We start from the raw sequence: 111,778 nt of genomic DNA on the forward strand, positions 1-111,778 counted from the left end.
AGAACAGGGTTTCGCTGCTCACCATGTGCATGGCGACGCGCTGCTGGTCGCCCGCCAGCGGCAAAATAGTTGGGCGTTCCGCACCCGGCAGCAGAGAGACAATTTCGTCCAGACGCTCGCTCGGCGCGTGCAGCATGATGTACTTGGATTCGCGCGCCTGAATAACGCCCTGGATGCGGGTCATCAGCCTGTCGATAAGCTGCTGTTTTGCCTTCGGCATCTCGCCGTCGCGCTGGATGAGGCAGGCTTTAGAGCGGTAAATCACCTCGACTTCGCGCAGGCCGTTGGCTTCAAGCGTCGCGCCGGTGGAAACCAGGTCACAAATCGCGTCGGCGAGGCCCGCGCGCGGTGCAACCTCAACGGAACCGTTCAGCAGGCAGGATTTGAACTGCACGCCTTTACTGTCGAGGTAGCGCTTGAGGATGTGCGGATACGAGGTGGCGATACGTTTATTGTTCAGGGAAGCCGGGCCGTCCCACGGATCGTCAACGGAAATAGCCAGGGAAAAACGGCAGCCGCCGAAATCGAGGCGACGCAGGGTGAAGTAGCGCGGGTCTTCGCCCTGCGCGCGGCGGTTTAGCAGCTCTTCTTCCAGCACGTTTTCGCCGATAATCCCGAGGTCCACCACGCCGTCCATGACCAGGCCCGGAATGTCGTCGTCACGCACGCGCAGAATATCAATCGGCATGTTCTCCGCCAGGGCTATCAGGCGCTGGGTGTGCAGGTTGATTTTTATGCCACAGCGGGCCAGTAATTCGCGTGAATCATCGCTTAAACGGCCTGATTTCTGAATAGCTATGCGTAAACGGTTGTTGTCTAACATTTGGCGGTACCCCTTATCAATTCCTGTCTGACGTCCAAAAAAAAGCCCCCGGAAGAAATCTTCCGGGGGCTTTTTCACACGTTCATGCACCTCTGGAAGATCTTTTCGTCTCCCAGCACACATCGCCTGAAAGACTAGTCAGGATGATGGTGATGATGGTGGCTTGCAGTCTGAACGCGTGTCATAAAATTCTCGTATGAATGATTATTCATGGTGTGCAATTAACCTAAACCAGATACGACGTTAAGCGCAAGGGCTTTTTTCCGCAGCAGTTAATATTCTGTTTAGCCGCGCTAATTGTCAGTTCGTCCATCGTGGCGTAGCCTTAAGGTAGGCTAGTGAAACCAGCGCAGAACAAAATGCTGCGGCTCAGGAGAGAAGGCATGAAAAAGGTTGCGATTGTCGGGTTGGGATGGTTGGGCATGCCGCTCGCGCTGTCATTATCAGCGCGGGGCTGGCAGGTGACAGGAAGCAAAACTACGCTCGACGGCGTTGAAGCAGCCCGCATGTGCGGCATTGACGGCTATCAGCTTGAGCTGACGCCGGAACTCGTGTGTGACAGCGACGATCTCGACGAACTGCTAAACGTCGACGCGCTGATTATCACGCTTCCCGCCCGCCGAACCGGCGAAGGGGACGATTTTTACCTTCAGGCGGTGCAGGAAATTGTCGACAGCGCGCTCGCGTATCAGGTGCCGCGCATCGTCTTTACCAGCTCGACCTCCGTCTATGGCGAAGCCGAAGGCACGGTGAAAGAAAGCTCGGCGCTTGCGCCGGTCACCGCCAGCGGGCGCGTGCTGAAAGAGCTTGAACTGTGGCTGCATGATTTACCCGGCACCTCCGTTGATATCCTGCGTCTGGCGGGGCTTGTCGGGCCGGAACGCCATCCCGGGCGCTTTCTTGCCGGTAAGGCCGACGTCGCCAACGGCGGTCACGGCGTCAATCTTGTCCATCTTGAAGACGTCATTTCAGCAATTACGCTGTTGTTGCAGGCTCCGAAGGGCGGACGCATCTATAATTTATGTGCGCCCGTTCATCCATCGCGAGAAGAGTTCTATTCCCAGATGGCGCGGCAGCTTGACTTAACGCCGCCCGCTTTTCGCCCACAGGAACGTCCGGGCCACGGGAAGCTGGTGGACGGCAGCAAAATTTGCAATGAATTAGGCTTTGAATACCAGTATCCAAATCCGCTAGTGATGCCCATGCAGTAGCGCAGCGGGTGGCATTGCTCGTTACCCCTGGGGGCGAGAATGAAACCATTGCTGGACGTGCTGATTATCCTCGATACCCTCGATAAAGAAGGGAGCTTTGCTGCGGCGGCAACAAAGCTCTTTAAAACGCCTTCCGCGCTTAGCTACACCGTTCAAAAACTCGAAAGCGACCTTAACATTCAGATCCTCGACCGCAGCGGGCACCGCGCAAGATTTACGCGAACGGGCCAGCTTCTTCTGGAAAAAGGACGCGAAGTGCTGCATACCGTACGCGAACTTGAACAGCAGGCCATCAAACTTCACCAGGGGTGGGAAAACGAACTGGTGATTGGCGTTGACGATTCGTTTCCGTTTTCGCTGCTTACCCCGCTCATCGAGGCTTTTTATAAAAGCTACAGCGTGACGCGCCTGAAGTTTATTAACGGCGTGCTGGGCGGCTCCTGGGAAGCGCTGACCGAGGGGCGGGCGGATATCATCGTCGGGGCGATGAGCGACCCGCCGTCGCTGAGCGGCTTCGGCTTCACGCTGCTTGGTCAGCTTGAAATTATTTTTGTCGTCGCCCCGCATCATCCTTTAGCCGATGCCGAAGAGCCGTTAACCCGCCGCGTAATTAAGCGCAGCCGCGCCGTGGTGGTCGGCGATACGTCCCGCCTCGAACCGTCGCGCGCCATGCACCTGCTGGAGGATCAGGAAGCCATCACCGTTTTTGATTTTAAAACCAAGCTGGAGCTGCAGATCAGCGGCATCGGCTGCGGCTACATGCCGCGCTACATGGCCCAGCGCTTTATCGAAACCGGCGTGCTGGTCGAAAAGCAGGTCGTTTCACACGTGCCTTTTGTGCCGGTGTGGATCGGCTGGAACGAGCAGACCGCCGGGCTTGCAAGCGAATGGTGGCGGGAGCAAATCGTTGCCAGTCCGGAAATTGCCAACGTCTACGGCCCGCCGCGAAATAATACTTCCGGGTGAGTGGCAGACCCCTGGGCGCACAACTATTGTTAAATTGGATCGATATTTCTTCTGAATATGTCTTCGCGTTTAAATCTTCTCCTCCGCGTTGTTTTGCAGAGGTTTTTTGTGCGCAAGGAGTTCGTATGAAGCAAACCAATCAACAATGGCAGTCGCGGCGCGAGCAGGCGGTTCCGCACGGCGTCGGGAACTCGCTGCCCGTCTATATAGAGAAAGCGAAAAACGCCGAGCTGTGGGATGTCGAAGGCAAGCGCTATATTGATTTTGCCTCAGGTATTGCCGTGCTGAATACCGGACACAACCATCCCGCGGTTATCGAGGCGGTTCGCCAGCAGCTTGAGCACTTCACCCATCCCTGTTTCCAGGTCACGCCCTACGGCAATTACATCGAACTTGCGGAACGCCTGAACAAGCTGGTGCCGATCGGCGAACCCTGCCAGACGCTCTTTTTGACCACCGGAGCCGAAGCCGTTGAAAACGCGATTAAAGTCGCGCGCATTGCGACAGGGCGCTCGGCGGTGATTGCGTTTCGTGGTGCATTCCATGGCCGCACCCTGTTAGGCATGGCGCTGACCGGCAAGGTGCAGCCGTATAAAAAAGGCTACGGCCCGTTCCCGGCGGGTATCTACCACGCGCCTTATCCGGCGGCCTATCTTGGCGTTTCTGATACCCAGGCGCTCGCCTCGCTGGCCGGCATTTTTGCCGCCGACGTTTCCCCGGATGAAGTCGCCGCAATTATTATCGAGCCGGTGCAGGGGGAGGGCGGCTTCTACGCCGCGTCACCGCAGTTTATGAAGCAGCTGCGCGCGCTGTGCGATAAGCACGGTATCGTGCTGATTGCCGATGAAATTCAAAGCGGCTTCTGCCGCACCGGCAAGACTTTCGCCATCGAGCACAGCGATGTCGAACCCGATCTGATTACCATGGCGAAGAGCCTGGCGGGCGGCTTCCCGCTTTCGGCGCTGGTCGGCAAGAAATCGCTGTTCGATAAGGCGCTGCCGGGCGGTCTTGGCGGTACCTACGCCGGGTCGCCGGTCGCTATCGCGGCGGCGTTGGCGGTAACCGATATCATCGAGAAAGAACGGCTTAACCAGCGCGCCCAGGAAATCGGCTTGCAAATCACCTCCCGCCTGCAGGAATTAGCCGAGAAATTCGACTGTATTGGCGACGTGCGCGGACACGGCGCAATGATCGCCATCGAGCTGGTAGAAGGGCGCGACAGCCACCGTCCCGATAAGGAGCTAACCTCAGCGCTGGTGCAGGAGGCAGGCCGACAGGGGCTGGTTCTTTTGTCCTGTGGCGTGCGCGGGAATGTGATCAGATTTTTGGTGCCATTAACCGCCGAAAAAGAAATTATTAATCAAGGCCTCAACATCTTGTCATCCAGCCTCGAAATGGTGCAAAATACGCGCCTCTCAAAATGAGATAAAAAAACCGACGTTAAACGCGTCGGTTATTTTTTTGCATTGAGTCTTAGCAGTCAAACAGGCATACGCCAAAAAACCCAAGAGGCCGGGCTTCGTACCGGATAGATACTAGCTTTTAAAAAACGACAGTCGTGTCGCCGAGGAAAACAAGATGGGGCAGCTTTTTGCTTTTGCGCAGGCATTCGCCGTTTGGGGAATCCACCATGTCGCTTAACGTCACCGCAGGTGCAAATTCACGCCCAGGGTTGCGTAAAACTCTGACGCTGGTTCCGGTTGTCATGATGGGCCTCGCCTACATGCAGCCTATGACCTTGTTTGATACTTTCGGCATTGTTTCCGGCCTGACCGACGGTCATGTTCCGACAGCATACGCCTTCGCGCTGGTGGCCATTCTGTTCACCGCGTTGAGCTATGGAAAGCTGGTAAAACGCTTCCCATCTGCAGGCTCAGCCTATACCTACGCCCAGAAATCCTTCAACCCGTTCATTGGGTTTATGGTTGGCTGGTCATCGCTGCTCGACTACCTGTTCGCGCCGATGATCAACATTCTGCTGGCGAAAATCTATTTTGAAGCGTTGGTGCCTGAAATTCCGTCGTGGATCTTCGTTATCGTGCTGGTTGGCTTTATGACAGTCTCCAACCTGCGCAGCGTGAAGACCGTGGCGAACTTCAACAGCGTCATCGTAGTGATGCAAATCGTCCTGATTGCCGTGATTATGGGCATGGTCGTTTCCGGTATTGCCGGCGGCGAAGGCGCCGCTACGCTTAGCAGCAGCAAGCCTTTCTGGTCTGAGAACGCTCACGTGGTGCCGATGATTACCGGTGCGACCATCCTGTGCTTCTCCTTTACCGGCTTTGACGGCATCAGCAACCTGTCGGAAGAAACCAAAGACGCAGAGCGTGTGATTCCGCGTGCTATCTTCCTGACCGCGCTGATTGGCGGCCTGATCTTCATCGTGTCGACCTACTTCCTGCAGCTTTATTTCCCGGACATTTCACGCTTCAAAGATCCTGACGCGTCCCAGCCGGAAATCATGCTGTACGTGGCGGGTAAAGCCTTCCAGGTTGGCGCGCTGATCTTCTCCACCATTACCGTTCTGGCTTCCGGTATGGCGGCGCACACCGGCGTATCCCGCCTGATGTACGTGATGGGTCGTGACGGCGTGTTCCCGAACCGCTTCTTCGGCTATATCCATCCGAAATGGCGTACCCCGGCGTTTAACGTGTTGCTGGTTGGTGCAATCGCGCTGATGGCTATCGACTTTGACCTGGTAACCGCCACGGCGCTGATTAACTTCGGTGCGCTGGTCGCCTTTACCTTCGTTAACCTGTCGGTTATCTCGCAGTTCTGGATCCGTGAGAAGCGCAACAAGACGCTTAAAGAGCACATCAACTACCTGGTGCTGCCGATTTGTGGCGCGCTGACCGTAGGCGCGCTGTGGATCAACCTGGAAGAAAGCTCGATGATTCTGGGTCTGATTTGGGCGGGTATCGGTCTGGTGTACGTCGCCTGCGTAACCCGCAGCTTCCGCAACCCGGTTCCGCAGTACAACGAAGATATCGCTTAATACGAATATCCATGAAAAAGCCCTCGAAAGAGGGCTTTTTTTTGACTCGCATTTGTAGGCCGGACAAGCGAACCGCCATCCGATATTGCCTTCACCTCATCGCCGCAAACTTACCCAACCAAAAACTTCGCATATTCAAACAAAGCCTTAAGCAGCGCCGTCTTCTCTTTATCCCCTTCGTGCTGGTTATAAAGCGCCTCCAGCTCCAGCGCGTAGGCCTGCAACGCGTCCTGCGAAAGCACTTCCTGGCGGTGCGCCAGCCAGCGCTGCTGCTCGGCCTCATCCAGCGTGCCGGGGAAATTGCGCGCCCGGTAGTTAAACAGCAGCTTCTCAATGCGCTTATCGACGAAGGAAATATCCAGCGCCGGAAGGTTCTGCGGCTCGGTTTGCAGCACGATGCGCATTGCGGCGCGGTCGGCATCGCTGAAGAAACCGTTGTATAGCTGCGCGTCTACGTTGTCCGACGGCACAAACGGCTCCGCTTCGGCAAAAATCGCCACCGCTTTTTCACGCACGCCGGGATGCTCGCGCAGCAGTTTCAGATTCTCCAGGCACCGCTGGCGGTCAATCCCTAAACGCTCCGCGTCTTCCGGGCGCAGCGTGTTGGCAACGGCGAGCACCGGGCACTTATTGAGATGAACGAGTTTAATCGGCACCGCCGCCGCGTCACCGAGCGCATTCTTCGGCGTATACAGGCGTTCGCGCAGCGCATCTGCGTCCAGCTCCAGCAGCGGCGAAATGTCCCCGGCGAGATCGACCATAATGACCGCGTTGCGGTTTTCCGGATGCCAGGCGAGCGGCGCAATCCAGCTGGTGTTGCCGCGCCATGCGCCGAACATACCCGACACGTGCACCAGCGGCTTCATCTGCGGGACGTCAATCAGCGTGGTGAGCTTCTGTTTTGAACGGTGGCTGTAAAGATATTCAAACAGGCGCGGCTGGCGCGTCTTCACCAGCTGCGCCATCGCGATGGTGGCGTAGACGTCCGACATGGCGTCGTGCGCGTTCGCGTGCTCAATGCCGTTGGCCTTAGTGAGATGCTCAAGGCGGAAGCTTGGCAGGCCGTCTTCGTTTTCCGGCCAGACGATCCCCTCCGGGCGCAGCGCATAGCAGGCGCGCATCACGTCCAGCAGATCCCAGCGGGAGTTATCGTACTGCCAGCTCCAGGCGTAGGGATCGTAGAAGTTGCGATAGAAAATATTGCGCGTCACCTCGTCGTCGAAGCGCACGTTGTTGTAGCCCACCACGCAGGTTCTCGGCACGGTAAAAATAGCGTGGATACGTTTGGCAAAATCGGCTTCGTTTTCGCCGCGCGCAAGCGCCACCTGCGGCGTAATGCCGGTAATCATCACCGCTTCCGGCTGCGGCAGATAGTCGTCCGCGGGCTTGCAGTAGAACACTTCCGGCTCGCCGATAACGTTGAACTGGTCGTCGGTGCGGATGGCGGCGAACTGCGCCGGGCGGTCTAGCGACGGGCTCTTGCCGAAGGTTTCGTAATCGTGGAAGAGGAACGTGGGCTGCTGAGCGTCATTTTTCATCGTATAAAACTGTCCATTTTGCTGGCTTCGCCGTGGCGGTCATCGCGATCCGCTAGTGTAGCGGATAAAGGCAAACCTTTGAGGATTAATACCATTCTCTGACGCACGTCCGGGCAGGTCAACCCGTTCAGCCACGGCTTAAAAATGGACTTAAGTCATATCCGCTTTCAATTTAGGCGCGAAAAAAAATGTTAAATCCAGTAAAACGAGCGGCTGAAATTAATGTTGTTGAGGATATATCGTTGAAGATCCGCCAGTTTGTTGTTTTTTCGCTCATATCATTTGCTGCTCAGTCCGCGTTTGCTGACGATACTTTCGTCAACGTCCCGCCTCCGCCACCGATTCAGGCCGGTTCATGGGTATTGATGGACTACACCACCGGGCAGATACTGACCGCGCAAAATGAGCATGTGCAACGCAACCCGGCGAGCCTCACCAAACTGATGACCGGCTACGTCGTTGACCGCGCCATCGACAGCAAGCGCATCAGCGCCGACGATATCGTGACCGTGGGTACCGACGCCTGGGCGAAGGGCAACCCGGTGTTTAACGGCTCATCGCTGATGTTTTTAAAACCGGGCGACAGGCTGACCGTGCGCGATCTGAGCCGTGGCCTGATCATCGATTCCGGTAACGATGCCTGCGTGGCGCTGGCCGACCACGTAGCGGGCGGCGAGCCGCAGTTTGTCGCTATGATGAACAAATACGTGTCGCAGCTGGGCCTGCGCGACACCCACTTTGAAACCGTTCACGGCCTGGACGCGCCGGGCCAGCATAGCTCGGCCTACGATCTGGCAGTGTTGTCGCGCGCCATCATTCACGGCGAGCCGGAGTTCTACCACATGTACAGCGAGCGCAGCCTGACGTGGAACGGTATCACCCAGCAGAACCGCAACGGCCTGCTGTGGGATAAAAACCTCAACGTCGACGGCCTGAAAACCGGCCACACCTCCGGCGCAGGCTTTAACCTGATTGCCTCAAGCGTGGTCGGCAAGCGTCGCCTTATCGCCGTGGTGATGGGGGCAGAAAGCCCGAAGGGCCGTGAGGACCAGGCCCGCAAGCTGTTGCACTGGGGCCAGGATAATTTCGACACCGTGCAAATCCTGCATAAAGGCAGAAAAATAGGCGCGGAGCACGTCTGGTATGGCGACACGGACACCTTTGAGGTCGGCACCAACCAGGACGTATTTATGGCGCTGCCAAAGGCCGAAGTCCCGAATATCAAAGCCAAATACATGCTCGATCGTGAGGATATGGAAGCGCCGCTGGCGGCAAACCAGCGCGTTGGTGAAATCCAGCTCTACGATCGTGACAAGCTCATCGCCCACTGGCCGCTGGTGGCGCTCGGCGACGTGAAGAAGGGCGGCATGCTGTCGCGCTTTAGCGATTACCTGCATCAAAAACTCTGAATTCCCTGAGAAGGAATAACGGGAGAGGAGCGATCCTCTCTCGTTTTTTTTGCCTAAACTAAAAGTCGATCCTGCTCGCAAAATAATCATCCTGGACTCGCGGGAGCGGCGACACTTCTGTAATGTAGTGTATAGATATACAGTATATTAACTTCTCTGGAGGATGCATGGAATTCAACGTTCAACAGGTTCCGGGTCGTAAAGTCGCCGGTTTCCATATGGTTGGCCCTTGGGAGCAGACCGTTCAGCAGGGTTTTAAACAGCTGGCGCTGTGGGTCAAATCGCAGAATCTTGCCGGTAACGAGTGGCTGGCGGTCTATTACGACAACCCCGACGAGATTCCGCCTGAAAAGCTCAGATGTGACACGGTACTTAGCGTGCCGGAGGATTTCGTCATACCGGAAAACAGCGAAGGCGTCATGATCACGCACATCGAAGGCGGCGAATATGCCGTTGCCCGGGCAACGGTTGATAACAATGATTTTGCCAAACCCTGGAATGATTTCTTTGAAAAGCTGGTGGGCGACAGTCGTTTTCAGATGACCGGCAAAGCCTGCTTCGAGCATTACCTCAACGACGGCTCCGAAAGCGGCGTCTGGGAAATTGATATGTATGTGCCGGTTGCCAGTAAGCGTTAATACCTTCCTATAAATTGCAACGGCTAAATTGTTCGCTGTATTGATCTATACCAAATACCCGGAAATCTCGGTTTTCGGGTGTTGGCTATTAGTCTGATACAATCGCGCTTTTGGTTTCAGGAGACGGGTGTGCGCCCCGACAAATCCCTTAGTCCTTTAGAAATGCGAGTTTATCGCCACTACCGCACGGTACATGGGATCCGCATCGCGCTGGCGTTTATTCTGACGTTTCTGCTTGTCCGCATGCTTAACATCCCGGAAGGCACCTGGCCGCTGATTACCCTTGTGGTGGTGATGGGGCCGATCTCGTTTTGGGGCAACGTGGTTCCCCGCGCGTTCGAGCGCATCGGCGGCACGATCTTTGGGGCAGCGCTTGGCCTTGTGGCGCTGAAGCTTGAGCTTTATTCGTTGCCCTTAATGCTGATCTGGTGTGCCGTCGCCATGTTCCTGTGCGGCTTTCTGGCCCTCGGTAAACGTCCTTACCAGGCGTTGCTTATCGGTATCACGCTTTCCGTCGTCGTCGGCGCACCGGCGGGCGACATGGAAATTGCGCTGTGGCGCAGCGGCGACGTGATTTTCGGCTCGCTGTTGGCGATGCTGTTCACCAGCATCTATCCTCAACGGGCGTTCATCCACTGGCGCATCCAGATGGCGAACTTTGTCTCCGCGTTTAGCCGCATCTACAACGCCGGGTTCTCGCCGAACCTGCTGGAGCGCCCGCGCTTAGAAAAACCGCTGAACGCGATTTTGAACGACGTGGTAAAAATGCGCGCGCTGATCGGGCCGAGCAGCAAAGAAACCCACATTCAGAAATCGATTTTCGAAGCGATTCAGAAAGTGAGTCGCAATATGGTCTGTACCCTGGAGCTGCAAATCAACGCCTACTGGGCGTCGCGGGCCAGCCATTTCCTGATGATCAACGCGCGCACCCTGCGCGACACTCAGCAGATGACGCATAAAACCCTCGGCGCGATAGCGCGGGCCTTGCAGGAGGGCAATCCGTCCCCCATCTCTGCCAATACCGAAAAGCTCAATGAAATTGTCAGCGAACTGCGTCAGCTGATGCAGGAAGGGCAGGGCGGTACGCTTCAGGAAACGCCGATTCACGGTTATGTCTGGCTTAGCCTGGAACTGGCGCGGCAGCTTGAATTGCTGTCGCAGCTTATCTGTCGCGCGCTGCGTAAGTAATGCGCGAGAGCCCAGCTTTTGCAATGCTGGTTTCGATTCAGCAGCAATTGAGGGTAAGATAGGGCAAGTCACTGATAAATTATTGTCAACGGCAGCCGCTACCTTTATGGTACGCCTTATGGCGGTTGCCTTAACGAATCCGAGTATGAAATAAGTAGGGGTGTAAAAATGGAAAATACTAAGCCTTCATTCCAGGACGTTCTGGAGTTTGTGCGTCTGTTCCGTCGTAAGAACAAGCTGCAACGTGAAATCCAGGACGTTGAGAAAAAAATCCGCGATAACTCAAAACGTGTTCTGCTGCTCGACAACCTGAGCGACTACATCAAGCCGGGCATGAGCATCGAAGCGATTCAGGGCATCATTGCCAGCATGAAGACCGACTACGAAGACCGCGTTGATGACTACATCATCAAAAACGCCGAGCTGTCCAAAGAACGTCGCGACATCTCTAAAAAGCTCAAAGCGATGGGCGAACTGAAGCCAGAATAAACCCGGCAGCAGCTTGCCTCTCAGTACCATCAAACTGATGAATACTGCGATGTTCCTGATACCCTGTAAGCGTCATGCTGACAGGGTTTTTTTTTGTACGGGAGAGAGTATGGCCCAGGCCATTATGATTCAGGGAACCGCTTCGGACGTGGGCAAAAGCGTGCTGACGGCGGGGCTGTGCCGCATCTTCATGCAGGACGGCCTGCGCGCCGCGCCGTTTAAGTCCCAGAACATGGCGCTCAACTCGGGCATCACGCCCGACGGCAAAGAGATGGGGCGCGCGCAGATATTCCAGGCCGAGGCCGCAGGCATTGCGCCGGACGTGCGCATGAACCCCGTGCTGCTCAAGCCGACCAGCGACTGTAAGGCGCAGGTGGTGCTGATGGGCAAAGTCGCCACCAATATGGACGCGGTGACCTATCACAACTATAAACCCCAGCTGCGCGGCCAGATCAAGGCGGTTTATCGCAGCCTGGCGGCTGAATACGACGTGATGGTGCTGGAAGGCGCGGGCAGCCCTGCAGAAATCAACCTGCGCGACCGCGATATCGTCAATATGGGCATGGCCGAGCTTGCCGAATGCCCGGTGATTCTGGTGGCTGATATCGACCGTGGCGGCGTGTTCGCCGCGATTTACGGCACCATCGCGCTGCTGCTGGAGCATGAAAAATGGCGCGTGAAAGGCGTCATCATCAACAAGTTTCGCGGCGATAAGGCGCTGCTTTATTCGGGCATCGAGCAGATTGAAGCGCTGACCGGCGTGCCGGTGCTGGGCGTCATGCCGTGGCTGAAGCTGGACCTGGAAGACGAGGACAGCGTGGTGCTCGACCGTGGCAAATACGACGCGGCCACGCCAAAAGATATCGAAATTGCGGTTATTCAGCTGCCCTACATGTCCAACTTCACCGACTTTAACGCGCTGGCCGCCCAGCCGGACGTGCGCCTGCGCTACGTCAGCCAGCCGCACGAGCTGAGCGGCTGCGACCTGGTGATTCTGCCGGGCAGCAAAAATACGCTGAGCGATCTGCACTGGCTGAGGGAAAAAGGGCTGGAGAAGGCGCTGCTGGAGCATCATCAGGCGGGCGGGGCGGTGATGGGCATCTGTGGCGGCTACCAGATGCTGGGCCAGCATATTTTCGACGCGGTGGAGTCCGGGCTGGACGACATGCCGGGCATCGGCCTGCTCGACGTTGTCACCCGCTTCGCCAGTCTGAAAACCACCACCCGCGTGGTGGGCAAAACCCTGCCGACGCTGCCGGGGATCTTCAGTGGCAGCTCGGATCAACGCCTCGAAGGCTACGAAATCCACATGGGCGAAACGCAGCGCGGCCTGCGCGCCTCGCCCTTTGCCCGCCTCAGCGAATGCAACACGCGGCCTTACGATAGCGAAGACGGCGCGGTCAACGCGGACGGCAGCGTGCTGGGCACCTACCTGCACGGCGTGTTCGATAACGGCGCGTTTACCCGCTCGCTGCTGAACGGCCTGCGCGAGCGTAAAGATCTCGCGGCGTGGGACGGCGAGCCGTTTGACTACCGTCGGCACAAGCTTGAGCAGTTCGACATGCTGGCCCACGCCATGCGCGAGCATATCGACATCGAACGCATCTACCGGATTATGCAGGAACATCAGGAGCCACCATGTATTTGATCACCGGCGGCGCGCGCAGCGGCAAAAGCAGCCATGCCGAGCGGCTGGCCTCCTCCAGCGAGCGCGTGCTGTACATCGCCACTTCGAAAATATTTGACGATGAAATGGCCGAGCGGGTTCGGCATCACCGGGACTCCCGCCCCGCGCACTGGCGTACCCTCGAGCAATATCGCGATTTGAACGGCGTTATCGGTGCCGATAAAGATCCGCAGGAGGCGGTGCTGCTGGAGTGCATCACCACGCTCATCACCAACCTGATGTTTGACGCGGCAGGCAGCGCGCCGGAGGAAGAATGGGATTTTGCGTCAATCGAACAGCGGGTGAATCAGCAGATCGACCTGCTCATCGCGGCCTGTAAAGCCTGCCCGGCCCCGGTGTATCTCGTCACCAACGAGGTGGGGATGGGTATTGTGCCGGAGAACCGCCTGGCGCGGCATTTTCGGGATATTGCCGGGCGCGTGAATCAACGCCTCGCGCGCGAGGCGCAGGAGGTTTGGCTGGTGGTTTCGGGTATTGGAGTGAAAATAAAATGATCTTTCGTTTGTACTTCGCCACGCTACAGTTCATGAGCCGCCTGCCGGTGCCGGGGCGCTGGTCCCAGGGGCTGGAGCCGGACCAGTACGTGCGCGGCATTATCACCTTTCCCTTTGTCGGCCTGCTGTTGGGCGCTATCGCCGGGCTGGTGTTCGTCGTGCTGCAACCCTGGTGCGGCCTGCCGCTGGCGGCGCTGGGCTACGTGCTCGCGCTCGCGCTTCTGACCGGCGGCTTCCATCTCGACGGGCTGGCGGATACCTGCGACGGTATTTTCTCGGCGCGCATCCGTGAACGCATGCTGGAAATCATGCGCGACAGCCGCCTGGGGACGCACGGCGGGCTGGCGCTAATATTTGTGCTGGTGGCGAAGGTGCTGGCGGTCAGCGAGCTTGCCCTGCGCGACAACAATATGATTGCCGTGCTGGCCGCCGCTTCCGTTGCGGGGCGCACCGCCAGCGTGCTGCTGATGTACAAGCAGAAATACGCCCGTGAAAACGGCCTTGGCAACCTGTTTATCGGCAAGGTGAGCGGCAGGCAGGCCGCCATTACGCTTGCGGGCGGGGCGGTGCTCTCGTTCCTGCTGGTTCCGGCGAGCGGTCTTTTCGCCTTCGTGATAACCCTGGCGGCGATTATGGCCTTCGCCTGGGCGATTAAACGCACGCTCGGCGGGCACACCGGCGACACGCTGGGCGCGGCTATCGAGCTTGGCGAAGTGATTTTCCTGCTGGCGCTCCTGTAGCGTCAGCCCAACACTCAGAGAATAAAAAGATGCAAACACTGGCTTCACTGCTGGCGGCCATTGCCCCGCTCGACGGCAAGGCAATGGCGGGCGCGCAGCAGCACATCGACGGTCTGTTAAAACCGCAGGGCAGCCTCGGGCGGCTCGAATCCCTGGCCGTGCAGCTGGCGGGCATGCCGGGGATGAAAGACGGCCTGGACACCGCGCGTAAGGCCATTCTGGTGATGTGCGCCGACCACGGCGTCTATGCTGAAGGCGTGGCGGTTGCGCCGCAGGTGGTGACGGCGATTCAGACCATGAATATGACTCGCCACAATACGGGCGTGTGCGTGCTGGGCGCGCTTGCGGGCGCCGAGGTGACGGTTGTCGACGTTGGCGTGGACTGCGAGCCGCTGCCCGGCGTGCTGAACATGAAGGTGGCGCGCGGCTGCGGCAATATCGCCCACGGCCCGGCGATGGGCCGCCAGCAGGCTGAAGATCTGCTTCTGGCAACGGCAAAGCTCACCCTGGCAAAAGCGGCGGAAGGCGTGAAGCTATTCGGCGTCGGCGAGCTGGGAATGGCGAATACCACGCCTGCGGCGGCGATGGTCAGCGTGTTTACCCATAGCGATCCGCTGGAAACGGTGGGCATGGGCGCGAATCTGCCGAGCGACAAAATGGCCCACAAGGTCGCCGTGGTACGCCAGGCGTTAGAGGTAAACCAGCCGGATGACAAAGACGGTATCGACGTGCTGGCAAAAGTCGGCGGCTTCGATCTGGTCGGTATGACGGGGGTCATGCTGGGCGCGGCGGCGGCGGGTTTACCGGTGGTGCTGGACGGCTTCCTGTCATACGCCTCGGCGCTGGCCGCCTGCGCCATCGCGCCGGGCGTGCGCGATTATCTCATTCCTTCCCACCTGTCGGCCGAGAAGGGCGCACAGATTGCCCTACAGCATCTTGAGCTGGAACCTTACCTGCAAATGGGTATGCGCCTGGGCGAAGGGAGCGGCGCGGCGCTGGCGATGCATATCGTTGACGCAGCCTGCGCGATGTATAACCAGATGGGAACGCTGGCAGGCAGTAATATCGCCCTGTAGCGAAGTGCTACCCGGCGGAATGTTTGATGGCGCTTCGCTTATCAAACCTACGAATTGGCTTTTGTAGGGCGGGTAAGCGAAGCGCCACCCGCCGGAGTGTCACTCTTCTTCCCGCATCACCCGTAAAAGCGTTTCCAGCAGGCCCGGGAAGCGCGCGTCCAAATCTTCCTGCCGAAGCGAAATCAGATTCTCTCGCCCCTGCGGGCGCTGCCAGATAACGCCGCTGTCGCGCAAAACGCGCCAGTGGTGCGTCATGGTGGATTTCGCTACGTCCTTGCGCAGCGTGCCGCACGCCTGCTCGCCGCCGTCGGCCAGCGTTCGGACGATATCAAGCCGCAAAGGGTTGCCGAGCGCAAATAGCACATTTTCCAGGCGAATTTGTTCTCGTTCGGGGTGATTGGCGATCATACTCTTCCTGTATCGGCGGTGGCTGTAGCGGCCCGGTAATATAGCCAAAGTCTGGGGGCAAGTCAGCTATCGACATAAACTATAGCTAAAATAGTTCGAATATACTCGTACAGTTGTACTATGATGATCGCGAACCAAACAAACGCGGCCAATACCGGCCGCTCACAGTCAACGGACTAAGGACGCATCATGCCCCGACCCATCCCTCTCGAACGCTATCGCAACATTGGTATTTCCGCCCACATCGATGCCGGCAAGACGACCACCACCGAGCGCATCCTGTTTTATACCGGCATGAGCCACAAACTGGGTGAAGTTCACGATGGCGCAGCAACGACAGACTGGATGGCGCAGGAGCAGGAGCGCGGGATCACCATTACCTCCGCGGCGGTGAGCTGCTTCTGGCCCGGCATGGATCACGGCTTTGAGCCGCACCGGATCAATATCATCGATACGCCGGGACACGTCGACTTCACCATTGAGGTGGAACGATCCATGCGCGTGCTGGACGGCGCGGTAATGGTTTATGACTCCGTGGGCGGCGTGCAGCCGCAGTCTGAAACCGTGTGGCGACAGGCTAACAAATACCACGTGCCGCGCCTCGCGTTCGTCAACAAAATGGACCGCCCGGGGGCAGACTTCTTCCGCGTGGTGCAGATGATGACTGACCGCCTGAAGGCCAACCCGGTGCCGATCGTCATCCCCATTGGTGCGGAAGACCACTTCACCGGCGTGGTGGATCTCATCAAAATGCGCGCCATTTTATGGGACGACGCCACTCAGGGCATGACGTTTAGCTACGCCCCGGTGCCGCAAGAATTGGTTTCTACCGCGCAGAAATGGCGTGAGAAAATGGTTTCGGCGGCGGCAGAGGCCAACGAAGCGCTGATGGATAAATATCTCGAAACGGGCGAGCTTAGCGAAGATGAAATCGTCGCTGGCCTGCGCGTGCGGACCGTCGCCGGTGAGATCCAGCCGGTGCTCTGCGGCAGCGCCTTCAAGAATAAAGGCGTGCAGCGGATGCTCGACGCGGTCGTTGAGCTAATGCCGTCGCCGCTGGATATCCCGTCCATCAAAGGCATTGATGAGAAGGGGCAAACCGTTGAGCGCCATCCGGACGACGGCGAGCCGCTGTCCGCGCTGGCGTTTAAGCTGATGACCGATCCGTACGTTGGGCAGCTGACGTTTATCCGCGTCTACTCCGGCGTGCTTAAAAAAGGCGATTCGGTGTACAACCCGGTGAAGGGCAAGAAGGAACGTATCGGGCGTATCGTGCAGATGCATGCCAACGACCGCCACGAGGTGGACGAGCTGCGGGCGGGCGACATTGCCGCCTGCGTCGGGCTTAAAGACGTGACGACCGGCGATACGCTGTGCGACCCCAACGCCGTGGTTATGCTCGAGCGCATGGAGTTTCCGGAACCGGTAATTTCGCTCGCCATCGAGCCAAAAACCAAGGCGGATCAGGAGCGTATGGGCATCGCGCTGCAGCGCCTGGCTTCGGAAGATCCGTCGTTCCGGCTGCATACCGACGAAGAGTCCGGCCAGACGATTATTTCCGGCATGGGCGAGCTGCATCTGGAAATCATCGTTGACCGCATGAAGCGCGAGTTTGGCGTGGAGGCGAATATCGGGCGTCCGCAGGTTACCTACCGCGAAACGTTGCGTAAAACGGTGAAAGAGGTGGAAGGCAAATTTGTGCGCCAGTCGGGCGGTAAAGGGCAGTACGGCCACGTTGTGCTGACGCTCGAACCGCTTGAGGCGGGCAAAGGATTTGCTTTTGAAGATGCTACCAAGGGCGGGGTGGTACCGCGCGAGTTCATTCCTTCGGTTGAGAAGGGGATTCGCGAGGCGCTGGGCAACGGCGTGCTGGCGGGCTATCCGGTGGTGGACGTTAAGGTGACGCTGACCTTTGGGTCGTATCACGACGTGGACTCCTCGGAGATGGCCTTCCGTATGGCGGCGATCTTTGGCTTCAAGGAAGGGGCGAAGCGCGCCGACCCGGTGATTCTGGAACCGGTAATGCACGTTGAGGTGGAAACTCCGGAAGAGTATGCCGGTAACGTGATGGGCGACCTCTCGTCCCGACGCGGCATGGTGCAGGGCATGGATGAACGCTTTGGCAGCCACATCATCCGCGCGGACGTCCCGCTTTCGGAAATGTTCGGCTACTCGACAACGCTGCGATCCATGTCGCAGGGCCGCGCAACCTACAGCATGGAGTTCCACCACTACGCGGAAGCGCCGCGCAACGTGGCCGAGCAGATTATCGCCAGCCGCAGTAAATAGTTAGCCGCTCGTAAAAGCCCGCTTAGCGCAATCTAAGCGGGCTTTTTTATTTGCGGCGCGCGCCGCAGAAGGCAATGTCACGATGCAACGTTGAAATAAATCCTGGAAGCCGCCTCGAGCCTGGTTGAACTCGCACATGCAAACCGGGCGGCAGCGTTTTACCCTGCGATTATAGGTTTGCACCTATATAGCTTTTGACCTATATTGCAGGGAGGTTGTGTGTGGTCGATTAAAATGACTGACAGGTTCAAAGTCTGGCTGAGTTCGTTGGATCAAGCTGATAGAGCTTCGGTCTTAGCAAGCGTCTTTTGGCTGCAAGAGGCCGGGCCAATGCTCTCAAGGCCTTATGCCGATTCGCTCAAGGGATCTCGTTACGGGAATCTAAAAGAGCTGCGAATCCAAAGTAAGGGGCAGCCGCTAAGGGCCTTCTTTGCTTTTGATCCCTGGCGTACAGGAATTCTTCTCTGTGCGGGTAATAAAGTCGGAAACGAAAAACGCTTCTACCAGGTCATGATTCCCATTGCCGAAAGGGAATACACTGCACATCTGCGGGCTGAACAAACTAAGGAGTGATGAAATGACCATTACGTTGGAAGAATATCTTGCAGAAGAAGATCCACAGGTTGTCGCCGCCGCGCGGGCGATGGCAGATGAAATGCTGCTTGATATTCGCCTTGCCGAGCTGCGCGAAAGAGTGCAGAAAACGCAGTTAGAAATGGCCCAGGCGCTTGGGGTTAAACAGCCCACCGTGGCCGGTATGGAAAGGCCGGGGCGTGACATCAAGCTTTCATCGTTGAAGCGCTACGTTGAGGCCGCGGGCGGCAAGCTGCGTATCGACGTGGCGCTGCCGGACGGTTCGCATTTCGATTTTGTCGTCTAATTTGCGGTTTCCATTGTGGGTTACATAAACCAGGATAAAGACGATTAGCCTTTACCCGTCGATAGCCACTCGCTAATGGTCTAAATAGAGATAGTGCATCCAGCTGGTCATGCGCAGCAGCACCTTGCGCATCACCGACACATGGCTGAAATGGTCGGAATAGACGGCGACCTGCGCAAATATCCCGTCGGGCAGGGCGTCTACCTCGGCGTTTGGAGCAAGTTCAATGACTGCCAGCACGCCATCGCTGCCCGGAACCACGTTGAGCGACTGTAGCGTTCCCTGTGCCTGATAGGTACCGCCAGGCACGACGGGCAGAATTTGGGTTAAATGTCCCTGAAAAACCTGACCGGGGAGCGCGTTAAAGACCACTTCCGCTTCGTCACCCGCCTCCAGGCGCAGCAGCGAGTTTTGTCTGAACTGGGCGATAATCTGTCGTTTTTGTTCGGGGATAAATACCATCACGGGGCGCAGCGGCAAGGCCGCCGCGTAGCTGCCCGGCCGAATAAGCACCTGGGTGACGTAGCCGTTGCTCGGCGCGCGTATCACCGTTTGCTCCAGGTTATAGCGCGCTTCGGTAAGCTGAGCCCTGAGGCTGACGATCTGCGACTGTTCGCCGTTAATCACGCTGTCCAGCTGGCTTTTGATTTGTGACTGTTCGGCAATCGAGCCTTTCACCAGCGCATCCTGGGCGAGAAAATTCTGCCGGGCGTTATCAATATCTCTTTCCGAAAAAGGGTTGACGGTTGCGCGGCTTCCTTTCAGGTAGCGTTGATAATCTTTGTACAAGCGGTCGCGCTCGGCGGTGACGCGCGTGGTATTGGCAACCGCCTCGTCTAACTGGCCTTTAAGCACCTGATTGTTATGTACCGAGGTCATGAAATCTGCTTCGAGTCTTTTTACCCGAGCCTCGTAGCGCGTCGGGTCTAATTTAAAAAGAACGTCACCTTTTTTTATGAGCCGGTTTTGATTTTCGATAACCTCACTGACCACGCCGGTTACCTGCGGCGTAATAGGAATAGCAATGACTGCTTTTTGCGCCATTAAAGTATAAGGATGGTTGTAATTCATTAATAAGATGAGTGCGCTAATTAAAAAGACACCCCCTAACGCTGCGGTGGGCACCGTCCATTTATTGATGGGGATTTTAAATATTTTAAATATGGCCCAGGCAAAAGCAACGTAGGTCAAAATAATGAGTAAATCCATGATATTACTCCAGCGGTGGTGTTTGACGCTCGTTTAGCTGTTGCTCAAGTTTTGCGACGCGCTGTTGCAGCTCGGTAACGGTGTCCTGCTGGCCCTGCATTCCCCAGCCGCGTTCCGGGCGATATAACGTCGCCCATATCCATAAAAAAGGCCAAATCACATGGAGGGTAAATAGGCTAACCCAGCCGGCAACGTGTATCGCATCCGCGTGGGGATGGTTACGAGACTTAGCGATCAGGTAGGGAATGTCGTGAAGAATGATAATTCCATAAAATATAATAAGAAATACCAGAATAAGCACGGCGAGAGCAAAGTAGTTAAGAAACATAGATGCCTCGAATAATAACGTTCCTTTATTGATCATAGTTGCTAAAAACTGGGCCTGTAAGATATATCAGAAAATCAAACTTAATTAGGGCAAAAGTATTATTGTGTACGTCGTTTGGGTTAGAACTTTTTACTTATCCCGTAGGGAGCGGTGGCTGATTGGTAAAAGCCAAATGCAAAAAGCCCGCTTAAGTTTCCTTAAGCGGGCTTCTCTAATTTGGCTCCTCTGACTGGACTCGAACCAGTGACATACGGATTAACAGTCCGCCGTTCTACCGACTGAACTACAGAGGAATCGTAGTGATGCGTATCTTAGCGAGTGCCCCCCGTTTGTCAAAGACAAAATCGGATTTATCGAATCGTTTGCGGGTTCTTTCAACGCTTTGTTGGCTTTTTGTACCAGAAAGTTCGAAAAATCCTTTGCAGGATAAGCGTTTGTAAATCATTATTTGAAATGTGGTTTCACTTCTCTCACAGGTCACTCTTGAACTTACATCCCGCACTCCGTCGGCGCGTTGAGAAAACACGTTGGTACGCAAACAGAAAAAGCTATCGCGTCCTTTTCTGGCGCGAAATTACCCCCCTTGCCGTGCCCATCTTTCTGGAAAATACCTGTGTGTTGATGATGGGGGTGCTCAGCACCTTCCTGGTAAGCTGGCTGGGCAAAGAGGCGATGGCGGGCGTGGGCCTTGCCGACAGCTTTAACATGGTGATCATGGCGTTCTTTGCCGCCGTCGATTTGGGGACCACGGTGGTGGTGGCCTTTAGCCTCGGCAAGCTCGACCCCAAACGCGCGCGCGCCGCGGCCCGCCAGTCGCTGGTGCTGATGACGATCATTGCGGTATTCCTCGCTATCGGCATCCATCTGGCCGGTGAGCACATTGTTGATGTCATCGCCGGGGATGCGACGCCCGAGGTTAAAGCGCTGGCGCTTTCCTACCTGCAAACCACGGTCTGGAGCTACCCGGCGGCGGCCATCGCGCTTATCGGCAGCGGCGCGCTGCGCGGGGCGGGCAACACGAAGATTCCGCTGTTGATCAACGGCGGCATGAACATTCTAAACATTATGATCAGCAGCGTGCTGATTTACGGGCTGTTCGGCTGGCAGGGGATGGGCTTCGTCGGCGCCGGACTTGGGCTGACCATCTCCCGCTATATCGGCGCGATCGGTATTATCTACGTGCTGATGATTGGCTTTAACCCCGCGTTGCGCATCTCGCTGCGCAGCTACTTCACGCCGCTCAAGCTCAACATTCTTTGGGAAGTGCTGGGGATCGGCCTGCCCGCCAGCATCGAATCGGTGCTGTTTAACGGCGGCAAGCTGCTGACGCAGATGTTCGTCGCCGGGATGGGCACCAACGTCATCGCCGGTAACTTTATTGCCTTCTCGGTGGCGGCGTTGATAAACCTGCCGGGGAACGCCCTTGGTTCCGCCTCCACGATCATCGTCGGCAGGCGTCTGGGTAAAGGGCAGATTGGCCAGGCCGAACGCCAGCTGCGCCACGTATTCTGGCTTTCAACCCTAGGGCTGACGATTATCGCCTGGGGCACCGCGCCGTTCGCCGGGCTGTTCGCCTCGTTCTACACGCATGAAGATGACGTAAAAGAGGTGGTGAAGGTGCTGCTCTGGCTGAACGCCGCGTTTATGCCAATTTGGGCGGCTTCCTGGGTGCTGCCGGCGGGGCTTAAGGGCGCGCGCGACGCCCGCTTTGCGATGTGGGTTTCGATGCTCGGCATGTGGGGCTGCCGCGTGGTGGCGGGCTATACGCTGGGTATCGTGCTAGGGATGGGCGTGGTGGGCGTCTGGCTGGGGATGTTCCTCGACTGGGCGGTGCGCGGCGCCTTCTTCTACTGGCGCATGGTCAGCGGGCGCTGGCTTAAAAAATATCCTCGCATTAAAAGGGAAGAGGAATCCGTCGAGATCCCTCCAACCGTCTAGTTCCGCGTGGGAAGGGTTGCAAGCAGCGCGTCGCAGCGCTGCTTCACCATTTCATGCAGCAGCCGCACCGTGGCAGAAAGCTGTTTACGGTGCGGGCAAATCAGATTCAGCGGCACCACGTCCCCCTGATACTGCGGAAGAAGCACCTTCAGGCGGCCCGCCGCTACGTCCTCGCTGACGTCCAGCCACGACTTAAACGCGATGCCTTCACCGCTGACGGCGAGGCGGTGAATCACCTCCGCATCGTCGCTCATCATGCTGCCTTTCACCGCGATGTGGTGCAGATTGCCGTCCTGCGTCAGCGTCCATTTGTCGAACAGCCGCCCGCGCAGCACATAGGTGAGCGCATTGTGTTGCGCAAGCTCGGCCAGGGTTTTTGGCTCGCCGTGGCGCTCAATATACGCGGGCGACGCTACCAGGATACGTCGATTGTTGGGCGCAAGGGGCAGGGCGACATAGCTGGCGTCGTCGTTGACGCCGTAGCGAAAGGCGACGTCCACCGGATCTTTGAACACGTCGGTCACCTGATCGGAAAAAAGCACTCTGAGTTGCAAAGCGGGGTGCTGCGCCCTGAATTTCTGAAAAATGGACAGCAGCAGGTTGCGGCCAAGATCCGAGGGCACGGCGATTTGCAGCACGCCGCGCACCTCGTCGCTGGCGGGGCGGATCTGCTCATAGCCTGCTTCAAGCGCCTGCAGCGCCTGAATGGCGTAGGGCAGCCAGTTTTCCCCTTCGGGCGTAAGCCGCAGGCTGCGCGTTGAGCGGGCAAACAGGCGCACGTTGAGGATTTTCTCCAGCCGCTTGATGGCGGTGCTCACCTGCGCAGGCTGCAAACCCGCCTCGCGTGCGGTTTCGCTAAAGCTATTGAGCGCCGCCGCCCGGACGAACAAAGTGAGGTCTTCCAGCCTGAGCATTTTCACTCTCCGAGTATAAGTGTTGTTTTTTAAGGACTGTTTCTTGGGGGCCGCCGTACTTGTAACATAGACAAACGGCTTCTATCGGGAAGCATCTCCTGCGGCCCATGTTAACTAACTCAGGGAAAAATCATGAATATTATTGATGCGGCGTCCTCACGCTATTCCACCAAGGCTTTTGATGCGACAAAAAAAATCAGCGCCGACGATATCGAAAAGGTGAAAAACCTTCTGCGCCTCAGCCCGTCGAGCACCAACTCGCAGCCGTGGCACTTTATTCTGGCCGCCAGCGACGAAGGCAAAGCGCGCATCGCCAAAGCGACCGCGGGCTTTTACGTGTTCAACGAACGCAAGGTGCTGGACGCTTCCCACGTCGTCGTTTTCTGCGCGAAAACCGCGATGGACGAGGCGCACCTGAACACGCTGCTGGAGCAGGAAAACGCCGACGGGCGCTTTGCCAGCCAGCAGGCGATGGAAGGGCAGCACAAGGGCCGCTCTTACTTTGCCAACATCCACCGCTTCGATCTCAAAGACGCGCAGCACTGGATGGAAAAGCAGGTTTATCTTAACGTCGGCAACTTTCTGCTGGGCGTGTCCGCGCTGAACATCGACGCGGTGCCGATCGAAGGCTTCGACGCGAAGATCCTCGACGAAGAGTTTGGCCTGCGCGAGAAGGGCTTCACCAGCCTCGTGATCGTGCCGATCGGCTATCGCAGCGTCGAGGACTTCAACGCCGCGCTGCCGAAGTCCCGTCTGCCGCTGAGCCAGACGCTGACCGAAATCTAAGTCGTTTTGAGGCGGCGGGCGTCAGCGCCTGCCCGCCAACGTCTGCTCATAGCGTGACCCTTGCGCACAACCCCACAATCCGGCTTCCGCTGTAGCAGTTCGCTAATTCGACCTTCAGCCCGTAGCGCGCGGCGATGCTTTTCACGATGGCCAGGCCCAGGCCGCTGCCTGGCGTATCGCTGGTGCTAAAGCGCGAGAATCGGTCAAAGGCGCGGTGAATTTCTTCTTCCGGAATGCCGGGGCCGTTATCGCGGATCTCAACGGTAGCGCCGCTGCCCTGCGATTTTAGAATCACATCGACGATGCTGCCCGGCGGGGTATGGCGCATGGCGTTGCCGATCAGGTTATCGAACAGGCTGCGCAGCGCCGAGCGGTTGGCTTCGAGGGTGAAATCCCCCTCGCCGCTAAAGCCGACGTCAATCCTGCGGCTGTCGGCCAGCACCATCAGATGCTCGATGCTTTCTTTTAGCATGTAGCGGATATCGACGGGCTCGACGTGACCGTCTTTAGGTTCGATGCCCTGCTGGCGGGTCAGGCTCAGCAGCTGCCCGACCAGGCCGCGGGCTCTGACCACCCCGGCCTCAAGCTGCGTAAAGCGCTCGCTGGCCGCGCCCGGCGCAATGTGCTGGCGCAGGTTTTCCATTTGCAGGCTGATAGCGGTAATCGGCGTGCGCAGTTCGTGGGCCGAGTCCTGCAGGAAATGGTGCTGGCTCTCAATCGCCTTTCTCAATCGTTCCAGCACGCTGTTATAGGCTTCGACAATCGGCGATATCTCTTCCGGCACGCTTTGCACCGGCAGCGGCGAAGCGCTGTGAATATCCTGCGAGGCGATAAGCTGCGAGACGTTTTTCAGGTTGCGCGACACGCGCCAGACCACCCACCACAGCACGCCAAACGAGAGCGGGAAAAGCAGCACCAAAGGCACTATCGCAGACAGGGCGCGGCGCACGATAAGCTGGCGCATATAGTCAATGCTGTGAATCACCTGCACCGTGCCGATCTCGCTGTTCGCGCCCCCTCGCAGGCTATAGACCCGCCAAAGCCGTTCGTTCTGCGTGCCCATATGCAGTGTATAAAGGCCGGGCTTTGGCTGAAGGGGAATCGCCATTTTCGGCCAGCTGCTGGCCTTCAGCTCGCCCCTGCGGTCCCAAATCTGCACGATATAGCCCTCCTTTTTATTCGGGCTGACGTTTTCGCTAACGGCGAGGGCGGGGATCTGGTTGTTGCTGGCGTAGGCGCTCGCCAGGCTTTGCAGCTGATCGTCCTTGATGGTTTCCATTAACGTGTTGTAGCTGGCGTAGAAATACCAGACCACGCTGCCGATGGTCAGCAGGTGTATCAGGGCCAGCCCGACAAGCAGCTTGTTGCGCAGCGAGCGGGTCGCAAAATGTAGACGTCTTTTTATCATGCGACGCGCACCCGCCAGCCCAGCCCGCGAACGTTGCTGATAAATTCATTGCCCAGCTTGCGGCGCATCCCGTGAATCAAAACGTCGACGGCGTTGCTGGTGACCTCTTCGCCCCAGCCGTAAATGCGGTTTTCAAGCTGCTCGCGTGACAAAATGGCGCCCGGCCTTTCCAGCAGGGCGTAAAGCAGCGCGTATTCGCGGGCCGTGAGCTGCTCCCTGCGGTCGTCGATCGCCACTTCGCGCGTTGCCATATCCAGCTGGAGATAGGGCGTGCCGATCGTCGACTCGGCGACGCTGTGGTGGCGGCGAATTATCGCCCGGATGCGCGCCTGGGCCTCCTGAAAATCAAAAGGCTTAAGCAGATAATCATCCGCGCCGGTGTCCAGACCCTTGATGCGGTCTTCAATGCTGTCGCGGGCCGTGAGAATCAGCACCGGCGTGGTGTCACCAGTTGCTCTGACCTTGCGCAAAACCTGAATCCCGTCATCGAGCGGCAGGCCCAGATCCAGCAGTACGCAGGTGTAGTCGCCGTCGGTCCAGGCGCTGAACGCCAGCACGCCGTCCTTCACCCAGTCGACCGACCAGCCGACGCCTTCCAGCGCGCTTTTTAAGTTAGCGCCGATCATGGCGTCGTCTTCAACGAGCAGTATTCGCATGGTTTTTTCCTCATCCGTGATGTTTGTCCGCCAGTCTACGCGAGGATTCTTAGCGCAGAATTATTCCCGGTTAGTTTGCTTGCTCATTCTCAGCTAATTTTTTGCTAATTAAGCGTTAAATCTGCCGTCATACAGTGGGGGGAATGAAGGGATGCGGTCCGGGCTGCGTCATGGCGAATTAAGGGAACAGGCAGACATGAACATTAATCCACACACCGTCGGGCGCGGCACAAGAAGCCTCTTGTGGTTCGTTTCCGCACTTCTATTAGCAGGGTGCGACGCGCAGCCTGTATCCACGGCCCCCGCCGGTGGCGCAGCGCTTCCCCAGGTCGCTTTCCGTCAGATGCAGGCGGTCAGCATTCCACGAATGGAGCAGCTTTCGGGCCGCGTGGTGGCCTGGCAGACCTCCGGCGTTCGGCCGCAGGTGAACGGCATCATCATGGAACGCCTGTTTAACGAGGGCGACGTGGTTGCCAAAGGCCAGCCGCTCTACCGGCTCGACCCGCGTTTGTACAGCGCTGCGGTGAAGCAGGCCGAGGCCAATCTGCAAATGACGCGCGCCAGCGCTTCTGCGGCGAATGCGCTGGAGGCGCGCTATGCGCCGCTGGTGAAAACCCACAGCATAAGCCAGCAGGATTACACCACGGCGGTGGCTAACGCCCAGCAGGCCAGGGCGGCGATAGCGCAGGCTGCGGCCATGCTTGAGACGGCAAAAATCAATCTGGAGTTTGCAACCGTTACCGCGCCGATTGGCGGGCGGATTGGCCGCTCTTTCTATACGCCAGGCGCGCTGGTCACCGCGAATCAGGCGGAGGCGCTGGCGACCATTCAGCAGCTCGACCCGATATATGTCGATATCCAACAGACCACCGGCCAGATGCTGGCGCTGCGCCAGCAGGCAAACGCCACGGCTGCGGATCGCGTCCCGGTACGGCTCACGCTCGACGGCGGCGTTGCGTACGACAAGCAGGGTTCGCTTGAGTTTTCCGAAGCGACGGTCGATGCCGAAACCGGTTCGGTCACCCTGCGCGCCCGCTTCCCCAATCCCGATAACGTTCTGCTGCCCGGCATGTTTGCCCAGGCTTCGCTGTCGCGCTCCACCCTTGAGCAGGTTTTCCTGGTGCCGCAGGCGGCCATGCAGCGGGATGCCAAAGGCGAGCCGATGGTTTATCTGCTTGACGCGCAGAGCAGGGTTTCGCTGAAGCCCGTCGTTACGCAGGGCACCTGGCAGCAGGACTGGATCGTCACCGGCGGGCTGCGGGCCGGGGACAAAGTGCTGACGAAAGGGCTGGTGCGCGTCCGCTCCGGCGGCGCGGTGAGTGCCGAAGACGAAGCCAGCGAGCCGCAAACGGCTTCTCATCAACGTCGTTTACCGAGCGGGAGCTAGAACCATGCTGTCAAAAATCTTCGTTGACCGTCCGATATTCGCCTGGGTCATCGCCATCGTGGTGATGCTGGCGGGCGTTATCGCCATTAGCCAACTGCCGGTTGAGCAATACCCCAACGTCGCGCCGCCGCAAATCACCATCCGCACCAGCTATCCCGGCGCGTCGGCGGAAACCATTCAAAATAGCGTTACCCAGGTCATCGAGCAGTCGCTGGTCGGCATCGATAACCTGCTTTATTTCAGCGCGTCGTCCAGCTCGCGCGGCCGCGTCACGCTTAACGTGACCTTCAGCAACGGCGTGGACAGCGACATTGCGCAGGTGCAGGTGCAAAACCAGGTTCAGCAGGTGCTCTCCCGCCTGCCGCAGGAGGTGCAGCAGCAGGGCGTCGAGGTGCGCAAAGCGAACCCCGATAGCCTGCTGATCGTCGGGGTCTATGACGAAACCGACACTATGACCAACATCGACGTGGCGGACTATGTCACCTCGTCGCTACAGGACGTGCTGGGCCGCGTGCCGGGCGTGGGCGACACGGACGTTTACGGCACGCAGTATGCGATGCGCGTCTGGCTTGACCCGATAAAACTGCGCAGCTTTCAGCTCGTTCCCGCCGACGTCATCGCGGCCATCCGCAGCCAAAACGCCGAGGTGGCGGCAGGCCAGATTGGCGCACAGCCGCAGCCCGCGGGCCAGATGCTTAACGCGTTGGTCAGCGCGCAGTCCCGACTGCGAACGCCGGAGCAGTTTCGCGGCATCATCCTTAAAACGCAAAGCAGCGGCTCCGCCGTCCGGCTCGGCGACGTCGCCAGAATTGAGCTTGGCGCGGAAAACTACGACGCTCTTGCGCGCATTAACCGCCACCCCAGCGCGGGGATCTCCATTATGCTTTCCCCGTCGGCGGATGCGCTGACGACGGCGGAGTTGGTCAAGGCCGAGGCGCAGCGCGTCGCCCGCGACTTCCCGCCGGGGCTGAAGCTCGTTTTTGCCAACGACAGCACGCGTTTTATCGAACTGTCGATTAACGAAGTGGTAAAAACGCTGCTCGAGGCGATTGCGCTGGTGGTGCTGGTTATCTTCCTGTTTCTCAGGAGCTGGCGGGCAGCCTTCATCCCGGGCGTGGCGGTTCCCGTCGTGCTGTTGGGCACCTTTGCCGTGCTGTGGCTGGCGGGGTTTTCTATCAACACCATGACGCTGTTCGCGCTGGTGCTGTCCATCGGCCTGCTGGTGGACGATGCCATCGTGGTGGTCGAAAACGTCGAGCGCATCATGGCGGAAAACCCGGGCATCACGCCGCGTGAAGCCACCCTGCGCTCGATGTCAGAAATCGGCATGGCGCTGGTTGCCATCGCGCTGGTGCTGTCGGCGGTCTTCGTGCCGATGGCCTTTTTCGGCGGCTCGACCGGGGTTATCTATCGCCAGTTTTCGTTAACCATCGTCACCGCCATGGTGCTGTCCGTCTTTGTGGCGCTGATTTTAAGCCCGGCGCTGACGACGACCCTGCTCAAATCTCACCGGCCAACGCTGCCACCGGTGCAGGCCGGCAACGGTGCTTTAAGCCGGGAGCGGTCAGCGATGGGGGAGCAGGCGGCGCGCGTCTCGATGGCGGTTCTGGCCTGGTTTTTACGCACGGTACGCGCGGTGATTGCCTGGCGCTGGCTGGCGATCGGCCTGTATCTGCTGATAACGGCGGGATTCCTGTGGCTGTTTTTACGCCTGCCGTCCGGCTTCTTGCCCGCCGAAGATCAGGGGCGCGTGATGCTCCAGTACCGCCTGCCGGGAGGCGCGACGCTTGGCCGCACGGCCGAGGTGCAAAATCAGCTCGATGAGTATCTCCTGACGGCGGAAGCCAAAAACGCTGAAACCGTCTTTTCGGTCAGCGGCGGGGGCGCGACCGGCGGGCAGAATACCGGCATGGGCTTCGTCAGCCTGGCCGACTGGGCGCAGCGGCAGAACGAACGCGACGGCGCGGAAAGCATCGTGAAGCGTATTTCTGGCGAATTTGCGGGCTATCAGGACGCGCGGGTATTTGCATTACTCCCGGCCCCGATTCGCGGCCTGGGGGATACGGGCGGCTTCACCTTTGAGCTGCTCAACAGCAGCGGCCTCTCCGCGCAGGCATTTCGCGAGGCGCGCGACAGGCTGCTGGCGGCGGCGCAGGCCGATGCTATGTTAAGCGCCGTCCGGCCCGTCGACCTGCCCGATATTGCCACTCTCCAGGTGAACAGCGATCCGCTGAAGCTGTCGGTGCTCGGGCTAGGCCAGCAAAGCGTAAACGACACGCTTTCCGCCGCGTGGGGTGGGGTTTACGTCAACGACTTCGTCGATCGCGGACGCGTAAAACGCGTATACGTTCAGGGCGACGCCCAATGGCGTGACGATCCGCAGGCGCTTGCGCAGTGGTACGTCAGAGGCGAACAGGGGCAGATGACGTCGCTTGCGGCCTTTACCACGACCGCCTGGGCGCAGTCGCCAACCAGCCTGTCACGCTTCAACGGCGTCCCGGCGTATGAAATCCAGGGCCAGGCCGCGGCGGGGTTCAGCTCCGGCGAGGCGATGGACCGCATGGAGGCGCTGGCCCGCGAAATCCCAGGCGTCAGCGTCGCCTGGTCAGGACTGTCGTATCAGGAACGGCTGTCGTCCGGCCAGGCAACGCTGCTCTACGGCCTGTCGATTTTAGTGGTATTTCTGTGCCTTGCCGCGCTGTATGAAAGCTGGTCGGTGCCGCTTTCCGTGCTGATGGTCATTCCGCTGGGCCTGTTCGGCGCGGTGACGGCGGTGACCCTGCGCGGCCTGATTAACGACGTGTACCTGCAAATCGGCCTGCTGACGACGATGGGGCTGGCGGCCAAAAACGCCATTCTGGTGGTGGAGTTCGCCGAACAGGCGGAGCGCAAAGGCATGTCGGTGACGGACGCCGCGCTGGAAGCCACGCGCCTGCGGATAAGACCTATTATGATGACCAGCATCGCCTTCATCCTGGGCGTGCTGCCGATGGCCTTTTCCAGCGGCGCGGGGGCCGAAAGCCGCATCGCCATCGGCACCGCCGTTATCGGCGGTATGCTGGCCGCCACGGCGCTTATCGTGTTTTACATCCCGCTGTTCTTTATTCTGATTCGGCAGGCCGCGCGTTGGCCGGGAATGTTTCGACGGGGAGATGTTCGCGGTAAGAGAAACGATGGGTGCGAGGGGTGATATCAATCCATAAATTAGCATTACGTCATGTTTTAAATGCTGATTTAATGAACTTTAATATTTTGCTCGACGATTTATACTCTCGTTTTCGCTGTTCAAATGATTTTCAGTTAAGGAATAACCTTATGGCCCTGGAACCGGCAATAGCCAAACTTGTTGATGATTTTATCGCGGCAGGCCGCCCGTCATCCCGTCATCAGACATACGAAGAACGTCGTGCCGGATATGTTGCCAGTACGGTTTTAGCTGGAGATATTGAGCAGCGTGTGCATGTTGAAGACAAAATTATTGATGGGGTTTCGATTCGAATCGTATCCCCGTTAAAGGGGGAAAAAAAGCTGCCAGCGGTCATCTATTATCACGGCGGCTGTTTTGTGAGTGGCGGTTTTTCAACGCATGACAACCAGCTGCGCCAGCTCGCCTTTCTGAGCGGTCACCGAGTTATCGCGGTGCAATACCGATTAGCACCGGAGCATATCTATCCCGCCGCGCATGACGATGCCGAAAATGCCGCTAATATCATATGGCAATATGCGGAGGCGTTACATATCGATCGTAACCACCTGACATTAATGGGGGATAGCGCGGGCGGCCACCTTGCGCTAATAACGGCGCTTCGATTAAGAGATGCTCGGCTTTGGCTGCCGCAGCAGCTGGTACTTATTTATCCGATGCTGGATGCAACCGCATCATCGGAAAGCTATAAGCTCAACGGTAGCGACTATGTGATAACGAGCGATACGTTACTGAGCGGTTTCGAAGCCTATTTCCCTCATGTCGAGGCCGCTCATCCAGAAGTCAGCCCATTAATAAATGGTGATTTTTCCGGGCTTCCGCCAGTGCATATTGTCACAGCAGAATACGATCCCTTGCGTGATGAAGGTGAAGCGCTATTTGAGAGAATGACTCAGCAGGGGGTAAATTGCACGGCACAACGTTACCTTGGCGTAATTCACGGTTTCTTCCAGCTTGGTGGTATAAGCCAGACGGCACGTCATCTTATGCAGGATATTTGTACGCTTATTCGTACGCTGGAAAGATCGTAATATCACGAGGCTTTATTATCTACTAACCAGAAAGCACCGTTCGGGCAGTACAAGAAAGAGGGCGGGCTTTAAGGATTAAATCCACATTGGTTCAATGATTAGAGTTACGCGCTTTAGGGCGCGGTTTTTGATGATACTCGTTTTGCCATTTGGGCTGGCAATGGTTTGAAATGATTTGACTTTGAAATCATTTGTGATTACGACTCTCATCATTGAGATTAATAGTCCATGGTTCCTGATGACCACTTTTAATCCTGAGTATGTAATCATTAACGAGTAATTTGGCATGAGGTGCCATTTCATAAAATTCTTGGAGAACGCAAATGAAATTAGTTTCAAAATCTATTGTCTGTGGTATGTATTCTGGGGTGAAATGAATTTGACGCCCTGCAAGTGTTTTAATATGGAATTTTTTACCAATTACGGGGTTTGTGTCCAGAACGTTAACAGCAATTTCGAATGAACCCTCTAAAGGTAGGTGTAAGGCATACCACTGGTATTTATTATGATCTTTGATTAAATAATCTATTAAATCAGAGGGTGGTAAAACCTTTAATTCTTTAGTGATTTTGTTGAAGTATCTTATTATTAAGTAGCGCTTAAAAATAGCCATTAAAAAGACGACAATAAATAAAATGTTGAATGTATTCATCGCTACTAATGCAAACCACATGCCTGCAGATAAAGATGGAAAAGAAGATGCTATAGTGGAGCTTATAATTACAGAAAAAATAAGTGTAAGATTCTGCCATTTAGATTTAGCTTTTACAAACTTGATTGCGAAGGCAATTAATGCAATGCCTCCAATGCTGTAAAAAAATAATAAAGATCTTTCCATTTTCACGATCCGATTTTTATATGAGTTATAAGTTTTATTTTTCTGAGTAAATGTGATGTTACCACAATGGATTTAACAATGTCATTAGTTGCCGTAATTATACTGAATAAAATTCACAAACTATGCTTGTCTCATAATTCCTCTGAATTTATCATGCTTCAAACACTGCATTTTATTTATGGTTGGGGGTGGATTATGTAAGATAATTATAGCAGTGCAAGCTGGGATTTTTAGGGGGAGATGAATTTTATATCGGTGGTTAATTAGAAGGCAATGAATTAAAAAAACGCAGTTTTTAAAAAAATCGCAGTGATTTGTCTCGATTACTATACCCATTTTTATCAATTAAACGCTAAAGCAGCTACGTGATTAGAGTGGAGTTGGCAGGAGAGATGTGCAGGGGAAAGAATATAAAGTTTTATTAAAGTCTGCGTGAGACTCTCAGCGAGATTGGAACACGGCCTTCCAGCCAGCATTCAATACAAACAAAAAAGTTCGTCCGTTTCTTGTTGTAAGGAGTTTGTAGGCCGCTTAGATGCATCCTCTACTTCATAACAGGGTTCATCATGAACTTTACCTCCAAAACAAACCGTTTCTGATAGCAAACGAACCGGAGCTACTCAATCACTGCACCACCCCGAACCGGGAGCTTATTTTAAGCTCTTGCGCCATTCATTTAATGTCAGGCAGAAAAACAGACTCGGTGGCGCATCTTTTACATCATGAATCTCTTTAATAAATTGCAAACCGGTTTTTTGCAGTACTTTTTGCGAAGCCAGGTGATTTCCTCTCACGATGGCAGATATCTCGGGGAGTTTTAAATCCTCAAATTCATATCTCATCGCTTCTGTAGAGAATTTTGTCGCCAGGCCTTTGCTAAGGGGAACGGCAGTAGGAAAAAGCAAACGCAAAAAAGCCCGCTTAGTTGCCTAAGCGGGCTTTCGAATTTGGCTCCTCTGACTGGACTCGAACCAGTGACATACGGATTAACAGTCCGCCGTTCTACCGACTGAACTACAGAGGAATCGTGTGAACGGGGCGCATAGTATCGAGGTGCGCTGGGGTTGTCAAAGGTAGTTTTGGCTTATTGTGTTTGATTGCTGATTTATCCAGCAAATCGCGGAAAAGGGCCGTCTTTTCACGGCCCTTTATGCCTTAACCCGCCAAACGGGTGCGAACCGGCGCGGTCGCTTCGATTAGCCACGGGCGCGCTTCGCCGCTGACTCGCGGCGACAGCGTTTCGCGAACCCGCAGATGGTAGTCGTTAAGCCAGGCTACATCCTGCTCGCTTAACAGCTGCAAATCGACGGCGCTGAGATCGATGGGGATGAGCGTCAGCGAGGCAAACCTGCAAAAACCGGGCTTCGCGGCGACCACTTCAACCTGATTTTCGATGCGGATGCCGTGGCTGCCTTCCAGATAATAGCCCGGCTCGATGGTGATAATGTTGCCCGGCAGCAGCGGCCACGGGTTCACTTTCTTCGCCATGCGGTGCGGGTTTTCGTGGATCAGCAGGTTGTGGCCGACGCCGTGACCGGTGCCGTGATCGTAATCCAGCCCCAGCTCCCACAGCGGGCGACGGGCGAAAGCGTCAAGCTGGTGGCCCTGCGAGCCTTGCGGAAACTGGAGCGAAATCAGCGCCAGGAATCCCTTAAGTACGGCCGTGTAGTGCAGGCGACGGTCGCTATCCAGCGGGCCGAAGCTCAGCGTGCGCGTGGCGTCGGTGGTGCCGTTTGCGTACTGTCCGCCGGAGTCGTTGAGGTAGAACTCGCGGGCGACGATGGCACGGTTGGTTTCCGGCGACGAATGGTAGTGGCACATCGAGGCGTTGCTGCCCGCCGCTGAAATAGTGGCAAAGCTCTGCTGCTGGAAACTGTCGCAGCGCTGACGGAAGGCGAGCTGCTTTTCCTGCGCTTCCAGCTCGGTGATCGGGTTACCCGCCGCCTCGCGCAGCGGAACCTCGTGGCTCAGCCAGGCGAGGAAGTTCACCCACGCCGCGCCGTCGTCCACGTGGCACGCGCGATAGCCCGCCAGCTCGGCTTCATTCTTACTCGCCTTCAAGAGCGTAATCGGGTCGGCGCGCCATAAAACGCTGCCGGCGCCTGCTTCCACCGCAAAGCGTGCCGCGACCGGGGCGTAATCGCCGTCGAGCCAGATTTGCTTTCCGGCGGCGATCTGCTCGCAGCGCGTCAGGAATTCATCCGGGCTGGAAATCGTTACCGAGGCCAGGGCTTCCTCGCCCAGCTCGCGCAGCTTTTCACGGGCGACGAACCACTCGACGTCGCCGTTTTGGCCTAGCAGCGCAAACGAGAGGGGAACCGGGCTCATGGCAATGTCCGCCCCGCGCACGTTCAGCAGCCAGGCGATGTTATCCGGCTGGGTGATGGCGAGGTAATCCGCGCCCGCTGCCGCAAGCTCGCGCGCCACGCGCTGGCGCTTAGACGCTGATGATTCCCCGCTGATCTCTTCCGGCATTGCCGCCACCGCGCCGCAGGGAGCAGCCGGGCGATGCGGCCAGATTTCGTTTAGCGGATCGTCGTGCTGCGCGACCAGATCGCAGCCGCTGGCGCGCAGGCTTTCATACTGGCTGTTGACCATCAGCTGCGGCTCGAAGGCAATGCGCTTCCCGGCGGACAGGTTGTCGCGCAGCCACAGATGAACCGGCTCGTCGTGCAGGTGGTGGATTTCAAACTCGTCGAGGTTGACCTGATGACGGGCCTGCACCTGATAACGGCCGTCAACGAACAGCAGCGCGCGGTCGGCGAGTATCAGCGCAAGTCCGGCGGTGCCGGTAAAACCGCTGATAAACGCCAGCTTATTGTCGTGCGGCGCGCAGTCTTCGCTTTGGTGCGCGTCGGCGCGAGGGATAAGCATGCCGTCCAGCTCGCGTTCCTTCAGCAGGCGGCGAAGCGCGGAAAGGGGGGAAGTCGGTTGCATCGGATGTCCTTGTTAGGTTTTTCGGCGGACGGCGCAGGCGCATGTCCGCCGTACAACTTAGCGGAATGGCGGCTCGTTAAAGGTACGCAGTTTGCGCGAGTGGAGCTTTTCGCCCTCCGCGCGCAGCAGGTCAATGGCGCAGATGCCGATTTGCAGGTGTTCGGAAATCGCCCCTTCGTAGAAGCGGTTGGCCTGGCCCGGCAGCTTGATTTCACCGTGCAGCGGCTTGTCCGATACGCACAGCAGCGTGCCGTACGGGACGCGGAACCGATAGCCCTGGGCGGCAATGGTTGCGCTTTCCATATCGATGGCGACCGCGCGGCTAAGGTTAAAGCGCAGCGCGGAGGCGGAATAGCGCAGCTCCCAGTTGCGGTCGTCGGTGGTGACTACCGTGCCGGTGCGCAGGCGCTGTTTGACCTCTTCGCCCGGCATGCCGCTGACCAGCTTGGTCGCATCGTAGAGCGCGCGCTGCACCTCGGCGATGCTTGGGATCGGGATGTCCGGCGGCAGCACGGCGTCGAGCACGTGGTCGTCGCGCAGGTAGGCGTGGGCCAGCACGTAGTCGCCGATCTGCTGGCTTTCACGCAGCCCGCCGCAGTGGCCGATCATCAGCCAGGCGTCGGGGCGCAGCACCGCCAGGTGGTCGCAGATGGTTTTGGCATTCGATGGGCCGACGCCGATGTTAATCAGGGTGATGCCGCTGCCGTTTTTGTCGATCAGGTGCCATGCGGGCATCTGGTGCTTCTTCCAGGCCAGATCGGAAATCGCATTCTCCGGCGCTTCCGTGTCGGCGGTCAGCCACGCGCCGCCCGCGCAGGAAAGCGCGACGTACGGGCTTTCCGGGTCGAGGATCTGCTGGCAGCCCCAGCGCACAAACTCATCCACGTAGCGGGTGTAGTTGGTGAACAGCACGAACGACTGGAAGTGCTCGACCGGCGTGCCGGTGTAGTGGCGCAGGCGCGCCAGCGAGAAGTCCACGCGCCGGGCGTCGAAGTGGGACAGCGGGTAAAACTCGGTGGGGTGGAACAGGCCGTCCGCCGTCTCGTCGCCAATCTGCGCCAGCTCGGTGGTCGGGAAGTGGCGGGGGAGATCCGCGCTCATCGAACGGTCCAGCGACAGGCTTGAGCCGTCAATCACGTACGGATAAGGGATTTCGTGCAGCGACGGGCCGACTTCAATCTGCGCGCCGTAGTCTTCGTACAGCAGCGTAAGTTGTTCAGTAAGGTAAGGGCGGAAGAGCGAAGGGCGGGTGATGGTGGTGGTGTAGCTGCCGGAGTGGGTGAAGCGGGCGTAGGCCCTGGTCTGCTTCGCCGTTCGGGCGGTGCCGTCCCAGCTCACGCGCAGTTCCGGGTAAACGAACAGCCCGGAGGCGCGAGCCAGGGTATCGGGCAGTTTGCCCTCCTTCGTGTAGGCGGCGATGGCATCGCGCAGGGCGCTCACTGCGGCTTCATAAAGGGACTCGAGTTTATCCAGCGCTTGCTCGGGCGTAAGCCCCTGATGAGTAGCGTCTTTGTTCATTTTTTTCTCCTTAGTCCGGGCGGGCCGGCGACGACGCGGGTCGGGCTAGTATGTCATGCCATTCGCAGAACGGAAGAGGGGAGATGTAGCGTAGATGTAAAAAAATAGCCCTAAAAATCCAGCCGAAACAAAATTAATCATAAATTAATAATCGCCGGAGGTAATCGTGCCGATAAAGGAGGTGTACCCGTAATTTTCGGGAATTGTGTGTAATTTAGAAGGAAAAAGTATGGGTATTTTGAAAAATTTTACGATTCGCGCGGTAATGCTTTGGGTGCTGGGGATCTTCTGTCTGATGTGGTCGGGCGTGGGGCTGTTTACCGTCAGCGCGCTGACGCAGCTGGGCAAAGGTAACGACGTCGATCGTCAGCTTGTGGCGCAGATGAACACGCTCAGCCACGGCAACGATCAGTATTTTCGCTTTATTACCCGCCTGTCGCGCGCGCTGGAGGCAAAGGCGGCGGGCGAAAGCGCTGATTTCGGCCCCGCGCAGGAAGCGCTCGACAACATGGCGAAGCAGCTTACCGCGCTAAAATCCGTCTCGCCTGGCCCGATGGATGCGGCGATTTCCGCCGACGTTATCGACAAGTGGCAGCAGCTGCTGGATGCCGGTGTGATGGTGCAAATGAGGCTGGCGCAGCAGGGTTCGGCTGACTATCGCCACCAGGCAACCCAGGTTACGCCCGCGCTGAGCCGCGCGTTCGGTGCCAGCAGCGCGAAGTTTACCGCCGCCGCCGACCTTAAGCTTGGCAAAACCCGCGTCACCGTTGACCATCTCACGCAGCTTACCAAAGTTATCGTGGTCATCGCGGTGGTGCTGGGGCTGCTAATCCTGCTGTTCACCGACCGCTATCTGGTGCAGATGCTGGTGAAGCCTATCGAGCGCATCCGCCATCATTTCCAGATTATCGCCAAAGGCGATTTGAGCCAGCCGGTGGGGCGCTTCGGCCGTAACTGCGTGGGCAAACTGTTCCCGCTGCTTGATGATATGCAAAACAGCCTGCGCGATGCGGTCAGCGCCATTCGCAGCGGCACGGACAACATCTATCGCGGCGCCGCGGAAATTTCATCGGGCAACAACGACCTTTCTTCACGTACCGAAGAGCAGGCCGCCGCCCTGGAGCAGACCGCCGCCAGCATGGAAGAGCTGACCGCGACGGTAAAATTCAACGCCGACAACGCGCGCCAGGCAAGCGATCTTGCCGAGAAAGCGTCCATTACCGCCAGCCGGGGCGGCAAGCTGGTGAATGATGTGGTGGTGACGATGGCCGGAATTTCTGACAGCTCGAAGAAAATCAGTGAAATCACCAGTGTTATCAACAGTATCGCCTTCCAGACCAATATTCTGGCACTCAACGCGGCGGTAGAAGCGGCGCGTGCGGGTGAGCAGGGGCGTGGTTTTGCGGTGGTCGCGGGCGAGGTTCGCAACCTGGCAAGCCGCAGCGCCGGGGCGGCAAAAGAGATCGAAACGCTGATTGCCGATTCGGTTGCCCGCGTGGACAGCGGCGCGGCGCTGGTGAGCGAAGCGGGCAACACTATGAAAGAGGTGCTGAAGGCCGTTTCCGACACCACGGACATCATGAAGCAAATTGCCTCCGCGACGGACGAGCAGAGTAAAGGGATTTCGCAGGTCGGCGTTGCGGTGGGCGAAATGGACACGGTGACCCAGCAGAACGCGGCGCTGGTTGAGCAGATTTCGGCGGCGGCAGCGGCGCTTGAGGCGCAAACCGTTTCTCTGCAGGCGGCGGTGGCGAAGTTCCATCTTGCCGAGCGGCACAGCCCGGCGGTGAATCACCGCCCTAAGCCCGACGGCAGCAAAAAAACGCTGACGGCAAAACCGGCCGTCGCGGCAGCCGACGACTGGGTTTCTTTCTAACCCTCAACGGCGGGTGGCGGCCTGTGCCCCGCCCGCCGGTTCAATCCTCCCACCTTAACCCTTCGAGGATAAGTGTTGTCCTCGTCGCCCGGTTTTTCGCGTTTCCGCCACCTTGTACCATCATTTAACTGACCTGATGATCTCATTAACTTTTTCGGAGCCGATATGAAAGCCATCGCCATAACCCGTTCAGCCGAAGCGGGCAGCAACCTCGACGCGCTGCAGGATATCACCGTGCCGCAGCCTTCGGCCTACGGCCACGATCTGCTGGTGGAGGTGAAAGCCATCTCCGTAAACCCGGTAGACACCAAGGTTCGCGCCGGGTTTAGCGGCGGCGAACCACGCATTCTTGGCTGGGACGCGGTCGGCGTCGTGGTCGAAACGGGGGAAGCTGTCACGCTGTTTAAGCCGGGTGATGAAGTCTGGTACGCCGGTTCCCTGACGCGCCCCGGCAGCAACGGCGAATTTCAGCTGGTGGACGAGCGCATTGCCGCGCTGAAGCCAAAATCCGTCGATAACGCCGCGGCCGCCGCGCTGCCCCTTACCTCTATTACGGCGTGGGAAATGCTCTTCGACCGTCTGGGCCTCGAGGAAAACGGCAGCGATAACGATGTACTGCTAATCGTCGGCGCGGCGGGCGGCGTGGGTTCCATCCTGACGCAGCTTGCCAGCAGGCTCACCAACGCCACGGTTATCGGCACCGCTTCCCGCCCGGAAAGCCAAAAATGGGTTAAGGAGCTTGGCGCGCATCACGTTATCGACCACAGCAGGCCGATTACCGAAGAGCTGAAACGCATTGGTATCGAGCAGGTGACGCACGTCGCAAGCCTAACGCATACCGACCAGCACTATCAGCAGCTGATTGACGCGCTTATCCCGCAGGGCAGGCTGGCATTGATTGACGATCCGGCAAGCCTCGACGCCCGCCCGCTGAAGGTGAAAAGCATTTCCCTGCACTGGGAATTTATGTTTACCCGCTCGATGTTTGAAACGAGCGACATCATCGAACAGCATAGGCTGCTGACCCGCGTGGCGAAGCTTATCGACGATGGCGTGCTGAAAACCACGCTTGGCGAGCACTACGGCAAGATCAACGCCGCAAACATCAGGCGCGCCCACGCGCTGCTGGAAACCAACCGCGCGGTCGGCAAGATTGTGCTGGAGGGGTATTAAAGTAGGGCCTTACAGACTGAGGCAGAAAGCAAAAAGCCCGCTTAAGTTTCCTTAAGCGGGCTTCTCTAATTTGGCTCCTCTGACTGGACTCGAACCAGTGACATACGGATTAACAGTCCGCCGTTCTACCGACTGAACTACAGAGGAATCGTGTGAACGGGGCGCATATTAACGGCGTGAAATCGCCTTGTCAAAGCCTGAGATGAGCCTTTTGAATCGTTTGCCGATAAAACAGGCAAAGCCTTTAATAAATGTTGCCCAGACATAACTTTACAGCGCAATGATTGCCAATTCGGCCGCAGTCATTAAGATAAGCTCGGTGAATAGGTGAGGGGTTAATGGTCAAGCGACAGCGTCTGGGTTTGTGGTTTCTGTGTCTTGCATGTGTTGTGGTGCTGGTTTGCACCGCCCAGCGCATGGCGAGCCTGCACGCGCTGCAGATGGAAACGTCCAGCCTGGTTACTGCTCAGCCTGATGCTTCGCAAACCGATGCCGAGGCGCCCGTTACTCCCTGCGAGCTAAGCGCTAAGTCTCTGCTTGCCTCGCCGCCGGTCATGTTTGAAGGGGCGATCCTCGCGCTGTGCCTGCTGCTCGCGCTGCTTGCGCCCGTGCGGGCAACCCGTCTGCCGTTCTTCCCCCCGCGAGCCGTCTCGCCGCCCACGCTTAGGGTGCATCTACGCTTCTGCGTCTTCCGTGAATGATAACTCCGCAGTCCCCGGCTGTTAGTTAATTCATTCACGGAGAAAATTTATGTTTACTGTTTTCAGGCAGGCGCTGCTCTGCTTGTTTTTGCTATGGCTGCCCGCAACCTGGGCGGCAGAATCCGGCTGGCTCACCTCGCCGGATAACGATCACGCCAGCGTGCGGCTGCGCGCCGATACTTCCGCCCGCGGCGAAACCCGCATGCTGATGGAGGTCAAACTCGAAAAAGGCTGGAAAACCTACTGGCGCTCGCCGGGCGAGGGGGGCGTTGCGCCGTCCGTCGCCTGGCGGGGTGAAATGCCGAAGGTGAGCTGGTTCTGGCCCACGCCGCAGCGCTTCGACGTGGCGGGTATCACCACGCAGGGCTATCACAACAGCGTCGCCATTCCGATGGCCGTTTCCGGCAAAGCCCCGGCGGCCGTTGGCGGCGTGCTGACGCTTTCGACCTGTAGCAACGTCTGCCTGCTGACCGACTATCCCTTCTTGATCACGACCACTCACGGCGACGAGCGGTTTGCCCATGATTACGCCCAGGCGATGGGCCAGGTGCCGGTCTCAGGCGGCCTGACCGATTCGGTGGAGGTCGGCTATCGCGCCGGGGAGCTGGTCATCAACGCCACGCGCGCGGACGGCTGGCAGCAGCCCGCGCTGTATCTCGACCCGCCGGAAGGGGCTGATTTCGGCAAGCCGGTTATCAACATTGATGGCATTAGCGTGCAGGCCACGGTGCCGGTCAGCGACGGCTGGGGCGAGGCCGCACCTGACCTGCGTGGGAAAGCCGTTACGTTTGTGCTGGCGGATAACGGTATTGCCCAGGAAACCGCGGCAACCGTCGGCGGCGCTGCGGCTAAATCCCCCGGCACCGGCGGGCTTCCCCTCTGGCAGGTCGTGCTGATGGCGCTGCTCGGCGGGCTGATCCTCAACCTGATGCCCTGCGTGCTGCCGGTGCTGGGGATGAAGCTCGGCTCGATTTTGCTGGTGCAGGAGAAGGATCGCGGCCTGGTGCGGCGGCAATTCCTGGCGTCGGTTGCCGGAATTATCGCCTCGTTTATGGTGCTGGCGCTGCTGATGACGGTGCTGCGCCTGACCAACCAGGCGCTCGGCTGGGGCATCCAGTTCCAGAACCCGTGGTTTATCGGCTTTATGGCGCTGGTGATGCTGGCCTTTAGCGCCAGCCTGTTCGGGCTGTTTGAGTTCCGTCTGTCATCGAACGTCACCACCCGGCTCGCGACCCACGGCGGCAGCGGCATGGCCGGGCATTTCTGGCAGGGAGCGCTGGCGACGCTGCTTGCCACGCCGTGCAGCGCGCCGTTCCTCGGCACCGCCGTGGCGGTAGCGCTCGCCGCTTCTTTCCCGGTGCTTTGGGGGCTGTTCCTGGCGCTTGGGCTTGGCATGAGCCTGCCGTGGCTGCTGATTGCCGCCCGCCCGGGGCTTGCGATGCGCCTGCCGCGCCCCGGCGCGTGGATGAACTGGGTGCGCCGCCTGCTGGCGGTGATGATGCTCGGCTCCGCGCTGTGGCTGGCGAGCCTGCTGCCCGCCCACTTCGGCTACGCGTTTAGCAAACCGGCGCAGGAAAATATCGCCTGGCAGCCGCTTTCTGAAAAGGCGATTAGCGACGCGCTGGCGCAGAACAAACGGGTGTTTGTCGACGTTACCGCCGACTGGTGTATTACCTGTAAAGCCAATAAATTCAACGTGCTGATGAAGGATGATGTGCAGGCCGCGCTTGCCGAGCCGGACGTCGTGGCGCTGCGCGGCGACTGGAGTCTGCCATCCGATGAGATTACCGCCTTCCTGAAAAGCCGCGGCCAGGTCGCCGTCCCCTATAACCAAATCTACGGCCCCGGCCTGCCGCAGGGCCAGGCCCTGCCGACGCTGTTAACCCGCGATGCGGTGCTGAATACCTTAGGTGAAGCCAAAGGAGCTAAACCATGAAAACCCTCGTCATTCTTTTCTTCACGCTGTTCTCAACCCTGAGCGCGGTCGCCGAACCGGCACCCTTTACGCCCGAGCAGGAAAAGCAGATGGAGGCGCTGATCGAGCAGGCGCTGTTTAACGATCCCGCCAGCCCGCGCATCGGCTCGGCGACGGCGAAGCTCACGCTGATTAACTTCACCGACTACAACTGCCCGTACTGCAAGCAGCTCGACCCGATGCTTGAGAAAATCGTGCAGAAGTATCCGGACGTGGCGGTGGTGATCAAACCGCTGCCGTTCAAAGGCGAGACGTCGGTGCTTTCGGCCCGCACCGCGCTGACCACGTGGCGCGAACATCCGGAGCAGTTCCTCGCGCTGCATGAAAAGCTGATGCAGAAGAAGGGCTATCACGACGCGGCAAGTATCGCGATGGCCGTGGAAAAAAGCGGCGCGACGCCGGTCACGCCGGATGAGAAAAGCATGTCGACGCTCGCCACCAACATGCAGCTTGCCCGCCTGGTAGGCGTGCAGGGAACGCCCGCTACTATTATTGGCGATGAGATGATTCCCGGCGCGGTGCCGTGGGATGCGCTTGAGGAAGTGGTGAAAGAAAAGCTGGCGGCGGCCCATGGCGGGTAGGCTGCGCCGCTGGGCGCGAGAAGGGCTGATTTTACTGGTGCTGCTGGCGGGCCTGATGCTGGCAATGGATCTCTGGCGCGCTCCCCAATCGCCGCATGCGTTTGACAGTGCGCCGCTGCATACGCTGGACGGGCAGACCGTCACGCTCGGCCAGCTCAGCGCCGAACGCCCGCTGCTGGTTTACTTCTGGGCGAGCTGGTGCGGCGTTTGTCGCTTCACCACGCCGGACGTGGCGAGGCTCAAGGCCGAAGGCGGGAACGTTATCACCATCGCGCTGCGTTCCGGCAGCGAGCAGGAGGTTGCCCGCTGGCTTACCCGCAAAGGCGTTGAATTTCCGGTGGTGAACGACGCCGACGGCAGGATCTCGCGCAGCTGGCAGATTGGCGTCACCCCGACGCTGGTAGTGGTCGATAAAGGTAAGGTTGTTTCGACGACCAGCGGCTGGACCAGCTATTGGGGCATGAAGATGCGCCTTTGGTGGGCCGGGATGTAATAGGTTTTTTGCATTTGCGTGCACCGCCCTGGTGCACGCGTACCTCTTTTGGGGCATAGCTAAACCGGTGTTTCAGTGATGAAACACCCTTTCTGTATCAGTTTCTCTTATTATCCAGCCGCTTATCCCACCGCGTAGCCTATTGAGAAAAAGTGGCAAGCATCTTGCAATTCTTTCTACGACATGACTGCCGAGCCCGGCACTGGCATTCCGTAAAGGAGGCAAAATGAACTTAAGACGCCTGAAATACTTCGTAAAAATCGTTGATATCGGCAGCCTGACCCAGGCCGCTGAAGTGCTGCATATCGCGCAGCCGGCATTAAGCCAGCAGGTCGCAACCCTTGAAGGTGAGTTGGATCAGCAGCTGCTCATCCGCACCAAGCGCGGCGTGACCCCGACGGAAGCGGGAAAAATTCTCTATACCCATGCGCGGGCGATTTTACGTCAGTGTGAGCAGGCGCAGCTGGCGGTCGGCAACGTTGGCCAGACGCTGGGCGGCCAGGTTTCCATTGGCCTGGCACCCGGCACCGCCGCCTCGTCTATCACCATGCCCCTGCTGCAGGCGGTGCGTGCGGAGCTGCCGGACGTGATGGTCTATCTGCATGAAAATAGCGGTTCAACCCTGAATGACAAGCTGTTAAGCGGCCAGCTTGACATGGCGGTCCTGTACGACCGGACGCCTACGGCGGGCATCATCAGCCAGCCGTTGTTAAAAGAGGAGCTGTTTCTCGTCGGCACCCGCGACTGTCCTGGACAGACGGTCGATCTCGCTGCGGTGGCCGAAATGAACCTGTTCCTGCCGCGCGACTACAGCGCCGTGCGTAAGCGTGTGGACGAGGCGTTTTCGCTGCGCCGCCTGACCGCGAAAATCATCGGCGAGATTGAGTCGATTTCCACGATGACCGCCGCCATCGCCAGCGGAATGGGCGTCACGGTGCTGCCGGAATCAGCCGCCCGCTCGCTGATGGCATCAGCAAACGGCTGGATGGCGCGCATCGCCAGCCCGTCGCTTAATTTACCGTTGTCCGTCAATCTGTCGGCGCGTCTGCCTGTCACCCCGCAGGCGCAGGCGGTAAAAGATATTCTTATGTCTCTGGTCACCCGCCCGGCTCTGGAGAACCGCGAGCTGCTGCTGGTAGGCTAAGCGTTGCTTATTGCTAAAAAGCATAAGTTGCTGGTTTTTATTATTTGTCCCGCGGGCGCTGTGACTTTAACAATGGTGTAAAGAACAGTCATGCTCCCGGGGGCGATGTGAATTTCCAGCAACTAAAGATTATTCGTGAGGCGGCGCGGCGGGACTACAATCTCACCGAGGTCGCCAACATGCTTTTTACCTCGCAGTCGGGCGTCAGCCGCCATATCCGCGAGCTGGAAGAAGAGCTCGGCATTGAGATTTTCATCCGCCGTGGCAAACGGTTATTAGGTATGACCGAGCCGGGCAAGGCGCTATTGGTAATTGCCGAACGCATCCTCAACGAGGCGAGCAACGTGCGGCGACTGGCCGATCTGTTTACCAACGACGCCAGCGGCGTGCTGACCATCGCCACCACCCACACCCAGGCGCGCTACAGCCTGCCGACGGTTATCAAAGCCTTTCGCGCGCTGTTTCCGGAAGTTCGTCTTGAACTTATTCAGGGCACGCCCCAGGAAATCGAATCCCTTATTCACAGCGGTACGGCGGATATCGGCATCGCCAGCGAACGCCTGAGCACCGACCCGACGCTTGTCGCCTATCCTTGGTTTCGCTGGTATCACAGCCTGCTGGTGCCGAAAGGGCACCCGCTTATTCACGCCAGCCCGCTGACCCTGGACGATATCAGCCGCTGGCCGCTGATCACCTATCGGCAGGGCATTACAGGCCGTTCGCGTATTGATGAAGCGTTTTCGCGCCGTGGCCTGACGCCGGACGTCGTGCTTAGCGCGCAGGATTCGGACGTGGTGAAAACCTACGTTGAGCTGGGTCTGGGCATCGGCCTGGTGGCCGATCAGGCCAGCGGCGAAGAGGGCAGCCTGGTGCGGCTCGATACCCGCCACCTGTTCGATGCCAATACCGTGTGGCTGGGGATTAAGCGCGGCCAGCTACAGCGAAATTACGTCTGGCGGTTTATTGAATTATGCAACCCGGAGCTTTCGGTTGACGAGATTAAACGCCTTGCCCTGGAATCCGATGAGGTGGTGATTGATTTCCAGATTTAATGGCCGGCATTGTAATTGATATTGCAGTATTTTGTTAACAAGATATTAAATAACTATTGTAAGACGCCCCTGTAATATTCTTTAACGTATTTATTGCGTGAGGAAATTATCGGGGCGTTTTTTTGTTGAAGCCAGCAAATAAGGGCTTTTAATGATATTAATATCCCAAATCGCTGATCAATTTACGCAAATTAATAGATATGAACTATCAAATGGAGTTTATTGAAATAAAAAACCGATCAATTTCATAAAGTTACTCCCGCTACGTCCGATATGTTCTTACGAAGGCCGTTATTTCCGCTTTCTTTTTGTTCATCTCATCGATAACACGGCAGGCAATGACCTTCGCCGAAAAGAATATTTCATCCAGGGAGTAGACATGTCTTTACATGACGTAAAAATCCGCACCAAATTAACCCTCGCTTTCGCCTTTTTTATTGTGCTGATCGTTCTCAGTTCCAGCCTTTCGTTGCTTAGCCTTAACCGGGCAAATAACGGCATGCAGCACATTATTAACGACGATTATCCCACCACGGTGAAAGCCAACCAGCTGATCGATAATTTCCAGGATTTCGTCAATATTCAACAGCTGATGCTGCTGGACGATAAAGGGACCTTTCGCGAGGCGTCCGAGAAGCGGATGACCGAGATCAGCGCGCGCATCACCCAGGTGCTTGAGGAACTCAACAAGGCGCGGAGCGACGATCGTTCGCTACGGGCGTTGCAGGATATTGCGGCGGTGCGCAAAGAGTACCTTGATTCCCGCTTCCGCATTTTACAGGCGGTGCAGCGAAACGATCGCGCGGCGGCGCTGGACGAAATGATGACCACGACCGTCCAGGTGCAGGAAAAATACAAGGCGAAGGTGCAGGCGCTGATCGCAATCCAGAACGAGCAGATGAACGCCGCGGGGCAGCAGGTGGATGGGGATTACCACACCAACCGGGCGCTGCTTATCGTGATAACGCTGGTGAGCATCGTGCTGGCGGTGGCGATCGGCCTGTTTATCGTGCGATCCATTACGCGCCCGCTGAGCCAGGCCGTGGAGTTTGCCCAGGCCATTGCCGACGGCGATCTTACCCGCAGCATCGATACTCATCATCGCGATGAAACCGGCGTGCTGCTTGGCGCCCTGATGGCGATGAAGGTGCGGCTGCAGGATATCGTGCGTGAGGTACAGCGCGGTTCGGAGAATATCTCTACCGCGGCGGCTCAGATTGTGGCGGGCAACCAGGATCTGGCGGCGCGCACCGAAGAGCAGGCCAGCTCGGTTGAGGAAACGGCGGCCTCCATGGAGCAAATCACCTCGACGGTCAAAAACACTTACGATCACACCAACGTGGCGACGCGCCTGTCCGCCGATGCGGCAAGCGTGGTGAAGAAAAACGGCCAGATGATGTCGCAGGTGACCAGCAAAATGCGCACCATCAACGACACCTCTAACCGCATGTCGGACATTATCAATCTCATCGATTCCATTGCCTTCCAGACCAATATTCTGGCGCTTAACGCCGCCGTGGAAGCGGCGCGGGCGGGCGAGCACGGGCGCGGTTTTGCCGTGGTTGCCGGGGAAGTGCGGCAGCTCGCGCAGAAAAGCGCCTCGTCGGCGAGCGATATCCGCAGCCTGATCGAAAACTCAACCCTGCAAACCCGCGAGGGGATGGACCTGGTTGAAACCGCCAACCAGCAGATCAACGGCATGGTGAGCAACGTCGAAGAGATGGACGGCATTCTGAGCGAGATTAAACAGGCGAGCCAGGAGCAGACCGAAGGGATTTCGCAGATTAACGTCGCCATCGGCATGATTGATACAACCACCCAGCAGAACTCCTGCCTGGTTGAGCAGTCTGTTGCGGCGGCGGCCTCGCTCAACGAGCAGGCGCAGCATCTGCGCGAGATGGTGAAAGTGTTCCGCCTGGAGCAGGAGCATGGCGGGCAGTTTGCCTGAGTGATGGGGCGGGCAGGCGAGAGCTTGCCCGTTTTGTTTCTGAAGCGTAAAAGCAAAAAGCCCGCTTAGTTTCCTAAGCGGGCTTCTCTAATTTGGCTCCTCTGACTGGACTCGAACCAGTGACATACGGATTAACAGTCCGCCGTTCTACCGACTGAACTACAGAGGAATCGTGTGAACGAGGCGAATATTAGCCTCGCGGCCAAAAAGAGTCAATGGCAAAAATAACGTATTGATTCGAATGAGCAAATTAAATTCAATTTGCCGAATTAATGCACCGTTTTACCGTCCGGTTCGTGGGGGTTTTCGCGCGCGCGAAGGCGTTGCAGAGGGTCCTGGCCGTAGAACAGGCGAAACCGCTGGTAAAGGGAAGGGAACCGCGGGGCGAATAGCTCTGGCGCGCTGAAGAAATACTCCGAAAGCACCGCAAAACATTCCGCAGGCTCCGTCGCCGCGTAGGCGTCGATGCTGGCCGCGTTTTCGCCCACCAGATCGATTTCGTCCTGAATGCTGTTCATCGCGGCGTGCAGATCCTGTTCCCAGGCCGCCACGTCACGCAGGCCGATCAGCGGCACGCCGCTCGCGCGATCGCCGTTGCGCATGTCGAGCTTATGGGCGACTTCGTGAATAATGAGGTTGAAACCCGAGGCGTCGAAGGAGTCCTGCACGTCGAGCCAGTTGAGAATAATCGGCCCCTGCTGCCAGCTCTGGCCGGACTGCACCACGCGCTGATTGTGTACCAGGCCAAAATCATCCTGCCATTCGTCATCGACCACGAACGGCGCGGGGTAAATCAGCACCTCGTGGAAACCGTCTAGCCATTCGAAGCCAAGCTCCATCACGGGCAGGCAAAACAGCAGCGCGATGCGGCTGGACTTAAGATCGTCGAGTTCAAAACCCTGCAGGGGAACCAGCCTTTTTTGCTGTAGGAAACGATCGGCAAGACCAATAAGTTTCTGCTGCTCTACGGGCGTTAATGCCGCAAGGACGGGAATAGCTAGCGCTTGCTCCCAGGGCAAAGCAGAGACAGTGGATGAACCAGTTATTTTCCAGGGCCACTTAATCATGTTTCTTGCTCGCAAAGTCATTGTTTGAAAAGGACAAGGAGGGGGTTGCTCTCGCGACCATTATTCAAGCACTTAATGAATTTTACTTCAACGACGTGGGTCACAGTGAGCCGTCGCTGCAGGGACTATTTATAGCGCCAGATTTTCCATCAAAGCCACCACTATTTTATGCGTTGACGGAGGACGGGCACAAAAAAGCCCGCATGCGCGGGCTTAGGCGGTAAGTTCTAAAAGATTAGAACTGATAAACCATACCAATACCTACAACGTCATCGGTAGCGATGCCGGTTGCGGCGTAGAACTTGTCGTCTTCATCCAGCAGGTTGATTTTGTAATCAACGTAGGTGGCGAAGTTTTTGTTGAAGTAGTAGTTCGCGCCAACGGAAACGTATTTAACCAGGTCTTTGTTGTTCCAGTCGCTGTTGCCGTTAAAGTCTTCAGTCAGACCTTTACCTTTAGACTGCAGGTAAGAGATCTCTGGACGCAGGCCGAAGTCGAACTGGTACTGGGCGGTCACTTCAAAGTTTTGGGTTTTGTTGGCGACGTATGATTCGCTGTTACCGAATGGCGTCATGTTACGCGCTTCAGCGTACATGGCAGCCAGGTAGATGTCATTTGCGTCATATTTCAGACCAACGGTCCAAACATCGGCTTTTTCGCCGCGAGCGGTAGTGCCTGATTCCTGCACATTGGTGCGGTCAGAAGAAGCGAATGCTGCCCCTGCGCTCACGCCCATATCAAAATCATAGGTAGAGGAAAGACCCCAGCCGTCGCCATTGTCATTGCGGACATTGCTGCCTGAACGGTTGTTGTTACCTTCCTGCCCAAAGTTAGCGCTTGAACCTTCGTTAGAACCCTGGTATTGCAGCGCGAAGTTCCAACCTTCAACCAGACCGAAGAAGTCAGTGTTGCGGTAGGTTGCCATGCCGTTGCCACGACCCGTCATAAAGCGATCGGAATCGGAATAGGTATCACCACCGAACACCGGCAGCATATCGGTCCATGCTTCAACGTCGTACACAACGCCATAGTTACGGCCATAATCGAAAGAACCGTATTCAGCAAATTTCAGGCCGGCATAACCTAAACGAGTCCAGGATTGGTTGCTGCCTTCGGCGCTGTCTGCCTGAACGTTGTATTCCCACTGGCCGTAGCCGGAAAGATCGCTGGTGATCTGGGTTTCACCTTTAAAGCCCAGGCGCACATAGGTATCGTCGCCATCGGAGCCAGCATTGTCAGAAAATAGATGACGGGCATCAACTTTACCGTACAGATCCAGTTTGTTGCCGTCTTTATTATAAATCTCTGCTGCGTTTGCAGCGCCCATGGTCAATAAAGCAGGGATAATCAGTGCCAGTGCTGTTCTTTTCATATGTTAGTCCTTTTAATCATAATATTTATGTATAAAACGTTGTTAGTATCCTCAACAACGGCACTATCCTATATAAAGAGTTCATTGTTTTAGAATGTAAATTTGTAACACAATGATTTAAATAAACACGTTTTGTTACATTTTGAGCATTGGTAACTCTATGTTTTTATTGTGTTAACTGTAAATTATATCTAAATGCGATAAATAGGAGATATATTTCAAACTATGATTATTATTTGGAGTGATATTTTACAGAGGGGGCTGAAAATTAGAAATAAAAAAACCGGCAGTTTTACCTGCCGGGAAAAGTTAACTTAAGCATATAGAAGCGATATTGCTAGAAGGAGAGAAGCACATATAAAGGTAAAATAACGAAAGAGAGTATTATCCTATTTATTTTTTCGTGCAATACATATCGGCAAAAATAATTTAATTGAAGTGAGCGTGAATCATTATTTAAAAATTAGTTTATTAGTGGCGAGGCTGCCCGCATCCGTCATGAGGCCCTTCGCTCATTCAGGGGAAAAATGCGTTTACGCGCCTACTCTTTCATCAATGTCTGTTCTAAGCTTGATTCATCACAAAAAAATATGTAGTTGGCTGTCATGCAGCATGAAATTTGTGATAAAAATCACATCCGAAGCCGGTTCTACCGCTATACACATTATGATTTGCTGAAGAGAAGGTTATGTCGAACGTTAAGGATGCGAAGCCAACCCGTACGCCGGGTGGCAAAATAGCGCTGTGGCTATTTTATGGATTTTGCCTGTACATCGTCTGGGCAATGGTGCGTTATTTCTGGGTAGTCAGCGATGTCTCCGGCTCGTTTGGCGGCAAACTGCTCGGCGCGCTGCTGGGGCTTTTAGTGCTGGGTTCGGTCGCCGCCGTGCTTGGCTGGGTGGCGTGGTTTACGCGCGCTCGACCGGATTTTCATCGGGAATAACGTTCCCGGCGCATCGCGCTCCTCGCGGATAGCTTGCTAATTTTGTGATCCTGTACTCATATTAGTTACCGGGTTTAGCAACGAATCGAGGAGTACGTATGCCGATAGCCCAATGGCAAGCGCGTTTTGAGCACTACCTGCACCGCAACTGGCTGCAGGATGATAAAGCCCATGACGTTGCGCATTTCCATCGCGTGTGGAAAACCGCGCAGCGCATCATGGAGGGCACAGAAGCCGACCGCCTGGTCGTGCTCACCGCCTGTTACTTTCATGACATCGTCAATCTGCCCAAAAATCATCCCGAACGGCATCTCGCTTCGACCCAGGCTGCGGCAGAAACCCTGCGCATTCTTGACCAGCAGTTCCCCGATTTTCCCCATGAGCTATTTGATGCCGTCGCGCACGCCGTCCGCGCGCACAGCTTCAGCGCGGGCATAGCGCCGCAAACGCTGGAGGCTAAGATCGTACAGGACGCCGACCGGCTTGAGTCCCTCGGGGCGATTGGCCTTGCGCGCGTGTTTTACACTTCCGGCGCGCTGGGGCGGCCGCTGTTTGATAGCGAAGACCCGCTGGCAAGCCGCCGCGAGCTTGACGACGCCACCTACGCGCTCGACCACTTCCAGAAAAAACTGCTGAAGCTGCCCGAAACGATGCAAACCGAAGCGGGCAGGGAGCTTGCGCGCCTCAACGCCGACTTTCTCGTGCACTACATGGCGAAACTGTGCGCCGAGCTAAAAGGCGATTACCACGATCTCGACGACAGCGTGCTGGCCAGGTTTTCCCCGCTACGTTAGACCCGCGCCCGCACCGTGCGGGCCTTTCCATTCTCTCTGGGTCAAATCAGTGATAAAGTTGCACTTTCTTTTCCCCTCAAGGGCCCTCAATGGACGACCTCGACGCGATTGCAGAACACCTCTCCGTACAGGCTTTACGCCAGCAGCAGCAGCAGCAGGAAGAAGACCACGCTCTGGTCAGCCGCATTCTTGAAATCTACGATCAGAAAACGGTGGCGCACCATCTGCGCCAGGTCAGCGGCGACTGGACGCGCGAATCGCTCAACCGCTGGGTTAACCGCAAGTCCGCGCCGCGTGCCTTAACCTCCGTTGAAGTGAAGATGCTTAACAGCATGCTGCCAACGCCTCCTGCGCACCACGGTAAGTACGCGTTTCGCTTTATCGATCTGTTTGCCGGTATCGGCGGCATCCGCAGCGGCTTTGAGGCGATCGGCGGGCAGTGCGTGTTTACCAGCGAATGGAACAAACACGCGGTGCGCACCTATAAAGCCAACTGGTACTGTGACCCGGAGCAGCATCATTTCAACGAAGATATCCGCGACGTGACGCAAAGCGACCGCACGGATCTCAGCGATGAAGAGGCCGCCGCGCACATTCGGGCGACGCTCCCCGATCACGACGTGCTGCTCGCAGGCTTTCCGTGCCAGCCGTTTTCGTTAGCCGGCGTGTCGAAAAAGAACGCATTGGGCCGCGCCCATGGGTTTGCCTGCGAAACGCAGGGCACGCTGTTCTTCGACGTCGCCCGCATTATTGATGCCAAACGCCCGGCTATTTTCGTGCTGGAAAACGTTAAAAACCTCAAGAGCCACGATAAGGGCAACACTTTCCGCATCATTATGGAAACCCTCGACGGCCTGGGCTACGAAGTGGCGGATGCGGCGGTCATGGGGCCGGGCGATCCGAAGATAATCGACGGCAAAAACTTCCTGCCGCAGCACCGGGAACGCATCGTGCTGGTGGGCTTCCGCCGCGACTTGAACCTGCATCAGGATTTCACCCTGCGCGCGCTCGATAAGCTTTACCCGCAGCGCCGTCCGACCTTTGGCGAGCTGCTTGAGCCGACGGTGGATGCCAAATACATCCTCACGCCGACGCTGTGGAAGTACCTCTATAATTACGCGAAAAAGCACCAGGCCAAGGGCAACGGCTTCGGCTACGGTCTTGTAGACCCGACCAATCCCGCCAGCGTGGCGCGAACGCTGTCGGCGCGTTACTTTAAGGACGGCGCGGAAATCCTCGTCGATCGCGGCTGGGATAAGGCGCTGGGCGAGCAGAGTTTCGATGATGCGGACAACCAGCTGCGCCGCCCGCGTCGCCTCACGCCGCGCGAATGCGCCCGCCTGATGGGCTTTGAAGCGGTGCAGGGCAAATCCTTCAGGATCCCTGTTTCGGATACTCAGGCCTACCGTCAGTTCGGAAACTCGGTTGTCGTCCCGGCCTTTGCCGCCGTGGCAAAGCTGCTGGAAGACAAAATCAAACAGGCCGTGAAAAAGCGCCAGGGGTAAGATATGGCCGATGTTCACAGTAAGGCAGTGCGCAGCAAGAATATGCGCGCCATCGCCACGCGCGACACGGCCATTGAAAAACGCCTCGCGGGGCTGCTGGCCGAATGCGGATTCGAGTTCCGCGTGCAGGACGAGCAGCTCGCGGGCCGCCCCGACTTCGTTATCGATAGCCACCGCTGCATTATCTTCACCCACGGCTGCTTTTGGCACCATCACGACTGCTACCTGTTCAAGGTGCCCGCCACGCGCACCGAGTTCTGGCTTGAGAAAATTGGCAAGAACGTAGAGCGCGACAGGCGAGATATCCGCCGCCTGCTGGGTGAAGGCTGGCGTGTGCTGCTGGTCTGGGAGTGTGCGCTACGTGGGCGCGAAAAGCTTAGCGATGAAGCGCTGGGCGAAAGGCTTGAAGAGTGGGTTTGCAGCGGCGGGCATCATGCCCAAATTGATACGCTCGGGATTCACGAGCTCAATGACGACGGGTGGCAAACGCCACCCGTCGTCTAATTATCTTTCCATCTCACACGGCTTCACCACCGGCTTTGGGGGCAGCAGATATTTCCCCAGCGTCACCAGCACCACCGCAAAGATAATCACCCCCAGCGCCAGCCATTCCACCGGCGACAGGCTTTCCCCCGCGAAGCCGGTGCCTAACAGTACCGCTACGACGGGGTTAACGTAGGCGTAGCTGGTGGCGACGGCGGGGGCGACGTTGCGGATCAGGTACATATAGGCGCTAATGGCAATGATTGAGCCGAACAGCGCGAGATAGCCAACGGCCAGGAAGCCCGCCGTGGTCGGCATCGCCGTCAGGCGTTCGCCGGTTAACGCCGCGGCGCATAAAAGCACGATCCCGGCGGCGAGCATTTCGATGGCGCCCGCCATCAGGCCGGTTGGCAGCTCAATGCGCGAACCGTAGACCGAGCCAAACGCCCAGCTCAGCGAGCCGATAAGAATCAGAATAGCGCCCCACGGGTTGCCGCTCAGGTTGCCGCCGCTGTTAAGCAGGATAATTCCCGCCAGGCCAATGGCAATCCCCAGCCACTCGAGCTTGCGCGTAGGGATGCCGAACAGGCGGCTAAAGCACAGGGTAAACAGCGGCACGGTGGCGACCATCACCGCCGCGATGCCGGACGGAACGTGCTGATGTTCCGCCACGGTGACGAAGCCGTTGCCCACGGCGAGCAGCAGCACGCCAATCAGCGCCGCGTTGAGCATCGGTCGCAGAGGCGGGAGCCTGTGCCCGCGAAGCATCAGCACGGCCAGCAGCAGCACCCCGGCGCTCATAAAGCGCACGCCGGCCATCATAAACGGCGGCCAGCTCTTCACCCCGATGGCGATAGCAAAATAGGTTGAACCCCAGATAACGTACAGCGCAAACAGCGCTGCAATCAGCGGTAATAATTGACCCGAACGAACACGCATACTGCCTCACGACCTTTCTATGACGAGGCTAATAGTTAACGTCAAAACTATCGGCCTGGCGAGTCTTTTACCTGTTATTAGCTTGTTAATTTCCATTGACAGATGAGTTAGATTTTCCAGCGCCGCGTTTTGCTCCATACTGAAAGGCAAACTAACAAAGAAGGAATCTTATTTTGGCAGGTAGTAGCTTATTAACGCTTCTGGACGATATCGCCACGCTGCTGGACGATATCTCGATGATGGGAAAAATGGCGGCGAAGAAAACCGCCGGCGTGCTGGGTGACGATCTCTCGCTAAACGCGCAGCAGGTGTCCGGCGTGCGGGCAAACCGCGAGCTGCCGGTGGTGTGGAGCGTGGCGAAAGGCTCGTTTCTTAACAAGCTGATTTTGGTGCCGCTGGCGCTGATTATTAGCGCCTTTGCGCCGTGGGCCATAACGCCGCTGCTTATGGTTGGCGGCGCGTTCCTGTGTTTTGAAGGGGTGGAAAAAGTCGTCCACAGCTTCCAGGCCCGCAAACATAAGGAAACGCCGGAAGAGAAAAAGGCGCGCCTTGACGCCATCGCCGCGCAGGACCCGCTGGTTTACGAAAAGGATAAAATCAAGGGCGCCATCCGCACCGACTTTATTCTGTCGGCTGAAATCGTCGCCATTACGCTTGGCATTGTCTCCGAAGCGCCGCTGCTCAATCAGGTGCTGGTGCTTTCCGGCATTGCGATCGTGGTGACGGTCGGGGTTTACGGCATCGTGGGCATGATTGTGAAGATTGACGATCTGGGCTTCTGGCTGGCGGACAAACGTTCAAGTCTTGCCCAGGGCATCGGCAAGGCGCTGCTGGTGATGGCGCCGTGGCTGATGAAGTTTCTGTCTATCGTCGGCACGCTTGCCATGTTCCTCGTGGGCGGCGGGATCCTGGTGCATGGCATTCCCGCTTTACACCACGCCATTGAAGGGTGGGCCGAGAAGCTGGGCGGGGTGGTGCATCTTCTCGCGCCGACGCTGGTAAACCTGGTGCTCGGCTTTATCGTTGGCGCGATTGTTTTACTGGCCGTAAACGGAATAAACCACCTGCGGGGCAAAACCGCGCACTGAGGATTTGCATAAATTTGCAAATTCGGGTGGGCAAAAATGCTGCTTTTTGACTATACCTGTAAAAGTTTTCACCCCTGATACAGGAGGCAGTTATGGTCTATGTAGTCAGCGATGAAGTCCAGCCAAAGAATGGTGGCCCAAGGATGATCGTTACCGGGTTTTCCAGTGGCATGGTGGAGTGTCGTTGGTATGACGGTTATGGCGTACAACGCGAGGCCTTCCGCGAGGATGACCTGGCGCCCACGGCAACGAGGGGGCAGCCACAAGGATGAGGTAAAAAATACCCGGCGCAAAACCGGGTATTTTTTTAGGCCACGTTACTGGTGACGAGATTAAGCGGCGGGGTAAGGCGCAGCGGTAACTGTGGGTTCAGACGGCAAGCCTGCGGCGTGATGCCGAAGTATTTTTTAAACAGCGTGGTGAACTGCGACTGGGAGTTGAAGCCAAACTCCACGGCGATGTCCAGAACGCGCAAATCCGTTTCGCGCAGGCGATGCACCGCCTCGGTGAGCTTGCGTTCACGAATATAGCGGCCAATCGCGATTCCCGTCGTGGCGCGAAAAACGTTCTGCATGTACCACACGGAAAACCCGGAAATCGCCGCCAGTTCGGGTAACGCGATACCGCTTCCCAGATGATTTTCAATCCATTCGCACAGCGATGTGACCAACGCCTGGTGCGAATTTATTATCGTCATGGCGAAATCCTCAATTTAAATTTACCCTTAAGAATAATCCTGGGGGGTTAAACGGCGAATATAGGCATAATACCCGCCTTATGCCTGTGGGCGAAATCTTACGGCATTTTCAGCCATTTAAGGCCTTACATTAAGCTGCAATCAGGGAGCTTTATACGTGACGGGGAATGCTTTTCAGCGTGTTATCAACCGTTTCAAAAGGCCTCAGAGGATAGTCAATCTCTGCTTTATCACGGTCTTTATCTTTTCCACGATGCTCACCTGGCGCGAGGTCGTGGTGCTTGAGGATGCCTACGTTGCCAACCAGCGTAACGGCCTCGATAACATCGCCACATCCCTCGACAGGCAGCTGCAATATAGCATTGATAACCTGCTCTTTTACCGCAACACGATGCATTATGCCCTCCAGTCGCCTATTTCTACCGATAAGTCACGCCGGGCGCTGGAAGAGTTTGATTTTTATCGCACCCAGCCTTACTGGCAGCTGCGTCTGGACATCAAGCGCAGCCTGCCGATAAGCGGCGTGTCCGACGATTTCATTCACAGCAGTCCGCTGCTTGTCCGCGACGAAGAGACGGTGCACGGCGAACTGCAGGCCGCGCTGGAGTTTAGCTACATCCTGCCGCTTGCCGACAGCACCACGGATTTGCAGCGCCGCATATTTTACGCCTCCCGCGCCGGGTTCTTTATCAGCAGCACGCCGCCGGTTTACGACCCGCAAATTGTCTCTTTATATTATCAGCTGGTGGCGCAGGGGTATTTCGACGCGCAGTCCCCGCGCAACAACCCCACCCGCGCATTACAGTGGACGCATACCTATAACCCCACCAGCGCCAACGGGCAGATTATTACCGCAGCCGTCCCGGTGGATCATGACGCCCGCTGGTACGGCGTGCTGGCGATGGATTTCTCCATTGATTCGATGCACCAGTTCCTGCGCGAGGCGCAGCATCATGAGGATGACGGAACGGTGATTCTGTATGACAGCAAATTCAACGTCATCGCCAGTTCGTCGAAGAAAACGCCGGGCCGCACGCTGTTCACCCAGGCGCAGCAGGCGGAAATTGCGGATCGAGTCATCCGCGCGCCGCGCGGCGACGAGGGCGAGCTGCGCATGGACAGCCGCTTTGTAACCTGGGCCAAGCTCAACAATTTTGACGGCCTGCTGATTAAAGTCCACACGCTCCAGGAAGGCGTGCAGGGCGAGTTCGGGCGCATCAGCATCGTGCTGACGATTTTATGGCTGCTGTTTACCCTGATGCTGACCGCCTCGTGGATGGTCATCCGCCGCCTGGTCAGCAACATGCTTAAGCTCCAGCAGACGCTCACATGGCGCGCCAATTACGACACGCTCACCCGTCTGTATAACCGGGGCGCGTTCTTCGATATCGCCCGCAGGCTCTCCGCCGAATGCGAACAGCGGGGCGATCCGCTTTCCGTCATCCAGCTTGACCTCGATTTCTTCAAAAGCATCAACGACCGCTTCGGGCACCACAGTGGCGATAAGGTGTTGGCCCACGCGGCGGCTATTCTGGCCGGCGCGGTGCGCAAAGAGGACGTGGTGGGGCGCGTCGGCGGGGAGGAGTTTAGCGTCGTGCTGCCGGGGGCAACGCTTCAGGAGGCGGCTTCGGTCGCCGAGCGGATACGCGCGCGCATCAGCAGCAAAGAGCTGCTGCTCAGGCAGGGCGAAACGATAAAAATCAGCGCGTCGTTTGGCGTCAGCACCGCCGATGAGTACAGCGACTACGACTTTGAACGCCTGCAGTCCTACGCCGATCAGCGGCTTTATAAAGCCAAAAAAGCGGGGCGCAACCAGGTCCGCGCGCGCGACTGACGCTACTCGGCGGTAATAAAGTGGTCGAGGCCTTCTTTCCAGCCTTCCGGGCCGTAGTGAATGCTGTGGTAAACGCGCTCGGGATTATCGTTGCGCAAAATAATGGGCTTACGGCTGTAGCCTTTCACCACCACCGCGAAGTCCACGTTATCGAGCAGCGTGGCGTCGTTCGGCCCGTCGCCCAGGCCAATGGTGGTAAAGGCTCGGTTTTCCCGCTGCTGGTACTGCTGATAAAGCCAGCGCAGCGCCTTGCCCTTGTCGGCCTGCTTGTCCGAAACGTGCCAGAACCGCCCGCCCTGAACCAGCATTAAACCGCGCTCCGCTATCTGCCCGCTAAAGGCGTCGAACATTTCCGGCGTGTCCCGCCAGATAAAAGCTTCTGAAGCTTCCCGCAGGCGGGCGAGGGCGGCCTGCTTGCGCGTCAGGCCCGTCCATTCGCCGAGCGTGGCGTCGTCGACGTCGGCAAAACAGGTGAACTTAAAGCCGTACCGGCTTCGCAGATCGTTGAGCAAATCCATCAGCTCCTCGTGGCGCATGCCGACGATGCGGCGCGGGAAGCTGTCACTGTCGGTCCAGCGTTCGTCGAGCTGGATTACCGAGCCGTTCTCGGCGATAAACGGCTGTCCAACCAGCCCCAGCTCCCGCTGCCATTCGATGATTTCCGGGGCGCTTTTGCTGCTGCACAACACCAGCGGGATCCCTTTACTCTGGAATACGCCGAGCCAGCCGCTGGCGGCTTCCCAGCGGTAGGTATTGTGATCCAAAAGGGTGCCGTCAAGGTCGGAGACGATTAACAGCGTGTCGTGCAGGTGCGGCATCGCGATTCCTTGTAGGATTTTTCTCAATTATTAGCGCCAGGAAATCTCTTTTCCCTTATGGGAACGTTTCCCGAAGCCCCGCCAGCCGTGGCAATGTCCTTATAATGTCAGGGTGAATGTCGGTAATAATTATCATTCGCCCAACGAATATATCCTTGTTTTACAAAAAATTTGCAGTAAGGTGGTGGGCGACATCAGATTTCCTGGTGTAGCGAATTTCAAATGCTTCTTGCATGAATAATGCTTTTACATCCCGGCTCCCCGGCCGGGATGCTTTTTCTCCTAAGCCCCTCGTCACCTGTTCACTTCACTGACGCTAAAATCATGAATATCCAGCTCAAAGGCTTCCGCAAGCTCGGTATAGGTGTGCCACGTCCTGCCGTCAACGCTGACCCGATGCGGATCTTCCTCGTTGCCCGCGCGCGTGACTTCGCTCTCGCTGATTTCGTTGATGGCCGCCAGCAGGGCATCGACGTCGATATTCACTTCGCGATGTACCGTTTCGCTGTACTCTTTTGCGGTCTTCATGGATAAGTTCTCCTGTAAGGCTCGAGCCTTAAGTATAGACGCTCAAGAAAATGCGTCTTGCGCCCCTCGCAGCAATGCGAATGAGTCGTTTTTGATCTACACTGGGCACAAAGAATCTGGAGGCTTTTGTTATGCATATCAATGACCGCGTCACAGTAAAGACCGATGGCGGGCCGCGTCGCCCGGGCGTAGTGCTGGCAGTTGAGGAGTTCAGCGAAGGAACCATGTATCTGGTGTCTTTGGAAGACTATCCGCTGGGGATTTGGTTCTTTAATGAGTTAGGGCATCCCGACGGGATTTTTGTCGAACAGCTGGAAGAGTAGGTCGTAGCCGTAGGCTGTGGTTCAGTAGGTCGGATAAGCGTCAGCGCCATCCGACATTGTTTTATTGAGGTGGATGGCACTTCGTTTATCCACCCTACAACTATCCACTCTACAACTACCCACCCGTCAAAGCTCAGCGCAAATTAACAAATATCCCGTTGGTCACGTTATCGGTTAAGCGCACCACGTGATAAATCACCTGCTTATTATGCGTTTTAATCTTTCGCTTTATATTACCCTTATGTGACGATACCGTTTTTGCTTTAATGTTCATTTGATCGGATATCTGAATAGTGCCCTGACCGGACATCCACATTTTGAGCATGCTGGATTCCGTGCGGCTCAATGAAAGCGTGGGTAAATTAATATGGCCTATGCATTGCGCATTCTTTGCCAGGTACTCTTCAAGAATTTCATCGAGTGACTCAGGTTTTATAGATTTTGAACTAATTAACAGATTATTTCTTACCAGCAGATACTCGTCAAAATGTATATTGGCAATAGCCATAAAGACTAAAAACAAAGTGCCGGGATGTTGATTAATGATCTGCTTAATCCGCTGGCTGCTGCTCGGGTCGTGTATGAAGCAGTCCTCATTAATGAACACCACGCTTGGAGACTGCAACTGGCAGGCCTGAGCCAGCTCTTCCACGGTTTCGACGTCGGTAATTTGTCTTTTTCTTATCCCTCGACTCGCCAGATAGCCGGTCAACCCCAGCCGGGTATAACTGCATAAGTCCATAATAATCGTTGACATAGCAAACCCTCACTAAGTGTATAACGCGCAAGTATTTTCAAGCGGGATTACTATCCCGTAAAGTTATGTATAATTTGCCAGGAATGTTCTCAAAGTAAAGTAAATGTTAGGAAGTGTGAGATAAGTAAAATCATATATCCCGCGTCAGAGATATCCTGGTTGATGTTATTTGAATTTGATTTTAGGAATATCCTCAGAGAGGCATTAGAGAAAACAGGGATTATTGCGCGGGAATTTCGCTGATAATATCGGCGAGCAGGTCAAATATCTCACTGAATAAATGTTCGGCGAAGGGAGCAATCAACGGCATAAGCGCCGCCATGACCATCATGCCAATCGAAAGCGTGACCGGGAAACCGATAACAAATACCGAAAGCTGCGGCGCCATACGGTTAAGCAAACCGAGCGCGATGTTCAGGGTAAGCAGCAGCGTGATCAGCGGCAGCGCAAGCATCAGGCCGTTGAGGAAGATAAGCCCGCCTGCGCGGCTCAGCGCCATAAATACGTTGCTGTTTATCGGGTCGCCGCCAATCGGCAGGGTGTGAAAGGTATCGACCAGCATCGAAATCAGCCACAGGTGGCCGTTAAAGGTCAGGAACAGCAGCATCGCCAGCATATCCATAAACCGCGCCAGCACCGGCATGTTCAGGCGGCTGCCGGGGTCAAAGAAGGTGGCGAACGACAGCCCCATTTGTAGCCCAATAAGCTCGCCTGCGGTACGGATAGCGGCGAAGGCGAACTGCATGGTAAAGCCCAGCATAATGCCGATTAAAATCTGCTGCGCCGCAAGCCAGAATCCCGCGGCCGAAAAAATGGTCACCCCGCTCGTCGGAAGCGTAGGGGCTACAATCCAGGTAATCATCAGCGCCAGGCCAATTTTCACCTTTTTGGAAATCGATTTTTCGCTGAGGATAGGCGCCGTGCTGATCAGGGCTAAAATGCGCAGGAAGGGCCAGAAGCCCATGCTGAGCAGGTTCAGCCACTGGTCGCTATCAACGTGGATCATCCAATCATCGTCGGCAAATTGGTGAGCAGCGTGCGCATATAGTCGAGCAGCAGGTTAAGCATCCACGGGCCTGCCACGATCATGGTTACGAACACGGCGAGGATCTTGGGGATGAACGACAGCGTCATTTCGTTAATCTGCGTCGCCGCCTGTAGCATGGAGATGATAAGGCCGGTGACCAGCGCAACCAGCAGCAGCGGTGCGGCAAGGGCGAGCGCGACCTTCATCGCCTCGGTGCCCATCATCATGACCGATTCAGGAGTCATCGTTTCCCCTTAGCTGTAGAAGCTTTGCGCAAGCGAGCCGACCAGCAGCTGCCAGCCGTCGACCAGCACGAACAGCATAAGCTTAAAGGGCAGGGCGATGGTCGCCGGCGGCACCATCATCATCCCCAGCGCCATCAGCACGCTCGCAACCACCAGGTCAATAATCAGGAACGGAATAAACACGGTGAAGCCAATCTGGAAGGCGGTTTTCAGCTCGCTGGTCACGTAGGCAGGCAGCAGGATGCGCATTGGCACTACTTCCGGGCCTTCCATCGCCGGGGTGTTGGCGAGACGGGCAAACAGCGCCAGATCCGCTTCACGCGTCTGGCGCAGCATAAACTCACGCAGCGGGGCCGCGCCCTTTTCGATGGCTTCCGGCATCTCCATCTTATTTTCGCTGAACGGCTGATAGGCGTCGGTGTAAATCTTGTCGAACACCGGCGACATGATAAAGAAGGTCAGAAACAGCGCGAGGCCCAGCAGCACCTGGTTTGGCGGCGCGGACGGCGTGCCCAGCGCGTTACGCAGCAGGCCGAACACGATGATGATGCGCGTGAAGCTGGTCATCATCAGCAAAATGGCGGGCAGGAAGGTCAGCGAGGTGATGAACACCAGCGTCTGCACCGGCAGCGACCAGCTTTGGCCGCCGTTCGCCAGCGGCTGGCTGACTAGCCCCGGCAGCTGCGCCAGCGCCTGCGGCGTCACGAACAGCAGGCTGACCAAAAATCCCATTAACGAGAAGGAGAGAAAGCGCTTCATCCGGCTTTCCCGTTACGTTTAAGCATATTTTTCATCAGGCTCTGGAAATCGACCTGCTCGGCAGGCTGGGGATCGAGGCTTGCCGCTGCGGGCGGCAGGGTGTGTAAATGGGTGATTTGCGAAGCGGTGACGCCCAGCACCAGGCGGCCGTCTTCCACATCGACCACCACCACGCGCTCGCGCGGGCCGAGGCTTACGCTTGCGCTGACCTTCAGCCCGTTGGCGATGCCGGTTCGGCCCGCAAGGCCAAACCGTTTTGCCAGCCACGCCGCCAGCAGAATAAACAAAATGATTGCCGTTAACGCGCCGCTCACCTGAACTAACGGCGAGCTGGAGCTGACGGCAGGCTGCTGCGGGGCGACGGTCTGGGTCTTCATACGATTAACGGCTCAGGCGACGCATGCGTTCCGATGGGGTGATGATATCGGTGATGCGCACGCCGTATTTATCGGCGACCACCACGACCTCACCCTGGGCAATCAGATAGCCGTTGATCAGAATATCCAGCGGCTCGCCGGCAAGGCCGTCCAGCGCCACCACGGAACCCTGCGACAGGCGCAGCAGCTCTTTGATGGTCATGCGGGTGCGGCCCAGCTCCACGGTCAGCTTGACCGGGATATCCATAATCAGGTCGATGTCCTGCATGGAGCCTGCGACATCGCTGCCTTCCAGCGCACGAAACACGCTGTCGGCGGTGCTTTTGGTGGAAACCTTCTGCTCGTTTAACGCATCAGCCCACAGATCGTCCACGGAGCCTGCATTGTCGTCGGACGGTTGATTAATATCACTCATTTGGGCTGTTCCTCATTCAGCGAATTCAGTATCGGATTGATCAGGTGTTCGACGCGCAGGGCGTACTGGCCGTTAAGCGTGCCGTACTGGCTGGTCAGCACCGGTACACCGTCGACGTGCGCCAGAATGCGGTCCGGCTTGTCGACGGGCAGCACGTCGCCAGGTTTTAGTTTCAGTATTTGTGACAGCCGCAGCGGGATATCGGCGAAGTTCGCCACCAGCTCAAGCTCGGAATGCTGCACCTGACGCACCAGGGTATCGCGCCAGCTTTGATCTTCCTGGCGGGAGTTTTCCAGCGGCGGGTTGACCAGCAGCTCGCGCAGCGGTTCGATCATGCTAAACGGCAGGCAGATATTGAACTCACCGGTCAGGTTGCCGATTTCCACGTGGAACGGCGTGTTGACCACGATGTCATTTGGCGACGTCGTGATATTGGTAAATTTGACCTGCATTTCGGAACGCACGTACTCGACGTCGAGCGGATAAATCGCTTTCCAGGCGTCGCTGTAGGCTTCCAGCGCCAGCTTCAGCATGCGGTTAATCACACGCTGTTCGGTGTGGGTAAACTCGCGCCCTTCGACCTTCGTCGGGAAGCGGCCGTCGCCGCCGAACAGGTTGTCCACCGCGATAAACACAAGGCTTGGCGAGAAGACGAACAGGCCGGTGCCGCGCAGCGGTTTTAAGTGCATCAGGTTGAGGTTGGTCGGCACCGGAAGGTTACGCGCAAACTCATGGTAGGGCTGGATGCGGATCGCGCCGACGGTAATGTCCGGGCTGCGGCGCAGCAGGTTAAACAGCCCCATGCGGAACTGACGCGCAAAACGTTCGTTGATGATCTCCAGCGCCTGTAGGCGTTCACGCACCACGCGGCGCTGGGTATTAGGATCGTAGGGGCGAATATCGGTTTCGGTCGACGCCCCGGCCTTAGGCTCGTCGCTGTTATCGGCGTCGCCGTTTAACAGCGCATCGATTTCGGCCTGTGAAAGAATGCTATCGCCCATGGGTCTACCGCAGAATAAAGGCGGTATACAGCACGTCGCTGACCACCTGTTGAGGCTGACCGGCAACCAGCGGCGGTGCCAGCGTGTTTTTGATCGCTTCTACCAGCTTCTGCTTGCCTTCATCGGTCGCCAGCGCAGACGCATCCTGACGGGAAAACAGCAGCAGCAGGCGGCTGCGCACTTCCGGCAGGAATTCGCTCAGGCGCTGGCGGGTGGCGTCATCCTTCAGGCGCAGCGTGACGCCGACGTAAAGCACGCGGTCAGCATCGCCGAGATTAACGGTAAAGGTATCCAGCGCAAAAAAGACCGGCGCGGGCGGTGGCTCGGGCTTGTCGGCCTGAGCGGCGGCAGGCTGTTGCTGCATCCGCCAGTAGCTGTAACCGGCGGTTGCGCATGCGGCGAGGGTAATCAGGACCAGTAATGGCATCCAGAGGGAGCGCTTGCGGCCTTTGGTCTGAGCGGTGTCAGTCATATCACGCTTTATTCCTGTATCGGTACTGCTTTATGGGGTGATTATCCCGTGTCACCCCGGCATCAAAGCCTGGAAAACACGGGATATTTGTTGTTACCTCTGCCGTTAACTCTCTTTGCGCGGCCTAGGCGAAGATATCGACGGCGTTATTACCTGAGGCGAGGCGCTGCACGCTGGCAGGCACGGCGAGGGGTTCAGACTCCAGGCCCTGAGAAGGGAAGGGGCCGGCCGAGCGTGAAGATTGCTGTTGCTGCTGGCCCGCCTGCTGCTGTTGCTGAGCAAAGCTTTCGTGGCTGATGCTGCTCTGGCCGAGCTGGATGCCGCTTTCGGCAAGCGCGGTGCGCAGCTGTGGAAGCGTGGCCTCAAGCGCCGCGCGAACGTGGCTATGCGGCGAGCTCATCTGCAGCTGGGCCTGGTTATCGTCGAGCTTGAGGCTGATCTGGATCTGGCCCAGATCCTCCGGGTGCAGGCGCAGCTCGGCGCTCTGCTGGCCCTGACGGGTGAACATCGTGACCTGCTGGCTCACCGCCTGCTGCCACTCCTGGCTGCCGAGCTGGGCGCTAATCTGCGGGGCCACAGGCGTTGCGATGTGCGTGCTCACCGGCGTGCTGACGGTAGCGCTGCTGACGGTTGGCGTGGCTACCGTCGGCTGGGTGTTGTTACTCACGCTGGCGTTCGCAGTATTGTCTTTATCTGCCACAGCGGCCGGCAGCGCGGCGTCATCGGCGGTCGTGCCTGCGGCCTGCGGCGCCGTTTTCGCAGCGAACGGCGTGTCGCCTGCGGTAGTTTTCGCCGCCGCGCTCGCGCCGTCATCGCCGCGTGGTGAAGTCGCTTTTGGCTGAACGCCGCTGCCGGACAGCAGCGCGCTCAGCGGCGCGGCCTTGTCGCCTTCAGCGCTGGCCGTCGGCGCTAAAGCCGCAGCGGGCGTCGAGGGAGTTTGTTGCGGCAGCATGGCGAACAGCGCGCTTAGCGCCTGCATGTCGGCGGTGCTGAGATTATGCGGGGCGTCCTTTGCGACGTCGGCCTGCTCGGTTTTGTCCTGTCCGGCGGTTTTACCGACGTTAGCCAGCAGGGCGGAAAGCGCCTCCGGGCGGTCGATATCGAGCTGGTCGAGCAGATCGGCAACGCTTGCTTTACCCGCAGAGGCATCCTGCGCGTTAAGTTCCCGGCCTGTAGCCTTGTTCAGCGCCGCGCCGAGGGTAAGCGTTTTGCCGTCTTCGAGCGTGACCTGGCCCGGCAGCGCCTTGCTGAACAGGCTCAGAAAATCGTCACGCAGGCCTTTTTCGCCCGCGCCTGCGGTTGTGCCTGCCGTGCCGCCGTCGAGATCGGCTGCGGTCGTTACCAGGGGCAGTTTGATCATTCGCCTTTCCTCAATGTTGCCCGCTGGGCATATTCGTCCATCTGTTTTTGATCGAGCCGGTTTTCGGCCAGCAGCGTTTCGGCGGCTTTGCGCTCGCGCAGGGTCTGCCAGGCCTGAAGCCGCTGCTGTTTTTCACGCCAGAAGTTCAGCGCCTGATCGACCTTGTTCGTCCAGGTGTTGAGCTGCTGGCGGTGCTGGTCGATGGCCTTTTCGAGCGTCTGGATAAACTGCTGATAGTTCTGCCAGCGCGTGCTTGCGATGCCCTGGCTCATGTTGTCGTTCAGGTTGTTGCGGTACTCGAACTGGTAGTTGATCAGCATGTTGAGCTGCTCTTCCGCCTGCTGAAAGCCTTTACGCATTTCGCCCAGGCGCACCGCCGCGTTCTCAACCTCTTTTTCGGCGAGGTCGTGCAGCGTGTCCAGGGCAGTGTTTTGGCTCATGGTTACCTCCTACCAAATCATGTCGGGTGGCGCTAACGCTTTCCCCCTACAAAATGCCCAAAATCATGGGGGTGTAGGGTGGATAAGCGTCAGCGCCATCCACCGATTACCGGCTATCAAACGCTCGGGAAAATCAAATCCAGCGCCATACATGCATCATCCCACCCGCTGCGCTCGAAGATGCCCTGCTGGAGGAACGCCTCGAGGTGCGGCCACAGCACGATGGCCTTATCGAGCATCGGGTCGCTGCCCCTGGCGTACGCGCCGACGCTCACCAGGTCGCGGTTGCGCTGGAAGCTGGATAACAGCTGTTTAAACTGCCGAACCCGCGCGTAGTGCTCGTCGGAAATCAGCGAGGTCATCGCGCGGCTAATCGATGCTTCAATGTCTATCGCCGGGTAATGTCCGGCCTCGGCCAGGCGGCGCGACAGCACGATGTGCCCGTCGAGAATGGCGCGCGCGGAGTCCGCAATCGGATCCTGCTGGTCGTCGCCTTCGGTCAGAACGGTATAAAAAGCGGTAATCGACCCGCCGCCGGTGATGCCGTTACCGGCGCGCTCAACCAGCGCGGGAAGCTTGGCGAACACCGAAGGCGGGTAGCCTTTGGTCGCGGGCGGCTCGCCGATGGCCAGCGCGATCTCACGCTGCGCCATGGCGTAGCGGGTGAGGGAGTCCATAATCAGCAGCACGTGCTGGCCCCGGTCGCGGAAGTCTTCGGCGATGCGGGTGGCGTAGGCGGCACCCTGCATGCGCAGCAGCGGGGAAACGTCCGCAGGGGCGGCGATCACCACCGAGCGGGCGCGGCCCTCCGGCCCGAGAATGTTCTCGATAAAGTCTTTTACCTCGCGCCCGCGCTCGCCTATCAGCCCCACGACAATCACGTCGGCCTGGGTGTAGCGCGCCATCATGCCGAGCAGCACGCTTTTCCCGACGCCGGAACCGGCGAACAGGCCCATTCGCTGCCCGCGCCCGACGGTAAGCAGGGCGTTAATCGGACGCACGCCGACGTCCAGCACGTGTTCAATGGGCGTACGCTGGAGCGGGTTAAACGGCGCGGCGCCCAGCGCGCCAAGCGTGGTGGACTCCGGGGCGGGCAGGCTGTCGAGCGGACGCCCGCTGCCGTCAAGCACGCGGCCAAGCAGGGCGGGGCCGAGCGGCAGCTGTTTCCCGCTGTGCAAACCGTCTTCGCTCGAGGAACGCGCGTAAACCCGCGCGCCGGGCAGAATGCCTTCGACTTCCTCAAGCGGCATCAAAAACAGCTTCTGGCCGTTAAAACCGACCACTTCGGCTTCGACGTCGCGGCTGTGCTGCTCGATGATGCAGGTCGCGCCGAGCGGCAGCTGAAGCCCGGTTGCCTCAAGCACCAGGCCCGTAGCGCGGGTCAAACGACCGTAGCGGCGCACGCCGGGCAGCTTGGCCATGCGCTCTTCAAAATTATCCAGCGAGGTGAGCCAGCGCGTCAGACGGGCGGTCATCACAGCACTCCCGGTGCGGCAAGGCGGCAAAGTTCCTGCCAGCGGGTGGCGACGCTGGCGTCGAGATCGCCTTCGTCAGCGGAGACTTTGCAGCCGCCCTGGTGCAGACTCGGGTCGCCGCGCAGACGCCAGCCGTGCAGGCTTAGGGTCGCGCCCAGCATCTCTTCGACGCGCTGTAAATCGTCCGGGTGAACCCGCAGCTGCGGCTTGCCGCTGAACAGCGGCTCCTGCTGGAGCAGGCCCTGAATCTGTTTAATGAGCGCCGAGTTATCAATGCCCTGCGTATGGCCGATGACCTGACGCGCGGCCTCCAGCGCCATCTGCATCAGGCGCGAGGCGATAACGCTGTCCAGCGCGTCGAGCGTGTACTGAAATTCGCTGACCAGCTGCTGCATGCGGGCGTGAACGGGAGCCTGCTGCTGCCTGGCCTCGTCCATACCCTGTTCGATGCCCTGCTGAAAACCGGCCTTGCGGCCTTCTTCCACGCCCGAGGCGTGACCGGCGGCGTAGCCGTCCTGGTGGCCCTGTTCGCGCGCCTGCATCTGCATCATCGCCAGCGCCTGCTGAAGGTCCGGCTCGCTCTCTTCCTGCGGCTCGTCGGCGGTGACCTCTTCCGGCATCAGGCTTTCAAACACGCCGCTGCCCGGCGGGGCAAGATCGTCCGGCGTCCAGATTTTCCACGGCAGCGTGTTAGACATAGGTGTCCTCGCTGGTGCCAATTACCATCTCGCCGGTTTCGGCCAGGCGGCGCACGATAAGCAGGATCGCTTTCTGTTCGTTTTCGACCTGAGACAGACGTACCGGGCCACGGTTGGAGAGGTCGTCGCGCAGAATATCCGCCGCACGTTGGGACATGTTGCGCAGGAACTTCTCGCGCAGCGGCTGTTCGGCACCTTTGAGGGCGATAAGCAGCGATTCGGATTCCACTTCCTGAAGCAGGCGCTGGATGCTGCGGTCGTCCACTTCCACCAGGTTTTCGAACAGGAACATCTCGTCGATAATCTTCTGCGCCAGCTCGCCGTCGAAGTCGCGCACGGCGGTAATAACGGCCTCTTCCTGCTGGGTTTTCATCAGGTTGATAATTTCTGCCGCCGTTCTCACGCCGCCCATTTTGCTGCGCTTGAGGTTCTGGCCGTCGAGCAGGTTGTTCAGCACTTCGGTCAGCTCCGCGAGCGCGGCAGGCTGCACGCCGCCAAAGGTGGCGATACGCAGCATGACGTCGTTGCGCAGGCGCTCGTCGAACAGCGCCAGAATATCCGCCGCCTGGCCGCGCTTGAGGTGCACAAGGATGGTGGCGATGATCTGCGGGTGCTCGTCGCGAATAAGATCCGCGGCGCTCTGCGGCTCCATAAAGTTGAGCGTTTCCATCCCCGAGGTGGTTTCCCGCGTCTCGAGAATGTCTTCCAGCAGGCTGGAGGCGCGTTCTTCGCCGAGCGCCTTGACCAGCACGGAACGCAGGTAGTCGTTGGCGTTGACGGAGAGGGCGGCAAACTGTTCCGCCTCCTGCTCAAACTCCGCCAGCACTTCGGTCAGCTGCTTGTTGGAGATCTGCCTGATGTTGGCCATCGCGGCGCTAATGTGCTGCACTTCGCGCGGGCTGAGGTGCTTGAACACCTCGGCGGCGCGGTCTTCGCCAATGGTCATCATCAGGATGGCGCTCTTTTCGGTGCCGGTAATACTCATAGTTCGTTACTCATCCATTGGCGGATCACCAGCGCGACGACGCGCGGATCGTTATCAGACATATCGCGGATACGCTGGCTCATCACCTCGGCGCTCAGGCGCTGGTTGGCTTTACGCTGCTGCTGCTGTTCGTCTTTGCTCAGGCGAACGGACACGGCATCTTCTTCTTCCTCGCGCTGCTTCATCGCTTCAATCTGCGCCTTTTGCAGCTCGGCCTTGCGCTGAAGCTGCGGACGGATGCCTTTGCGCCACAGCAGCCAGGCGACAATCAGCACAATCAGCCAGCGGCCTGCGGATAACAGCAGATCGAAGAAGGACTGCTGCTGCCAGAACGGCAGTTCGCCGCCGGTCTCTTCGGTCGCGGTAAACGGCGAGTTGACCACGTTGAGCGTATCGCCGCGCTTCTCGGAGAAGCCCATCGCCTCGCGCGTCAGGTCTTCAATCTGCTTGAGCTGGTCGTTGGTCAGCGGCAGCGGTTTGCCGTCGGCAAGCTGGCGATAGTTGACCACCACCGCGACGGACAGGCGCTGAACGTCCCCGACGTTGAGCTTGGTATGGCGGATGGTGCGGTCAACCTCGTAGTTGGTGGTTTCATCGCGCTGGGTGTTGCTGGAGCCGCTCTGCGCAGAGGTAGACGTCGACTGCGTTTGACCGGCATTCGCCGCCTGCTGGCCGTTGGCCTGGTTCGCCTGGTTTGGCTGCGCCGGTGTGGTAATCGGGGCGTTGTTCGGCGGGGCAGGCTGGTTTGACAGCGCGCCCGGTATGCCGCCAGGGTTGCGGCCGTTCACCTGCTCGCTTTGGTTTAGCTGGCGTGACCGGATTGCCGACTGCGACGGGTCCGCGTTCGGGCGGTACTGCTCTTCGGTTTGTTCTTTATTCGCAAAGTCGATTTGCGCGGTGACCTGGGCGTGGACGTTGCCGTTGCCGACGATAGGGCCAAGGATCGCTTCGATGCGGCGCTGATAGCGGTTTTCAACGTCGGCGGAATACTTCAGCTGCGCGTCGTTCAGATCGCGCCCGGCGGTGTTGGACTGGGTCAGCAGGTGCCCGCCCTGGTCGACAAGGGTAACGTTACCCGGCGGCAGACCGGCGACGGCGCTGGAAACCATATGCACGACGGCGCTGATTTGGCCTTCATCCAGCGCGCGCCCCGGTTGCAGGGTCAGCGTCACGGAGGCAGAAGGGGATTTTTGTTCGCGAACGAACAGCGATGGTTTTGGCATGGCGAGGTGGACGCGGGCGTTCTTCACCGGGCCGAGCGTTTCGATGGTGCGGGCCAGCTCGCCTTCCAGCGCGCGCTGGTAGTTCACCTGCTCGCTAAACTGGCTGATGCCGAATTTTTCCTGATCTAACAGCTCAAAGCCCACCGCGCCGCCTTTTGGCAAACCCTGCTGGGCCAGGCGCAGGCGCAGGTCGTAAACCTTGTCCGCCGGGACTTCAATCGCGCTGCCGTTATCGGAGTAGCGGTACGGGATGTTCATCTGCGTCAGCTGGGTGACGATTGCGCCACCGTCCTGATCGGCCAAATTGCTGTACAGCACTTTATAGTCGGGCTGTTTGGCCCACAGCGCCAGGGCCACGATGATGGCGATAGCCGCCGCGCCCGCGACGATTAAAGGAATTTTAGGGTTCGCGCGAAGGCGTGTTATCCACTCCTGAGCTTTTGTGGGCGGTGTTTGTGCCTGGGCCGCAGCTGCAGTCATTGCGCACCTCGCGGCTTAGCAAAGAGAGAATAATTCGTATAAACAGTGAACAAAACGAGCTCCCGGGTCGACAAACACGACAAAAGTTCCAGATAGATGGCGCAGTCATTATTTTCTTTTCAGGAATTTTCGATGGCCGAATTAGCTCTATTTTTTGCACCTATTTACCGCCTTTATCCTATTGACAAGGTGCTAATCTTGCCGCGTTCAATAAAACTGGGGCAGGAAAATGGCAATTCAGGGGATTGAAGGGGTTATCCAGCAGCTGCAGGCGACGGCGCTTGGCGCGGGTAATCAGGTTCAAAACAACGATCCGAAGGTCAGCTTTGCCGGTGAGTTACAGGCAGCGTTAGGCCGCATCAGCGACACGCAAACCGCAGCGCGCGCTCAGGCAGAAAAATTTGCCCTCGGCACGCCGGGCGTAGCGCTTAACGACGTGATGGTCGACCTGCAAAAATCTTCAGTCTCATTGCAGATGGGGATTCAGGTGCGTAACAAGCTGGTTTCTGCCTACCAGGAAGTGATGAATATGCAGGTTTAGTCCCGTCACTCCCTTCACTAATAAGCTGACGGAGAGCGTCCGGGACGTTCTTCGACAGCCTTTTCAATGTAAACAATGATACAAAATCAGATATTTGATCGCAGTCTGCATCAATAAGGCAACTGCACAGGGTTGCGCTCGGATCTAAGAATTTTCGCATCTTTTAATAATAGGCCGCGTTGTTGAATCCCTATACTTGCGAAAATTCTTTGATGGGCAAGCAAAATGACAGAAGAACTCACTTTCAGTTTCAAGAGCAATCTTGCTATTAAATATCGCTTCAAGCCGGGAGCAAAAGATTGTAAGCATCTTTTGATCGTCATGTCCGGCTTTAACATTCCCGATCCTACCATCTATGACTTCAACGTACTTAACCACTGCCACTCGAATATTCTCTGGATCAGGGATGACTTTAACGGGCTGCCGGCATACTACCTGTGCAATGGCATGAATTTTAATATAGAACAAGGTGTTAGCCTGCTCATAAAGGGCGTTATTGATTTTGTGAAACCCGCGATGGTGTCTATTCTTGGCGGTTCCAAAGGTGGAAGCATGGCGTTGTACTACGGCATGAAACACGGCTTTACAAATATCATCACCTCCGTTCCCCAGTTTAGAATCGGTAGCTACGTTGCCGAAGGGTACTGGCATGAGGTAGGTAAACAGATGATGGGCACGGTCAGTGAAAATAACATTAGTTTGCTGGATCGCTACCTCCCGGACATTATCAATAAAGACGCGAAAATAGATAAAAATATCTATCTTTTCACCTCGCCAAAAGATAAGCAGTATCTTGTAGAAATTCAGCCTAACCTGCCTCTCTTCGATAAATATGCCAACTTCAACCTGATTGAAAGCTGCTCGAGTTTATTTCAGGAGCATAATCAAATAACCGGCTATAACCTAAATCTTATCCTGTCTATTATTTATCAGCTTGAGAATAATATACGGCCAAAATTGGGCCATGTGAGGAACGGCGATGAGTGGTGAGGTCTTTTGACGTATAAAGCAATGAGTTTTTTATTCAAATCCATATCGGTTGGAAACGACTGATATGGGATGCCAGAATGTTTTGTTTATTTATAATTTATGTGAGGTTGATGATTGTAATAAATAAAACAATGTTTCGAATTGTTTAATCTCCATAGCATATGGATGCTATAACAAACCCTTCGTTTTGATTAAAAATAAACAGAGGGCATTGTAATGAGAAAGTACCATAAAGTTGCTATTTCTTTAGGTTTTATGAGTTTAACAGGTCCATGTATGGCACAGAGCTATGCTGGTTATCCTGATATACCTGCGGTTGGAGTAGAGGCAGCAACTGATGTTGTTAGTTTTACTCCTGGTGCAGGGACGTCGTCCCCTAATCAATCCTATACATTGGGTGAGCCTGATAACCTCTCAGCTTCGTTAGGAAGAGGGGGGAGTATAGTTTTAACGATGGAGCCAATGGTTTTGACGGGAGATGGAACTTCAGCAGCAGATTTTTATATATATGAAGCTGTAGTTTACAATTCATGGGATACGTTTGTATCAGCTGATAATAAATCTTGGACAAAAGTCGACTCAATATCGACGCAAGCGAATAGTAAAGGAACGGTTAAGGGATATGATATTGATACAGTGGGTGACCTATCCTATCGCTACGTGAAAATTGTTGATACAAGTAATGAGTCAGGTAGTACCTCAGCAGGTGCAGATATAGATTCGTTATTAGTTGCACATGCAGAATATACTTCCTCATTAAAGATAATTGATACAGATACACGGAATGGCTTAGTTTTTAATTTAGAAGAAGACACAAATAATGGTGGCGTAGATGTAAAAATTATCTCTAAGCAAAACGATATTAGTCACATTCAATACTCAATAGATGATAGTTTGATACCCTTAGCTCTCTCTGTTCAAGGAAATTTTGATTGCGACGACGAAAAAGATATCAATGTTCTTGCTACGAGAAAGAGTGATGGTGTCCAACTTAACATTATAAAAGATATTTATGGGAAGGATATAAAAACAATCGACAATTCATTACTTAAATAACAAAGTGATTTTAGCCTGATTTTAACAATAAAATCAGGCTGAATTTAAGGGTTTTAATTTTTTAAATAATTTTACTTTGCAATACAAGGAAATTCTGAGGCATCGAGCCAATCTGTTTAGATTGGTTAGAATGCGTTCTCTTCAAGATGACTCTTGATGATGGTATCGTAAAAGCATGTTATAAAGATTTCTAAATGGAACGTAAACCGCCATTGTCATTTCAATTGCCGTAGCTATTTTTCGCATTACTATATTCCCCGGAAGACTTGCAGTATCTCGTTAGGCGAGGCTCCTGTACAAACAAAGGTTGCTGATCTGACGACGTCGAGAGACGCCCAAGATTAGGACAGATTATATCGAGCGAAGGTATAATCCCATGTAACTTCCCGCTTGCTGAGGGGATACGTTGTACAGTGCTAAAACCGAGACATGGAGATAGCTTCAGCACTCTCTTATCTTGCTTCGCCCCAGATGAGGACTGTTTATATTTTTTATAACAGTATATCGGGGATCATCATGACCACTTCATCCAATATCACTACGCTGCCGCGTGCGGGCGGTTCGCAGGCTGCGAAAGGAAAGCAGCTCGTCGAAAAGAATAGCGCTATCGCCGCCTATATGAGCGAGAATTATATCTCGCTGTCACCGACGACAACGGTTGGCGAGGCGCAGTCCCTTATTTTTATGGATAAGCAAAACGACCAGATCCCACCGCAGATCTTTGTGGTGGACGGGGAAGGCTATCTGAAGGGATTGGTTTCCGTCAGGGCGCTTCTTCAGGCTGAGAAAACCTCGTTGGTTAGCGATCTGCTGCGCAACGCTTATTTCTCGCTAAAGCCTGAAGAACCGCGGCACGACGCCGCTATCGCTATCAAAAAATCGGGTGAAAACTACATTCCGGTGCTCAACTACGGCAAGGTGAAGGGGGTTTTAGGCCCGGTTGAAATTGCCAGGCTTATCGAGGATGAGAATACGCTCGACGTGCAGCTGCAGGGCGCGTCTTCACCGCTGGATACGCCGTATCTGGAAAACAGCGTCTTTGCCCTATGGCGAAAAAGGTCGGTCTGGCTATTGCTGCTTTTTGTGGCGGAAGCCTATACCAGTACGGTAATTAAATCCTTTGAGGCCCAGCTTGAGGAAGTTATTGCCCTCGCGTTCTTTATTCCGTTATTAATTGGCACCGGCGGTAACACCGGCACGCAAATTACCTCAACGTTAGTCAGAGCGATGGCGTTAGGGGAGGTCGGTTTAAAAAACCTTGGCGCGGTTTTACGCAAAGAGATTACGACTTCGATTCTTATTGCTATGACCATCGGCGCCGCCGGTTTCTGTAGGGCATGGATGCTTGGCGTCGGTATGGAAGTAATGATGGTGGTAAGTTTAACGCTTGTGGCTATTACGGTCTGGAGCGCCATTGTTTCTTCGGTTACGCCCATGTTCTTACGCAAAATAAATATCGACCCGGCGGTAGTGTCCGCGCCGTTTATTGCCACGTTAATCGATGGTACCGGGCTGATTATTTATTTCGAAATCGCAAAAGTAATGCTGACGGATCTGGCTTAATTTTGGGTTAATGGGTGGATGGCGCGATCCGCCATCCACCAAAAATACCAGCCTAACGCTGAATCAAATAGCGAATCGTCGGGCCGTCCTGCTGGATGTCGAGCACGGTGTAGCCGTGGTTTTTTGCGTCCAGCGGGATATTGTTGATGGACTGCGGGCAGTCGCTCACGACCTCGAGGATCTGTCCCTTTTTCAGCTGCGGCATCGCCTCAAGCGTGGCGACGGCCGGATAAGGGCAGGGCTCGCCGACCATATCAAGACGAAAGTCCGGCACGATGTTGTTACTCATACGTTCTCCTTAATGGCCTGGTTGACGGCGATGTTTCTGCGCGAGAAGAAGCGCTTTTCCCAGCCGACGATAAGCAGGAAGGCGGCGAGCAGCATCAGGTAGGTGACCAGCAGCCCGCCCAGCGGCCCGAAGGTGTTCAGCAGGTTGATTTTATCCCAGCGGGTGGCGAGCGCCGGGGAGAGGGCGTCCCAGTAGTACGCCAGAATCGTAGAGCCGATAACGTTGCCCAGCCCAACCCACCAGTAATGCACCTGGCCTTCCACGGCGCGGTACATCCAGCCCGTTTCACAGCCGCCCGCCAGCACGATGCCGAAGCCAAACAGCAGGCCGCCGATGACCGCATTGGGGCCAGCCCACATGATTTTGGCCTCAACGCCGAGCTGCACGTAGCTAAAGATGCCGATGGCGCTTACCGCCATGCCGAGAATAATCGCTTTCGCCATGTGTGTGCGGCCGGTGATCCACATATCGCGGAACGCGGAGGTAAAGCAGATTTGCGCGCGCTCAATCAGCAGGCCGAAGCCGACGCCAAAGAGCATCGCCAGCCCGAGCTTCGGCTGGTTCATGGCGGTTAAGCCGCCCCAGCCGAGCATGCCGATAAACACCAGCATCCCGATGCGGAAACGGCGTTTGGCCTGATTCGGCTTCTGGGTTAGCGGCGACGCGGCGGAGACTTTTTGCAGCTTCACCGGAATGCGGAACATCGGCAGCAGCGTGAAGCGTGCGCCAAACCATGAGCCGAGCGCTGTCGCCAGCGCGAAGAACCACGCGTGGAGCGAAAACTGTGGGATACCGGTGAAGAACGCGGCCAGGTTACAGCCCATCGCCAGACGCGCGCCGAAGCCCGCGATTATCCCGCCCGCCACCGCCTGAATAATGCGGATGCGGTGCTGCGGCATGCGCAGCTTGACGTTATTGGCCCACAGCGCCGCGGCGAAGCAGCCGCCGAACATGCCGATAATCATCATGCCGTCGATGCGCGTGAGCGGATTACCGTCGAGATGAATGAGTTTGTAGTAGCCCCACTCTTCGGCGTGGACGCCCATCAGCTGTAGAAGCTGACCGCCCCAGCGGGTAAATTCACCCGTCACGGCCCAGAAGGTACCGGTGATGCCGAAATAGTAGGTTGAGAGAATACCGGCTGCGATAACCGCAGGCATCGGCGCCCAGAATTTAATCAGGTACTGCTGTTTGAAGTGTTGCCAGGACATGTTTCCCGCCTCTGTACACAGAAGGAGGTGAATGAAGGCGGCTATTAAATCATTTTTTCCGAGGCATCCAAACGGCCTGGCCGATTGATTGTGTCTTTTATGATGCGAATCAAAAGTCTGCGCAGGCGGGCATACCCCTCAGGAAGTATCACGCAGGCTAATGCTGTTTCCTTTGCAACAGTGGCGGGCGAAATGCTTTAATGCCAGAATTATTTTTTCTCCGCAGTCAGGATAGACGATGAAGAAGTTTGCAATGTTAGCGGCGCTGCTGGCCCTGAGTGGTTGCGTGCAGGTCGATGATTTCGGTCAGGTTGTGAAGGCGCCTGCACCGGCGGGTCTGGCGGGCTACTGGCAGTCCGAAGGGCCGCAAAGTGAAATGGTTAGCCCGGAAGCTATCGCCACCCTGGTGGTGACGCCGCAGGGCGATACCCTGGACTGTCGCCAGTGGCAGCGCGTTATTGCCCTGCCGGGCAAGCTGATGGTGCGTTCCGGCTCGCTGTATAACGTGACGCAAAAACGCGATATTTATGACGTTGAGCGCGACGGCGACAGGCTTGAATACGCGGGAATGAACATGAAGCGCGTCGATCGCCCAACGCAGGAATGCGCCGATTATTTAGCAAGAAATCCTCTCGCCACGCCGCTGCGTTAACCGCTCCTTCCCCTGAACGCCGTTCAGGGGAATCCTCCTCTTTACTGCATCTTCCTGCGCCGCAGCGCCATCAGCGGGTTCACCGAAATCCCGTGTACGATCACGCTCGCCACCACCAGCGTCAGCGCGCAGTCCATCATATAGTTCGCCTCGTCGCCGCGCATGCCGTGGGTCCAGGCATAGGCGATGTAGTTCAGGCTGCCGATGCCCCTGATCCCCAGCCAGCAGATGGCGAGGCGCTGATGCCGCACGGTTGACGTTCCCCAGGTGACGGCGTAGACCGCCAGTGGTCGAATGACGATAAACAGCAGCGCCGCCATCAGCAGCCCGTCGGGCTGCCAGTGCTGGGCGAGGGTGATGCCCAGGATGATGATTAGCGCGGCGGCAAACAGGCGTTCGACGGTATCGCCGAAGGAGAGGGCGTCGCCGATCACAAGGCCCATGGATTTCACGCGCGTGGTTTCGTCAAACGCGTGCCGCTGGTGGGGGTTAACCATGGTTTCAGCGGGCAGCGCGGCACCGTGTTCCTGAACGTCTTCGTCCGGGAAGTGGCGCTGAACCCTAAGCTCCGCGCTGCGCAGGCCGATACCCGCCGCAAATGCCGCCAGAAAGCCCGACGCGCCAAGCGACAGCGCGATGGCATAGCTCAGTGAGATTAACGACAGCGCGATAAAATCGCTCGGGGCAAACTCGCGCTGGGAGTAGCGAAAATGCGTGGCGATAAGCCCAACGGCGTAGCCGAGCAGGAAGCCGATAATTACGCCCGCCACCAGCGCCCAGACCACTTCGACCGTAAACCAGTGGGTAAGCTCCGCCGTAGTCAGATTTCCGCCGCTGTGGGACAGCATCAGTGCCAGGGCCAGCAGGGGCAGGGCGGTGCCGTCGTTAAGCCCGGCTTCGGTAGAAAGCGAAAGGCGCAGGCTGTCGTCGTCACGCGCGTCGTTGATGGCAATCAGGCTCGCCAGCACCGGGTCCGTTGGGGCGATGATCGCCGCGAACGCCAGTGAAATGGGCCAGCCCATGCCGAGCAGGTAGTGCGCGGCGACCGCAATCGCGCCCACGGTTAACAGCATGGCCGGCCCGGCTAACAGGACGCCCATTTTCCAGCCCGCCGATTTGAACGGCATGCGGATTTTAAGGCCGGTCATAAACAGCGAGGCCGCCATCGCCACTTCGGAAACGTGGGCGATGATGGTGGAATATTTGACGATATCGATGTTGACCAGGCCCAGCACCCACGGCCCGAGCACGATGCCGACCAGCAGATAAAGCCCAAAAAGCGGAACGACGCTACGGCTAATCCAACCGTAGCTTAATGACATCACTAACAGTAACGCACCGGACGCGGCGGTCCAGGTTATAAAATCCATCTACAGCCTTCTCTCAAATTCAAATTAGCGGCCCGCAGGCCTGATACGTGAATTTAAGCTTAGGGCAAAAATTGCGGCTTCGTTGTTTAAACAGAATTGTCCTCCTTTCCCTCAGGGAAAGGAGGAGGGGGTAATTACCACGGAACCGGCATCAGGCTCACGACGCCCTCACCCCGGCCCTCTCCCCCAGGAGAGGGAGAATACCGAGAGAGGGCGTTAGGTTAAAGCACGTCCTCAAGTTTTGTAGGTCGTACAGAAGCGCCATCCGACACGGACAAATTAAACCGAACGAAACGTAGGTCGGATAAGCGTAGCGCCATCCGACAGTTACAGAAAATTAAAGCACGTCCTCCAGCACCCAGACGCTCACGCTGCCGCCCTGGCAGGTAAAGGTCGCGCTGCCGTTTTCGTCGGTGGTGATGGTCTCTTCCCGGTTGCCGAGATAGTCCCGCCAGTTTTTGCCGCCGTAGTTTGCGCCAAGCTCGATGGTTTTCTCGCCTTCGTCGCCGTTGGACAGCACCACGACGCAGCCGGGGTCTTCATCCGTGCCGCTGCGGCTGAACGCGATGCAGTTGGGGTGATCGAAATAGAGCGTCTGCACGCCGTGGGCAAAGCGTTCGCGGGCGTGGATCAGGTCGTCGAGCTGTTCGATAACCGGCATGTCGATGTGATAGGTCTGCCCGTCGCCGCCTTCATCGTCATAGCTTGCGCCAAACAGGTCGGGATAGAAGACCGACGGCACGCCGTTTTCGCGCAGCAGAATAAGCGCATAGGCGAGCGGTTTAAACCAGGGTTCAACCGGCGCTTCAAGCGACTGCAGCGGCTGGGTATCGTGGTTGGCGACCAGCGTCATGGCGTGGAACGGGTCGGCTTCCACCAGCGTGCCGGTGAAGATTTGGCTCATGTCATAGTCGCGACCCTGCTTCGAGGCCTGGTGGAATTTCATCTGCAGCGGGGCGTCGAACAGCAGGGTTTTTCCGTCGACCTGCGCGATGTATTCCTGAAGCTTATCCACCTCGTGCGACCAGTATTCCGCGACGATAAACAGCGGCGTTTCGGCCTCTTCCTGCACGTGTTCGATCCACTCTTTGTAGAACCAGGCGGGGATGTGCTTGACCGCGTCCAGACGAAAACCGTCGCAGCCGGTTTGTTCCATCACCCAGCGCGCCCAGTATTTGATCTCTTCGGTCACCGCGTGGTTGCGGAAGTCGATGTTCTCGCCCATCAGGTAGTCGAAATTGCCCAGCTCGTCGTCAACCTGATCGTTCCAGCCGTCGCCGGTGTAATCGTTGATGATTTTGAAGATGCCGTCTTCGTTGGGATTTTCGATATGGTCGACGCCGCTAAAGCATGTGTAGTCCCAGATAAACTCGGAGTATTTGCCGGCGCGCACGGGGAAGGTGTAGCGCGTCCAGGCCTCGCATTCGATAACCTCATCGTCGATGTCGTTGCGGTTTTCCTCATTGACGCGGTTAACGCGGATTTTTTCTTTCTCATCGGCACCCATTTTGTGGTTAACCACCACATCCAGAAGTACCGCAATGTTATTGTCTTTTAGCGCCTTGATGGCGGCCTGGAGCTGCGCCTTATCGCCATATTTGGTGGCAACCGCGCCTTTTTGATCGAATTCGCCGAGGTCGAAAAGATCGTAGACGTCGTAGCCCACCGAGTAACCGCCAGAACTGCCTTTGTACGCCGGGGGCAGCCAGACCATATTGACGCCAATATCGTTTAACGTCGCGGCCCGGTCGGCAACTTCCGGCCACAGTTTGCCCCCACCGGGGTAGTACCAATGGAAAAATTGCAACAGCGTTGGGTTTTTCATCTCATCCGTGCTCCAGAAGTCAGTTAGCTGACCTCTGGAGTATGGAATATTTTGGTAAAAGCGAGAGCGGTTCTTTTCTAAAGCGAGGAGATACTGCCTGTAAACTATTGCGGAGCATTGGGCACAAGGAGCATCCCAGCCAGACGCCCGTAGGTATTGTTCAGCGTTTGCTGGCGTGAAGACTGGCCGATGAGCGAACTCAGCTCGTCCAGTCGCGCCTGAAGCAGCGCTTTCAATTCCTGCTCGTTGCTCAAAATTTCTTCAAGAAAACCTTTGAGCATCTGTTCAACACTTTTATTTAATCCCGGCGGAAGCGGGCTGGCGCCCAGGGACTCAATTCCCTGTAAATAAGCCATTTCCTGTTCCAGAAGGAGATCCCATTCCCCCCGGCGGGCAAGCTCAAGCAGCCCCTGACTCATCAGGGCAATGTGCTGCCAGCGGTTGATTAACTCCACGTTGGGCGACATTAGGCATGCTCCTGCGCTGCGGTATTAAGGTGTGGGATCTGTTTCCAGGCATCGGCAATGTTGGTCAGTAAAACCTCTACCTCCTCGATTGCCTCCACATCGTTACGCAGGTTGGCCTGTAGCAGGCGACGAATCATATAGTCGTAAAGCCCACCCAGGTTTTGAGCCAGCTCGCCGCCTTTTTCATTGTCGAGCCCCGCCTTCAGGCCGTTATCAATGATATTAATTGCCTTACTTAGCGCTTCACCTTTCGCGACCGTTTCCCCCTGCTGCATAAACAGGCGGGAGCGAACCAGGGCGCTTAACGCCCCGTCAAAAAGCAAAACGATAAGTTGATGAGGACTGGCACTCATCACGGCGCTCTCAACGCCGATTTGTGCGTAGGCCTGAGTACCTCTCGCGTTATACATAGCTACCTCGTGTTATCAGGAACTGCTGGATGAGAATTGCTGATTCAGGTACGTACTGGTGTTGTTCAGCTTGCTCATCATCGTATCGAGTTGGGTAAACTGGGCCTTATAGCGAGCGATGGTGTCATCGATGCTGGCGCTGACGGAAAGGTACTTTTTGGTCAGCGACTTCAGCGTGGCGTTTATGCTGTCCGTTGCGCTGTCGATGATGCCGCCGTCAGACAGGTAATCTTTTACGAGCGTTGAGATAGCCGTTGTGATGCCCGTCGTTTTGCCATCGCCTACCAGAAGTTGCTGAGTGGCAACTGAATTCTTGGTCAGAGCCTTATCCAGCTTGTCGTCATCAATCTTGAGCTTGCCGGTTGCCGGATCCTGGCTAACGCCAATTTCGGTGAGCGTCTTATAGGCCGAGCTGCCGTCGCCTGCGGTGAACTTACCGCGAATGCCTGACTGAATGCTGCGGATGACGTTGTCGCCCAGCAGCGCGCCGTTGCTGGCGTTCTGGTCCTCACCGGCTTCAACTTCGGTGTATTTTGTTAACGAAGAGAAGGTGTCGAGCATTGAGTTATAGGCATCTACCCATGCCTTAATGGCCGTGGTGGCCTCATCGTTGCTCTTGGTAACGGTTACCGTCGCGTCTTTTACCTCTTTCGTTAAGGTAAGGGTTAAACCCTGTGGCGCATCGGTAATGGTGTTGCTGTCACGCTCGATGGCAATGTTATTGACGGTCAGTAAAGCGTTCTGTGGCTTTACGAGCTGCGTCATGCCATTTGTGGAAGAGGTACTGTCATAACCGAGCATGTCGTTGAGCTTTGCATCACCGGTGACAGAAATCGTCATGGCGTTGTCAACGCCGGTTTCAGATGAGGTCAACACGAGCTGGAAGTTCTTATCGTCTACCTTAACGATGCTCGCCGAAACGCCGCCGTTGGCATTATTGATAGCATCGCGCATGCCGTTGAGCGACGTTTGGTCGTCGGTCAGCTTAATTTCTAACGGCTTTTCACGCCCCGGCTGGTTAATCACCAGGGTACGGGAATCCGCGCCTGGCGTACCCTGTTTGTCGGTAGCGGTGCTGACGGCCTTTGTCGTTAAAGACTGCGCCTGCGCAAGCTGGGTAACGCTAATTATATATTTTCCTGCGGAGCCACCTGCCGTGGTCGCGACAGTCAAATCTTCCGTGCTGCTGGTCGCGGTGGTGCTTTTAAATAAGTTGGCGTCATTAAGCGCGGTATTTGCCGTCTGGAATTTTTCCACCGCGCTTTTAAGCGTGCCGTAAGCCGTTAACTTAGCGCTATTAGAAGACTGCTGAGTGGTAATAGGCGTTAAACGGCCTTTCTCAGCGGTGGTGAGGTTTTCCAGTAATGTGCTTAACGGTAAGTTGGATCCAACCCCTAATGAAGAAAAGCTTGCCATGTCTGTTCCCTATGTTTAGCTAACAATTGTTCAAGGTGGTATCGGCAGTCAGGCGGCAAAGTTTAATGATATTTGCGCGGAAATAATGGGCGGAATAAAGCCTAAGCAGATAGTTAATTCCTGGCGTGATGGGAAACTAAAATAATTCTAAAGTTCGAAAATAAGGTGCCGATACATGGGTTACGGTGCGAAACCGTGGGCAACAGCCCAACCCCATAATGTGAATTGATAAGGATAAAATCATGGCACAAGTTATCAACACTAACAGCCTGTCGCTGTTGACCCAAAACAACCTGAACAAATCTCAGTCTTCCCTGGGCACCGCTATCGAGCGTCTGTCTTCCGGTCTGCGTATCAACAGCGCGAAAGACGATGCTGCAGGTCAGGCGATTGCTAACCGCTTCACTTCTAACATTAAGGGTCTGACTCAGGCTTCCCGTAACGCCAACGACGGTATCTCTATCGCTCAGACTACCGAAGGCGCGCTGTCCGAAATCAACAACAACCTGCAGCGTGTGCGTGAACTGACCGTTCAGGCATCTACCAGCACCAACTCCGACAGCGACCTGACCTCCATCCAGAACGAAATCACCCAGCGCCTGAGCGAAATTGACCGCGTTTCCGGTCAGACTCAGTTCAACGGCGTGAAGGTTCTGGCTCAGGACAACACCCTGAAAATCCAGGTTGGCGCAAACGACGGCGAAACTATCTCCATCGACCTGAAAAAAATCGACACCCAGAGCCTCGGCGTGTCTGATTTCAAAGTAAACGGCGCTCAGAAAGCGACTGCTAGCGACCTGGTTTCTAAATTCGGCGCGACCGGTACTGATAACTACTCTGTAAACGTTGGCGGTGCTGCGGCAACGGTTAACGTTGACGTTTCATCTCAGGCACTGAAATCTGCTGGCGCAGCTGTTTACGTTAGCGCAGCTGACGGCAGCTTGGTGACCGGTGCGACGACTCCAAACACTGCATCTACTACTTATACAACTACTGCGGCAAATAACGGTTCTGCTGAAAGCCTTGCTGCACTGGGTGCAAATGCTAAAGTTGGTGACAAATTCACCTTCGACGGGATGGAGTTCACCAAAACTGTTGATGGTACCGACCCTGAATTCGGTAACGGTGCTTACACTGCTAAAGTGGATGGCAAAACTGTCACCTTCACTATCGGTGCCTCCACCGCTGCTGACGGTACTGATGCAGAAGTTAAAACTGACGTGGCTCTGTACTCTTCTCAGAACGGTACACTGACTACCAACGCTACCACTGCAAACAAAGCTGCAACCGTAACCGATCTGCAGCAGGCTAACGCCACCAAAACTGGCTCTACCCTGAAAGTGAGCGGTGCAACTTATGATGTTGATGTTGATGGCGTAGTAAGCACCGGTGCTGGTGCAAACAAAAAAGAAATGTATATCACCACCAACACCGACGGTAGCCCGAAATTGGTTAACGAAGATGTTGCTAAAGCGGCTAAAACTACCGAAAACCCACTGGCGGTAATCGATAAAGCGCTGGCACAGGTTGACGCACTGCGTTCTGACCTGGGTGCGGTACAGAACCGTTTCGATTCTACCATTACCAACCTGGGTAACACCCTAAACAACCTGACCTCTGCCCGTAGCCGTATCGAAGATGCTGACTACGCGACCGAAGTTTCCAACATGTCTAAAGCGCAGATCCTGCAGCAGGCTGGTACTTCCGTTCTGGCCCAGGCCAACCAGGTTCCGCAGGGCGTTCTGTCTCTGCTGCGTTAATTCACGCCAACCTGACCAAACCCCGCTCCGGCGGGGTTTTTTCTTGCCTCTAATTATCGATAACCCCCAAATAGCCCCCCATTTAGTCCACTATTCTGGCGATTAAAACCCCTCCAGAAACGGATAATCATGCCGATAACTCAACTAACGCAGGGCTGTTTATCGTGAATTCACTGTATACCGCTGATGGTGTGATGGATAAGCACTCGCTGTGGCAGCGATATGTACCGCTGGTGCGTCACGAAGCATTGCGCCTGCAGGTTCGTCTGCCGGCGAGCGTGGAGCTTGACGATCTGCTACAGGCGGGCGGCATCGGGTTGCTGAATGCAGTCGATCGCTATGATGCCCTGCAAGGAACGGCATTTACTACCTACGCGGTGCAGCGCATTCGTGGGGCGATGCTTGATGAGTTGCGCAGCCGAGACTGGGTGCCGCGAAGCGTCAGGCGTAACGCACGCGGCGTCGCGCAAGCGATTGGTCAACTGGAGCAAGAGCTGGGACGCAACGCGACCGAAACCGAGGTGGCGCAGCGGCTGGACATCCCGCTCGACGAATATCGCCAGATGTTGCTCGATACCAATAACAGCCAGCTCTTCTCTTATGACGAGTGGCGTGAAGAGCATGGCGACAGTATCGAACTGGTCACCGAAGAGCACCAGCAGGCGAATCCTCTGCAGCATTTGCTGGAGAGTAATCTGCGTAGCCGTGTGATGGACGCGATTGAAGCGCTGCCGGAACGCGAGCAGCTGGTGCTGACGCTGTACTACCAGGAGGAGCTGAATCTCAAGGAGATTGGCGCCGTGCTGGAAGTTGGGGAGTCGCGGGTGAGTCAGTTGCACAGCCAGGCCATTAAACGCTTACGCACCAAGCTAGGTAAGTTGTAGGGAGTGCCGCACGTTAGTCTTACCACCAGGAACTTATCATGACGGTGCAGCAACCAAAAAGACGGCCACTAAGCCGCTACCTTAAAGACTTCAAGCATACCCAGACCCACTGCGCACACTGCGGCAAACTTCTTGACCGCATCACGCTGACCTGCCGCGGTGAAATCGTCAATAAAACGACCATCGCGCAGCTCGACACGCTCATTGATGACGCCGCCTGGCAGGTGGAACAACAGTCGTGGATGGCGCTTTGTCGTTTCTGCGGCGACCTGCACTGCAAAGAACAGGATCACTACTTCGATATCATCGGCTTCAAGCAGTATCTGTTCGAACAAACCGAAATGAGCCACGGTACCATTCGCGAATATGTTGTTCGCCTGCGTCGCCTGGGCAATCACCTCTCCGAGCAGAACATCCCCGCGCCCTCCACGCTGCAAGGCTACCTTGACGATACGCTGGAAGCCTGGCTGCCGCGCACCAGTACCAATAATTATCGTATCGCGCTGCGGAAATACTGGCAGTTTCAGGTCCAGCTCACAGATACGCCCGCCATATTCCAGGAAAGATCCGCAACTTCCGATATATATTAATATGGAATAAGTTGTAGCGGACTGGTTTTGACGGCTAATACCAACTCGCTACACTACAACAAATTATTGATAGCTGGGGTATCTATGAAATTAGCAATGGCGGGACGTCAGGCGCTGATGGGCGTGCTGGCAGTGGCACTGGTGGCAGGCGCAAGCGTGAAAACCTTCGCGGCTGAGAATCTGCTTAACAAAGTTAAAGAACGCGGCACGCTGCTGGTGGGCCTCGAAGGAACCTATCCTCCGTTCAGCTTCCAGGGCGACGACGGCAAATTAACCGGCTTCGAAGTTGAGTTTGCCGAGCAGCTTGCTCAGCACCTCGGCGTGAAAGCGGCGCTGAAGCCGACCAAATGGGACGGCATGCTGGCCTCGCTCGATTCAAAACGTATTGATGTGGTGATTAACCAGGTCACTATCTCCGACGAGCGTAAGAAGAAATATGATTTCTCCACCCCGTATACCGTTTCCGGTATTCAGGCGCTGGTGAAGAAGGGCAACGAGGGCAGCATTACCGGGCCTGACTCCCTGAAGGGCAAAAAGGTCGGCGTGGGCCTTGGCACCAACTACGAACAGTGGCTGCGTGAGAACGTGCAGGGCGTGGACATCCGTACCTATGACGACGACCCGACCAAATATCAGGATCTGCGCGTAGGCCGTATCGACGCCATTCTGGTTGACCGCCTGGCGGCGCTGGATCTGGTGAAGAAAACCAAAGATACCCTGGCGGTCGCGGGCCAGCCTTTCTCTCGTCAGGAAGCGGGCGTGGCTATCCGTAAGGGTAACGAGGACCTGGTTGACGCGGTGAATAAAGCCATCGCCGAAATGCAGAAAGACGGCTCGCTTGCGAAACTGTCTGAGAAATGGTTCGGCGCTGACGTGACCAAATAGCGTCTTTCGACAGCCTGAGGCGGATAAGCGAAAGCGATATCCGCCTTTTTTATTTGTATTTGCAGGCCGCTGGCCCTGCTGGTACATAATGAAGGGATGGGAATTATTCCCCGCTTTTATGGAGTCGCACATGTCACTGCACAACCTGACCCGTTTCCCGCGTCTGGAATTTATCGGCGCGCCGACGCCGCTTGAATACCTGGCGCGTTTTTCTGACTATCTTGGCCGCGAAATCTACATTAAACGCGACGACACCACGCCGATGGCGCTGGGCGGCAACAAGCTGCGCAAGCTGGAGTTCCTCGCCGCCGACGCGCTGCGCGAAGGGGCCGACACGCTGGTGACGGCCGGGGCTATCCAGTCTAACCACGTTCGCCAGACGGCGGCGGTGGCGGCGAAGCTTGGCCTGAAATGCGTTGCCCTGCTCGAAAACCCGATTGCCACGCGCGCTGAAAATTACCTCACCAACGGCAACCGCCTGCTGCTCGATTTGTTCGATGCCGAAATTGAAATGTGCGACGCGCTGCACGCCCCTGACCAGCAGCTTGAAGAGCTGGCGACGCGTCTGGAAGCGCAGGGGTTCAGGCCTTACGTGATCCCCGTCGGCGGCTCCAACGCCCTGGGCGCGCTTGGCTATGTGGAAAGCGCGCTGGAAATTGCCCAGCAGTGCGACAGGAAGGTTAGCGTGTCGTCGGTTGTGGTAGCCTCGGGCAGCGCTGGCACCCACGCGGGCCTGGCCGTCGGGCTTGAGCAGGTTATGCCGGACGTCGATCTTATCGGCGTGACCGTTTCCCGCACCGTCGCGCAGCAGCAGCCGAAGGTTGAAGCATTGCAGCACGCCGTGGCGCACTCGCTTGGGCTGACCGCTTCGGCACCGATCAGGCTGTGGGACGATTATTTTGCACCGGGCTACGGCACGCCTAACGAAGAGGGGCTGGAGGCCATCAAGCTGCTGGCGCGTCTGGAAGGCATTCTGCTGGACCCGGTTTATACCGGCAAAGCGATGGCGGGTCTGATAGACGGCGTGGCGCAAAAGCGTTTTAAAGATGAAGGCCCGATTGTTTTCGTGCACACCGGCGGGGCGCCGGCGTTATTTGCCTACCATCCGCATGTTTAAATAAGATTGATTTCGTTTTGTAGGGTGGATAAGCGAAGCGCCATCCACCGGTATAGCTCCACCATAACTAAAAATTAAGCCAGACAGGGTGTAATAAAAGTATGCAAGAAAGCCTTCAACTGGTGCTGGATTCGGCACCGTATCTGCTTAAAGGGGCGGTGTTCACGCTGCAGCTCAGCATCGGCGGCATGTTCTTCGGGCTGATCCTCGGATTTTTACTGGCGCTGATGCGCCTGTCGCCGTTTTGGCCGTTTTCCCTGCTGTCGCGCTTCTACGTGTCGATCTTTCGCGGAACGCCGCTTATCGCCCAGCTGTTTATGATCTACTACGGGCTGCCGCAGTTTGGTATCGAGCTTGATCCTATTCCGGCGGCGATGATCGGCCTGTCGCTCAACACCGCGGCCTACGCCTCAGAAACGCTGCGCGCGGCTATCTCATCCATCGAAAAAGGGCAGTGGGAAGCGGCGGCAAGTATCGGCATGACGCCGTGGCAGACGCTGCGCCGGGCAATTTTGCCGCAGGCGGCGCGGGTGGCGCTGCCTCCGCTCAGCAATAGCTTCATCAGCCTGGTGAAAGATACCTCGCTTGCGGCGACGATTCAGGTGCCGGAGCTGTTCCGCCAGGCGCAGCTGATTACCTCGCGCACGCTTGAGGTGTTCACCATGTATCTCGCCGCCTCGCTGATTTACTGGGTGATGGCGACGGTGCTTTCCGCGCTGCAAAACTACTTCGAGAATCAGCTTAACCGCCAGGACAGGGATCCAAAATGAGTGCAATCGACGTAAAACAGCTGGTGAAAAAATTCCACGGCCAGGCGGTACTGCACGGTATCGATCTGGAGGTGAAAACCGGTGAAGTGGTGGCGATTATTGGGCCGAGCGGCTCGGGCAAAACCACGCTGCTGCGCTGCATTAACCTGCTCGAGCAGCCGGAATCCGGGACGATCAAAGTGGGCGACATTACCATCGACGCATCGAAGTCCCTCAGCAAGCAGAAGAACCGCGTGCGCGAGCTGCGCCAGCACGTTGGCTTTGTCTTCCAGAGCTTTAATCTGTTTCCACACCGCACGGTGCTGGAAAATATTATTGAAGGCCCGGTCATCGTAAAAGGTGAGCAAAAGGAAGAGGCCACGGCGCGCGCCCGCGAGCTGCTGGCGAAGGTGGGGCTGACCGGCAAGGAAACCAGCTATCCGCGCCGTCTGTCCGGCGGGCAGCAGCAGCGCGTGGCCATTGCGCGCGCGTTGGCCATGCGCCCGGAGGTCATTCTGTTTGATGAACCGACGTCCGCGCTGGATCCGGAGCTGGTAGGCGAAGTGTTAAGCACCATCCGCCAGCTGGCGCAGGAGAAGCGCACGATGGTTATCGTGACCCATGAAATGAGCTTCGCCCGCGACGTGGCGGACAGGGCCATCTTTATGGACCAGGGCCGTATCGTGGAGCAGGGGCCGGCCCGCGAGCTGTTTACCAACCCCAGGCAGCCGCGCACCAGGCAGTTCCTCGAGAAATTTTTGACCCAGTAACTCACCTTGCGGGTAGCGCGAACGCCTACCCGCAATAAATGACGCTTTATCTTGCCACCTAATTAAAGAATCAGACCAACCGGTCAATAAATCGTATAAATATATTTCTTAAATGTGTTAGCGTTACACATCCAAATATCGAATGATTAAAGCTTCAGGAGCAACGCCAGATACAATGCCGGACTGCGACTTTTTTAGCTGGCGACGGGAAACGCTCGAGACCTTCCAGTCAATTACCGAAACCAGTGAAATAACCACAACGCTTCAACAACAATCTCAAACGCTAGAGTTTGATTATTTTTCGTTTTGCGTTCGTCACCCCGTGCCCTTTACGCGGCCTAAAACATCGTTGATTACCACATACCCGCAAGAGTGGGTCGATCAATACCATGCAGAAAATTATTTCGTCATCGATCCCGTGCTGCGGCCGGTCAATTTCATGCGCGGATATCTGCCGTGGAATGACGAGCTGTTTAGCGATACGCCGGAGTTTTGGGATGCCGCACGCGATCACGGCCTGCGTCGTGGGATAACCCAATGCGTCATGTCGCCGAGCAGGGCGGCGGGGTTGTTTTCTGTCTCGCGCACGTCGGTAAAGGGAAAGCTGAGGCCGGACGACGAGCTGAACGCGCGGCTGCAGTATATTGCAGAGCTAAGTTTGATGACGCTTGCTCGCCTGGAAGATCCTTCCGTCGATGCCATGACGATGAAACTGAGCAAACGCGAGCGCGAGATTCTACAGTGGACGGGCGAGGGGAAAACATCAGCGGAAATTGCGATGATTTTATCGATATCGGAAAATACCGTTAATTTTCATCAGAAAAATATGCAGAAGAAATTCAACGCGCCGAATAAAACGCAAATCGCCTGTTACGCAGCGGCGATTGGGATTATCTGAGCGAATTACCGTTCTGCGTGTCAGACGAAAAAACGGCGGAAGACATTTTGTGCCTTCCGCCGCAACCTACCTAATTACTGACGGTAAGCTTGTTTAATTTGCTTAACAGTATTACCAAAAACTTCCGCGTGCGCCGTGTCTTCCATCTGAGCGATTTGCTTTTCCATTTTGATGATAACTTTGCCTGCGTCTGCCTGGCCCATCGCTTTCAGCATCTGGGTTAACATGGCTTTCAGGCAGGTGACTTCAATAGCCAGTTCGCTATGGTTGTCAGCGGTGGAAAATTCAGGAGTGCTCATTTACTTTCCTCAAGTCTCGGTTAGTACACCGTCATTCGGCGCAACGGTTTTCGTAAGGCGGCGGAGTATAGCACACTGGTTGACCATTTTATTAGTGGTTACGTTCTCGTTCGGATTTTATCCCTCTTTTTGCCGTTGGTTTAACAAGCCAGGGTGTAAAGCGGTAATTAAGTAGAATCCGAAGTTTTCTTAGAAAATGTTTATGATTCGTTTATTAAACGTTAATCAGCGGTGTTGATTAAGGCGGTGGTAACCATTTTATGTCTGCGGATTATTTGAACTTTTTAAAAGCGTCACTCTTTTTGTTTCCTCCAGTAAACAGGCAATCTACCGGGAGTGCATTAAGGTAAACACTGTAAAATTAATTTTCCGAAACTTGCGAGTAATGCCGCCTTCTCCATTTTAACATTTTAAAGTTACCGGAAAACCCGTTAATATAAGCGCCTAAGCTTTTATCAGCGTTATCCCTTTTCTGGAGAGTTATCCTTTGATCAACGTTCTTCTTGTTGATGACCACGAACTGGTGCGCGCAGGGATACGACGCATTCTTGAAGATATCAAAGGGATCAAGATATCTGGTGAAGCAAATTGCGGCGAGGACGCCGTAAAGTGGTGCCGCACCCACCCGGTAGATGTGGTTTTGATGGACATGAATATGCCCGGCATCGGTGGCCTTGAGGCCACGCGCAAAATCGCACGCTACTCTTCAGATATCAAAGTCATCATGTTGACCATTCATACTGAAAACCCGCTGCCGGCGAAAGTGATGCAGGCGGGGGCTTCCGGCTACCTGAGTAAAGGCGCCGCGCCGCAGGATGTGGTCAATGCCATCCGTTCCGTCAACGCCGGGCAGCGATATATCGCATCGGACATTGCCCAACAGATGGCGCTAAGTCAGATTGAACCGGAAAAAACGGAAACCCCGTTTGCCAGTTTGTCTGAGCGCGAATTACAGATTATGCTGATGATCACCAAAGGTCAGAAGGTCAATGAGATCTCTGAGCAGCTTAATCTGAGCCCTAAAACCGTTAACAGTTACCGTTACCGCATGTTTAGTAAACTGAATATCAGTGGCGATGTTGAGCTGACTCATCTGGCAATTCGTCATGGGTTATTCAGCGCGGAGACGTTAATCAGTAGTGAGTGAAACCTTCGATTCCCAAGCCTTCCTCAAAACCGTGACCAGCAAGCCTGGCGTCTATCGAATGTATGACGCCAGCAGCACGGTTATTTATGTCGGTAAAGCCAAAGACCTCAAAAAGCGCCTGTCCAGCTACTTCAGAAGCAATCTGTCGAGCCGTAAGACCGAGGCGCTGGTGGCGCTTATTCATCATATTGATGTCACCGTCACCCATACCGAAACCGAAGCGCTGCTGCTCGAACACAACTACATCAAGCTGTATCAGCCGCGTTACAACGTTCTGCTGCGCGATGATAAATCCTATCCGTTTATCTTCCTGAGCGGCGATGCGCATCCGCGTCTTGCCATTCACCGTGGGGCAAAGCATGCGAAGGGCGAATATTTTGGCCCGTTTCCAAACGGTTACGCCGTTAGAGAAACCCTCGCGCTGCTGCAAAAAGTCTTTCCAATTCGCCAGTGCGAAAATAACGTCTATCGCAACCGCTCGCGTCCGTGCCTGCAATATCAGATTGGCCGCTGCCTTGGGCCCTGCGTCGCCGGGCTGGTGAGTGAAGACGACTACGCCCAGCAGGTCGAATACGTGCGGCTTTTCCTCGCCGGGAAAGACGATCAGGTATTGACGCAGCTTATTGAACGCATGGAGCAGGCGAGCAAAAACCTCGAGTTCGAGGCCGCCGCCCGCATCCGCGACCAGATTCAGGCCGTGCGCCGCATCACCGAGAAGCAGTTCGTTTCCAACACCGGCGACGACCTCGACGTTATCGGCGTCGCCTTCGACAACGGCATGGCCTGCGTGCACGTGCTGTTTATCCGCCAGGGCAAGGTGCTCGGCAGCCGTAGCTACTTCCCTAAAGTGCCGGGCGGTACAGAAATTGCGGAAGTGGTCGAAACCTTTGTCGGGCAGTTCTACCTGCAGGGCAGCCAGATGCGCACATTGCCTGGCGAAATCCTTCTCGATTTCACGCTCCCTGATAAAACCCTGCTTGCCGACTCGCTTTCCGAAATGGCGGGCAGACGCATTAACGTGCAAACCAAACCGCGCGGCGACCGTGCGCGCTACCTGAAGCTTGCGCGCACCAACGCTGCCACCGCGCTGGTGACGCGTCTTTCCCAGCAGTCGACCATTCACCAACGCCTCACGGCGCTGGCGCAGGTTCTGGAACTGCCCGAGGTGAAGCGCATGGAATGCTTCGATATCAGCCATACCATGGGCGAGCAGACGGTCGCGTCCTGCGTGGTCTTTGACGCCAATGGCCCGGTGCGTGCGGAATATCGCCGCTACAACATTACGGGAATTACGCCCGGGGATGACTACGCGGCGATGAACCAGGTACTGCGCCGTCGCTACGGCAAGGCCATCGAAGAGAGTAAAATCCCGGACGTCATTCTCATTGACGGCGGGAAAGGGCAGCTGGGACAGGCAAAAACGGTGTTTGCCGAGCTGGACGTGCCGTGGGACAAACATCATCCGCTGCTGCTGGGCGTGGCGAAAGGCACCGACCGTAAAGCCGGGCTTGAAACGCTGTTCTTCGAACCGGAAGGGGAAGGTTTCTCGCTGCCGCCGGATTCCCCGGCGCTGCACGTTATTCAGCATATCCGCGACGAATCACACGATCACGCGATTAGCGGCCACCGGAAAAAACGCGCCAAGGTGAAAAATACCAGCTCGCTGGAAACTATCGAGGGCGTCGGGCCAAAACGTCGCCAGATGCTGTTGAAGTATATGGGCGGATTGCAACCGTTAATCAACGCATCGGTCGAGGAAATCGCAAAAGTGCCAGGTATCTCGCAAGCGCTTGCAGAAAAGATCTTCTACTCGTTGAAACATTGAGGCCTCTGTAGCAACATAGAGACAATTTCCACTTACGACAGACAGTTATCCGGCACTATGCAATTTAATATACCAACGTTGCTTACTCTGTTCCGTGTCTTCCTTATCCCATTCTTTGTGCTGGCTTTTTATCTGCCGTTCACCTGGGCGCCGTTCCTGTGCGCATTTATCTTCTGGCTGGCAGCCATTACAGACTGGTTTGACGGTTTTCTTGCCCGGCGCTGGAACCAAAGCACCCGATTCGGGGCATTTCTCGATCCGGTAGCGGATAAGGTGATGGTCGTCGTGGCGCTGGTGCTCATCGTTGAGCACTATCACGCCTGGTGGGTGACGCTGCCTGCGGCCACCATGATCGCGAGGGAAATCATCATCTCCGCCCTGCGCGAGTGGATGGCGGAAATCGGCAAGCGCAGCAGCGTTGCGGTGTCGTGGATTGGCAAAACCAAAACCATGGCGCAGATGCTGGCGCTTATCGGTATGCTCTGGCGTCCAAATATGTGGATCGAGTACGCCGGGATCGGCCTGTTCTTCATCGCCGCGGTGTTAACTTTCTGGTCAATGTTCCAATATTTAGCCGCCGCGCGCGGTGATTTGCTCGAACCTTGATCTAAGCGACGCAAAATTCAGCAAACGAAACGCAGTGCAGGAAAATTTCATTGACTCACTGCGCCATCTAAGTAGAATGCATCGCATCGAACGGCAGCACAGCTTGCCGGAAGATAATAAAATCAAGTGATTAACCAAACTCACTTGTACAGATTTGCGGGAATAGCTCAGTTGGTAGAGCACGACCTTGCCAAGGTCGGGGTCGCGAGTTCGAGTCTCGTTTCCCGCTCCAAATTTAAGTAACAGGGTTCTCTGTTACTGCCTGAAAAGGCAACAAAAGTTTTGGCGCGTTAGCAAAGCGGTTATGTAGCGGATTGCAAATCCGTCTAGTCCGGTTCGACTCCGGAACGCGCCTCCACTTTCTTCCCGAGCCCGGGTGGTGAAATCGGTAGACACAAGGGATTTAAAATCCCTCGGCTTATGGCTGTGCGGGTTCAAGTCCCGCCCCGGGCACCATGGGAAAGACAAGAATAAAATCAATGATAAGCAGTGTCGTGCAAACCACCTTCGGGTGGTTTTTTATTGCCTGTAATATCCCTTCCGACTATCTTGCCTGATAATTACTCTATTCTTCACCGCCGGGCGCGCGTGAAACCTATTCGCTACAGGAGCAGGAACATGAACCAGGGACCATTAACCGAAGAAGAGATTGAGTGGCTCGACGAGGTGCTGATGAAGCACGCCACCGAACGCTCAATCATGGACGTAGCCGAGATGGACGGCCTGCTGACGGCTATTCTGTCCGGGCCAAAAGAAGTGGGCCCGGAAGCGACCTTCGCGGCATTCTGGGGCGGGGAAGGCGACCAGCCGCTGTGGGAGTCCGAAGGCGAGCTGAAAAAATTCGTTGAGCTGACGTTCAAGCACGTGAACGACATTGCCGAACGCCTTAGCAGCTATCCGGATCAGTACGAGCCGCTGTTTGGCACCAGCATCGTCGAAGAGCAGGAGTTCACCATCGTTGAAGAATGGTGCTTCGGCTACATGCGTGGCGTAATGCTGTGGGATGTTTCACCGCTGCCGGAAGAGCTGGTAACGATGCTTGAGCCGATTGCCCTGCACGGGCTGGAGGAGAAGTTCGACAAGCTTGATGAGCTTTCCCATGAGGCGTTCATCGACAGTATTGAAGAGATCAAGCCTGCCGCGCTTGCCGTTACGGCATACTGGATGAAAAAAGAACATTCCAGCCTGCACTGATCGTAAAAAAGCCGGAGCGCAAAACGCTCCGGCCCGTTCAATCCCTTTCTGAATTAAGCCTGGGTATCGAGAGTGGCAAGCTCTTTATCGACAAAATACAGGCCTTCACCGCTTTTACCGACCAGGCTGAGTTTATCCAGCACCGATTTAAACAGTTTTTCTTCTTCATGCTGTTCGGCAACGTACCACTGCAGGAAATTAAACGTCGGGTAATCCTGGGACGTCATCGCCGCGTGGGCCAGTTCATTAATCTTGCGGGTAATTAACTGCTCGTGTTCGTAGGTCGCGTTAAATAACGCGTCCAGAGAAGAATATTCGCTGAACGGAGTCGGCACCGCGTTAATGCGCGGCATATTTCCGGTATCGGTCAGGTAGGCAAACAGGCGCTGCATGTGCTCCATCTCTTCCTGAGCGTGGCGACGCAGGAAGGCCGCCGCGCCTTCGAAGCTGTGGTAGCTGCACCATGCGCTCATCTGCTGGTAAAGCAGCGAGGAATACAGCTCAAGGTTCATTTGTTCGTTAAGTTTTTCGACCATTTCTGTTTTCAGCATAGCGCACTCCGTTTAATCGCTCGTAAGTGGCGCTACTCTATTTTTTTAATTTCAATAATGCAAATAGAATGTTAATTAATTTATTGTAATGAGAATGGTTGCTAATATTATTCTTCTTTAATGACGAAATTAAATTTCGGTATTAATAGTCATTCGTCTTTAGCCGTAATTATTATATTTTTTATTTGCGACAAACATATGGCTTAAGTCTGGATGAACAAAATAACCCTCCGTGGACTAAGCCTATGAACCCATTAGAAATTCATATGCTTAAATAATCTTACCGCCGCCATTTACCTGCCGCACGGGCTGTGGCTAAATACGTTTTTTTCGCAAAATCATAAATCACATGAATATTCTTCACTTTTTGCTCGCCTTGGTGGTGATCCTCGCTCTCGCATGGCTGGTCAGCTTCGATCGCAAAACCATTCGTCTGCGTTATTTAATACAGCTGATAGTCATTGAGGCCGCCCTGGCGTTCTTCTTCCTGCACTCCGACAGCGGCCTGTTCGTTATCAACGGCGTTTCCGGTTTCTTCGGCCAGCTGCTGACCTTCGCCGCGCAGGGCAGCGATTTCGTCTTCGGCGGCATGAGCAAGCAGGGGCTGGCGTTTATCTTCCTCGGCGTACTGTGTCCGATAATCTTTATCTCCGCGCTAATCGGCATATTGCAGCACTTTCGCATTCTGCCGTGGATTATCCGCATTGTCGGCACGCTGCTGTCAAAAGTAAACGGCATGGGCAAGCTCGAGTCGTTCAACGCCATCAGCTCGCTGATTCTCGGGCAGTCGGAAAACTTTATCGCCTACAAACAGATACTCGGTGATTTAAGCTCGCGCCGCCTGTTTACGATGGCCGCGACCGCCATGTCGACGGTATCGCTTTCCATTGTTGGCGCGTACATGACGATGCTGGACCCAAAATACGTGGTCGCAGCCCTGGTGCTTAACGTATTCAGCACCTTTATTATTTTGTCGATCATTAACCCGCGCGGTCAGGAAGACGAGCCGGAAATCAGGCTGGAAAAGCTGCACGAGGCGCAGAGCTTCTTTGAAATGCTGGGCGAATACATTCTCGCAGGCTTTAAGGTAGCGATGATCATTCTGGCGATGCTGATTGGCTTTATCGCGCTCATCAGCGCCCTGAACGCGCTGTTCGCCGCGATCTTCGGGCACAGCTTCCAACAGCTGCTCGGCTACGTGTTCTATCCGTTTGCGTGGCTGGTGGGCATTCCGCAGCAGGACGCTCTACAGGCGGCGGGCATAATGGCCACTAAGCTTGTTGCCAACGAGTTTGTGGCGATGATCGAGCTGCAAAAGGTGATGTCCGGCCTGACCCCGCGCGGTCTGGGGATCCTGTCGGTATTCCTGGTATCGTTTGCGAACTTTGCCTCAATCGGCATCGTGGCCGGAGCGATTAAAGGCCTGAACGAGAAGCAGGGGAATGCGGTTTCTCGCTTTGGCCTACGCCTTGTCTACGGCGCAACGCTGGTGAGCCTGCTTTCGGCGGCCTTTGCCGGATTGGTACTGTAATAAAAACGGCGGGATGATTGTCCCGCCGTTGTTTTAGAAGTGGACGCACACGGGCTGGTCAACCCTCATGACCGAATCCTGCGCGAAACGAGATTTATAAATCCCCCGCAGCGCCTCAATTTTTGACTCGCTCTCTTTGTCCGTCGAATGGATCAGCATCAGCGCTTTGCTCTGTTCGCGCGCCAGCTTCCCGTCGTTCCCCAGCCACTGGCCTTTTGCATCAAACACCGTTAGCCCGTCGCGAAAGCGCGGCGTGACGTCGCTGTCGATAAAGGTTTGCCACTCTTTAGCGGTAATATCCGCGCCCGCCGGGCGGCTCAGGCCGAAATAGAGCGTGGTTTGGGTCATCGCGCTGTCAGCCGGGCAGGCCGCGGCGAGGGCGTAAGTTTTTGGCGCTGGCTGAACGCAGCCCGCAAGCGTCAGGGCAAGCAGGCCCGCTATCGTGGCTTTATAAAAAGTCATTCTTCACCTGTCATCATCATTAAAATTACTGCACGACCGTTTGATCCCTGAGATATTTTTCCATGCCAATCCCACGGCACTGGTATTCAAGGGTAACCTTCTGATTTAAACACAAAGCCCCGCTGCTCAGGCTACAGGTTTTTATCGGTTCGCCATATGGGAAAGCCGCAATATAGCCCCACTGCTGGCACTGATGGCTGGCGGTGGACTGCGCGACGTAGCTATCAACCTTCGCGGTTTGCAGCGGTGAGAGATCGAATCCAAGGCGCACTACGCCTGCGGTTTCGCTGCTTTTGACGGGCTGAGGGGTTTTATTGATGGTGCAGCCACCCAGCGCAAGGGCGGCAAAAAGCCAGGAGTAACGATACATAGCGATAAGCCTCTGTCGGCACTTTTTTGCATGGTAGCACGTCTAAAATTCCTGAAATCACCCGCAGCACGGTGCCGAATAATTTGCTTTAAAATCTGGAAAAAATGCAGCCCTAAAGCAAATTCCCTGGCTTATATAACGGCGCATCGCAGGTCGGCTGCGGGGGAAGGGCGGTAAAGCGGCGGCCGCGTTTGGTTTCCACTCCCGGCACAACGGCAGAAGTGTGAGCGCATCTTAATTTTTTAAAACTATTTTTCATTAAATTTGAAAGTATGTTCGTCGGATAGTATGGTTAGCTCATCTATGGGCTTTACTATGACTATTCGTCACGGTTTTCGACCACGAAATACCCGTGACCCAATCAGGAGACGAAAGAATGAAAATTGCACTGATGATGGAAAACAGTCAGGCTGGCAAAAACGCCATCATCCTTAACGAGCTGCAGGCCGTGGCGGGTGAGAAAGAGTACCCGGTCTACAACGTCGGCATGAGCGACGAGCAGGATCACCACCTGACCTACATCCACCTCGGCATCATGGCGAGCATTCTGCTGAATGCCAAAGCGGTTGATTTCGTGGTAACCGGCTGCGGCACGGGCCAGGGCGCGATGATGTCCCTGAACATCCATCCGGGCGTGGTGTGCGGCTACTGCCTGGATCCTGCCGACGCGTTCCTGTTCTCCCAGATCAACAACGGCAACGCGCTGTCGCTGGCCTTTGCAAAAGGCTTCGGCTGGGGTGCGGAGCTGAACGTGCGCTACATGTTCGAAAAAGCCTTCACCGGCCGTAAGGGCGAAGGCTACCCGGTTGAGCGCAAAGAGCCGCAGGTACGCAATGCCGGTATCTTAAACCAGGTAAAAGCCGCGGTAGTGAAAGAAAACTATCTCGACACCCTGCGCGCCATCGACCGCGAGCTGGTGAAAACCGCCGTTTCCGGCGAGCGCTTCCAGAAGTGCTTCTTCGAAAACTGCCAGAACAAAGAGATCGAAGCCTTCGTGCGCGAAATCCTTGCCTGAGTGATGTGAAAATGGCCAGCAAAAGCTGGCCGTTTTTTTATTCCCCCAACGTCCAAATCCTAACGCCTGCCGCCCATCCTGCCGCTAAAGCGCGGAACATAACCGCTGCGGTCAAACTGATGCGGCTGAACTGCCGGGCGCTCAATCCTTTGATGCTCTACCTGCCGCTGCTGGCGATTTATCTGCGCCTGCGGATGCTGCTCCTGCCACTGCTTGCGGTTTGCCTGGCTCGGTTGGCGTATTTCACGCCGCGGCGGGTTGACCGAACGCGTTACGGGCCGAGCGTGGCGCGTCTGGCTTAGCGCGGTGCTCTGCTGCGACTGCACGCGTTCGCTGCCGCGCTCGCGGGCCTGGCGGTCGGCGTTCACCTCCGTCGGCGGCCTGCTGCTGACAAACTTGCCGCTGTTGTCCATCTTCTGCCAGCTGCCGTTGTTGAACTGGTAGATGCCGCCGTCGTGGCTGGCGTAGACGTGGTCCGGCCCGTTGACGAATCCGCCGTGGGTGACCTGGCCGGTTTCCTTATCGTAATGGACGTAGCCCGCGCCGTGAACGGCTCCGCCGGGGCCTACCGAGGTAAAGGACCCCGCTTTGCCCGCGCCCTGGTCGGTTCCGGCGGCAATGCCCTGGCTGTGGGTCGCGCGCCCGGTGCGGGCATTAATGCTGTTATGGACGTCGCCGCCTATGGCGTTGCCGTTATCGTCGTTGCGCACGCCGACGGCACGGCCGGACACCGCGCGCCCCGTTTGCGGATTAAAACGCACGCCGCCCGCCGAGCCGCCTTTCAGATCGTTGTACTCGTTGCCGACCTTGTTGGCGTAGCCCCAGCCGTGCGTACCCGTCGCCTGGTTGTAGAAGCTGCCGCGCACGCTGCTGCCGTAGCGCCCCGTCCAGCCGTTCCCCCAGTCGGCGCGCACGCCCTGGGCCACGGTATTGCCCCAGTGGTTGTAGACGTTGTAAACCGACACGCCGCCGCCCCAGTAGCCGGGATAAGGCGGATAATAATGATCCCACGGCCCCCAGCCCGGCGAATGCCAGTCGCTGCCCCAGATCCAGCCGCTGATAAAGCCAAAGCTCCAGCCAATCGCCGGGTCCCAGGCAAAGCTGCTGCCGTAGCCGTAGGTCACCGGGCAGCTATACCACACGCTGCCAACCCAGGCGTTGCATGGGTAGCCGGTGCCGTAAACCACCACGTTGTTGCTGACCACCGTACCGTAATAGCCCGGCGTATAGCCGACAAACACGGTTTCCGGCGTGCTGTTGTAAACGTGCACGTAGGTGACGTAATGCAGCGGGGAATCCGCTGGAATGGTGTAGATGATGGCGGGCACGTTATCGGCAACAGCCCACGGCCCGGTCGGGGACGTCGCGCTAAACCACACGCCGTTCTTGACCGCAAAATAGCTCTTCGCATCCACCTTAATCACCGGCAGGTCGGCGTTCCAGGCGTATTGCAGCGGCGTGGAGGTGATGGATTTGAACTGCGCTCTGCCGCCGTCGTAATGCACGCTAAGCTTCGCCTTGCTGCGCGTGATGGTCGCCGTTTGCGGGACGGCGTTGGCAATCAGGGCTTCCCGCGCTTCAGGCGTGCCGGGGATAGACGCCAGCACCGCGCTCTTCGGGCTGTCGCCGGGGATTTTGGCAAAATCAGCCGGGAGCTTATCACCGGCGACATAAGTCCACGGCCCGTTGGTAGATGCGGCGCGGAACCAGCGGCCGGAAACCAGCACGTACCAGGCGTTGTCCTCGGCGCTGTTGATAAACACGTCAGACGGCGTATTGGCGATATAGGAAAGGCCCGTACCGGCAATCGGCATAAACTGCGGATCGCCCGCCAGCTGAATCAGCTCGGTAGGCGCGGTGGCAACCGTTATAACCTGCGGTTTAGTGACTTTTTTACCGCTGGCTTCGCCCATGTCAGGATGACCTTTTTTCAGCGCCTCCTGCAGCGCGTTGGTGATTTCCGCCGGCACGCTGGCCTTCTCTTTCCAGTCGCCGTTCAGCCCGTCGGCGGTAAACCATGCGTCGGCGAAGCGAACGTAAAAGGTATCCTTATCTTTCAGCAGCAGTGAGCGGGTATTGAGCGCGCGCTGCACGTCGCGCTGGGCGGTTTTCTGCCATGCGGGCTGGCCGTCTACCAGCACCAGCAGCGTCGGCTGAAAGGCAAAAATAATCGCCGGCGGCGCGTTATTCACGCTAACGTTATTCGCCGGAGCCGCATTTTGAATCGCCAAATCGCTCTCAAGCTGATCCTGGCTGATGGTCAGCGGCTGGTCGGGAAGGGTGAGCTTTAACAGATTGAGATAGCGGGACTCGTTGCCGCCGTCGGTGGGGAAGGTGACTTTTTCCCAGCTTACGTTGCTGAGCGTCACGAGCCGTTTTTCCTTATCGACGTGCGTTCTGGCGCTAAACCAGGCGACGCCGTAGTTAATTTTATCCTGCGACTTTCCGTCCGCGCCCACCGCCGTACCGGCTTTCACCGCCACCACCAGACGGCCCTTCAGCTCGTCCCCCTGCCAGCTATCCAGCTGCGGCTGATGCAGCACCAGCGAGGTTTTATCCACGGTATATTCGTGCGGCCAGGGCTTAACCGCCGTGACCGGGTCTGCTGCAAAGGTCGGGGAGCCAAAAAGCGATAACACCAAAAGAAGCAAAAACGACGCGCGTTTCATAACGACCTCAATCACTGCAAGTATTCATACCAGTGTAATTGAGGCTCGAAATTATTTATGGAGCTAATCGTGTTATTGCCTGTTCGAGACGCTGCAGCCCGCCGAGCGCGGCAGGCGCAACAGATCGAAAAGGCCAGCCAGGCAGACGAGCGTAATCAGCACGAAGGAGATTTTGATGCTGATGCCGGGAACGGCGGTGAGATCCAGCCAGCCGCTGATTTTCTCGCCGAGGCGAATGCCGATTGCGCCAAGCGTGATGCCGAGGCCCACGGAAAGCTGCGTGGCGGTGCTGAACAGCGTGTTGGCGTAGCTCATCTGGTTCGGTGGAATATCCGCGAAGGCCAGCGTGCTGATGCCGGTGAACTGCATCGAGCGGAATAAGCCGCCGAGAAACAGAATGACCACCGTCACCCAGGTGGCGGTCTGCGGCGTAAGAAATGCGCAGGCGAGCAGGGCGGCGACGTTCAGCAGGCCGTTAATAATCAGCAGCTTCTTAAAGCCCAGCGCGCGGATAAGCGCCGTGGTGCCCGGCTTCATCGTCAGGTTGCCCGCAAACACCGCCAGCACCAGCAGCCCGGAATGGAACGCGTCCATGCCGAAGCCCACCTGAAACAGCAGCGGCAGCAGAAAAGGCACCGCGCTTATCGAAGTACGGAACAGCGAGCCGCCGTACATGGTCACGCCAAAGGTCTGCACTTTTAGGGCGTCGAGGCGAATCATCGGATGCGCCGCGCGTTTGAAATGCCGAAGCGAAAACCACAGCGCCGCCGCGCCCAGCGCCAGCAGGCCCAACGTCGCCAGCACGTTGACCTGCGCTTCGCCGAGCATTTCAAGCCCGTAGACCAGGCAAATCATGGCGACGGCGGTTGCCACAAAGCCGATGCCGTCGAACGGGCGGCGCTCGTCGTCGTGCACGTCGGGGATAAGCCGCCAGGCAAAGGCCATCGCCGCAAGCCCAAGCGGCAGATTGATATAGAAGATCCAGCGCCACGAGGCGTAGCTGGTAATAAACCCGCCCAGCGGCGGCCCGATTATCGGCGCGACAAGCGCGGGCCAGGTCAGCGTGGCGATGGCGGTAATCAGCTGGTTTTTTGGCGTGGTGCGCAGAACGGCAAGGCGGCCTACGGGCACCATCAGCGCGCCGCCAACACCCTGCAAAACGCGCATCGCGACAAACTGTTCCAGGCTGTTGGCGAGGCCGCACAGCACCGACGCAAGGGTGAAAATACCCAGCGCGAGGGTAAAGACCTTACGCGCGCCGTAGCGGTCGGCTATCCAGCCGCTGGCCGGGATCAGCACCGCAAGGGTCAGCAGATAGGCGCTCATGCCTATGTTCAAATCAACGGCGTCCGTGCCAAAGGTTCGTGCCATTTCCGGCAGCGCGGTGGCGATCACCGTGCCGTCGAGAAACTCCATGAAAAAGGCGCCCGCGACCAGCAGCGCGGTGGGAGAAACGCCGCGTTTTTGCGCAGAGGAGACAGTATGGGACATGGTTGCCGCTCGAAATTAAAATAATGTTTTAAAAATTTACCGAAACAGATAACCAGTTAAGTGATGGATTTGCAATCGCTTTTATGTGAATGAGGTGTAAAATCCACACTTAAATTGTGTGATGTAGCTCACAAAACAGTTGATTTGTGTGATGGAAGTCATATTATAGGTCGCATAACGAGCAACACCTGTAAAATAAAAACCGGAGTACATGATGAAACTGCGCAAAATCCTGAAAAGCATGTTTGAAAACTACTGCAAAACCTTCAAAGATGTACCGCCAGGCGGCATGTTCTAAACGCCGTAGCTGTAGCTTATAGCCGATGAAAAAAACCTGCCGAGGCAGGTTTTTTTGTGTCCGTAATTTGGGTGCGAATCAGTGTGAAACCGCTTCGCGTACCGGAACCGTATCCTCTGCGTTTTTAAACAGCCTGCTGTTTCCCCAGCACTCTTCGTAACGGTGGCCGACCAGGTCTTCAATCACCACGCGCACATCCGGTTTAATCTCCTCAAGCCTGCCGCCCGCCTTAACGCGCGCCACTTCTTCCAGCACGATCATATGGGCTTTGCGGTCGAGCTTCATCTGCTTGCTGAACACTATCGCCGCCAGGGCCAGAATCACAACCCCCACGCAGAACACCACCGCGATGGCGTTCACCGCGCTTTCCGGCTGCACGTGCGCCTTCGACTGGAAGCCGTAGAAGCTGAGGATCGATCCCATAGTAAAGACGATAATCGAACGCAGAATCTTGCCCGAGAAGGTCATCGCCCCGGCGTAAATCCCCTCGCGGCGACGGCCGGTAAACACCTCATCAACGTCCGCAAGGAAGGTGTAAACCGTCCACGGAATGTAGTAGACGCCGCCGGTGCCGAGGCCAAATAGAATCGTGATGCCGAACAGCAAAACGGTGGCGATATGCACCGGCAGGTGGAAGAAGTACAGCGACGTGTAACAAATCACCGAGAAAATCACGATGCCGAGCGCCAGAATATACGGCTTGCTGAAGCCCTTTTTCACGCAGATACCGATAAAGACGGCGGTGGAAACGAGCTGCAAAATCGAGTTCAGGCTGTTAAGCCCGGCGACCATCGCCGGATCGTGCTGCAGCACGAAAATCACGAAGTAGGTAAAGATAGACGCGAACAGCCATTCCGCGCCAAAGCCGCACAGGTACATGCCCAAATGCTTGCGGAATACGCGCAGATGGAAGGTCGATCGCATATCGGCAGCCAGCCCGGTCAGCGTTTTAAACAGCGTGGTTTTCGCCTTTTGCACCATGTCGACCGGCCGCACGTGCTCCCAGGAAGAAAAATAAAGGCAGGCGATGGCCGCGCAAAGAATCACGCCGTAGGTCACGCCGGTCAGGAAGAACGGCTGGGCGGAATCCTTGCCGTACAGCAGAATAAACTGCCCTGGAATAAATGCCGCCAGGAAGTTGGCGAGCTTGCCGAAGATAGCCTTGTAGCCGGTGAGCTTGGAGCGCAGGGTGAAATCGCTGGTCATTTCCGTCGCCAGGGTTTCGTACGGCACCATCACCGAGGTGTAGATGATCTCGAAGATCGCGTAGGTACACAGGTAGTACCAGAAGCCGAAGCCGTCCACCCACAGCAGCGGGTAGAACATCATCAGCGGAATGCCGATCAGCAGGAAGAAGCGGCGGCGGCCAAAGCGCTTGCCGAGCCGCGTATTGCCGAAGTTATCGGTCAGGTATCCCATCAGCGGGTTGCTAATCGCATCGATGATGCTGGCGACGGAGAAGATAAAAGACGCTTCCAGCAGCGTCAGCCCGCAGAAGGTTGTGTAAAAGTACAGCAGCCATGCGCCGCTGATAGCCAGCGCGCCGCTGCCCAGCAGGTTGCCACCGCCATAGGCCAACTGATGGCGAAGCAGCACAGGCCGTTCATGCCCGATGGTTCCATTTTTCCCGCTCATATTTTTGAACCTTTGTTTTATATTTTTCAGAAGCTGAGTTCTTATAAAGTGATACAGGAAGGATAATTGTGATAAGGGTCACCAAATTTGTAATCTGGCGTAAAGGGATATGTATTATGAGATCGGCATTCCACTTTCTTATTCCATAGTTAGTGTGAATGAATGCCAATGTTTACATTGCGGGAATAAGATTCTGTGAGATAAATCGACCATTATTTGTGCAATGCTATTTATCAGCTAACGTCCTGCCTTCCTTAGCTTTTTTTTAGATAACGTTATGCCATTTACGTGCATTTACAATAATTAGGGGCTGATGCACTATGCGGGCTCTTCTAGAGCATGGAGTCCGTGAATAAATGCGTAAACCCTTATTAGTATCTGCGCTGTTTGCTTCGATAGCTTTGGCATTGGCTGGCTGTGATAACGCGAAAAGTGAAACCGCAGCGGCCCCCGCACCCGCACAAGAAGCGGCAAAAGACGGTGGCAATCTGATTGTTGGCGTCACCACGGGCGATCCGCTGGCGCTCAACCCGCTCTATGCCAGCGACCGCACCACGCTTACCATCATGCAGGCGCTTTACGCACCGCTTTATAGCTACAACGGCGATAAGATCGAATGGGGCCTGGCCGAAAGCCTGACGCCTTCCGCGGACAATCTCTCCTATATCCTCAAGCTCAAACCAAATCTGAAATGGCAGGACGGCCAGCCGATCACCGCCTCGGACGTGGTGTTCACCTTTACCAAGCTGCTGGATGAAAAGCAGCACAGCTTCTTCCGCAGCATGTTCGTCTACGGCGATAAGCCGATTCAGGTCAGCAAAGTTGACGACCTGACCGTGAAGTTCACTCTTCCGCAGGTGAGCGCCGCCTTTGTGGGCACGCTGGTGCAGATCTACCCAATCCCGCAGCACGTATTTGCGGGCGAAACGGGCGACCTGGAAAAGAGCACCAAAAACGACGCCCCGGTAGGCTCCGGCCCGTTCAAATTCAAAGAGTACCGGGCAGGGCAGTACTATGCGCTAAGCCGCTTTGACGACTACTGGAACGGTAAGCCAAAGCTTGACGCCGTCACCTACCGCTTCGCCAAGGATTCCAATTCCGCGAACCTCGCGCTGCAAAACGGCGAAATGAACCTGAAAATGGTCGACCCGCAGGACGTCTCGCGCCTGAAAACCAGCGGCAAGTTTGACTTCGTGATCTATCCGGAAGGGCGTCTGGCCTACATGACGTTCAACCAAAACATCGACGCGATGAAAAACAAGGCGCTGCGCCAGGCCATCGCCTACGCCATCAACAAAGACGAGCTGGTGCAGGTTGCCTTTACCTCGCTTGACTACGCCCAGCCCGCCGCGTCGATCCTGACGCCGGACACGCTGTATCAAACCAACGACGTGCAGGCCTACAAATACGACGTTGAAAAAGCCAAAGCGCTGCTGAAAGAGTCCGGCGAGCCTGCGGGCCTCAAGCTGCGCCTGGCCTACATCAACTCGAACAAAACCCAGGAAAGCATGGGCCTGTATATCCAGCAGCAGCTGAAAAACATCGGTATTAACGTCGAGCTGCTGCCGCTGGACGCCAACGCCATGTCCCAGCGCAGCCTGGACATGAAAAACACCGCCTACGAGCTGAGCCTCGGGGGCTACATCATGGGCGCGGAGCCGGACGGCTACAAATCCCTCTATATGAGCAACGAAGCCTACAACTACGCGCACTACAAGAACCCGGCGTTAGACGCGCTGTGGAACCAGGGCGCAACGGAAACGGACAAGGCAAAGCGCGCGGAAATCTACAAGCAGGTTCAGCAGACCGTCGCAAACGACATGGCGTGGTACCCGATCGCCTACACCAACGCGGTGGTGGCGGTGGATAAACGCTTTGGCGGCACCAAAGAGGCCGAGCCAAAACCGGTGTATATGTTCCAGGATCTGTCGAAGATTTATCAAAAATAATAATCAGGCGGGCCGAATGGCCCCCTGACCGTAGGGCGGAAAAGCACGGCCCCTTCCACCGAAAATGGCGGGGGCGCAGGCTTAGCCGCCCTACGGTTTTACCCCGCGCGGGTTTCAACGAGCACTGTCCGGAAGGCTGCATGAACAATCTGTTAGTCCGGCGTTTGGCCCAGCTGGTGCCGATGCTGTTTTTTATCTCACTGGTATCGTTCCTGCTGGTGAAGCTCGCGCCGGGCGACCCGGTGCAGGCCTACATCACGCCGCGCATGAGCCCGGATGACATCGAACGCATTCGCCAGAGCCTTGGCCTCGATAAGCCAATGTTTATGCAGTACCTGCTGTGGCTGAAAAACGTCCTCCAGGGCGATCTCGGCTATTCGCTGATTTACCACCGCCCGGTGCTGACGATGATTGCCGAACGCGTTCCCGCCACGCTCGGCCTGATGGGCGCATCGCTGCTGCTGGCCATGCTGCTGGCGATTCCGCTTGGCCTGCTGGCCGGTGCGTTCAAACATCGCTTCCTCGACCACTTTCTGAATATGTTTGCCTACATCGGTATTTCGGTGCCGATCTTCTGGTTTGGCATCCTTCTGATTACCGTGTTTTCCGTGCAGCTCAACTGGCTGCCGAGCATGGGCATGCGCACCATCGGCGTGGACGACGCCTGGCTGGACGTCGTGCGCCACGGCATTTTGCCGTGCATCGCGCTGACCTTTTATAACCTCTCCAGCTACGTGCGCTACATCCGCTCCAACACCATCACCCAGCTTTCGGCGGACTACGTGCAGACGCAGCTTGCCTATGGCGCAACGCGCCGCGCGATCCTCTTTCGCCACGTGCTGAAAAACGTGCTGCTGCCGGTCATCACGCTGTTCGGCCTCTCCTTTGGCGAGCTGGTGGTGGGAGCCTACGTTACGGAAAGCGTCTTTTCCTGGCCGGGCATGGGGCTGCTGGGCATTCAGTCAATTACGTCGCTCGACTACCCGCTGATCATGGCCATCATCATGCTGTCGTCGATGATGCTGATCGTCGGCAACCTGTTGGCCGACCTGTTATATCGCGTGGCGGACCCGCGCATTAAGGCGCTGAGGTAAGGACATGAGCAGACGTTGGCAGCAGGTCAGGCACGGCTTCAGGCGCAATCGCCCGGCACAGTTTTCACTGCTGGTGCTGGTTATTTTTAGCATCACGGCGGCGCTCGCGGCGGCCAGCCCGTGGGACCCGAATCAAATGTCGTTGCAGGCAAGAATGCTCGCCCCGGACGCCACCCACTGGTTCGGCACCGACGAATACGGGCGCGACTACTTTACCCGCGCGCTATACGGCGGCCAGATTTCCCTGATGGTCGGTTTTCTGGCGATGCTGTTCTCCACGCTAATCGGCACGCTGGTGGGCACGGTCAGCGGCTATTTCGGCGGGCGGCTGGATAACCTTTTAATGCGGCTGGTGGACGTCCTGCTCTCCATCCCGGCGTTCTTCCTGCTGCTGGTGCTCAACGCCTACCTTAAGCCGGGCATCGCCAACATTATTCTGATCATCAGCGCCCTGACGTGGATGAACATGTCGCGCCTGATCCGCGCGGAAACCCTGTCAGTCAAAGAGCGCGAATACGTGATTTACGCCCGCGCCTGCGGCGAGAACCCGATGCTTATCATCGCCCGGCACATCATCCCAAACGTCCTGCCGACGATCGTGGTGGCGGCGACGCTGAACATCGCCTCGGCGATCCTGATGGAATCCACGCTAAGCTTCCTCGGCCTCGGCGTGCAGCAGCCGAACGCCTCGTGGGGAAGCATGCTCAACAACGCGCAGTCGTACATCGGCGAAGCCTCGTGGCTTGCCATGTTCCCCGGCATCCTGATCCTGCTGACGGTGCTGAGCTTTAACGTGCTCGGCGACGTGCTGCGCACCGCCTTTGAGCCGGGAGCGAACCGCGATGAGTAACCTGTTAACGCTCGAAAAGCTGCAAACCTCCTTCTTCACACGCGAAGGCGAAGTCCACGCGGTACGCGGCGTGAGCTTCAGCGTACGGAGCGGGGAAATCATCGGCATCGTGGGCGAATCCGGCTGCGGCAAGAGCGTCACCTGTAAATCGGTGCTCGGCCTGCTCGGCGGCAACGGCAAAATCGTCGGCGGGCGCATCCACTTTCGCGGTGAAGACCTGGCGCGCAAAACGCCGGAGCAGATGCGCACTCTGCGCGGAAACGACATCGCGATGATTTTCCAGGACCCGATGACGGCGCTGAACCCGGTGCTGACCATCGGCAAGCAGATGAGCGAAATCCTTATTCGCAACCAGCGGCTGGGCAAAAAGGCCGCCAAAGATAAGGCCATCGCCATGCTGCAACAGGTGGGGATTGGCAACCCGGAGCAGCGCTACGGCCAGTATCCGCACGAGTTCAGCGGCGGCATGCGCCAGCGCGTGATGATCGCCATCGCGCTCTCCTGTAACCCGTCGCTGCTGATTGCCGACGAGCCAACCACCGCGCTGGACGTCACCATCCAGGCCCAGATCCTGCGGCTGTTAAAACAGCTTCAGGCCCAGACCGACACGGCGATTATGCTGGTCACCCACGACCTTGGCGTGGTGGCGCAGGTCTGCTCGCGCGTGGTGGTGATGTACGGCGGGCTGGTCATGGAGCAGGGCAGCGTCGAGGACATTTTTTACCGCCCGGCGCATCCGTACACCCGTGGGCTACTGGCTTCCCTGCCGCGTCCGGGCCACGGCGATACCCGCCTGTCGCCCATCGAAGGATCGCCCCCCGGCCTGTTAAACCCGCCGCCGGGGTGCCCGTTTGCCGACCGCTGCCCGCAGCGCATGGAACGGTGCCGCACGCAGCCGCCGGTTTACAGGGTAGGCGAAGGACACGAAGCGCAGTGCTGGCTGTGGGAGGCTAAACATGCAGGCTAAGCCCTTAATTCGCGTAAGCCAGCTGCGGAAATACTTCTACAGCAGGCAGGGCTGGTTCACGAAATCGACCCCGCTCAAAGCGGTCGACGGCGTGAGCTTTGAAATTTACCCCGGCGAAACCTACGGGCTGGTGGGGGAATCCGGCTGCGGAAAATCCACCCTCGGGCGCAGCGTCCTGCGGCTGTTCGATATTACCGACGGCGAAATCGAATTCGCCGGGCAAAACATCGCCGCCATGAGCGACAGGCAGCTCAAGCCGCTGCGCCGCAGGATGCAGGCCATCTTTCAGGACCCGTATTCCTCGCTTAATCCCGGCATGACCGTGGCGCAGCTGATAGCCGAACCGAT

General features: G+C 56.6%; 107 protein-coding genes, 7 tRNA genes, 2 pseudogenes, 1 riboswitch and 1 other annotated feature (2 of these 118 only partly in view). Of the genes and pseudogenes, 65 read left to right on the forward strand and 51 right to left on the reverse strand.

From position 1 onward, the window contains the following. Both hisG and hisL read right to left on the reverse strand, forming a co-directional pair. Positions 1 to 823, reverse strand: the 5' portion of a protein-coding gene (gene hisG, locus ACSPHG_RS08275) for an ATP phosphoribosyltransferase (RefSeq protein ID WP_435953007.1). It extends 77 nt beyond the left edge of the window; only the first 823 of its 900 coding nucleotides appear in the window; its start codon is at positions 821 to 823; its stop codon lies off the left edge, out of view. Positions 824 to 859: 36 nt separating this feature from the next. Further along, positions 860 to 982: a sequence feature (His leader region), on the reverse strand. Continuing rightward, on the reverse strand, positions 958 to 1,008 hold the full coding sequence (gene hisL / locus ACSPHG_RS08280) for a his operon leader peptide (protein WP_202304721.1): 51 nt from the start codon (positions 1,006 to 1,008) through the stop codon (positions 958 to 960). (Overlaps the previous feature by 25 nt.) Before the next feature lie 198 nt (positions 1,009 to 1,206). On the opposite strand from hisL, the gene ACSPHG_RS08285 reads away from it, so the two are divergent. From ACSPHG_RS08285 to ACSPHG_RS08300, 4 genes are all read left to right on the forward strand, one after another. Next, positions 1,207 to 2,034, forward strand: coding sequence for an SDR family oxidoreductase (locus ACSPHG_RS08285; RefSeq protein ID WP_435953008.1), 828 nt, complete (start codon positions 1,207 to 1,209; stop codon positions 2,032 to 2,034). Positions 2,035 to 2,073: 39 nt separating this feature from the next. Beyond that, positions 2,074 to 3,000 (forward strand): LysR substrate-binding domain-containing protein, encoded by a 927-nt coding sequence (locus ACSPHG_RS08290; RefSeq protein WP_435953009.1) that lies wholly within the window; start codon positions 2,074 to 2,076, stop codon positions 2,998 to 3,000. A 125-nt stretch (positions 3,001 to 3,125) separates the two neighbouring features. Beyond that, positions 3,126 to 4,424, forward strand: coding sequence for a 4-aminobutyrate--2-oxoglutarate transaminase (gabT, locus tag ACSPHG_RS08295; protein ID WP_435953010.1), 1,299 nt, complete (start codon positions 3,126 to 3,128; stop codon positions 4,422 to 4,424). Positions 4,425 to 4,630: 206 nt separating this feature from the next. Then, positions 4,631 to 5,995, forward strand: coding sequence for an APC family permease (locus ACSPHG_RS08300; protein ID WP_435953011.1), 1,365 nt, complete (start codon positions 4,631 to 4,633; stop codon positions 5,993 to 5,995). Positions 5,996 to 6,105: 110 nt separating this feature from the next. Here ACSPHG_RS08300 and sbcB read toward each other — a convergent pair whose 3' ends face one another. Continuing rightward, a complete protein-coding gene (sbcB, locus tag ACSPHG_RS08305; protein WP_435953012.1) occupies positions 6,106 to 7,533 on the reverse strand; it encodes an exodeoxyribonuclease I in 1,428 nt (475 codons plus the stop codon). A 242-nt stretch (positions 7,534 to 7,775) separates the two neighbouring features. On the opposite strand from sbcB, the gene dacD reads away from it, so the two are divergent. From dacD to cobT, 8 genes are all read left to right on the forward strand, one after another. Beyond that, complete coding sequence (gene dacD, locus ACSPHG_RS08310) at positions 7,776 to 8,942, forward strand: serine-type D-Ala-D-Ala carboxypeptidase DacD (protein WP_435955974.1); 1,167 nt, start codon at positions 7,776 to 7,778, stop codon at positions 8,940 to 8,942. 167 nt (positions 8,943 to 9,109) lie between these two features. Then, positions 9,110 to 9,580, forward strand: coding sequence for a DNA gyrase inhibitor SbmC (gene sbmC / locus ACSPHG_RS08315; protein ID WP_435953013.1), 471 nt, complete (start codon positions 9,110 to 9,112; stop codon positions 9,578 to 9,580). A gap of 129 nt (positions 9,581 to 9,709) precedes the next feature. Further along, positions 9,710 to 10,768, forward strand: a complete 1,059-nt coding sequence (locus ACSPHG_RS08320) for an FUSC family protein (RefSeq protein ID WP_435953014.1) — start codon at positions 9,710 to 9,712, stop codon at positions 10,766 to 10,768. Positions 10,769 to 10,936: 168 nt separating this feature from the next. Continuing rightward, positions 10,937 to 11,257, forward strand: coding sequence for a DUF496 family protein (locus tag ACSPHG_RS08325; RefSeq protein WP_435953015.1), 321 nt, complete (start codon positions 10,937 to 10,939; stop codon positions 11,255 to 11,257). A 109-nt stretch (positions 11,258 to 11,366) separates the two neighbouring features. Continuing rightward, positions 11,367 to 12,905 (forward strand): cobyric acid synthase, encoded by a 1,539-nt coding sequence (locus tag ACSPHG_RS08330; protein WP_435953016.1) that lies wholly within the window; start codon positions 11,367 to 11,369, stop codon positions 12,903 to 12,905. Beyond that, positions 12,896 to 13,438 carry a bifunctional adenosylcobinamide kinase/adenosylcobinamide-phosphate guanylyltransferase gene (gene cobU / locus ACSPHG_RS08335; RefSeq protein ID WP_435953017.1) on the forward strand — a complete coding sequence of 181 codons (543 nt, stop codon included), beginning with the start codon at positions 12,896 to 12,898 and terminating at the stop codon, positions 13,436 to 13,438. Before ACSPHG_RS08330 ends, cobU begins: the two co-directional genes overlap by 10 nt. Next, on the forward strand, positions 13,438 to 14,178 hold the full coding sequence (gene cobS / locus ACSPHG_RS08340) for an adenosylcobinamide-GDP ribazoletransferase (protein ID WP_435955975.1): 741 nt from the start codon (positions 13,438 to 13,440) through the stop codon (positions 14,176 to 14,178). The genes cobU and cobS overlap by 1 nt, the downstream gene beginning before the upstream one ends. 29 nt (positions 14,179 to 14,207) lie before the next feature. Next, positions 14,208 to 15,254, forward strand: coding sequence for a nicotinate-nucleotide--dimethylbenzimidazole phosphoribosyltransferase (gene cobT / locus ACSPHG_RS08345; RefSeq protein ID WP_435953018.1), 1,047 nt, complete (start codon positions 14,208 to 14,210; stop codon positions 15,252 to 15,254). Positions 15,255 to 15,353: 99 nt separating this feature from the next. Here the strand turns inward: cobT and ACSPHG_RS08350 are convergent, their stop codons facing one another. Beyond that, complete coding sequence (locus tag ACSPHG_RS08350) at positions 15,354 to 15,662, reverse strand: ArsR/SmtB family transcription factor (RefSeq protein ID WP_435953019.1); 309 nt, start codon at positions 15,660 to 15,662, stop codon at positions 15,354 to 15,356. 189 nt (positions 15,663 to 15,851) lie between these two features. On the opposite strand from ACSPHG_RS08350, the gene fusA reads away from it, so the two are divergent. The 3 genes from fusA to proR all read left to right on the forward strand — a co-directional run bounded on the left by fusA (position 15,852) and on the right by proR (position 18,831). Then, on the forward strand, positions 15,852 to 17,951 hold the full coding sequence (gene fusA, locus ACSPHG_RS08355) for an elongation factor G (RefSeq protein ID WP_435953020.1): 2,100 nt from the start codon (positions 15,852 to 15,854) through the stop codon (positions 17,949 to 17,951). Positions 17,952 to 18,170: 219 nt separating this feature from the next. Beyond that, entirely contained in the window at positions 18,171 to 18,524 is a 354-nt protein-coding gene (locus tag ACSPHG_RS08360) for a type II toxin-antitoxin system RelE/ParE family toxin (RefSeq protein WP_435953021.1), read from the forward strand. 4 nt (positions 18,525 to 18,528) lie between these two features. Continuing rightward, positions 18,529 to 18,831, forward strand: a complete 303-nt coding sequence (gene proR / locus ACSPHG_RS08365; RefSeq protein ID WP_435953022.1) for a transcriptional regulator ProR — start codon at positions 18,529 to 18,531, stop codon at positions 18,829 to 18,831. A gap of 72 nt (positions 18,832 to 18,903) precedes the next feature. Here proR and ACSPHG_RS08370 read toward each other — a convergent pair whose 3' ends face one another. The 3 genes from ACSPHG_RS08370 to ACSPHG_RS08380 form a co-directional block, all read right to left on the reverse strand. Beyond that, positions 18,904 to 20,040 (reverse strand): HlyD family secretion protein, encoded by a 1,137-nt coding sequence (locus ACSPHG_RS08370; protein ID WP_435953023.1) that lies wholly within the window; start codon positions 20,038 to 20,040, stop codon positions 18,904 to 18,906. Between the two features lie 4 nt (positions 20,041 to 20,044). Next, on the reverse strand, positions 20,045 to 20,368 hold the full coding sequence (locus ACSPHG_RS08375; RefSeq protein ID WP_435955976.1) for a DUF3302 domain-containing protein: 324 nt from the start codon (positions 20,366 to 20,368) through the stop codon (positions 20,045 to 20,047). A 217-nt stretch (positions 20,369 to 20,585) separates the two neighbouring features. Next, positions 20,586 to 20,661: transfer RNA gene (locus ACSPHG_RS08380), tRNA-Asn, on the reverse strand. Between the two features lie 190 nt (positions 20,662 to 20,851). Here ACSPHG_RS08380 and ACSPHG_RS08385 point away from each other — a divergent pair. Further along, the gene (locus ACSPHG_RS08385; protein WP_435953024.1) at positions 20,852 to 22,306 is read left to right on the forward strand and encodes an EmmdR/YeeO family multidrug/toxin efflux MATE transporter; all 1,455 of its coding nucleotides are present in this window, start codon (positions 20,852 to 20,854) and stop codon (positions 22,304 to 22,306) included. Here the strand turns inward: ACSPHG_RS08385 and ACSPHG_RS08390 are convergent. Further along, positions 22,303 to 23,220: a LysR family transcriptional regulator gene (locus tag ACSPHG_RS08390; protein ID WP_435953025.1), complete on the reverse strand. Its 918-nt coding sequence runs from the start codon at positions 23,218 to 23,220 to the stop codon at positions 22,303 to 22,305. The genes ACSPHG_RS08385 and ACSPHG_RS08390 overlap by 4 nt on opposite strands. Before the next feature lie 132 nt (positions 23,221 to 23,352). Between ACSPHG_RS08390 and nfsB the strand changes: the two genes are divergently transcribed. Continuing rightward, the gene (gene nfsB, locus ACSPHG_RS08395) at positions 23,353 to 24,006 is read left to right on the forward strand and encodes an oxygen-insensitive NAD(P)H nitroreductase (protein ID WP_435953026.1); all 654 of its coding nucleotides are present in this window, start codon (positions 23,353 to 23,355) and stop codon (positions 24,004 to 24,006) included. A 46-nt stretch (positions 24,007 to 24,052) separates the two neighbouring features. Here the strand turns inward: nfsB and ACSPHG_RS08400 are convergent, their stop codons facing one another. After that, complete coding sequence (locus ACSPHG_RS08400; RefSeq protein ID WP_435953027.1) at positions 24,053 to 25,414, reverse strand: sensor histidine kinase; 1,362 nt, start codon at positions 25,412 to 25,414, stop codon at positions 24,053 to 24,055. After that, positions 25,411 to 26,070, reverse strand: a complete 660-nt coding sequence (locus ACSPHG_RS08405) for a response regulator (RefSeq protein WP_435953028.1) — start codon at positions 26,068 to 26,070, stop codon at positions 25,411 to 25,413. The genes ACSPHG_RS08400 and ACSPHG_RS08405 overlap by 4 nt, the downstream gene beginning before the upstream one ends. A gap of 196 nt (positions 26,071 to 26,266) precedes the next feature. On the opposite strand from ACSPHG_RS08405, the gene ACSPHG_RS08410 reads away from it, so the two are divergent. From ACSPHG_RS08410 to ACSPHG_RS08420, 3 genes are all read left to right on the forward strand, one after another. Further along, entirely contained in the window at positions 26,267 to 27,457 is a 1,191-nt protein-coding gene (locus ACSPHG_RS08410) for an efflux RND transporter periplasmic adaptor subunit (protein WP_435953029.1), read from the forward strand. A 4-nt stretch (positions 27,458 to 27,461) separates the two neighbouring features. After that, the gene (locus ACSPHG_RS08415) at positions 27,462 to 30,647 is read left to right on the forward strand and encodes a multidrug efflux RND transporter permease subunit (protein ID WP_435953030.1); all 3,186 of its coding nucleotides are present in this window, start codon (positions 27,462 to 27,464) and stop codon (positions 30,645 to 30,647) included. Positions 30,648 to 30,772: 125 nt separating this feature from the next. Next, positions 30,773 to 31,693: an alpha/beta hydrolase gene (locus ACSPHG_RS08420; protein ID WP_435953031.1), complete on the forward strand. Its 921-nt coding sequence runs from the start codon at positions 30,773 to 30,775 to the stop codon at positions 31,691 to 31,693. 187 nt (positions 31,694 to 31,880) lie between these two features. Here the strand turns inward: ACSPHG_RS08420 and ACSPHG_RS08425 are convergent, their stop codons facing one another. The 5 genes and pseudogenes from ACSPHG_RS08425 to ACSPHG_RS08445 form a co-directional block, all read right to left on the reverse strand. Beyond that, complete coding sequence (locus tag ACSPHG_RS08425) at positions 31,881 to 32,531, reverse strand: hypothetical protein (RefSeq protein WP_435953032.1); 651 nt, start codon at positions 32,529 to 32,531, stop codon at positions 31,881 to 31,883. A 650-nt stretch (positions 32,532 to 33,181) separates the two neighbouring features. Beyond that, a pseudogene (locus ACSPHG_RS08430) lies at positions 33,182 to 33,406 on the reverse strand (GNAT family N-acetyltransferase); the annotation flags it as partial. A 73-nt stretch (positions 33,407 to 33,479) separates the two neighbouring features. Next, a tRNA-Asn gene (locus ACSPHG_RS08435) sits at positions 33,480 to 33,555 on the reverse strand. Between the two features lie 131 nt (positions 33,556 to 33,686). Continuing rightward, entirely contained in the window at positions 33,687 to 35,468 is a 1,782-nt protein-coding gene (locus tag ACSPHG_RS08440) for an aminopeptidase P family protein (RefSeq protein ID WP_435953033.1), read from the reverse strand. 57 nt (positions 35,469 to 35,525) lie between these two features. Further along, a complete protein-coding gene (locus ACSPHG_RS08445) occupies positions 35,526 to 36,986 on the reverse strand; it encodes an AMP nucleosidase (protein ID WP_435953034.1) in 1,461 nt (486 codons plus the stop codon). Between the two features lie 229 nt (positions 36,987 to 37,215). Here ACSPHG_RS08445 and ACSPHG_RS08450 point away from each other — a divergent pair, with 229 nt between their 5' ends. Then, positions 37,216 to 38,862: a methyl-accepting chemotaxis protein gene (locus ACSPHG_RS08450; protein ID WP_435953035.1), complete on the forward strand. Its 1,647-nt coding sequence runs from the start codon at positions 37,216 to 37,218 to the stop codon at positions 38,860 to 38,862. 165 nt (positions 38,863 to 39,027) lie between these two features. Continuing rightward, positions 39,028 to 40,035: a zinc-binding alcohol dehydrogenase family protein gene (locus tag ACSPHG_RS08455; RefSeq protein ID WP_435953036.1), complete on the forward strand. Its 1,008-nt coding sequence runs from the start codon at positions 39,028 to 39,030 to the stop codon at positions 40,033 to 40,035. A gap of 71 nt (positions 40,036 to 40,106) precedes the next feature. On the opposite strand, the gene ACSPHG_RS08460 is transcribed toward ACSPHG_RS08455, so the two are convergent. Next, positions 40,107 to 40,182: transfer RNA gene (locus ACSPHG_RS08460), tRNA-Asn, on the reverse strand. 191 nt (positions 40,183 to 40,373) lie between these two features. Between ACSPHG_RS08460 and ACSPHG_RS08465 the strand changes: the two genes are divergently transcribed. The 7 genes from ACSPHG_RS08465 to ACSPHG_RS08495 all read left to right on the forward strand — a co-directional run bounded on the left by ACSPHG_RS08465 (position 40,374) and on the right by ACSPHG_RS08495 (position 47,929). Continuing rightward, a complete protein-coding gene (locus ACSPHG_RS08465) occupies positions 40,374 to 40,736 on the forward strand; it encodes a copper resistance protein (protein ID WP_435953037.1) in 363 nt (120 codons plus the stop codon). A 49-nt stretch (positions 40,737 to 40,785) separates the two neighbouring features. Next, positions 40,786 to 42,672, forward strand: coding sequence for a cytochrome c biogenesis protein CcdA (locus ACSPHG_RS08470; protein WP_435953038.1), 1,887 nt, complete (start codon positions 40,786 to 40,788; stop codon positions 42,670 to 42,672). After that, a complete protein-coding gene (locus ACSPHG_RS08475; RefSeq protein WP_435953039.1) occupies positions 42,669 to 43,292 on the forward strand; it encodes a DsbA family protein in 624 nt (207 codons plus the stop codon). The genes ACSPHG_RS08470 and ACSPHG_RS08475 overlap by 4 nt, the downstream gene beginning before the upstream one ends. Then, on the forward strand, positions 43,282 to 43,785 hold the full coding sequence (locus ACSPHG_RS08480; protein WP_435953040.1) for a protein disulfide oxidoreductase: 504 nt from the start codon (positions 43,282 to 43,284) through the stop codon (positions 43,783 to 43,785). The genes ACSPHG_RS08475 and ACSPHG_RS08480 overlap by 11 nt, the downstream gene beginning before the upstream one ends. A 226-nt stretch (positions 43,786 to 44,011) precedes the next feature. Continuing rightward, entirely contained in the window at positions 44,012 to 44,929 is a 918-nt protein-coding gene (gene nac / locus ACSPHG_RS08485; protein ID WP_435953041.1) for a nitrogen assimilation transcriptional regulator NAC, read from the forward strand. A gap of 107 nt (positions 44,930 to 45,036) precedes the next feature. Continuing rightward, a complete protein-coding gene (cbl, locus tag ACSPHG_RS08490) occupies positions 45,037 to 45,981 on the forward strand; it encodes an HTH-type transcriptional regulator Cbl (protein WP_435953042.1) in 945 nt (314 codons plus the stop codon). 379 nt (positions 45,982 to 46,360) lie between these two features. Continuing rightward, the gene (locus ACSPHG_RS08495; protein ID WP_435953043.1) at positions 46,361 to 47,929 is read left to right on the forward strand and encodes a methyl-accepting chemotaxis protein; all 1,569 of its coding nucleotides are present in this window, start codon (positions 46,361 to 46,363) and stop codon (positions 47,927 to 47,929) included. Between the two features lie 93 nt (positions 47,930 to 48,022). On the opposite strand, the gene ACSPHG_RS08500 is transcribed toward ACSPHG_RS08495, so the two are convergent. The 3 genes from ACSPHG_RS08500 to ompC form a co-directional block, all read right to left on the reverse strand. Then, positions 48,023 to 48,098 (reverse strand) — tRNA-Asn (locus ACSPHG_RS08500). A 100-nt stretch (positions 48,099 to 48,198) separates the two neighbouring features. After that, complete coding sequence (mtfA, locus tag ACSPHG_RS08505; protein WP_435953044.1) at positions 48,199 to 48,996, reverse strand: DgsA anti-repressor MtfA; 798 nt, start codon at positions 48,994 to 48,996, stop codon at positions 48,199 to 48,201. Positions 48,997 to 49,231: 235 nt separating this feature from the next. Beyond that, positions 49,232 to 50,368, reverse strand: coding sequence for a porin OmpC (gene ompC, locus ACSPHG_RS08510; protein WP_435953045.1), 1,137 nt, complete (start codon positions 50,366 to 50,368; stop codon positions 49,232 to 49,234). A 688-nt stretch (positions 50,369 to 51,056) separates the two neighbouring features. Here ompC and drpB point away from each other — a divergent pair. From drpB to ACSPHG_RS08530, 4 genes are all read left to right on the forward strand, one after another. Beyond that, positions 51,057 to 51,311 (forward strand): cell division protein DrpB, encoded by a 255-nt coding sequence (gene drpB, locus ACSPHG_RS08515; RefSeq protein ID WP_435953046.1) that lies wholly within the window; start codon positions 51,057 to 51,059, stop codon positions 51,309 to 51,311. A 98-nt stretch (positions 51,312 to 51,409) separates the two neighbouring features. Then, entirely contained in the window at positions 51,410 to 52,105 is a 696-nt protein-coding gene (locus ACSPHG_RS08520; protein WP_435953047.1) for a phosphohydrolase, read from the forward strand. Positions 52,106 to 52,194: 89 nt separating this feature from the next. Continuing rightward, positions 52,195 to 53,610 (forward strand): DNA cytosine methyltransferase, encoded by a 1,416-nt coding sequence (locus tag ACSPHG_RS08525; RefSeq protein ID WP_435953048.1) that lies wholly within the window; start codon positions 52,195 to 52,197, stop codon positions 53,608 to 53,610. Between the two features lie 3 nt (positions 53,611 to 53,613). Continuing rightward, positions 53,614 to 54,114, forward strand: coding sequence for a very short patch repair endonuclease (locus tag ACSPHG_RS08530; RefSeq protein ID WP_435953049.1), 501 nt, complete (start codon positions 53,614 to 53,616; stop codon positions 54,112 to 54,114). Here ACSPHG_RS08530 and yedA read toward each other — a convergent pair whose 3' ends face one another. Next, positions 54,115 to 55,032 carry a drug/metabolite exporter YedA gene (gene yedA, locus ACSPHG_RS08535; protein WP_435953050.1) on the reverse strand — a complete coding sequence of 306 codons (918 nt, stop codon included), beginning with the start codon at positions 55,030 to 55,032 and terminating at the stop codon, positions 54,115 to 54,117. A gap of 173 nt (positions 55,033 to 55,205) precedes the next feature. Here yedA and ACSPHG_RS08540 point away from each other — a divergent pair, with 173 nt between their 5' ends. Both ACSPHG_RS08540 and ACSPHG_RS08545 read left to right on the forward strand, forming a co-directional pair. Then, on the forward strand, positions 55,206 to 56,120 hold the full coding sequence (locus ACSPHG_RS08540) for a DUF808 domain-containing protein (RefSeq protein WP_435953052.1): 915 nt from the start codon (positions 55,206 to 55,208) through the stop codon (positions 56,118 to 56,120). 92 nt (positions 56,121 to 56,212) lie between these two features. Further along, complete coding sequence (locus ACSPHG_RS08545) at positions 56,213 to 56,392, forward strand: YodC family protein (RefSeq protein ID WP_435953053.1); 180 nt, start codon at positions 56,213 to 56,215, stop codon at positions 56,390 to 56,392. Positions 56,393 to 56,427: 35 nt separating this feature from the next. On the opposite strand, the gene ACSPHG_RS08550 is transcribed toward ACSPHG_RS08545, so the two are convergent. Next, complete coding sequence (locus tag ACSPHG_RS08550) at positions 56,428 to 56,817, reverse strand: helix-turn-helix domain-containing protein (protein ID WP_435953054.1); 390 nt, start codon at positions 56,815 to 56,817, stop codon at positions 56,428 to 56,430. A gap of 157 nt (positions 56,818 to 56,974) precedes the next feature. Here ACSPHG_RS08550 and dgcQ point away from each other — a divergent pair, with 157 nt between their 5' ends. Beyond that, on the forward strand, positions 56,975 to 58,651 hold the full coding sequence (gene dgcQ, locus ACSPHG_RS08555) for a cellulose biosynthesis regulator diguanylate cyclase DgcQ (protein WP_435953055.1): 1,677 nt from the start codon (positions 56,975 to 56,977) through the stop codon (positions 58,649 to 58,651). A gap of 2 nt (positions 58,652 to 58,653) precedes the next feature. Here the strand turns inward: dgcQ and ACSPHG_RS08560 are convergent, their stop codons facing one another. After that, the gene (locus ACSPHG_RS08560; RefSeq protein WP_435953056.1) at positions 58,654 to 59,469 is read right to left on the reverse strand and encodes a mannosyl-3-phosphoglycerate phosphatase-related protein; all 816 of its coding nucleotides are present in this window, start codon (positions 59,467 to 59,469) and stop codon (positions 58,654 to 58,656) included. Positions 59,470 to 59,763: 294 nt separating this feature from the next. Beyond that, positions 59,764 to 59,997, reverse strand: coding sequence for a YodD family peroxide/acid resistance protein (gene yodD / locus ACSPHG_RS08565; RefSeq protein WP_435953057.1), 234 nt, complete (start codon positions 59,995 to 59,997; stop codon positions 59,764 to 59,766). Between the two features lie 131 nt (positions 59,998 to 60,128). On the opposite strand from yodD, the gene dsrB reads away from it, so the two are divergent. Then, positions 60,129 to 60,320, forward strand: a complete 192-nt coding sequence (dsrB, locus tag ACSPHG_RS08570; protein WP_435953058.1) for a protein DsrB — start codon at positions 60,129 to 60,131, stop codon at positions 60,318 to 60,320. Positions 60,321 to 60,453: 133 nt separating this feature from the next. Here the strand turns inward: dsrB and rcsA are convergent, their stop codons facing one another. The 14 genes and pseudogenes from rcsA to fliF form a co-directional block, all read right to left on the reverse strand. Then, a complete protein-coding gene (gene rcsA / locus ACSPHG_RS08575) occupies positions 60,454 to 61,077 on the reverse strand; it encodes a transcriptional regulator RcsA (protein ID WP_435953059.1) in 624 nt (207 codons plus the stop codon). A 204-nt stretch (positions 61,078 to 61,281) separates the two neighbouring features. Next, positions 61,282 to 62,083, reverse strand: a pseudogene (fliR, locus tag ACSPHG_RS08580) (flagellar biosynthetic protein FliR). After that, positions 62,080 to 62,349 carry a flagellar biosynthesis protein FliQ gene (fliQ, locus tag ACSPHG_RS08585; protein WP_121269108.1) on the reverse strand — a complete coding sequence of 90 codons (270 nt, stop codon included), beginning with the start codon at positions 62,347 to 62,349 and terminating at the stop codon, positions 62,080 to 62,082. The pseudogene fliR and the gene fliQ overlap by 4 nt, the downstream one beginning before the upstream one ends. A 9-nt stretch (positions 62,350 to 62,358) precedes the next feature. Further along, on the reverse strand, positions 62,359 to 63,108 hold the full coding sequence (fliP, locus tag ACSPHG_RS08590) for a flagellar type III secretion system pore protein FliP (protein ID WP_435953060.1): 750 nt from the start codon (positions 63,106 to 63,108) through the stop codon (positions 62,359 to 62,361). Next, positions 63,105 to 63,485, reverse strand: coding sequence for a flagellar biosynthetic protein FliO (gene fliO / locus ACSPHG_RS08595; RefSeq protein WP_435953061.1), 381 nt, complete (start codon positions 63,483 to 63,485; stop codon positions 63,105 to 63,107). The genes fliP and fliO overlap by 4 nt, the downstream gene beginning before the upstream one ends. Before the next feature lie 4 nt (positions 63,486 to 63,489). Beyond that, positions 63,490 to 63,900, reverse strand: coding sequence for a flagellar motor switch protein FliN (gene fliN / locus ACSPHG_RS08600; RefSeq protein ID WP_435953062.1), 411 nt, complete (start codon positions 63,898 to 63,900; stop codon positions 63,490 to 63,492). Then, positions 63,897 to 64,901, reverse strand: a complete 1,005-nt coding sequence (gene fliM / locus ACSPHG_RS08605; protein ID WP_435953063.1) for a flagellar motor switch protein FliM — start codon at positions 64,899 to 64,901, stop codon at positions 63,897 to 63,899. The genes fliN and fliM overlap by 4 nt, the downstream gene beginning before the upstream one ends. Before the next feature lie 4 nt (positions 64,902 to 64,905). Then, positions 64,906 to 65,373, reverse strand: coding sequence for a flagellar basal body-associated protein FliL (gene fliL, locus ACSPHG_RS08610; RefSeq protein WP_435953064.1), 468 nt, complete (start codon positions 65,371 to 65,373; stop codon positions 64,906 to 64,908). 124 nt (positions 65,374 to 65,497) lie between these two features. Next, positions 65,498 to 66,733 (reverse strand): flagellar hook-length control protein FliK, encoded by a 1,236-nt coding sequence (locus tag ACSPHG_RS08615; protein WP_435953065.1) that lies wholly within the window; start codon positions 66,731 to 66,733, stop codon positions 65,498 to 65,500. Then, on the reverse strand, positions 66,730 to 67,173 hold the full coding sequence (gene fliJ / locus ACSPHG_RS08620; RefSeq protein WP_435953066.1) for a flagellar export protein FliJ: 444 nt from the start codon (positions 67,171 to 67,173) through the stop codon (positions 66,730 to 66,732). Before fliJ ends, ACSPHG_RS08615 begins: the two co-directional genes overlap by 4 nt. Before the next feature lie 116 nt (positions 67,174 to 67,289). Beyond that, positions 67,290 to 68,648 carry a flagellar protein export ATPase FliI gene (gene fliI / locus ACSPHG_RS08625; protein WP_435953067.1) on the reverse strand — a complete coding sequence of 453 codons (1,359 nt, stop codon included), beginning with the start codon at positions 68,646 to 68,648 and terminating at the stop codon, positions 67,290 to 67,292. Then, positions 68,648 to 69,346 (reverse strand): flagellar assembly protein FliH, encoded by a 699-nt coding sequence (gene fliH, locus ACSPHG_RS08630; protein ID WP_435953068.1) that lies wholly within the window; start codon positions 69,344 to 69,346, stop codon positions 68,648 to 68,650. The genes fliI and fliH overlap by 1 nt, the downstream gene beginning before the upstream one ends. Further along, positions 69,339 to 70,331 (reverse strand): flagellar motor switch protein FliG, encoded by a 993-nt coding sequence (gene fliG, locus ACSPHG_RS08635; RefSeq protein WP_435953069.1) that lies wholly within the window; start codon positions 70,329 to 70,331, stop codon positions 69,339 to 69,341. Before fliG ends, fliH begins: the two co-directional genes overlap by 8 nt. Then, positions 70,328 to 72,034: a flagellar basal-body MS-ring/collar protein FliF gene (gene fliF, locus ACSPHG_RS08640; RefSeq protein WP_435953070.1), complete on the reverse strand. Its 1,707-nt coding sequence runs from the start codon at positions 72,032 to 72,034 to the stop codon at positions 70,328 to 70,330. Before fliF ends, fliG begins: the two co-directional genes overlap by 4 nt. Before the next feature lie 229 nt (positions 72,035 to 72,263). Here fliF and fliE point away from each other — a divergent pair, with 229 nt between their 5' ends. The 4 genes from fliE to ACSPHG_RS08660 all read left to right on the forward strand — a co-directional run bounded on the left by fliE (position 72,264) and on the right by ACSPHG_RS08660 (position 76,184). Then, complete coding sequence (gene fliE / locus ACSPHG_RS08645; RefSeq protein ID WP_435953071.1) at positions 72,264 to 72,575, forward strand: flagellar hook-basal body complex protein FliE; 312 nt, start codon at positions 72,264 to 72,266, stop codon at positions 72,573 to 72,575. 225 nt (positions 72,576 to 72,800) lie between these two features. Then, positions 72,801 to 73,565 carry a hypothetical protein gene (locus ACSPHG_RS08650; RefSeq protein WP_435953072.1) on the forward strand — a complete coding sequence of 255 codons (765 nt, stop codon included), beginning with the start codon at positions 72,801 to 72,803 and terminating at the stop codon, positions 73,563 to 73,565. A 216-nt stretch (positions 73,566 to 73,781) separates the two neighbouring features. Beyond that, a complete protein-coding gene (locus tag ACSPHG_RS08655) occupies positions 73,782 to 74,621 on the forward strand; it encodes a cell envelope biogenesis protein OmpA (RefSeq protein WP_435953073.1) in 840 nt (279 codons plus the stop codon). Positions 74,622 to 74,889: 268 nt separating this feature from the next. Further along, positions 74,890 to 75,063, forward strand: a riboswitch (M-box (ykoK) riboswitch). Positions 75,064 to 75,137: 74 nt separating this feature from the next. After that, positions 75,138 to 76,184, forward strand: a complete 1,047-nt coding sequence (locus tag ACSPHG_RS08660; protein WP_435953074.1) for a magnesium transporter — start codon at positions 75,138 to 75,140, stop codon at positions 76,182 to 76,184. 52 nt (positions 76,185 to 76,236) lie between these two features. Here the strand turns inward: ACSPHG_RS08660 and yedF are convergent, their stop codons facing one another. Next, entirely contained in the window at positions 76,237 to 76,473 is a 237-nt protein-coding gene (yedF, locus tag ACSPHG_RS08665; protein WP_435953075.1) for a sulfurtransferase-like selenium metabolism protein YedF, read from the reverse strand. Continuing rightward, positions 76,470 to 77,684: a selenium metabolism membrane protein YedE/FdhT gene (gene yedE / locus ACSPHG_RS08670; RefSeq protein ID WP_435953076.1), complete on the reverse strand. Its 1,215-nt coding sequence runs from the start codon at positions 77,682 to 77,684 to the stop codon at positions 76,470 to 76,472. Before yedE ends, yedF begins: the two co-directional genes overlap by 4 nt. 238 nt (positions 77,685 to 77,922) lie before the next feature. Between yedE and yedD the strand changes: the two genes are divergently transcribed. Beyond that, entirely contained in the window at positions 77,923 to 78,336 is a 414-nt protein-coding gene (yedD, locus tag ACSPHG_RS08675; protein WP_435953077.1) for a lipoprotein YedD, read from the forward strand. 41 nt (positions 78,337 to 78,377) lie between these two features. Here yedD and ACSPHG_RS08680 read toward each other — a convergent pair whose 3' ends face one another. The 5 genes from ACSPHG_RS08680 to fliD form a co-directional block, all read right to left on the reverse strand. After that, the gene (locus ACSPHG_RS08680) at positions 78,378 to 79,706 is read right to left on the reverse strand and encodes a cation:proton antiporter (protein WP_435953078.1); all 1,329 of its coding nucleotides are present in this window, start codon (positions 79,704 to 79,706) and stop codon (positions 78,378 to 78,380) included. Positions 79,707 to 80,043: 337 nt separating this feature from the next. Beyond that, the gene (gene amyA / locus ACSPHG_RS08685) at positions 80,044 to 81,531 is read right to left on the reverse strand and encodes an alpha-amylase (RefSeq protein ID WP_435953079.1); all 1,488 of its coding nucleotides are present in this window, start codon (positions 81,529 to 81,531) and stop codon (positions 80,044 to 80,046) included. A gap of 104 nt (positions 81,532 to 81,635) precedes the next feature. Beyond that, entirely contained in the window at positions 81,636 to 81,998 is a 363-nt protein-coding gene (fliT, locus tag ACSPHG_RS08690) for a flagella biosynthesis regulatory protein FliT (protein ID WP_435953080.1), read from the reverse strand. Next, positions 81,998 to 82,408: a flagellar export chaperone FliS gene (fliS, locus tag ACSPHG_RS08695; protein WP_435953081.1), complete on the reverse strand. Its 411-nt coding sequence runs from the start codon at positions 82,406 to 82,408 to the stop codon at positions 81,998 to 82,000. Before fliS ends, fliT begins: the two co-directional genes overlap by 1 nt. A gap of 15 nt (positions 82,409 to 82,423) precedes the next feature. After that, positions 82,424 to 83,824, reverse strand: a complete 1,401-nt coding sequence (gene fliD / locus ACSPHG_RS08700) for a flagellar filament capping protein FliD (protein WP_435953082.1) — start codon at positions 83,822 to 83,824, stop codon at positions 82,424 to 82,426. Positions 83,825 to 84,066: 242 nt separating this feature from the next. Between fliD and ACSPHG_RS08705 the strand changes: the two genes are divergently transcribed. The 8 genes from ACSPHG_RS08705 to sdiA all read left to right on the forward strand — a co-directional run bounded on the left by ACSPHG_RS08705 (position 84,067) and on the right by sdiA (position 91,477). After that, entirely contained in the window at positions 84,067 to 85,584 is a 1,518-nt protein-coding gene (locus tag ACSPHG_RS08705) for a flagellin N-terminal helical domain-containing protein (RefSeq protein ID WP_435953083.1), read from the forward strand. 164 nt (positions 85,585 to 85,748) lie between these two features. Beyond that, positions 85,749 to 86,468: an RNA polymerase sigma factor FliA gene (locus tag ACSPHG_RS08710; RefSeq protein ID WP_435953084.1), complete on the forward strand. Its 720-nt coding sequence runs from the start codon at positions 85,749 to 85,751 to the stop codon at positions 86,466 to 86,468. Between the two features lie 38 nt (positions 86,469 to 86,506). Next, entirely contained in the window at positions 86,507 to 87,058 is a 552-nt protein-coding gene (gene fliZ / locus ACSPHG_RS08715) for a flagella biosynthesis regulatory protein FliZ (protein ID WP_435953085.1), read from the forward strand. 84 nt (positions 87,059 to 87,142) lie between these two features. Then, a complete protein-coding gene (tcyJ, locus tag ACSPHG_RS08720; RefSeq protein WP_435953086.1) occupies positions 87,143 to 87,943 on the forward strand; it encodes a cystine ABC transporter substrate-binding protein in 801 nt (266 codons plus the stop codon). Between the two features lie 130 nt (positions 87,944 to 88,073). After that, positions 88,074 to 89,060 carry a D-cysteine desulfhydrase gene (dcyD, locus tag ACSPHG_RS08725; protein WP_435953087.1) on the forward strand — a complete coding sequence of 329 codons (987 nt, stop codon included), beginning with the start codon at positions 88,074 to 88,076 and terminating at the stop codon, positions 89,058 to 89,060. 101 nt (positions 89,061 to 89,161) lie between these two features. Beyond that, entirely contained in the window at positions 89,162 to 89,830 is a 669-nt protein-coding gene (tcyL, locus tag ACSPHG_RS08730) for a cystine ABC transporter permease (protein WP_435953088.1), read from the forward strand. Continuing rightward, positions 89,827 to 90,579: an L-cystine ABC transporter ATP-binding protein TcyN gene (tcyN, locus tag ACSPHG_RS08735; RefSeq protein WP_435953089.1), complete on the forward strand. Its 753-nt coding sequence runs from the start codon at positions 89,827 to 89,829 to the stop codon at positions 90,577 to 90,579. The genes tcyL and tcyN overlap by 4 nt, the downstream gene beginning before the upstream one ends. 175 nt (positions 90,580 to 90,754) lie before the next feature. After that, on the forward strand, positions 90,755 to 91,477 hold the full coding sequence (gene sdiA / locus ACSPHG_RS08740; protein WP_435955977.1) for a quorum-sensing transcriptional regulator SdiA: 723 nt from the start codon (positions 90,755 to 90,757) through the stop codon (positions 91,475 to 91,477). A 74-nt stretch (positions 91,478 to 91,551) separates the two neighbouring features. Here sdiA and ACSPHG_RS08745 read toward each other — a convergent pair whose 3' ends face one another. After that, positions 91,552 to 91,776 carry a DUF2594 family protein gene (locus ACSPHG_RS08745; RefSeq protein WP_435953090.1) on the reverse strand — a complete coding sequence of 75 codons (225 nt, stop codon included), beginning with the start codon at positions 91,774 to 91,776 and terminating at the stop codon, positions 91,552 to 91,554. 487 nt (positions 91,777 to 92,263) lie between these two features. Here ACSPHG_RS08745 and uvrY point away from each other — a divergent pair, with 487 nt between their 5' ends. From uvrY to ACSPHG_RS08780, 7 genes are all read left to right on the forward strand, one after another. Continuing rightward, the gene (gene uvrY, locus ACSPHG_RS08750; protein WP_435953091.1) at positions 92,264 to 92,923 is read left to right on the forward strand and encodes a UvrY/SirA/GacA family response regulator transcription factor; all 660 of its coding nucleotides are present in this window, start codon (positions 92,264 to 92,266) and stop codon (positions 92,921 to 92,923) included. Then, the gene (uvrC, locus tag ACSPHG_RS08755) at positions 92,916 to 94,748 is read left to right on the forward strand and encodes an excinuclease ABC subunit UvrC (protein ID WP_435953092.1); all 1,833 of its coding nucleotides are present in this window, start codon (positions 92,916 to 92,918) and stop codon (positions 94,746 to 94,748) included. The genes uvrY and uvrC overlap by 8 nt, the downstream gene beginning before the upstream one ends. A gap of 57 nt (positions 94,749 to 94,805) precedes the next feature. Next, positions 94,806 to 95,354, forward strand: coding sequence for a CDP-diacylglycerol--glycerol-3-phosphate 3-phosphatidyltransferase (gene pgsA, locus ACSPHG_RS08760; RefSeq protein WP_435953093.1), 549 nt, complete (start codon positions 94,806 to 94,808; stop codon positions 95,352 to 95,354). Between the two features lie 156 nt (positions 95,355 to 95,510). Continuing rightward, a tRNA-Gly gene (locus tag ACSPHG_RS08765) sits at positions 95,511 to 95,586 on the forward strand. A gap of 52 nt (positions 95,587 to 95,638) precedes the next feature. Continuing rightward, positions 95,639 to 95,712, forward strand: a tRNA-Cys gene (locus ACSPHG_RS08770). A 12-nt stretch (positions 95,713 to 95,724) separates the two neighbouring features. Continuing rightward, positions 95,725 to 95,810: transfer RNA gene (locus ACSPHG_RS08775), tRNA-Leu, on the forward strand. A gap of 162 nt (positions 95,811 to 95,972) precedes the next feature. Further along, on the forward strand, positions 95,973 to 96,548 hold the full coding sequence (locus ACSPHG_RS08780; protein ID WP_435953094.1) for a UPF0149 family protein: 576 nt from the start codon (positions 95,973 to 95,975) through the stop codon (positions 96,546 to 96,548). 53 nt (positions 96,549 to 96,601) lie between these two features. Here the strand turns inward: ACSPHG_RS08780 and ftnA are convergent, their stop codons facing one another. Continuing rightward, positions 96,602 to 97,099 carry a non-heme ferritin gene (gene ftnA, locus ACSPHG_RS08785; RefSeq protein ID WP_435953095.1) on the reverse strand — a complete coding sequence of 166 codons (498 nt, stop codon included), beginning with the start codon at positions 97,097 to 97,099 and terminating at the stop codon, positions 96,602 to 96,604. A 349-nt stretch (positions 97,100 to 97,448) separates the two neighbouring features. On the opposite strand from ftnA, the gene ACSPHG_RS08790 reads away from it, so the two are divergent. Next, positions 97,449 to 98,630: a NupC/NupG family nucleoside CNT transporter gene (locus ACSPHG_RS08790; RefSeq protein ID WP_435953096.1), complete on the forward strand. Its 1,182-nt coding sequence runs from the start codon at positions 97,449 to 97,451 to the stop codon at positions 98,628 to 98,630. Positions 98,631 to 98,663: 33 nt separating this feature from the next. Here the strand turns inward: ACSPHG_RS08790 and ACSPHG_RS08795 are convergent, their stop codons facing one another. Both ACSPHG_RS08795 and yecR read right to left on the reverse strand, forming a co-directional pair. Then, a complete protein-coding gene (locus tag ACSPHG_RS08795; protein WP_435953097.1) occupies positions 98,664 to 99,092 on the reverse strand; it encodes a DUF3574 domain-containing protein in 429 nt (142 codons plus the stop codon). Between the two features lie 25 nt (positions 99,093 to 99,117). Continuing rightward, positions 99,118 to 99,462, reverse strand: coding sequence for a YecR family lipoprotein (gene yecR / locus ACSPHG_RS08800; RefSeq protein ID WP_435953098.1), 345 nt, complete (start codon positions 99,460 to 99,462; stop codon positions 99,118 to 99,120). Positions 99,463 to 99,838: 376 nt separating this feature from the next. Between yecR and ACSPHG_RS08805 the strand changes: the two genes are divergently transcribed. Then, complete coding sequence (locus ACSPHG_RS08805) at positions 99,839 to 100,477, forward strand: RpiB/LacA/LacB family sugar-phosphate isomerase (protein WP_435953099.1); 639 nt, start codon at positions 99,839 to 99,841, stop codon at positions 100,475 to 100,477. Positions 100,478 to 100,536: 59 nt separating this feature from the next. Here ACSPHG_RS08805 and ACSPHG_RS08810 read toward each other — a convergent pair whose 3' ends face one another. Continuing rightward, positions 100,537 to 103,146, reverse strand: coding sequence for a hypothetical protein (locus ACSPHG_RS08810; protein WP_435953100.1), 2,610 nt, complete (start codon positions 103,144 to 103,146; stop codon positions 100,537 to 100,539). A gap of 72 nt (positions 103,147 to 103,218) precedes the next feature. Beyond that, positions 103,219 to 104,637 carry an MFS transporter gene (locus ACSPHG_RS08815; protein ID WP_435953101.1) on the reverse strand — a complete coding sequence of 473 codons (1,419 nt, stop codon included), beginning with the start codon at positions 104,635 to 104,637 and terminating at the stop codon, positions 103,219 to 103,221. Between the two features lie 214 nt (positions 104,638 to 104,851). Between ACSPHG_RS08815 and azuC the strand changes: the two genes are divergently transcribed. Further along, positions 104,852 to 104,935, forward strand: a complete 84-nt coding sequence (gene azuC / locus ACSPHG_RS08820) for a stress response protein AzuC (RefSeq protein WP_004136622.1) — start codon at positions 104,852 to 104,854, stop codon at positions 104,933 to 104,935. 78 nt (positions 104,936 to 105,013) lie between these two features. Here azuC and ACSPHG_RS08825 read toward each other — a convergent pair whose 3' ends face one another. After that, positions 105,014 to 106,570, reverse strand: coding sequence for an MFS transporter (locus ACSPHG_RS08825; RefSeq protein WP_494516569.1), 1,557 nt, complete (start codon positions 106,568 to 106,570; stop codon positions 105,014 to 105,016). A gap of 356 nt (positions 106,571 to 106,926) precedes the next feature. Between ACSPHG_RS08825 and ACSPHG_RS08830 the strand changes: the two genes are divergently transcribed. From ACSPHG_RS08830 to ACSPHG_RS08850, 5 genes are all read left to right on the forward strand, one after another. Further along, entirely contained in the window at positions 106,927 to 108,519 is a 1,593-nt protein-coding gene (locus tag ACSPHG_RS08830; RefSeq protein ID WP_435953102.1) for an ABC transporter substrate-binding protein, read from the forward strand. A 140-nt stretch (positions 108,520 to 108,659) separates the two neighbouring features. After that, complete coding sequence (locus tag ACSPHG_RS08835; protein ID WP_435953103.1) at positions 108,660 to 109,613, forward strand: ABC transporter permease; 954 nt, start codon at positions 108,660 to 108,662, stop codon at positions 109,611 to 109,613. A 4-nt stretch (positions 109,614 to 109,617) separates the two neighbouring features. Further along, on the forward strand, positions 109,618 to 110,463 hold the full coding sequence (locus ACSPHG_RS08840; protein WP_435953104.1) for an ABC transporter permease: 846 nt from the start codon (positions 109,618 to 109,620) through the stop codon (positions 110,461 to 110,463). Then, positions 110,456 to 111,430, forward strand: coding sequence for an ABC transporter ATP-binding protein (locus ACSPHG_RS08845; RefSeq protein ID WP_435953105.1), 975 nt, complete (start codon positions 110,456 to 110,458; stop codon positions 111,428 to 111,430). The genes ACSPHG_RS08840 and ACSPHG_RS08845 overlap by 8 nt, the downstream gene beginning before the upstream one ends. Further along, positions 111,420 to 111,778, forward strand: partial view of an ABC transporter ATP-binding protein gene (locus ACSPHG_RS08850; protein WP_435953106.1) — the start only. It continues 619 nt past the right edge of the window; the window shows 359 of its 978 coding nt (coding positions 1-359); it begins with the start codon at positions 111,420 to 111,422; its stop codon lies off the right edge, out of view. Before ACSPHG_RS08845 ends, ACSPHG_RS08850 begins: the two co-directional genes overlap by 11 nt.

Source organism: Dryocola baronae, from assembly GCF_051297175.1.
Taxonomy (GTDB): Bacteria; Pseudomonadota; Gammaproteobacteria; order Enterobacterales; family Enterobacteriaceae; genus Dryocola.

What these genes read in the sequence shown, in the direction of transcription:
- ACSPHG_RS08285 (WP_435953008.1), top strand. Translation starts at nt 1,207, where the DNA reads ATGAAAAAGGTTGCGATTGTCGGGTTGGGATGGTTGGGCATGCCGCTC.
- ACSPHG_RS08290 (WP_435953009.1), top strand. Translation starts at nt 2,074, where the DNA reads ATGAAACCATTGCTGGACGTGCTGATTATCCTCGATACCCTCGATAAA.
- gabT (WP_435953010.1), top strand. Translation starts at nt 3,126, where the DNA reads ATGAAGCAAACCAATCAACAATGGCAGTCGCGGCGCGAGCAGGCGGTT.
- ACSPHG_RS08300 (WP_435953011.1), top strand. Translation starts at nt 4,631, where the DNA reads ATGTCGCTTAACGTCACCGCAGGTGCAAATTCACGCCCAGGGTTGCGT.
- sbcB (WP_435953012.1), bottom strand. Translation starts at nt 7,533, where the DNA reads ATGAAAAATGACGCTCAGCAGCCCACGTTCCTCTTCCACGATTACGAA.
- sbmC (WP_435953013.1), top strand. Translation starts at nt 9,110, where the DNA reads ATGGAATTCAACGTTCAACAGGTTCCGGGTCGTAAAGTCGCCGGTTTC.
- ACSPHG_RS08325 (WP_435953015.1), top strand. Translation starts at nt 10,937, where the DNA reads ATGGAAAATACTAAGCCTTCATTCCAGGACGTTCTGGAGTTTGTGCGT.
- ACSPHG_RS08330 (WP_435953016.1), top strand. Translation starts at nt 11,367, where the DNA reads ATGGCCCAGGCCATTATGATTCAGGGAACCGCTTCGGACGTGGGCAAA.
- cobU (WP_435953017.1), top strand. Translation starts at nt 12,896, where the DNA reads ATGTATTTGATCACCGGCGGCGCGCGCAGCGGCAAAAGCAGCCATGCC.
- cobT (WP_435953018.1), top strand. Translation starts at nt 14,208, where the DNA reads ATGCAAACACTGGCTTCACTGCTGGCGGCCATTGCCCCGCTCGACGGC.
- ACSPHG_RS08350 (WP_435953019.1), bottom strand. Translation starts at nt 15,662, where the DNA reads ATGATCGCCAATCACCCCGAACGAGAACAAATTCGCCTGGAAAATGTG.
- fusA (WP_435953020.1), top strand. Translation starts at nt 15,852, where the DNA reads ATGCCCCGACCCATCCCTCTCGAACGCTATCGCAACATTGGTATTTCC.
- proR (WP_435953022.1), top strand. Translation starts at nt 18,529, where the DNA reads ATGACCATTACGTTGGAAGAATATCTTGCAGAAGAAGATCCACAGGTT.
- ACSPHG_RS08370 (WP_435953023.1), bottom strand. Translation starts at nt 20,040, where the DNA reads ATGGATTTACTCATTATTTTGACCTACGTTGCTTTTGCCTGGGCCATA.
- ACSPHG_RS08375 (WP_435955976.1), bottom strand. Translation starts at nt 20,368, where the DNA reads ATGTTTCTTAACTACTTTGCTCTCGCCGTGCTTATTCTGGTATTTCTT.
- ACSPHG_RS08390 (WP_435953025.1), bottom strand. Translation starts at nt 23,220, where the DNA reads ATGCTCAGGCTGGAAGACCTCACTTTGTTCGTCCGGGCGGCGGCGCTC.
- nfsB (WP_435953026.1), top strand. Translation starts at nt 23,353, where the DNA reads ATGAATATTATTGATGCGGCGTCCTCACGCTATTCCACCAAGGCTTTT.
- ACSPHG_RS08400 (WP_435953027.1), bottom strand. Translation starts at nt 25,414, where the DNA reads ATGATAAAAAGACGTCTACATTTTGCGACCCGCTCGCTGCGCAACAAG.
- ACSPHG_RS08405 (WP_435953028.1), bottom strand. Translation starts at nt 26,070, where the DNA reads ATGCGAATACTGCTCGTTGAAGACGACGCCATGATCGGCGCTAACTTA.
- ACSPHG_RS08410 (WP_435953029.1), top strand. Translation starts at nt 26,267, where the DNA reads ATGAACATTAATCCACACACCGTCGGGCGCGGCACAAGAAGCCTCTTG.
- ACSPHG_RS08415 (WP_435953030.1), top strand. Translation starts at nt 27,462, where the DNA reads ATGCTGTCAAAAATCTTCGTTGACCGTCCGATATTCGCCTGGGTCATC.
- ACSPHG_RS08420 (WP_435953031.1), top strand. Translation starts at nt 30,773, where the DNA reads ATGGCCCTGGAACCGGCAATAGCCAAACTTGTTGATGATTTTATCGCG.
- ACSPHG_RS08425 (WP_435953032.1), bottom strand. Translation starts at nt 32,531, where the DNA reads ATGGAAAGATCTTTATTATTTTTTTACAGCATTGGAGGCATTGCATTA.
- ACSPHG_RS08440 (WP_435953033.1), bottom strand. Translation starts at nt 35,468, where the DNA reads ATGCAACCGACTTCCCCCCTTTCCGCGCTTCGCCGCCTGCTGAAGGAA.
- ACSPHG_RS08445 (WP_435953034.1), bottom strand. Translation starts at nt 36,986, where the DNA reads ATGAACAAAGACGCTACTCATCAGGGGCTTACGCCCGAGCAAGCGCTG.
- ACSPHG_RS08450 (WP_435953035.1), top strand. Translation starts at nt 37,216, where the DNA reads ATGGGTATTTTGAAAAATTTTACGATTCGCGCGGTAATGCTTTGGGTG.
- ACSPHG_RS08455 (WP_435953036.1), top strand. Translation starts at nt 39,028, where the DNA reads ATGAAAGCCATCGCCATAACCCGTTCAGCCGAAGCGGGCAGCAACCTC.
- ACSPHG_RS08465 (WP_435953037.1), top strand. Translation starts at nt 40,374, where the DNA reads ATGGTCAAGCGACAGCGTCTGGGTTTGTGGTTTCTGTGTCTTGCATGT.
- ACSPHG_RS08470 (WP_435953038.1), top strand. Translation starts at nt 40,786, where the DNA reads ATGTTTACTGTTTTCAGGCAGGCGCTGCTCTGCTTGTTTTTGCTATGG.
- ACSPHG_RS08475 (WP_435953039.1), top strand. Translation starts at nt 42,669, where the DNA reads ATGAAAACCCTCGTCATTCTTTTCTTCACGCTGTTCTCAACCCTGAGC.
- ACSPHG_RS08480 (WP_435953040.1), top strand. Translation starts at nt 43,282, where the DNA reads ATGGCGGGTAGGCTGCGCCGCTGGGCGCGAGAAGGGCTGATTTTACTG.
- nac (WP_435953041.1), top strand. Translation starts at nt 44,012, where the DNA reads ATGAACTTAAGACGCCTGAAATACTTCGTAAAAATCGTTGATATCGGC.
- ACSPHG_RS08495 (WP_435953043.1), top strand. Translation starts at nt 46,361, where the DNA reads ATGTCTTTACATGACGTAAAAATCCGCACCAAATTAACCCTCGCTTTC.
- mtfA (WP_435953044.1), bottom strand. Translation starts at nt 48,996, where the DNA reads ATGATTAAGTGGCCCTGGAAAATAACTGGTTCATCCACTGTCTCTGCT.
- ompC (WP_435953045.1), bottom strand. Translation starts at nt 50,368, where the DNA reads ATGAAAAGAACAGCACTGGCACTGATTATCCCTGCTTTATTGACCATG.
- drpB (WP_435953046.1), top strand. Translation starts at nt 51,057, where the DNA reads ATGTCGAACGTTAAGGATGCGAAGCCAACCCGTACGCCGGGTGGCAAA.
- ACSPHG_RS08520 (WP_435953047.1), top strand. Translation starts at nt 51,410, where the DNA reads ATGCCGATAGCCCAATGGCAAGCGCGTTTTGAGCACTACCTGCACCGC.
- ACSPHG_RS08525 (WP_435953048.1), top strand. Translation starts at nt 52,195, where the DNA reads ATGGACGACCTCGACGCGATTGCAGAACACCTCTCCGTACAGGCTTTA.
- ACSPHG_RS08530 (WP_435953049.1), top strand. Translation starts at nt 53,614, where the DNA reads ATGGCCGATGTTCACAGTAAGGCAGTGCGCAGCAAGAATATGCGCGCC.
- yedA (WP_435953050.1), bottom strand. Translation starts at nt 55,032, where the DNA reads ATGCGTGTTCGTTCGGGTCAATTATTACCGCTGATTGCAGCGCTGTTT.
- ACSPHG_RS08545 (WP_435953053.1), top strand. Translation starts at nt 56,213, where the DNA reads ATGGTCTATGTAGTCAGCGATGAAGTCCAGCCAAAGAATGGTGGCCCA.
- ACSPHG_RS08550 (WP_435953054.1), bottom strand. Translation starts at nt 56,817, where the DNA reads ATGACGATAATAAATTCGCACCAGGCGTTGGTCACATCGCTGTGCGAA.
- ACSPHG_RS08560 (WP_435953056.1), bottom strand. Translation starts at nt 59,469, where the DNA reads ATGCCGCACCTGCACGACACGCTGTTAATCGTCTCCGACCTTGACGGC.
- yodD (WP_435953057.1), bottom strand. Translation starts at nt 59,997, where the DNA reads ATGAAGACCGCAAAAGAGTACAGCGAAACGGTACATCGCGAAGTGAAT.
- dsrB (WP_435953058.1), top strand. Translation starts at nt 60,129, where the DNA reads ATGCATATCAATGACCGCGTCACAGTAAAGACCGATGGCGGGCCGCGT.
- rcsA (WP_435953059.1), bottom strand. Translation starts at nt 61,077, where the DNA reads ATGTCAACGATTATTATGGACTTATGCAGTTATACCCGGCTGGGGTTG.
- fliQ (WP_121269108.1), bottom strand. Translation starts at nt 62,349, where the DNA reads ATGACTCCTGAATCGGTCATGATGATGGGCACCGAGGCGATGAAGGTC.
- fliP (WP_435953060.1), bottom strand. Translation starts at nt 63,108, where the DNA reads ATGAAGCGCTTTCTCTCCTTCTCGTTAATGGGATTTTTGGTCAGCCTG.
- fliO (WP_435953061.1), bottom strand. Translation starts at nt 63,485, where the DNA reads ATGAAGACCCAGACCGTCGCCCCGCAGCAGCCTGCCGTCAGCTCCAGC.
- fliN (WP_435953062.1), bottom strand. Translation starts at nt 63,900, where the DNA reads ATGAGTGATATTAATCAACCGTCCGACGACAATGCAGGCTCCGTGGAC.
- fliM (WP_435953063.1), bottom strand. Translation starts at nt 64,901, where the DNA reads ATGGGCGATAGCATTCTTTCACAGGCCGAAATCGATGCGCTGTTAAAC.
- fliL (WP_435953064.1), bottom strand. Translation starts at nt 65,373, where the DNA reads ATGACTGACACCGCTCAGACCAAAGGCCGCAAGCGCTCCCTCTGGATG.
- ACSPHG_RS08615 (WP_435953065.1), bottom strand. Translation starts at nt 66,733, where the DNA reads ATGATCAAACTGCCCCTGGTAACGACCGCAGCCGATCTCGACGGCGGC.
- fliJ (WP_435953066.1), bottom strand. Translation starts at nt 67,173, where the DNA reads ATGAGCCAAAACACTGCCCTGGACACGCTGCACGACCTCGCCGAAAAA.
- fliI (WP_435953067.1), bottom strand. Translation starts at nt 68,648, where the DNA reads ATGACCGCCCGTCTGACGCGCTGGCTCACCTCGCTGGATAATTTTGAA.
- fliH (WP_435953068.1), bottom strand. Translation starts at nt 69,346, where the DNA reads ATGTCTAACACGCTGCCGTGGAAAATCTGGACGCCGGACGATCTTGCC.
- fliG (WP_435953069.1), bottom strand. Translation starts at nt 70,331, where the DNA reads ATGAGTATTACCGGCACCGAAAAGAGCGCCATCCTGATGATGACCATT.
- fliF (WP_435953070.1), bottom strand. Translation starts at nt 72,034, where the DNA reads ATGACTGCAGCTGCGGCCCAGGCACAAACACCGCCCACAAAAGCTCAG.
- fliE (WP_435953071.1), top strand. Translation starts at nt 72,264, where the DNA reads ATGGCAATTCAGGGGATTGAAGGGGTTATCCAGCAGCTGCAGGCGACG.
- ACSPHG_RS08650 (WP_435953072.1), top strand. Translation starts at nt 72,801, where the DNA reads ATGACAGAAGAACTCACTTTCAGTTTCAAGAGCAATCTTGCTATTAAA.
- ACSPHG_RS08655 (WP_435953073.1), top strand. Translation starts at nt 73,782, where the DNA reads ATGAGAAAGTACCATAAAGTTGCTATTTCTTTAGGTTTTATGAGTTTA.
- ACSPHG_RS08660 (WP_435953074.1), top strand. Translation starts at nt 75,138, where the DNA reads ATGACCACTTCATCCAATATCACTACGCTGCCGCGTGCGGGCGGTTCG.
- yedF (WP_435953075.1), bottom strand. Translation starts at nt 76,473, where the DNA reads ATGAGTAACAACATCGTGCCGGACTTTCGTCTTGATATGGTCGGCGAG.
- yedE (WP_435953076.1), bottom strand. Translation starts at nt 77,684, where the DNA reads ATGTCCTGGCAACACTTCAAACAGCAGTACCTGATTAAATTCTGGGCG.
- yedD (WP_435953077.1), top strand. Translation starts at nt 77,923, where the DNA reads ATGAAGAAGTTTGCAATGTTAGCGGCGCTGCTGGCCCTGAGTGGTTGC.
- ACSPHG_RS08680 (WP_435953078.1), bottom strand. Translation starts at nt 79,706, where the DNA reads ATGGATTTTATAACCTGGACCGCCGCGTCCGGTGCGTTACTGTTAGTG.
- amyA (WP_435953079.1), bottom strand. Translation starts at nt 81,531, where the DNA reads ATGAAAAACCCAACGCTGTTGCAATTTTTCCATTGGTACTACCCCGGT.
- fliT (WP_435953080.1), bottom strand. Translation starts at nt 81,998, where the DNA reads ATGTCGCCCAACGTGGAGTTAATCAACCGCTGGCAGCACATTGCCCTG.
- fliS (WP_435953081.1), bottom strand. Translation starts at nt 82,408, where the DNA reads ATGTATAACGCGAGAGGTACTCAGGCCTACGCACAAATCGGCGTTGAG.
- fliD (WP_435953082.1), bottom strand. Translation starts at nt 83,824, where the DNA reads ATGGCAAGCTTTTCTTCATTAGGGGTTGGATCCAACTTACCGTTAAGC.
- ACSPHG_RS08705 (WP_435953083.1), top strand. Translation starts at nt 84,067, where the DNA reads ATGGCACAAGTTATCAACACTAACAGCCTGTCGCTGTTGACCCAAAAC.
- fliZ (WP_435953085.1), top strand. Translation starts at nt 86,507, where the DNA reads ATGACGGTGCAGCAACCAAAAAGACGGCCACTAAGCCGCTACCTTAAA.
- tcyJ (WP_435953086.1), top strand. Translation starts at nt 87,143, where the DNA reads ATGAAATTAGCAATGGCGGGACGTCAGGCGCTGATGGGCGTGCTGGCA.
- dcyD (WP_435953087.1), top strand. Translation starts at nt 88,074, where the DNA reads ATGTCACTGCACAACCTGACCCGTTTCCCGCGTCTGGAATTTATCGGC.
- tcyL (WP_435953088.1), top strand. Translation starts at nt 89,162, where the DNA reads ATGCAAGAAAGCCTTCAACTGGTGCTGGATTCGGCACCGTATCTGCTT.
- tcyN (WP_435953089.1), top strand. Translation starts at nt 89,827, where the DNA reads ATGAGTGCAATCGACGTAAAACAGCTGGTGAAAAAATTCCACGGCCAG.
- sdiA (WP_435955977.1), top strand. Translation starts at nt 90,755, where the DNA reads ATGCCGGACTGCGACTTTTTTAGCTGGCGACGGGAAACGCTCGAGACC.
- ACSPHG_RS08745 (WP_435953090.1), bottom strand. Translation starts at nt 91,776, where the DNA reads ATGAGCACTCCTGAATTTTCCACCGCTGACAACCATAGCGAACTGGCT.
- pgsA (WP_435953093.1), top strand. Translation starts at nt 94,806, where the DNA reads ATGCAATTTAATATACCAACGTTGCTTACTCTGTTCCGTGTCTTCCTT.
- ACSPHG_RS08780 (WP_435953094.1), top strand. Translation starts at nt 95,973, where the DNA reads ATGAACCAGGGACCATTAACCGAAGAAGAGATTGAGTGGCTCGACGAG.
- ftnA (WP_435953095.1), bottom strand. Translation starts at nt 97,099, where the DNA reads ATGCTGAAAACAGAAATGGTCGAAAAACTTAACGAACAAATGAACCTT.
- ACSPHG_RS08790 (WP_435953096.1), top strand. Translation starts at nt 97,449, where the DNA reads ATGAATATTCTTCACTTTTTGCTCGCCTTGGTGGTGATCCTCGCTCTC.
- ACSPHG_RS08795 (WP_435953097.1), bottom strand. Translation starts at nt 99,092, where the DNA reads ATGACTTTTTATAAAGCCACGATAGCGGGCCTGCTTGCCCTGACGCTT.
- yecR (WP_435953098.1), bottom strand. Translation starts at nt 99,462, where the DNA reads ATGTATCGTTACTCCTGGCTTTTTGCCGCCCTTGCGCTGGGTGGCTGC.
- ACSPHG_RS08805 (WP_435953099.1), top strand. Translation starts at nt 99,839, where the DNA reads ATGAAAATTGCACTGATGATGGAAAACAGTCAGGCTGGCAAAAACGCC.
- ACSPHG_RS08810 (WP_435953100.1), bottom strand. Translation starts at nt 103,146, where the DNA reads ATGAAACGCGCGTCGTTTTTGCTTCTTTTGGTGTTATCGCTTTTTGGC.
- ACSPHG_RS08815 (WP_435953101.1), bottom strand. Translation starts at nt 104,637, where the DNA reads ATGTCCCATACTGTCTCCTCTGCGCAAAAACGCGGCGTTTCTCCCACC.
- azuC (WP_004136622.1), top strand. Translation starts at nt 104,852, where the DNA reads ATGAAACTGCGCAAAATCCTGAAAAGCATGTTTGAAAACTACTGCAAA.
- ACSPHG_RS08825 (WP_494516569.1), bottom strand. Translation starts at nt 106,570, where the DNA reads ATGAGCGGGAAAAATGGAACCATCGGGCATGAACGGCCTGTGCTGCTT.
- ACSPHG_RS08830 (WP_435953102.1), top strand. Translation starts at nt 106,927, where the DNA reads ATGCGTAAACCCTTATTAGTATCTGCGCTGTTTGCTTCGATAGCTTTG.
- ACSPHG_RS08835 (WP_435953103.1), top strand. Translation starts at nt 108,660, where the DNA reads ATGAACAATCTGTTAGTCCGGCGTTTGGCCCAGCTGGTGCCGATGCTG.
- ACSPHG_RS08840 (WP_435953104.1), top strand. Translation starts at nt 109,618, where the DNA reads ATGAGCAGACGTTGGCAGCAGGTCAGGCACGGCTTCAGGCGCAATCGC.
- ACSPHG_RS08845 (WP_435953105.1), top strand. Translation starts at nt 110,456, where the DNA reads ATGAGTAACCTGTTAACGCTCGAAAAGCTGCAAACCTCCTTCTTCACA.